Origin of the sequence: Pantoea sp. GbtcB22 (assembly GCF_019091025.1) — a bacterium.
GTDB lineage: Bacteria > Pseudomonadota > Gammaproteobacteria > Enterobacterales > Enterobacteriaceae > Pantoea > Pantoea leporis.
The window spans coordinates 689,031-796,110 of record NZ_JAGXKB010000002.1 but is presented as its reverse complement, the minus strand read 5'-3'; the positions used below and the strand labels follow the sequence as shown (position 1 = coordinate 796,110).

At 56.5% G+C, this 107,080-nt stretch carries 93 protein-coding genes, 3 pseudogenes and 1 riboswitch (1 of these 97 running past the window's edge); of the genes and pseudogenes, 66 read left to right on the top strand and 30 right to left on the bottom strand.

From position 1 onward, the window contains the following. From KVT28_RS11495 to KVT28_RS11450, 10 genes are all read left to right on the top strand, one after another. Positions 1–1,869: Ig-like domain-containing protein (locus KVT28_RS11495; RefSeq protein WP_217548490.1), on the top strand; the 1,869-nt coding region annotated here is incomplete at its 5' end. 52 nt (positions 1,870–1,921) lie between these two features. Next, a complete protein-coding gene (locus tag KVT28_RS11490) occupies positions 1,922–2,806 on the top strand; it encodes an OmpA family protein (protein ID WP_217548488.1) in 885 nt (294 codons plus the stop codon). Positions 2,807–3,196: 390 nt separating this feature from the next. Beyond that, a complete protein-coding gene (locus KVT28_RS11485) occupies positions 3,197–4,354 on the top strand; it encodes an Ig-like domain-containing protein (protein ID WP_101761758.1) in 1,158 nt (385 codons plus the stop codon). Between the two features lie 45 nt (positions 4,355–4,399). Continuing rightward, entirely contained in the window at positions 4,400–4,930 is a 531-nt protein-coding gene (locus tag KVT28_RS11480; RefSeq protein WP_101761757.1) for a hypothetical protein, read from the top strand. 131 nt (positions 4,931–5,061) lie between these two features. Then, positions 5,062–5,886 carry a hypothetical protein gene (locus KVT28_RS11475; protein WP_101761756.1) on the top strand — a complete coding sequence of 275 codons (825 nt, stop codon included), beginning with the start codon at positions 5,062–5,064 and terminating at the stop codon, positions 5,884–5,886. A gap of 157 nt (positions 5,887–6,043) precedes the next feature. Then, complete coding sequence (locus KVT28_RS11470) at positions 6,044–8,413, top strand: type I secretion system permease/ATPase (RefSeq protein WP_217548486.1); 2,370 nt, start codon at positions 6,044–6,046, stop codon at positions 8,411–8,413. Next, positions 8,413–9,648 carry an HlyD family type I secretion periplasmic adaptor subunit gene (locus tag KVT28_RS11465; protein WP_101761754.1) on the top strand — a complete coding sequence of 412 codons (1,236 nt, stop codon included), beginning with the start codon at positions 8,413–8,415 and terminating at the stop codon, positions 9,646–9,648. Before KVT28_RS11470 ends, KVT28_RS11465 begins: the two co-directional genes overlap by 1 nt. A 14-nt stretch (positions 9,649–9,662) precedes the next feature. Then, the gene (locus tag KVT28_RS11460) at positions 9,663–11,516 is read left to right on the top strand and encodes a TolC family protein (RefSeq protein ID WP_217548483.1); all 1,854 of its coding nucleotides are present in this window, start codon (positions 9,663–9,665) and stop codon (positions 11,514–11,516) included. A gap of 44 nt (positions 11,517–11,560) precedes the next feature. Next, complete coding sequence (locus KVT28_RS11455) at positions 11,561–12,253, top strand: response regulator transcription factor (protein ID WP_217548481.1); 693 nt, start codon at positions 11,561–11,563, stop codon at positions 12,251–12,253. Between the two features lie 196 nt (positions 12,254–12,449). Further along, positions 12,450–15,695, top strand: coding sequence for an Ig-like domain-containing protein (locus KVT28_RS11450; protein WP_217548479.1), 3,246 nt, complete (start codon positions 12,450–12,452; stop codon positions 15,693–15,695). Between the two features lie 82 nt (positions 15,696–15,777). Here KVT28_RS11450 and KVT28_RS11445 read toward each other — a convergent pair whose 3' ends face one another. Further along, positions 15,778–16,215, bottom strand: a complete 438-nt coding sequence (locus KVT28_RS11445; RefSeq protein ID WP_101761750.1) for a 6,7-dimethyl-8-ribityllumazine synthase — start codon at positions 16,213–16,215, stop codon at positions 15,778–15,780. 175 nt (positions 16,216–16,390) lie between these two features. Further along, positions 16,391–16,510, top strand: a riboswitch (TPP riboswitch). A gap of 129 nt (positions 16,511–16,639) precedes the next feature. Here KVT28_RS11445 and KVT28_RS11440 point away from each other — a divergent pair. The 8 genes from KVT28_RS11440 (at position 16,640) to fepB (ending at position 23,036) form a co-directional block, all read left to right on the top strand. Next, positions 16,640–17,584: an FAD-dependent oxidoreductase gene (locus KVT28_RS11440; RefSeq protein WP_101761749.1), complete on the top strand. Its 945-nt coding sequence runs from the start codon at positions 16,640–16,642 to the stop codon at positions 17,582–17,584. Then, entirely contained in the window at positions 17,568–17,765 is a 198-nt protein-coding gene (thiS, locus tag KVT28_RS11435; protein ID WP_101761748.1) for a sulfur carrier protein ThiS, read from the top strand. The genes KVT28_RS11440 and thiS overlap by 17 nt, the downstream gene beginning before the upstream one ends. Positions 17,766–17,768: 3 nt before the next feature. After that, complete coding sequence (locus KVT28_RS11430; protein WP_101761747.1) at positions 17,769–18,527, top strand: thiazole synthase; 759 nt, start codon at positions 17,769–17,771, stop codon at positions 18,525–18,527. 11 nt (positions 18,528–18,538) lie between these two features. Beyond that, positions 18,539–19,504 carry a HesA/MoeB/ThiF family protein gene (locus KVT28_RS11425; protein WP_101761746.1) on the top strand — a complete coding sequence of 322 codons (966 nt, stop codon included), beginning with the start codon at positions 18,539–18,541 and terminating at the stop codon, positions 19,502–19,504. Then, positions 19,501–20,217 (top strand): ABC transporter ATP-binding protein, encoded by a 717-nt coding sequence (locus KVT28_RS11420; protein ID WP_217548477.1) that lies wholly within the window; start codon positions 19,501–19,503, stop codon positions 20,215–20,217. The genes KVT28_RS11425 and KVT28_RS11420 overlap by 4 nt, the downstream gene beginning before the upstream one ends. Beyond that, positions 20,201–20,935, top strand: a complete 735-nt coding sequence (locus tag KVT28_RS11415; protein WP_101761744.1) for an ABC transporter permease — start codon at positions 20,201–20,203, stop codon at positions 20,933–20,935. The genes KVT28_RS11420 and KVT28_RS11415 overlap by 17 nt, the downstream gene beginning before the upstream one ends. Positions 20,936–20,944: 9 nt before the next feature. Further along, a complete protein-coding gene (locus KVT28_RS11410; RefSeq protein ID WP_217548474.1) occupies positions 20,945–21,874 on the top strand; it encodes an ABC transporter substrate-binding protein in 930 nt (309 codons plus the stop codon). Between the two features lie 211 nt (positions 21,875–22,085). Continuing rightward, entirely contained in the window at positions 22,086–23,036 is a 951-nt protein-coding gene (gene fepB / locus KVT28_RS11405) for a Fe2+-enterobactin ABC transporter substrate-binding protein (protein ID WP_101761793.1), read from the top strand. On the opposite strand, the gene entS is transcribed toward fepB, so the two are convergent. The 4 genes from entS to fes all read right to left on the bottom strand — a co-directional run bounded on the left by entS (position 23,033) and on the right by fes (position 34,419). Next, positions 23,033–24,295, bottom strand: coding sequence for an enterobactin transporter EntS (gene entS, locus KVT28_RS11400; RefSeq protein WP_101761742.1), 1,263 nt, complete (start codon positions 24,293–24,295; stop codon positions 23,033–23,035). The genes fepB and entS overlap by 4 nt on opposite strands. A gap of 105 nt (positions 24,296–24,400) precedes the next feature. Further along, a complete protein-coding gene (locus KVT28_RS11395) occupies positions 24,401–32,794 on the bottom strand; it encodes a non-ribosomal peptide synthetase (RefSeq protein ID WP_217548472.1) in 8,394 nt (2,797 codons plus the stop codon). A 52-nt stretch (positions 32,795–32,846) separates the two neighbouring features. Continuing rightward, on the bottom strand, positions 32,847–33,068 hold the full coding sequence (locus tag KVT28_RS11390) for an MbtH family protein (RefSeq protein WP_101761740.1): 222 nt from the start codon (positions 33,066–33,068) through the stop codon (positions 32,847–32,849). Further along, positions 33,061–34,419, bottom strand: a complete 1,359-nt coding sequence (gene fes / locus KVT28_RS11385) for an enterochelin esterase (RefSeq protein ID WP_101761739.1) — start codon at positions 34,417–34,419, stop codon at positions 33,061–33,063. The genes KVT28_RS11390 and fes overlap by 8 nt, the downstream gene beginning before the upstream one ends. A gap of 278 nt (positions 34,420–34,697) precedes the next feature. Between fes and KVT28_RS11380 the strand changes: the two genes are divergently transcribed. After that, positions 34,698–36,884 (top strand): TonB-dependent siderophore receptor, encoded by a 2,187-nt coding sequence (locus tag KVT28_RS11380; protein WP_101761738.1) that lies wholly within the window; start codon positions 34,698–34,700, stop codon positions 36,882–36,884. A 172-nt stretch (positions 36,885–37,056) separates the two neighbouring features. Continuing rightward, positions 37,057–37,542 carry a hypothetical protein gene (locus KVT28_RS11375; RefSeq protein WP_101761737.1) on the top strand — a complete coding sequence of 162 codons (486 nt, stop codon included), beginning with the start codon at positions 37,057–37,059 and terminating at the stop codon, positions 37,540–37,542. Between the two features lie 69 nt (positions 37,543–37,611). Here KVT28_RS11375 and KVT28_RS11370 read toward each other — a convergent pair whose 3' ends face one another. Next, positions 37,612–38,241, bottom strand: a complete 630-nt coding sequence (locus tag KVT28_RS11370) for a LysE family translocator (protein WP_101761736.1) — start codon at positions 38,239–38,241, stop codon at positions 37,612–37,614. A 93-nt stretch (positions 38,242–38,334) separates the two neighbouring features. Next, entirely contained in the window at positions 38,335–38,646 is a 312-nt protein-coding gene (locus KVT28_RS11365) for a PTS lactose/cellobiose transporter subunit IIA (protein WP_101761735.1), read from the bottom strand. 168 nt (positions 38,647–38,814) lie between these two features. Between KVT28_RS11365 and KVT28_RS11360 the strand changes: the two genes are divergently transcribed. From KVT28_RS11360 to KVT28_RS11345, 4 genes are all read left to right on the top strand, one after another. Next, complete coding sequence (locus KVT28_RS11360; protein WP_061719102.1) at positions 38,815–40,149, top strand: PTS sugar transporter subunit IIC; 1,335 nt, start codon at positions 38,815–38,817, stop codon at positions 40,147–40,149. Between the two features lie 9 nt (positions 40,150–40,158). Continuing rightward, positions 40,159–41,586, top strand: a complete 1,428-nt coding sequence (locus tag KVT28_RS11355; RefSeq protein ID WP_176973434.1) for a glycoside hydrolase family 1 protein — start codon at positions 40,159–40,161, stop codon at positions 41,584–41,586. 9 nt (positions 41,587–41,595) lie between these two features. Next, on the top strand, positions 41,596–41,913 hold the full coding sequence (locus tag KVT28_RS11350) for a PTS sugar transporter subunit IIB (protein WP_101761733.1): 318 nt from the start codon (positions 41,596–41,598) through the stop codon (positions 41,911–41,913). A 78-nt stretch (positions 41,914–41,991) separates the two neighbouring features. Continuing rightward, positions 41,992–42,765, top strand: coding sequence for an FCD domain-containing protein (locus KVT28_RS11345; protein ID WP_036650080.1), 774 nt, complete (start codon positions 41,992–41,994; stop codon positions 42,763–42,765). A gap of 241 nt (positions 42,766–43,006) precedes the next feature. Here the strand turns inward: KVT28_RS11345 and KVT28_RS11340 are convergent, their stop codons facing one another. Beyond that, positions 43,007–43,927: a LysR family transcriptional regulator gene (locus tag KVT28_RS11340; protein WP_101761732.1), complete on the bottom strand. Its 921-nt coding sequence runs from the start codon at positions 43,925–43,927 to the stop codon at positions 43,007–43,009. 142 nt (positions 43,928–44,069) lie between these two features. On the opposite strand from KVT28_RS11340, the gene KVT28_RS11335 reads away from it, so the two are divergent. Beyond that, the gene (locus KVT28_RS11335) at positions 44,070–45,071 is read left to right on the top strand and encodes a zinc-binding alcohol dehydrogenase family protein (protein WP_101761731.1); all 1,002 of its coding nucleotides are present in this window, start codon (positions 44,070–44,072) and stop codon (positions 45,069–45,071) included. A 115-nt stretch (positions 45,072–45,186) separates the two neighbouring features. Beyond that, a complete protein-coding gene (nfsB, locus tag KVT28_RS11330; protein WP_101761730.1) occupies positions 45,187–45,840 on the top strand; it encodes an oxygen-insensitive NAD(P)H nitroreductase in 654 nt (217 codons plus the stop codon). A 73-nt stretch (positions 45,841–45,913) separates the two neighbouring features. Here the strand turns inward: nfsB and KVT28_RS11325 are convergent, their stop codons facing one another. After that, positions 45,914–46,360 (bottom strand): ATP-binding protein, encoded by a 447-nt coding sequence (locus tag KVT28_RS11325; RefSeq protein WP_240632886.1) that lies wholly within the window; start codon positions 46,358–46,360, stop codon positions 45,914–45,916. A 368-nt stretch (positions 46,361–46,728) separates the two neighbouring features. Between KVT28_RS11325 and KVT28_RS11320 the strand changes: the two are divergent. The 4 genes and pseudogenes from KVT28_RS11320 to KVT28_RS11305 all read left to right on the top strand — a co-directional run bounded on the left by KVT28_RS11320 (position 46,729) and on the right by KVT28_RS11305 (position 50,274). Then, positions 46,729–47,421 (top strand): annotated as a pseudogene (locus tag KVT28_RS11320) (hypothetical protein). 225 nt (positions 47,422–47,646) lie between these two features. Then, the gene (locus KVT28_RS11315; protein ID WP_061719111.1) at positions 47,647–48,126 is read left to right on the top strand and encodes a type VI secretion system tube protein TssD; all 480 of its coding nucleotides are present in this window, start codon (positions 47,647–47,649) and stop codon (positions 48,124–48,126) included. A 230-nt stretch (positions 48,127–48,356) separates the two neighbouring features. Continuing rightward, positions 48,357–49,127, top strand: coding sequence for a transporter substrate-binding domain-containing protein (locus KVT28_RS11310; RefSeq protein ID WP_101761728.1), 771 nt, complete (start codon positions 48,357–48,359; stop codon positions 49,125–49,127). Between the two features lie 73 nt (positions 49,128–49,200). Next, positions 49,201–50,274: a DUF2817 domain-containing protein gene (locus tag KVT28_RS11305; protein ID WP_101761792.1), complete on the top strand. Its 1,074-nt coding sequence runs from the start codon at positions 49,201–49,203 to the stop codon at positions 50,272–50,274. Here the strand turns inward: KVT28_RS11305 and KVT28_RS11300 are convergent. Then, positions 50,269–51,039 (bottom strand): 2OG-Fe(II) oxygenase, encoded by a 771-nt coding sequence (locus tag KVT28_RS11300; protein ID WP_217548469.1) that lies wholly within the window; start codon positions 51,037–51,039, stop codon positions 50,269–50,271. The two genes, KVT28_RS11305 and KVT28_RS11300, sit on opposite strands and share 6 nt — an antisense overlap. Positions 51,040–51,138: 99 nt before the next feature. Here KVT28_RS11300 and KVT28_RS11295 point away from each other — a divergent pair, with 99 nt between their 5' ends. Genes KVT28_RS11295 through KVT28_RS11280 form a run of 4 tightly spaced genes read left to right on the top strand, consistent with a single transcriptional unit; the run spans position 51,139 to position 54,717 of the window. Next, a complete protein-coding gene (locus tag KVT28_RS11295) occupies positions 51,139–52,038 on the top strand; it encodes a LysR substrate-binding domain-containing protein (protein WP_101761726.1) in 900 nt (299 codons plus the stop codon). Positions 52,039–52,097: 59 nt separating this feature from the next. Then, complete coding sequence (locus KVT28_RS11290; RefSeq protein ID WP_217548467.1) at positions 52,098–53,396, top strand: SLC13 family permease; 1,299 nt, start codon at positions 52,098–52,100, stop codon at positions 53,394–53,396. A 21-nt stretch (positions 53,397–53,417) separates the two neighbouring features. After that, positions 53,418–54,275, top strand: a complete 858-nt coding sequence (locus tag KVT28_RS11285; protein WP_101761724.1) for an AraC family transcriptional regulator — start codon at positions 53,418–53,420, stop codon at positions 54,273–54,275. 34 nt (positions 54,276–54,309) lie between these two features. Then, positions 54,310–54,717 carry a DUF2000 family protein gene (locus tag KVT28_RS11280; RefSeq protein WP_101761723.1) on the top strand — a complete coding sequence of 136 codons (408 nt, stop codon included), beginning with the start codon at positions 54,310–54,312 and terminating at the stop codon, positions 54,715–54,717. Positions 54,718–54,780: 63 nt separating this feature from the next. Here KVT28_RS11280 and KVT28_RS11275 read toward each other — a convergent pair whose 3' ends face one another. Continuing rightward, complete coding sequence (locus KVT28_RS11275; protein WP_217548464.1) at positions 54,781–56,103, bottom strand: amidase; 1,323 nt, start codon at positions 56,101–56,103, stop codon at positions 54,781–54,783. 4 nt (positions 56,104–56,107) lie between these two features. Next, the gene (locus tag KVT28_RS11270; protein ID WP_217548462.1) at positions 56,108–56,929 is read right to left on the bottom strand and encodes an MBL fold metallo-hydrolase; all 822 of its coding nucleotides are present in this window, start codon (positions 56,927–56,929) and stop codon (positions 56,108–56,110) included. A 43-nt stretch (positions 56,930–56,972) separates the two neighbouring features. Here KVT28_RS11270 and KVT28_RS11260 point away from each other — a divergent pair. Further along, a pseudogene (locus KVT28_RS11260) lies at positions 56,973–57,399 on the top strand (LysR family transcriptional regulator). Between the two features lie 30 nt (positions 57,400–57,429). On the opposite strand, the gene KVT28_RS11255 reads toward KVT28_RS11260, so the two are convergent. Then, positions 57,430–58,110 carry an SDR family NAD(P)-dependent oxidoreductase gene (locus tag KVT28_RS11255; RefSeq protein ID WP_110866753.1) on the bottom strand — a complete coding sequence of 227 codons (681 nt, stop codon included), beginning with the start codon at positions 58,108–58,110 and terminating at the stop codon, positions 57,430–57,432. A gap of 132 nt (positions 58,111–58,242) precedes the next feature. Between KVT28_RS11255 and KVT28_RS11250 the strand changes: the two genes are divergently transcribed. Beyond that, a complete protein-coding gene (locus KVT28_RS11250) occupies positions 58,243–59,178 on the top strand; it encodes a LysR family transcriptional regulator (protein WP_217548457.1) in 936 nt (311 codons plus the stop codon). Here KVT28_RS11250 and KVT28_RS11245 read toward each other — a convergent pair. Continuing rightward, positions 59,136–60,170: a LacI family DNA-binding transcriptional regulator gene (locus KVT28_RS11245; RefSeq protein ID WP_110866755.1), complete on the bottom strand. Its 1,035-nt coding sequence runs from the start codon at positions 60,168–60,170 to the stop codon at positions 59,136–59,138. The two genes, KVT28_RS11250 and KVT28_RS11245, sit on opposite strands and share 43 nt — an antisense overlap. A 218-nt stretch (positions 60,171–60,388) precedes the next feature. On the opposite strand from KVT28_RS11245, the gene KVT28_RS11240 reads away from it, so the two are divergent. From KVT28_RS11240 to KVT28_RS11225, 4 genes are all read left to right on the top strand, one after another. Further along, on the top strand, positions 60,389–61,417 hold the full coding sequence (locus KVT28_RS11240) for an ABC transporter substrate-binding protein (protein ID WP_101761718.1): 1,029 nt from the start codon (positions 60,389–60,391) through the stop codon (positions 61,415–61,417). A gap of 140 nt (positions 61,418–61,557) precedes the next feature. After that, positions 61,558–63,780 (top strand): iron ABC transporter permease, encoded by a 2,223-nt coding sequence (locus KVT28_RS11235; RefSeq protein WP_217548455.1) that lies wholly within the window; start codon positions 61,558–61,560, stop codon positions 63,778–63,780. Then, entirely contained in the window at positions 63,777–64,838 is a 1,062-nt protein-coding gene (locus KVT28_RS11230; protein WP_061719127.1) for an ABC transporter ATP-binding protein, read from the top strand. The genes KVT28_RS11235 and KVT28_RS11230 overlap by 4 nt, the downstream gene beginning before the upstream one ends. A 14-nt stretch (positions 64,839–64,852) precedes the next feature. Next, positions 64,853–65,653, top strand: a complete 801-nt coding sequence (locus KVT28_RS11225; protein WP_101761717.1) for an inositol monophosphatase family protein — start codon at positions 64,853–64,855, stop codon at positions 65,651–65,653. Positions 65,654–65,689: 36 nt separating this feature from the next. On the opposite strand, the gene KVT28_RS11220 is transcribed toward KVT28_RS11225, so the two are convergent. Further along, a complete protein-coding gene (locus tag KVT28_RS11220) occupies positions 65,690–66,328 on the bottom strand; it encodes a LysE family translocator (RefSeq protein ID WP_217548453.1) in 639 nt (212 codons plus the stop codon). A gap of 388 nt (positions 66,329–66,716) precedes the next feature. Here KVT28_RS11220 and KVT28_RS11215 point away from each other — a divergent pair, with 388 nt between their 5' ends. The 7 genes from KVT28_RS11215 to KVT28_RS11185 all read left to right on the top strand — a co-directional run bounded on the left by KVT28_RS11215 (position 66,717) and on the right by KVT28_RS11185 (position 73,568). After that, the gene (locus tag KVT28_RS11215) at positions 66,717–67,829 is read left to right on the top strand and encodes a lactonase family protein (RefSeq protein WP_217548450.1); all 1,113 of its coding nucleotides are present in this window, start codon (positions 66,717–66,719) and stop codon (positions 67,827–67,829) included. Positions 67,830–68,120: 291 nt separating this feature from the next. Beyond that, positions 68,121–69,362: an ABC transporter substrate-binding protein gene (locus KVT28_RS11210; RefSeq protein ID WP_110866760.1), complete on the top strand. Its 1,242-nt coding sequence runs from the start codon at positions 68,121–68,123 to the stop codon at positions 69,360–69,362. Between the two features lie 11 nt (positions 69,363–69,373). Then, complete coding sequence (locus tag KVT28_RS11205) at positions 69,374–70,243, top strand: branched-chain amino acid ABC transporter permease (RefSeq protein WP_217548448.1); 870 nt, start codon at positions 69,374–69,376, stop codon at positions 70,241–70,243. Then, the gene (locus KVT28_RS11200) at positions 70,243–71,271 is read left to right on the top strand and encodes a branched-chain amino acid ABC transporter permease (protein ID WP_217548446.1); all 1,029 of its coding nucleotides are present in this window, start codon (positions 70,243–70,245) and stop codon (positions 71,269–71,271) included. Before KVT28_RS11205 ends, KVT28_RS11200 begins: the two co-directional genes overlap by 1 nt. After that, positions 71,268–71,999 carry an ATP-binding cassette domain-containing protein gene (locus tag KVT28_RS11195; protein WP_217548444.1) on the top strand — a complete coding sequence of 244 codons (732 nt, stop codon included), beginning with the start codon at positions 71,268–71,270 and terminating at the stop codon, positions 71,997–71,999. The genes KVT28_RS11200 and KVT28_RS11195 overlap by 4 nt, the downstream gene beginning before the upstream one ends. Next, positions 71,992–72,696, top strand: coding sequence for an ABC transporter ATP-binding protein (locus KVT28_RS11190; RefSeq protein WP_217548441.1), 705 nt, complete (start codon positions 71,992–71,994; stop codon positions 72,694–72,696). The genes KVT28_RS11195 and KVT28_RS11190 overlap by 8 nt, the downstream gene beginning before the upstream one ends. Positions 72,697–72,989: 293 nt before the next feature. After that, positions 72,990–73,568 carry an ANTAR domain-containing response regulator gene (locus tag KVT28_RS11185; protein WP_217548439.1) on the top strand — a complete coding sequence of 193 codons (579 nt, stop codon included), beginning with the start codon at positions 72,990–72,992 and terminating at the stop codon, positions 73,566–73,568. Here the strand turns inward: KVT28_RS11185 and KVT28_RS11180 are convergent. Then, complete coding sequence (locus tag KVT28_RS11180) at positions 73,557–74,504, bottom strand: helix-turn-helix domain-containing protein (RefSeq protein WP_217548437.1); 948 nt, start codon at positions 74,502–74,504, stop codon at positions 73,557–73,559. The genes KVT28_RS11185 and KVT28_RS11180 overlap by 12 nt on opposite strands. A gap of 118 nt (positions 74,505–74,622) precedes the next feature. Continuing rightward, the gene (locus KVT28_RS11175) at positions 74,623–76,017 is read right to left on the bottom strand and encodes an amidase (protein WP_217548435.1); all 1,395 of its coding nucleotides are present in this window, start codon (positions 76,015–76,017) and stop codon (positions 74,623–74,625) included. A gap of 217 nt (positions 76,018–76,234) precedes the next feature. Between KVT28_RS11175 and KVT28_RS11170 the strand changes: the two genes are divergently transcribed. The 7 genes from KVT28_RS11170 (at position 76,235) to KVT28_RS11140 (ending at position 84,392) form a co-directional block, all read left to right on the top strand. Then, positions 76,235–77,665: a hypothetical protein gene (locus KVT28_RS11170; RefSeq protein ID WP_217548433.1), complete on the top strand. Its 1,431-nt coding sequence runs from the start codon at positions 76,235–76,237 to the stop codon at positions 77,663–77,665. Between the two features lie 387 nt (positions 77,666–78,052). After that, positions 78,053–79,258, top strand: coding sequence for an SfnB family sulfur acquisition oxidoreductase (locus KVT28_RS11165; RefSeq protein WP_217548430.1), 1,206 nt, complete (start codon positions 78,053–78,055; stop codon positions 79,256–79,258). 9 nt (positions 79,259–79,267) lie between these two features. Then, a complete protein-coding gene (locus KVT28_RS11160; RefSeq protein ID WP_217548428.1) occupies positions 79,268–80,470 on the top strand; it encodes an SfnB family sulfur acquisition oxidoreductase in 1,203 nt (400 codons plus the stop codon). Next, positions 80,467–81,828 carry an LLM class flavin-dependent oxidoreductase gene (locus tag KVT28_RS11155; protein WP_217548426.1) on the top strand — a complete coding sequence of 454 codons (1,362 nt, stop codon included), beginning with the start codon at positions 80,467–80,469 and terminating at the stop codon, positions 81,826–81,828. The genes KVT28_RS11160 and KVT28_RS11155 overlap by 4 nt, the downstream gene beginning before the upstream one ends. A gap of 20 nt (positions 81,829–81,848) precedes the next feature. Continuing rightward, a complete protein-coding gene (locus tag KVT28_RS11150) occupies positions 81,849–82,655 on the top strand; it encodes a MetQ/NlpA family ABC transporter substrate-binding protein (protein WP_217548423.1) in 807 nt (268 codons plus the stop codon). A gap of 2 nt (positions 82,656–82,657) precedes the next feature. Next, entirely contained in the window at positions 82,658–83,758 is a 1,101-nt protein-coding gene (locus tag KVT28_RS11145; protein WP_217548420.1) for a methionine ABC transporter ATP-binding protein, read from the top strand. Then, positions 83,742–84,392, top strand: coding sequence for a methionine ABC transporter permease (locus tag KVT28_RS11140; RefSeq protein ID WP_217548418.1), 651 nt, complete (start codon positions 83,742–83,744; stop codon positions 84,390–84,392). Before KVT28_RS11145 ends, KVT28_RS11140 begins: the two co-directional genes overlap by 17 nt. 90 nt (positions 84,393–84,482) lie before the next feature. On the opposite strand, the gene KVT28_RS11135 is transcribed toward KVT28_RS11140, so the two are convergent. Continuing rightward, positions 84,483–85,385 (bottom strand): LysR family transcriptional regulator, encoded by a 903-nt coding sequence (locus KVT28_RS11135; protein WP_217548416.1) that lies wholly within the window; start codon positions 85,383–85,385, stop codon positions 84,483–84,485. A gap of 100 nt (positions 85,386–85,485) precedes the next feature. Between KVT28_RS11135 and KVT28_RS11130 the strand changes: the two genes are divergently transcribed. Beyond that, positions 85,486–86,553: an SDR family oxidoreductase gene (locus KVT28_RS11130; RefSeq protein WP_217548414.1), complete on the top strand. Its 1,068-nt coding sequence runs from the start codon at positions 85,486–85,488 to the stop codon at positions 86,551–86,553. 167 nt (positions 86,554–86,720) lie between these two features. Here the strand turns inward: KVT28_RS11130 and yahO are convergent, their stop codons facing one another. The 5 genes from yahO to KVT28_RS11105 all read right to left on the bottom strand — a co-directional run bounded on the left by yahO (position 86,721) and on the right by KVT28_RS11105 (position 90,155). Next, the gene (gene yahO, locus KVT28_RS11125; protein ID WP_217548411.1) at positions 86,721–86,990 is read right to left on the bottom strand and encodes a DUF1471 family periplasmic protein YahO; all 270 of its coding nucleotides are present in this window, start codon (positions 86,988–86,990) and stop codon (positions 86,721–86,723) included. A gap of 162 nt (positions 86,991–87,152) precedes the next feature. Beyond that, positions 87,153–87,782 carry an NrsF family protein gene (locus KVT28_RS11120; RefSeq protein WP_210080419.1) on the bottom strand — a complete coding sequence of 210 codons (630 nt, stop codon included), beginning with the start codon at positions 87,780–87,782 and terminating at the stop codon, positions 87,153–87,155. Continuing rightward, the gene (locus KVT28_RS11115) at positions 87,769–88,326 is read right to left on the bottom strand and encodes a sigma-70 family RNA polymerase sigma factor (protein ID WP_192234665.1); all 558 of its coding nucleotides are present in this window, start codon (positions 88,324–88,326) and stop codon (positions 87,769–87,771) included. Before KVT28_RS11115 ends, KVT28_RS11120 begins: the two co-directional genes overlap by 14 nt. A gap of 17 nt (positions 88,327–88,343) precedes the next feature. After that, positions 88,344–89,573 (bottom strand): protein-disulfide reductase DsbD, encoded by a 1,230-nt coding sequence (locus KVT28_RS11110; RefSeq protein WP_217548409.1) that lies wholly within the window; start codon positions 89,571–89,573, stop codon positions 88,344–88,346. A 15-nt stretch (positions 89,574–89,588) separates the two neighbouring features. Continuing rightward, complete coding sequence (locus KVT28_RS11105; RefSeq protein ID WP_101761694.1) at positions 89,589–90,155, bottom strand: peroxiredoxin; 567 nt, start codon at positions 90,153–90,155, stop codon at positions 89,589–89,591. Positions 90,156–90,370: 215 nt separating this feature from the next. Between KVT28_RS11105 and KVT28_RS11100 the strand changes: the two genes are divergently transcribed. Continuing rightward, positions 90,371–90,709 (top strand): type II toxin-antitoxin system PrlF family antitoxin, encoded by a 339-nt coding sequence (locus KVT28_RS11100; protein WP_101761693.1) that lies wholly within the window; start codon positions 90,371–90,373, stop codon positions 90,707–90,709. Positions 90,710–90,726: 17 nt separating this feature from the next. Further along, positions 90,727–91,209: a type II toxin-antitoxin system YhaV family toxin gene (locus KVT28_RS11095; RefSeq protein ID WP_206098199.1), complete on the top strand. Its 483-nt coding sequence runs from the start codon at positions 90,727–90,729 to the stop codon at positions 91,207–91,209. A gap of 160 nt (positions 91,210–91,369) precedes the next feature. On the opposite strand, the gene KVT28_RS11090 is transcribed toward KVT28_RS11095, so the two are convergent. After that, positions 91,370–92,035, bottom strand: a complete 666-nt coding sequence (locus tag KVT28_RS11090) for a TetR/AcrR family transcriptional regulator (RefSeq protein ID WP_217548407.1) — start codon at positions 92,033–92,035, stop codon at positions 91,370–91,372. Positions 92,036–92,114: 79 nt separating this feature from the next. Between KVT28_RS11090 and KVT28_RS11085 the strand changes: the two genes are divergently transcribed. Further along, positions 92,115–93,635, top strand: coding sequence for an MDR family MFS transporter (locus KVT28_RS11085; protein ID WP_217548405.1), 1,521 nt, complete (start codon positions 92,115–92,117; stop codon positions 93,633–93,635). Positions 93,636–93,640: 5 nt separating this feature from the next. Here the strand turns inward: KVT28_RS11085 and KVT28_RS11080 are convergent, their stop codons facing one another. Next, the gene (locus KVT28_RS11080; RefSeq protein ID WP_217548403.1) at positions 93,641–95,056 is read right to left on the bottom strand and encodes an amidohydrolase family protein; all 1,416 of its coding nucleotides are present in this window, start codon (positions 95,054–95,056) and stop codon (positions 93,641–93,643) included. A gap of 7 nt (positions 95,057–95,063) precedes the next feature. Further along, positions 95,064–96,032, bottom strand: coding sequence for an ABC transporter substrate-binding protein (locus KVT28_RS11075; RefSeq protein WP_217548401.1), 969 nt, complete (start codon positions 96,030–96,032; stop codon positions 95,064–95,066). A 508-nt stretch (positions 96,033–96,540) separates the two neighbouring features. Between KVT28_RS11075 and KVT28_RS11070 the strand changes: the two genes are divergently transcribed. Then, positions 96,541–97,518: an isopenicillin N synthase family oxygenase gene (locus KVT28_RS11070; RefSeq protein WP_217548398.1), complete on the top strand. Its 978-nt coding sequence runs from the start codon at positions 96,541–96,543 to the stop codon at positions 97,516–97,518. A 239-nt stretch (positions 97,519–97,757) separates the two neighbouring features. Beyond that, on the top strand, positions 97,758–98,309 hold the full coding sequence (locus tag KVT28_RS11065; protein WP_101761687.1) for a C40 family peptidase: 552 nt from the start codon (positions 97,758–97,760) through the stop codon (positions 98,307–98,309). Positions 98,310–98,346: 37 nt separating this feature from the next. Here the strand turns inward: KVT28_RS11065 and fhuE are convergent, their stop codons facing one another. Continuing rightward, on the bottom strand, positions 98,347–100,500 hold the full coding sequence (gene fhuE / locus KVT28_RS11060) for a ferric-rhodotorulic acid/ferric-coprogen receptor FhuE (RefSeq protein ID WP_217548396.1): 2,154 nt from the start codon (positions 100,498–100,500) through the stop codon (positions 98,347–98,349). Positions 100,501–100,950: 450 nt separating this feature from the next. Between fhuE and KVT28_RS27805 the strand changes: the two genes are divergently transcribed. The 5 genes and pseudogenes from KVT28_RS27805 to KVT28_RS11040 all read left to right on the top strand — a co-directional run bounded on the left by KVT28_RS27805 (position 100,951) and on the right by KVT28_RS11040 (position 103,434). Then, positions 100,951–102,039: a YncE family protein gene (locus tag KVT28_RS27805; RefSeq protein WP_254633501.1), complete on the top strand. Its 1,089-nt coding sequence runs from the start codon at positions 100,951–100,953 to the stop codon at positions 102,037–102,039. 71 nt (positions 102,040–102,110) lie between these two features. Continuing rightward, a pseudogene (locus KVT28_RS27800) lies at positions 102,111–102,233 on the top strand (dihydrodipicolinate synthase family protein); the annotation flags it as partial. Between the two features lie 121 nt (positions 102,234–102,354). Beyond that, a complete protein-coding gene (locus KVT28_RS11050; protein ID WP_007890154.1) occupies positions 102,355–102,570 on the top strand; it encodes a YdgH/BhsA/McbA-like domain containing protein in 216 nt (71 codons plus the stop codon). 194 nt (positions 102,571–102,764) lie between these two features. Beyond that, positions 102,765–102,980, top strand: a complete 216-nt coding sequence (locus KVT28_RS11045) for a YdgH/BhsA/McbA-like domain containing protein (protein ID WP_007890153.1) — start codon at positions 102,765–102,767, stop codon at positions 102,978–102,980. A 142-nt stretch (positions 102,981–103,122) separates the two neighbouring features. Beyond that, the gene (locus KVT28_RS11040) at positions 103,123–103,434 is read left to right on the top strand and encodes a cupin domain-containing protein (RefSeq protein WP_217548393.1); all 312 of its coding nucleotides are present in this window, start codon (positions 103,123–103,125) and stop codon (positions 103,432–103,434) included. A gap of 202 nt (positions 103,435–103,636) precedes the next feature. Here the strand turns inward: KVT28_RS11040 and KVT28_RS11035 are convergent, their stop codons facing one another. Both KVT28_RS11035 and KVT28_RS11030 read right to left on the bottom strand, forming a co-directional pair. Continuing rightward, positions 103,637–104,326, bottom strand: a complete 690-nt coding sequence (locus tag KVT28_RS11035; RefSeq protein ID WP_101761682.1) for an N-acetylmannosamine-6-phosphate 2-epimerase — start codon at positions 104,324–104,326, stop codon at positions 103,637–103,639. After that, positions 104,323–105,882: a PTS transporter subunit EIIC gene (locus tag KVT28_RS11030; protein ID WP_217548391.1), complete on the bottom strand. Its 1,560-nt coding sequence runs from the start codon at positions 105,880–105,882 to the stop codon at positions 104,323–104,325. The genes KVT28_RS11035 and KVT28_RS11030 overlap by 4 nt, the downstream gene beginning before the upstream one ends. Before the next feature lie 151 nt (positions 105,883–106,033). Here KVT28_RS11030 and KVT28_RS11025 point away from each other — a divergent pair, with 151 nt between their 5' ends. Further along, positions 106,034–106,861, top strand: a complete 828-nt coding sequence (locus tag KVT28_RS11025; RefSeq protein ID WP_217548388.1) for a MurR/RpiR family transcriptional regulator — start codon at positions 106,034–106,036, stop codon at positions 106,859–106,861. Between the two features lie 73 nt (positions 106,862–106,934). Here KVT28_RS11025 and KVT28_RS11020 read toward each other — a convergent pair whose 3' ends face one another. Further along, a protein-coding gene (locus KVT28_RS11020; RefSeq protein ID WP_217548386.1) for a MacB family efflux pump subunit crosses the window boundary here: on the bottom strand, positions 106,935–107,080 show its 3' end. Its footprint extends 1,792 nt past the window's final position; only the last 146 of its 1,938 coding nucleotides appear in the window; the start codon falls outside the window, past its right edge — the gene reads right to left on this strand; the stop codon is at positions 106,935–106,937.

The following is a 107,080-nucleotide window of genomic DNA, read 5'->3' as shown; positions in this document are numbered from 1 at the left end:
GCGGGTGCGCTGAGAGACGGCAACCACAGCTTCGTGGTCACGGCAGTTGACCCGGCGGGGAACACCTCGGCGCAGTCCAACAGCTGGAGCATTGTGGTAGACGCAACGCCTCCAGGAACACCGGTTATCAGCGGTGCATGGGATGACGTAGCAGGCGGCGCGTTTAATGCTCTGGTTGGTCATAACGGCCTGACCAATGATACACGTCCGGAGCTGCGTGGTTCAGCAGAAGCCAACAGTGTGGTCACCATTTACGGTGCTAACGGTCAGGCACTGGCGAGCGTGCTGGCCAATGGCTCAGGTAACTGGGCTTGGACACCACCAGCGGCGCTGAGTCAGGGTCCGAATAACTTCTATGTGAAAGCCACGGATGCAGCGGGTAACAACTCTGCACAGTCTGCCACATTTACACTGAACGTTGACACCAATGCACCAACCGTAAGTATCTCTAAAGTCATTGATGATTTTGGCAGCAGCACCGGTGATATCGCTAGTGGCGGTACAACGGATGATAAAACACCAACGGTGGTAGGTAAGGCTGAAACAGGCGCGACCGTCACGCTGGAGTACAACGATGGGTCTGGTTGGAAAACCGCGACTGTCGTTGTTGCCGACAGTAATGGTGACTGGCGCTGGACGCCGGCAGCCGATATGGCTTACGGCAATTATCAGTTCCGTGCGAGCGGTGTGGATGCCGCGGGAAATACCAGTTCATATTCAAACTTTGACTTGAATATTAAGTCTGGAGTGAGTGTTGAGGAATTCGATCAATTCTTTAACGGCAATGTAACTTTGGCTTCAGGTCTCTCATTGCAGATCCTTAAGGGGCCTGAATATTTACCAATCCCTCCTAATGCGGTGCCGCCATATAATTCGGCAGGTGCTAATAGACAATCATTTAATGATGAGTATAACGTCGCACTGTCGGCGGGAACGATTGTGAAATTCACTATTCCAGGAGGTGCAGAAGAGCTTAGTTACCTGTTGCACGCAACAGCAAATCCTTACACTGGTTATGCAGTACCCGCCACAGCCAAGTATTACTCAACAACCGGGGTGTATTTAGGCCAGCAAATAAATTCAGGGGATACTAGCAATCAGTTAAGAAGCTTTACAGCACCAGCAGGACAAAAGATTGGCTATTTTACAATTGAAAGCGGTATTAACTACGCCCCGCCAGTGGCGGATGGAAAATGGCTTGTTCATAATATTGATTATGTGCAATGGGGTGAAAAAGGCAGCGGTGCAGCGGCCGGTCGTCCAACTTCGAGAATGATGGATGTTGAGGATGATGAGTCAGCGACATTGAGTATTGACGAAAATGGCCATGAGATTAATGTTAATGAGTCTGAAGATCAGTCATTTAACGCTCAGTCGAATTACATGGTAGAGGCAGAAAATAACAACGCAGGCGTCAATGCGTTTGCCTCAGATGCAAACAATCAATCACTGCCAAAAGCAGAGCCGGTTATGCATCTGGAGACCAACACTCATACGTTGGTATTGGAACATGCGGAGCAACCTCTGGATTTCCATAACCTTGTAGCGACTGAAGCACAGGTCACAGTAGTCGATATGGCCAACGGCGAAGCGAACGTGCTGACTATCTCCCTCGGCGATATTCTGGCACACGGTGAAGAACACGCCTTTACGGCGGACGACACCAGGCAGCTGATGATCAAAGGTGACGCAGGCGATGTGGTTAACCTCACCGACCTGCTGCCAGACGGCACGGATCCAGGCAACTGGGCCAAAGCTGAAGGCACCGTCACCGTTGGCGGCGTACAGTACGAGGTTTATCAGCACTCCGGTGCCGATACCGAACTGCTGGTGCAATTGGGTGTGCAGACCAACCTGAACAACCACTAATCCTTTAAACACAATCAAACCGGAGGCTCGCAAGAGCCTCCGTGGAGGAATCATGAAAAAGTTAAATTCTTCGCTGATTGCGATGGTGGTGGCAGGCGGTCTGTTCTCCCTCGCATCACACGCGGCAGTTGAATCAAAAGTGTTCGGCCAAACCTATCAGCCGGTGGCGAGCGTCGCCGCCAGCCAGGCGCAGATCGTCTATTACCGTACCTCGCAAGTCAGTGGTCCTGATGCGGCTCACGTCTATGTCGATGGTGAATACCAATCTGCATTGCTGACTGGCATGTACAGCACCTTCTGCGTGTCGGCGGGCAGCCACTCGCTGGGGGCTTTCCTGAAAGATGCGCCGTACTACAAAGGCAAAGAGGCTCAGCCACACCGCGATAACTTCGAAGGGGGCAAAACCTACTTTGTTAAAGTCGATAGCAACAGCCAGGGCCGTCCTCAGTTGGTTAACGCGCAGCAGGCGAACGTCGAACTGCGCGGCTTACGTGCGCAGGCACACACGCTGGACCGTGCCTCTGCGGTTGAGCAGTGCCGTTATACCGCCAGCAAAACCATGGATTACACCTTGTCGAGCGATGTGCTGTTTGCCTTTGGTAAATCATCACGCAATGACATCACCGGTAAAGGCCGTGACGCGGTCAATGAGCTGATCGGTAAACTGCATAAAGATGGCGTCCAGCTGAACCGTATTCAGGTTATTGGTCATACCGATCCCATCGGTAAAGCAGCCACCAACCTGCGTCTGGGTCAACAGCGCGCGAACACGGTACGAACCATGCTGATTCAGGGCGGCTTGCCCGCGCGTAACCTGAATGCCAGCAGTGCAGGTAGTGACGAACTGGTGGTCGGCGATTGCACCGGTACACGTGCAGAGCAGATCCAGTGCAACGCGCCAAACCGCCGTGTGGTGGTTCGCGTTCAAACGCAGTAATACGATCATTCCGTTGGGTAGCAGGCGTTGCTCAACGGAAGCCCAGTCAACCTTTACACAGTTAAACGGGTCGTTATTTATTGCATGTAGCTAAGGCCAGTGACGTTGTCACTGGCCTTTTTTATTTGTCACATCAATAAACCGCACAAACCCGTAGCGGCACAATTCATTGCGCGATAAATCGCGCCGCTACAAATGTGCGCGCCTGGCAGTGTCCTCATCAAACTCTTCTTGCAACGCAACGGTCAATTCCCGCATCAACCAAGACCCAGCCTGTGGTTGCTTGTAAGACAATTCCGGTACAAATGCACTCCATTACTTACCTGATCCCCGGCACACGGGAAACGAGGCGATTGCGGCAGAGCATCGCCGTACACGAGGAATTTTCCGATGGTAGACATTAACCTGGCGGTAGTCAGCGGCAGACGCATTATTCAGGCAGAAAACCTGCCGCCCAACCCCAATAAGCCCGTTACGGTGAAAGCCGAGAAAGGGGCGCGCTATGTGCTGGCTGAAGGCGAAAGCCTGACTGGTCCAGACATGATTCGTCTAAAGCGCGTAGGCAATGATCTACAACTCACGCTGCGCGGAGACAATCCTGAAACGCCTAATCTAGTGATTGAGGATTATTACGCGCATCCAGGCGAGATTGTCGGTATGGGGGAAGATGGCCAGTGGCATGCCTTTACGTCAGCCAGCGCCGATGCAGAGATGAACCCAGCGGGATTGCAGGATGGCGACTATTCCACGGTGTTGCTCGATAGCGCCGTATTGCCGCCGCTGAGCAATCTGGAAGTCGACGGCAATGCCGCGTCATACGGTTTACTGGCGGTAGCTGCCGCAGCATCTGTTGCCGCTTTGGCGATGCTGACGCGCAGCAACAGCCACGATAAATCCTCTACGCCGCCCCCGCCACCTGAAGAAGAGAAACCCGAAGAGAGCACCGCTGTACCGGACGACCAAACGCCAGGCGAGCAAGCAGACGCGACAGAGGAAACCGAACAGCCCGCTGAAGAAGAAACTCCCACACCGATCGATGAACAAACCCCAATCGCTGCACCAGAAGCCACGTTGGGTAGCATTCATGATGACGTGGGTGAGCAGCAGGGCGCTTTACTGGACAATGACGTTACCGACGACAACACACCAACGTTAAGCGGTGGCGAGCAACAACCCGGTTCAGTGATCCAGATTATTGATAACGGTAACTTGCTCGGCACCACCATTGCCGATGCTGAGGGTAATTGGTCCTTCACACCTGAAGCGGCGCTGCCCAACGGTTCACATGCCTTTGTCGTGGTGGTTACCGATCCAGCCGGAGTCGTTTCCGCACCCTCCGATCCCGCGGTGATAGTGATTGATGCCGCTGAAGAAGCCCCGATTGAAGCTTTAAGCCTTGGCGACTTGCTACCGGCTGATAGCGATCTCAGTGATTGGGCGCAATTCTCCCTCGCAGACGGCGAACGAGCGGATTACAACACAGCCACGCCAGCCGATGACGTCAGCCGCTTGATTGATGACCTGCTCGGCAACCATCCACTTAATTAATCCTGAAAACTGAAACCCGCGACCGATCGTCGTCGGGGAGGAACCATGAAACATTTAACTCACTCACTGATTGTGGCAGCGATGGTCGCCACCTCCATTTTTGCTATTTCCCACGCCAAAGCTGCACCCGAGGCGCGCGCTTTTGGTGAAACCTGGCAGCCGCAAGCGGCACCCGTAAAAGACCAGGCACAAGTGGTGTATTACCGCGTTGGTGAAGCGGGCAAAAAACCTGCCGCGCTGGTCACTCTCAATGGTGAGCTGCACGCCGCGCTGCTGCCAGGCATGTTTACGCGCATCTGCGTTCAACCTGGCACTTACACCCTCGGCGCACTGCTCGATGCGCCCGATGCGCAACAGCAAAACTTCGCCGAGTTTCAGGCCGCATTGAAACCGGGCAAAACCTATTTTGTGCGGGTAAATACGCAGGCAGATGGCAAACCGCAAGCGGTGCGTCGCATTGAGGCTGAACGTCAACTTCCACTATTGCGTTTACAGCAACATGTGCTGTCGCGTTCTTCAGCGGTTGTTGAATGCCGTTATGACGAAGAGCCAAAGTTGAAGAAAGCCAGCCACTGATTCTCACCCTCCCGCAATTTTTTAACGTCACGCCATTGAATGCGTGGTGTTGCGCGCCCGAGTGAACGGTCACCAACATTGGCGACCCTAAAAGGTCAAGGCGCGATTCAAACATTTTTATGAGGTCTATCGTGTTTAATAAATCCTGGATTGTGGCTGCTGGATTGTTAATGGTTTTGCCAGCATCAGCGATGTTACAAGCGCCTAAAGCCTTTGGCGAAAAATACAAACCTGTGCCGCCCGTAGTTAAAGAGCTGACGCAAGTGGTGTATTACCGCGCGAATAGCGATGTGCTGACAGAAGGCCCAGCCAATGTCTACGTTGATGCGCGCTATCACACCAGCCTGTTGCCCGGCGGATTTACCAGCTTCTGCTTAAAGCCAGGCAATCATACCCTTGGCGCCTTTGTGAATGATCCACTGTATCGCGGTAAAACCGAGCACCTGTATCAAGCAGAGTTACGGGGTGGCCGAACCTATTACCTACGCGTTGATGAACAACAGCATCTTACGGATGCCCCCCGCGCTGTACACCGCCAGCATGGTGAAAAAGAGCTCAAACCGAACCGTCGCCAGGTTCATGCGCATTCCCGCGCTGTCACTATTGTCCCTTGTGTCTTTGACCGCGCGTCTGCGCAGAGTGAAAGCCAATATTTGCTGAGCAGCCAGGTGCTGTTTAAGAAAGACGCGGGCATGACCTTGCTGAGCGATGAGGGGCAGAACTCGATAAACGAAGTGGTTGTCACGCTGCGTCAGCAACATCCCATCATTCACAGTGTCGTGATCCGCCTAATTTCGCGCGGAGAAGCGCAGAGCATTCAGCAGGAAAAAGCCAAGGCGTTACGCACAGCACTCACGCTGGCGGCGGTTCCCAGCGAACTCATTTCCATCCAATTCTCATCCTGCGTTGAGAGCTGTCCGACAGCGGAACAAGACGTACAAATACTCGCGATGTAATGGAAAGATGCATTAAAACAGCAATTTATGAGTTGTTCTTTTTACTACTGCCCCCTAAGCAAGACCCGGCTCGTATCGAAACTGGCTGGTAAAAGCGAGAATTTTCTTACACCCCGACATGAGCGGGCCGGACTTAACGAAGAAAGAGATGCGGTGAATGAACGCAACAGATTCTGAAAACCAACAACACGAGCAGGAATTGCAGTCACTGGCACGTGTGCAAACGCGTATTGACGATACGCTGCTGCAAAGCGTGGACTGGATGTGCCGTCACTATGGCCTTGGCCGCAGCTTTGACGCGCTAACCGCAGGCCTGCCAAAAGACGTTTTATTATCGCCATCGCTGGCGCTGACATCACTGGAAAGCGCCGGCATTACGCCAGGCCTGGTCGAACGCAGCCTGTGGGATATCCCACAACAGGTCATGCCCACCATTCTGGTGCGCAAAGGCTCTGGCGGTTGCATCTTGCTTGATCGATCACGCAAGAAAAATGCCGAAGACAAAATGACCTGGTTCTATCAGGTTGTCATGCCAGAAGTAGGCAACCAACCGGTTGAAATTGAACACGCGGAAATCGCCGAGTGGTACAGCGGTTTTGCCATCCTCGCCAAGCCAACGGCCAAGGTAGATCGTCGCGTGGAAGAGGGTCTGCCAGAAAACCAGAAACACTGGTTATTCAGCACATTATGGCGCTACCGCCGTTATTACCGTAGTGCCGCTGTGGCCTCGGTATTGATCAACGTGCTGGCACTGGCAAGCATCTTCTTCACTATGAATGTTTATGACCGCGTCATCCCAAATCAGGCGTTCGTCACGCTGTGGTCACTGGCGATTGGCGTCACCATTGCCATGTTGTTTGAAGGCTTAACGCGTTTTATTCGTGCCCACTTGTTGGATACCGCAGGTAAAAAAGCGGATTTGATTGTCGGCAGCATTTTGTTCCGCCAGGCCATAGAAGTGCGTATGGAGCACAAGCCGGCGTCTTCCGGCACCTTCGCCAACCAGCTGCGTGAGTTCGAATCACTGCGTGATTTCGTCTCCTCCGCCACGCTTGCGGCGCTGGCTGACCTGCCGTTCGTGCTGCTGTTTGTCGGCGTTATCTTTGCGATTAGCGGTCCGCTCGGCTTTGTGCCGCTGCTGATGCTGCCTTTAATCATCATTATCAGCGTCATTATTCAGTGGCCGCTGGCGAAGATCATGAAAGAGAATCTGAAAGATGCCGCGCTGAAGCAGGGCGTATTGATTGAGTCCATCGAAGGTATGGAAACGCTGAAGGCTACTAACGGTCAGGTGCATATGCAACGCCGCTGGCAGAAGTTCAGCGCCTTGCAGGCCAACAGCGGTTCAAAATCCAAGCGTTACTCGACGTTAGCAACGACTTCAGTGACGTTCCTGCAGCAGTTCCAGACGGTGATGCTGATTCTGATTGGCGTCTACATGATTGATGCGGGCGATCTCACCATGGGTGGCTTGATCGGTACCGTGATGTTAGCGGGCCGCGCTACCGGTCCATTGGGCCAGGTCATCGGCTTAGCCACGCGTTATCAGTCATCGAAAGCCGCGCTGGGTTCACTGAACAAGCTGATGGAGATGCCTACTGATCGCGACAGCGAGCAAGAGTACATCGCCAATCCCGAGTTGAAAGGTGATTTGGCATTGAAAGGTGTGGGCTTTTCTTACCCCGCTCCGCCGATGCAGCCAAACCCGGAAATCCTGAAAAACATCAACATTGATATCAAAGCCGGTGAACGTACCGCGATTTTGGGCTCAATCGGTAGCGGTAAATCCACGCTGCTGCGCCTGATGGCGCGCCTGTATCAGCCTACCGGCGGACAATTGTTCACCGATGGTCTGGATGTTAACCAAATCGATCCGGCGGACTGGCGTCGCCATATCGGATTCGTGAGTCAGGATTCACGTCTGTTCTACGGCACGCTACGTGAAAACGTAATGCTCGGCATGCCAGATGCGGCACCCAACGAGTTCTTACGTGTGCTGCGTCTGACCGGGCTGGATCAAATCGCCGCCCGCCATCCGCTGGGTATCAACTTACCGGTAGGTGAAAACGGTTGCAGCTTGTCCGGTGGTCAACGCCAGTTAGTGGCGCTGGCAAGAACATTGCTGAGCCGCCCGGAAGTACTGCTGCTGGATGAACCGACCAGCGCCATGGACAGCCAAACCGAGCAGCAATTCCTGAAGCATCTGCACGGCGCTACCCAGGGACACACGCTGGTGGTGGTCACACACCGTCCGTCACTACTGGCGCTGGTCGATCGCATCATCGTGATTGATGCCGGGAAAGTGGCGATCGATGGACCGAAAGAGGTGGTGTTGGCCCGCCTGAGCGGCCAGCCCGCACCGGTTGCAACCGCCAAAGTCAATCAGGCCGCCCAGCAGCCTGCCGCCAATAACGAGCCTCAGCCCGCTGCAAACCAGCCGGTTGCTGCCACTAAACCTTCCACCCCAATGGTTTCGCGCTCTGCGCCAGCCAAGGCGTCGGACAAAGATGTTGAGGTATCTGCCTGATGGCCAGCTTATTTAAACGTAAACCGAAACTGTCAGCAGTGGACGCCGACTTCTTAGATGACATCCAGTCTTCACTGTTAACCCAACGCACACCGGGGTCACGTGTAGTGCTGTGGGTGGTTATCGCCGTAATTGTGGGGGGGTTGACCTGGGCACATTTCGCCCGTGTGGAAGAGATCACCAAAGGCGAAGCCAAAATCATCTCTAAAAGCCGCGAACAGATCATTCAAAGTCTCGAAGGCGGAATTTTGGCTGAGATGAATGTACGTGAAGGTGAAGAGGTGGCGCGCGGTCAGGTGCTGCTGAAAATCGACCCAACGCGTGCTCAGGCAAGCTATCGCGAAACCCTTAATAAAGTGGTGGGCTTGAAAGCCACTATCGCGCGTCTGCGTGCTGAAGCTTACAACCAACCATTGATCTTTGATGATGAGCAGGTACGTAAAGATCAGATCGTCATTGCCCAGGAAACCAAAGCCTATCAATCACGTAAACGCGCATTGGATGACTCAGTTAGCGCCCTGCAGCGTAGTTATGAACTGTCAATGCGTGAGATTCGCCTGGCACAACCTCTTGCTGCGCGTGGTTTGCTTTCTGAAGTTGAACTGCTGCGTATGCAGCGCCAGGCCAATGAGATTCAGGCACAGATTGTGGAGCGCCGTAACCGTTATCAGGCGGACGCCAACTCCGAGCTCAACAAGCTGGAATTAGAGCTGTCACAAACCAGCGAAAACCTGATTGGTCGCGCCGATATTGTTGACCGCACCACCATCATCGCGCCGGTTAAGGGCACGGTGAAGAACATTCGCTTCAACACCATTGGCGGGGTCATTCAACCGGGTGAACACATTCTGGAGATTGTGCCGCTGGAAGACCAACTGTTGGTGGAAGCTAAGATCCGTCCTTCCGATGTGGCGTTTCTGCACCCGGGATTACCGGCCACAGTGAAAATCACCGCTTACGATTACGCGATTTACGGCGGCTTGAAAGGACAGGTTGAGTTTATCAGTCCAGACACCTTGAAAGATGACGCTAAAGCGGCAGCGGGTCGTCCAGATGACACCTACTACCGCGTGATGGTGTTAACCGATACCAGCGCATTGAATGCCGGCGGCAAAGCGCTGCCGATTATTCCTGGCATGGTCGCGTCCGTCGAAATCCGTACCGGTGAAAAAACCATTCTGGATTACCTGCTGAAACCGGTGATGAAAGCCCGCGAAGCGTTCCGTGAGCGTTAATAGAGGCCAGAATTATGAAACAGATTAAATGTTCACAACGTATGCTTTCATTGCTGATCGGGTCACTGATCGCCGTGCAAAGTGGCACGGCGCAGACCGCGTCGAATGACGATGATGAATTGTTAATGTTCGTGGAAGTTTCGCAGCCTAAACCGGCTGTGAAATCGACGCCGAAAGCCAAAGCCGTCTCAGCAGACGAAATGGCACAAAAACTGGCAATGCGCAGTCAAAGCCTGGTATCACCAACGCCGAGTGCGCAAAAGCCTCCTGTCCAGGCTCCGGCACCGCGATCTGTACCCGTGGCATCGTCGCAAACCCTGCTGGCAAGCGTGCCGGCAGCTAAATCAAGCGCACCGTCATTGGTCTCGCCGGCACCGGCTGCCACCGCGATTGTCACGACGCCAGCACCGATTCGTCAGGCCGCTGCGCCAACGCCAGTACCGCAACGCCAATTGTTAGGTGAAATGTCGCGAACAGAAAGCAACCTGACGAGCAGTGCAGGTAGCAGTGAATTACCGGTATTTAGGCCGGCAACCTCTGCGCCGCAACTCACCACGTTAACGCAAAATGTGGAACCGGCTCTGACACCAGAGCCACGTTTGTCGGTAGCACGTGCGCCGCAGACCGTGGTACAGGCGAGTCCGGGAGAGCTTGAGCTGCGCAACATTTTCTACAGCGCAGTGATGACAGCCTTACAGCGCAGCCCGCAGGTGCGCAGCACACAGCTGCAGATCGAAGCGGCAAAAGAAGATGTTAGCAACGTAAAAGGTCAACGCTGGCCGCAGGTGGATGTCACCTCCAATTCACGTCGTTACGAATTTGGTAAAGGCAATCGCAATGCTAGCGACAGCAATATGCCCGCGTTCGGCGTCAATGTTGCTACTAATTTGATTGATTTCGGCCAGACCAGTAACACCATCAAGAGCAAAGAGTACACAGTAAAAGCGGCGGGTTACCAAAATACCGCGCAGATGGAAGATCTTGCATGGCAGGTGAGTAATGGATTAGTGGAACTCAGTAAGCAGCGTTTAGTGATAGAAATGAGCAAGCAATATGTTGCGCGCATGCAGGAATTGGTCACCATGTTGAGCGGCATTGTTTCTGCGGATCAGGGGCGTCGTAGCGAATTAACACAGGCGAAAGGTCGCTTCTTGCAAGCGCAGTCTGCGTTAGATAACGCGGTTTCTAAAGCACGCGACACGGAAATTCAACTCTATCGTCTGTTAGGTGAGACACAGGTACCGTTACCGCCTGCCATGCAGTGGCAGCTACAACCTTCGCAGTTAGACGTGTTGTTAGCGCAGGTTGAGAAACATCCAACCTTAGCCAAAGCGCAGGCACAGTCTCAAGCCGCGTTCGCAGAGGCGGATGCACTGAAATCATCCTCATTGCCAAAAGTTAACTGGGTGGTGAGCAAGGACACGGGTAAAGACTATTACGGTCGCGAGCAATCATGGCAAACCGGCATCAACGTCAGCTGGGGTCTGTTCCGTGGTGGTTCGGCTAAAGCAGCTGAACAGGCAGCGGTGCAGCGTGCCAGCGCCATGCGCGAAGAGTCTGAAGAGCAGCGTAACGACCTTGAGCAGCGTGTGCGAGCAGCCGATCAGGATGCCCGTTCGATGCTGCAACGCGCCGACCTGTATCGCAATCTTTCACGAGAATCAGACCGTATTCGTCTGGATTTCTTTGACCAGTGGTATCACCTTGGCAAACGCACGCTGTTGGATGTGCTGAGCGCCGAGTCGGATTACTACAACAACCGTGTGGCAGAAGTAACTAACCGCTTTGATGGTTACAGCTCAATATTCCGTGGCTATGCCAGCGCGGGTCAATTAATGAACTGGCTTAAAAACGTGCCACAACGTTAATCAGATAACACCCGCGAAATGCGGAGCGAAAATACGAGATTAAAATGACAATAACAACTTCACCGATCCGTCTGGTTATTCTGGACGATCATCCGATATTTTTGCGTTCGTTTGACGTGCTATGCGCTGGCGAACAAGGTCTGACTATAGTGGGTAAATTCCAGCACAGCCGGGAACTTATTAACTGGCTGCGAATTTCGCATTGTGATGTGCTGGTGCTGGATTATATTTTGCAGAATGATGAGATGGATGGATTATCATTAATAAAACATCTGTTATTACATTTTCCCTATCTTAGAATATTACTTTCTACTTCCGTGGATAGTCTGGCAGTTATTCGTGCAGCTTATATGTTAGGTGTGCGTGGGTATTTATCTAAACGAGAGGAAGCGGCAACCTATGTGTCAGCGATACGCACGCTGGCTAATGGTCAACGTTATGTTCCACAACACATTGCTGAGGGATTGACACAGGTGCCGCTACGAAAAAATGATGAAGAAATTGCCCACGGTATTTATCTGCCTCAAGGCGAAGCCCTTATGCCGGTTAAATTATTGACGCCGCGCGAAGCAGAGGTAGTGAATTGTTATATGGAAGGAATGGAGATTCCAGAAATTGCGGCTAAATTGAAACGCAGTCGTAAAACGGTAAGCGGGCATAAGCAGTCAGCAATGAAAAAGTTAGGTATATGCAGCGATTTGGAATTGTTTAAATATCGCAAGGACCTGTTCAAATAATTAATGCTGTCTGCAGGGTCGCCATTTATGGCGACCGATTTGTGCCAAAAAAGTAAGCTAAAAATATTTAAGGTCAGTATTGCCACTATTAATGATAGCTTGTGACTATTAATAACCAAGACGCGCGCGCTATTGCTCTACTCACCTGCCGGGTATCTTTTGATGAGCTTTACTGTAATTTAAAAGGAACCTATCGATGCAACATTTTACTACTTCTGGCATTAACACCAGCCCCATTCTCGCTATTAATTTTTTACGTACCGAATCTGAAGACTATTTTGTCATTCCCGGCTCGGTGACAGATGAGATACGTCCAGCAGTATATGGTAGCGCTGCACCAAACAGTCGTATCGATCTCTATGATGGACAACATTATCTTGGCAGCGTCGTGGCGAATGAAGCAGGCGAGTGGCGTTTCCAGCCCCCTTCCGAAGCGCCTTTCACTGGCGCGGTGTCACTGCGTGCTGAGCAGAGCGGTGTATCCTCTGCGGCGTTCACCTTTACCGCCGGGGCAACCACCACGCCGCGTGCGCAGATTAAAGGTCTCTACGACGTTGATGCTGCCGATCAGGAGATTCAGCCGGGCAACGCAAGCGCTACGCTCACCAGCGATGCCACGCCGATGATGCTGATCACGGGCCGTCCTGGTGCCACGGTGCAGGTACTGGATAACGGTAAAACCCTCACGACGTTGACGCTGGATGAGGGCGGTAACGCGACCTGGACGATTGCGCCGCCATTAAGCGCTGGTCCGCATGACATCAGCCTCTCTTCCACCGATCAAACGGTGGAGACCGCGCCGTGGAAAATTAACGTGGATGCGGCAAATATCATTAATCCCCTTAGCATTGATGACGTTGCTTTCGATAATGTCGGTGAAACCGGTGATATTCGCCAGGGCACCGTTACGGATGATGCGCGTCCTACCTTCAGCGGTAATGCTGCTGCTCTTCAGATCGTGACGCTGCATGATGAAAACGATCGTGTGTTAGGCAGCGTTCAGGCTGATGAGTCTGGTCGTTGGTCGCTTGAATTGCCTGCTAATTTAAGTAACGGCGCCCATCGTGTGGTGGCAAAGGCCGATGATCAGGTTAGCGAAAGCTTTAATTTTACGGTACAGGTGCCTGTTGGCACGCCTGTTACCATGAATACCTACGCCTACGATAACGTGGCAGCACAAGGTTCATTCCGCTCGGGTGGAACGACCGACGATAATCGTCCCAGCTTCTCCGGCACGGCGGGCGCAGGTCAGGTTGTGACAATCTATGATGAGTTTAATCGTGCATTGGGAACCACAACGGCTAATCGTCTCGGCAACTGGTCGCTGGAGATTAGAAACGAGTTAGCGGAGGGCAACCATAAGCTGGTGGCCAAAACCAGTTCTGGCAGCAGCAGTGCATTTGAGCTGACTGTGGTATCACCAACGGCTTTACCGGTCACGCTCGATCAATATGCTTACGACAATGTGGGCACCAAAGGGCGTTTCTATGCCGGTGCAACCACCGATGATACACGTCCTACTTTCACCGGCACCGCAGGCCCAGGCCAGTTGGTCACGGTGTTTGATGAGAATAATCGTGCCTTGGGTAGCGTGGTGGCTAACCGTGTTGGTAACTGGTCAATCGAGATTACCCAGGCATTAGGTAACGGTAACCACACAATCGTTGCTAAAACCGGGACGCAGACCAGCGCCAGCTTTGAGTTTGTCGTATCAACGCACACCGTCACGCCGGTAACACTGGACCAAACTGCTTACGATAATGTCAAAACGTCGGGCATGTTTGGCGCGGGTGGCACCACTGATGATCAACGTCCTACCTTTAGCGGCACCGCAGGCGTGGGTGAGCTGGTGACGTTGTATGACGAAAAAAACCGTTCGTTGGGCAGCGTCGTTGCAGGCTCTGATGGCCGCTGGTCACTGGAAATCATCCGTGATTTGCAGGACGGCCACCATAATGTGGTGGCAAAAACCGCTACGCAAGTGAGTGGTTCGTTTGAGCTGACGATTGCGACACCGGCCAGTACGCCGGTAGTGATCTCGCCTTCAGCGCTTGATAACGTGGGTGAAAACACAGAATTCCGTGCTGGCGGCAGCACCGATGATAATCGTCCGACGTTTTCAGGTACGGCAGGCGCCAATCAACTCGTGACGCTTTACGATGAAAACAATCGTCCTTTGGGCAGCACCGTAGCCGATAACTCGGGCAAATGGTCTGTTGAAATAATCCGTGAACTGAATGTCGGCCAGCATAGCGTGATGGCAAAAACCGCCACGCAGAGCAGCAGCACCTTTGATTTCACTGTGGTGGCACCTGACTTTACCCCCGTTACCCTCTCTCCATACGCCTACGATAATGTGGGTACTTCTGCATCCATACGCTCAGGTGGCGTAACCGATGATGATCGTCCGAGCTTCTCTGGCAGCGCGGCGGCAGGTCAGCTTGTCACCTTATATGATCAGCAAAACCGTGTGTTAGGCAGTACAACGGCTAACCGCTATGGCAACTGGTCATTGGAAATCACCACGCCACTCAATGAAGGACCAAACAGTGTTGTGGCGATGTCTGGTTCGCAGGTCAGCGGCGCATTTACCTTAACGGTGAATACCGCCAACCTTACGCCTGTCACCATTGATAATCAGTATTACGACAATGTGCGCGTACCGGGTTATGTCACGGTGGGCGAGGGCACCACCGACGATACCCGTCCACGCTTCACTGGCACCGGACCGGCAGGAAAACAAGTTGAGCTGTTCGATGAAAATGGCCGTTCGTTGGGTAAAACCGTCACCAACACGGGAGGGATCTGGCGACTGGAGATCACCAAAGATTTGCATGAAGGCGTGAACCAGGTGTATGCAAAAATTGGTAATCAGATCAGCCAGCCAATTGAAGTGGAGGTTGACACCCATATCCCAACACCATTAAGCATCGACAGCACAGCTCTGGATAATGTTGGTGTGGTCAAAAACATTGTGAATGGGAATATCTTGCCTACCGACGATGATCGTCCAACGTTTACTGGTTCTGCACCCGCAGGTGAAACAGTCACGTTGCTTGATCAGCAAGGTCGCGCGTTGGGGTCTACGGTTGCGGATTCTGCAGGCCGCTGGGAGTTAGAACTCAGCACATCGCTGAACCAGGGTTTGAATCAGGTTACCGCGCAGGTTGGCAGTGAAATCAGTAATACATTTGTGCTGTTTGTTCGTTCATCCGCGGTGTTCGGTGCGATGAGTGAGGAAAGCGAATCCACTTTTAGCATTGAGTCGCTGCTGCAGGATGCTCAACCAGCGCTGTTTGCAACGGTAGCGGAGGAAAGCATCGAGGAAGTTTCGCTGGATATTTCCGCTAACGATATGCGCGTTAATAGCGAAAGCGGCGTAGCAGTGCAAACAGAGAATGGCTGGAAGCCAGACGATCGTGAGGAATTAAACACGTTCTAATTAATGACAATGACGGCACATTATGTGCCGTCATTTCTTTTAGCAGGATCGCTCAATCATCGCATCTGGCAATATTGACGCATCAATCAATCGACAAATTATGAATCGCTAACACCGCGCGCGCCGCTTCTTTGCCTTTCTTAATAAAATGCTCGGTGTAGAAGTTTTCAATCACATCAACCGGCTGGAAATTATGTGGCGTTAATGAAACGGAAAATACCGGTACGTTGGTGGTCAGCTGCACATTCATCAGGCCATCAACCACCGCAGCGGCAACGAAATCATGGCGATAGATACCGCCATCAACCACCAGCGCAGCGCAGACAATCGCATCGTATTTGCCGGTTTCGGCCAGACGCTTAGCCAGCAGCGGCATTTCAAATGCGCCAGGCACTTCCAGCACTTTTAATTCCGCTTCTACGGATTGATCGGCTAATTCTTTTTCAAAACCCACCAGGGCATTATGGACAATTTCTTTGTGCCAGCCGGCTTTAATAAATGCAATTTTAATATTGTTCATGGTTATTCCGACATCACCTGTAATCTGTTCTTGCGCATAAAATAATGTGTTTGTATACCATATGTTACGTTTGTGATCCACAAAGCCTAAGTAGCGATAAATGCCGTGATGCTAAATGCCACGTAAAGCATCCGGTTATTCCGCGCTTGACGGCGACCATCGGCTGCAATACAAATAGACGCGTCGGGGGAGTCTCACCAAAGAGACTGAGAGGCTAATAGCGCACTGCGCGGTTTAGCGACCCTTTGAACCTGACCCAGTTGATACTGGCGTAGGAAGACTGACAGTCTTTTTCATTTGGCTGTCTGGCGCTCAGGCAAGCTCGATGGATGCGCCATTTCCCTTCTCCTGTATCTGCGGGTCTCAGCTAACACTGAGAGGCCGATGTGAATTCCCCCTGTTTGAACATCCTGGAACCGGCGCTGTGAGCCGCTGGAGCGTGCTTGGCTGCGGCGTGGCGGGCCTATGCGTAGCCACTTTGCTGGCGGAACGCGGTGAAGACGTTGAGGTGATGGGCGATGACGCGCGCCGCCCGGCATCGTGGTTTGCTGGCGGCATGCTAGCGCCCTGGTGTGAAGCCGAAAGCGCGCCGCGCGATGTTATCACTGTTGGGCAACACGCCGCCGCGTGGTGGCAACAGCGCGTCAGCAGCGTCGAGCATCAGGGCACGTTGGTGGTTGCGCCGCCGCGCGATAGCCAGGAACTCAACCGTTTCGCCCGCATGACCGAGCAGCATCAATGGGTCGATCCCGCCAACATTGAACCGGCGCTGGAAGGGCGCTTTGCGCGCGGTCTGTTTTTCGCCGGGGAAGCGCATCTCGATCCGCGTCTGGCGTTGCAGGAGATGCGTGACGCGCTGATCGCCCGCGGCGTGTCATTCAGCAATCACGCGCCGAGCGGCCAAATTATCGATTGTCGCGGCATCCACGCCGCGCCGCAACTGCCGCGCCTGCGTGCGGTGCGCGGCGAGATGCTGATTTTGCACAGCGATGAAGTGCAGTTTTCCCGCCCGATTCGTCTGCTGCATCCGCGTTTTCCCTGCTATCTGGTGCCGCGTCGCGGCGGCCACTTTATGCTCGGCGCCACCATGATTGAGAGCGACGATGCCAGCGCCATCAGCGCGCGCGCCATGATGGAGTTACTCAGCGCCGCCTATGCCATCCATCCCGCCTTAGCCGAAGCGCGCGTGATTGAGAGCGGTAGCGGGCTGCGTCCGGCCTATCCGGCGAATCTGCCGGAAATCCACTATCACAATCACACCTTTTATCTCAACGGCATGTATCGCCACGGTTTTCTGCTGGCGCCAATGCTGGCAGAGCAGCTAATGCAACGCATTTCTGGGGAACTTAATAATGAATATTCAGCTTAACGGCCGCCTCATCAACACCCAGGCAACAAGCCTGAGCGAATTGCTGATCGAGCAGCAAATTGATGTGGCCTGCGTCGCTACCGCCTACAACGGTGCTTTTGTGCCAAAAAGTCAGTACGACACGCAGCGGCTGGATGAAGGTTGCCAGCTCGAAGTGCTGTCACCGATGCAGGGAGGTTAAGCGATGTTTTACGATTTTGAACCGCAATCACGCTTCCTGCTCGGCACCGCCGGTTATCCTTCGCCCGCTATTTTGCAGCAGGCGATTGCCGCCGCCGGCACCGACATCATCACCGTCAGTTTGCGGCGCGAAGGCGCGGCAGGCGCGGCTTTCCGCGAACTGCTGACCGGGCTCAACATCCACGTGTTACCGAATACCGCCGGTTGTCACACGGTAAAAGAGGCCGTCACCACCGCGCACATGGCGCGCGAACTGTTCAACACCGCATGGATCAAACTAGAAGTGATTGGTCACGCCGACACGCTGCAACCGGATCCTTTCGCGCTGGTGGAAGCCGCGCGCATCCTCTGCGCAGAGGGTTTTCAGGTATTTCCGTACACCACCGAAGATCTGATCGTTGGCGAAAAACTGCTGGCGGCGGGTTGCGAACTGTTGATGCCGTGGGGCGCGCCGATTGGTTCCGGCCAGGGTTTGCGCAACATCGATGGCCTGCGCGCCATGCGCGCGTGGTTCAGCGACATCCCGCTGATCATTGATGCGGGCATTGGCGCGCCGTCGCAGGCGGCGCAGGCGATGGAAATGGGCTTCGATGGCATTTTGCTCAACACCGCCGTCGCCAAAGCCGGCGATCCAGTCGGCATGGCCAACGCCTTCCGGCTGGCGATTGAAGCCGGACAGGCCGCGCGCGCTGCCGGACTGATGGAGAAGCGCGATATGGCAGCCGCGTCCACGCCGATCTTCGGTCTGGCAAATCTGAGTTAAGGACGGCAACTATGCAACGTTATCAACGCCAGATGATGCTGGCGGAAATCGGCGAAGCTGGGCAGCAAAAGTTACTTAACGCGCGTGTGCTGGTGGCGGGCGCGGGCGGATTAGGCGCCACGCTCCTGCCGCAGCTGGTGGGCGCGGGGGTCGGCTATATTCGGCTGTATGACGACGATGTGGTGGCGCTGCATAACCTGCATCGGCAAACGCTGTTTACGCAGCAGGATATCGACCAGCCCAAAGTGCTGCGCGCGCAGCACGCGTTGCAGCAGCGCAATCCGCAGGTGCAGATCGAGGCGCTGCAACAGTCGCTGAGCGCCAGTAATCTGCAGCAGGCGCTGGCGGGATGCGATCTGGTGATCGATGCCGCCGATAACTTTGCCGTCACCTACCAACTTTCCGATGCTTGCATGCAGGCGGGCATGCCACTGATCAGCGCCTCGGTGCTGGGGCGGCAAGGTTACGTCGGCGGATTCTGTGGCGGCGCGCCGAGCTATCGCGCGCTGTTCCCACGCTTGCCGTCCTCGGCAGCGAACTGCAACACCGCAGGCGTGATGGGCCCGGCGGTGGCAGCGCTTGGCGCGATGCAGGCGCAGATGGCGCTCAGCGTACTGCTGGAATTACAGCCTTCACCGCTCGGTTGTCTGGTGAATTGCGATTTTGTGAACTGGCACTTCCGCAAGTTCCGCTTTGATGATGCTGAAGAGCCGGAATATGCGGTGCCGTTTATCGACCTGCAAATGCTGGCCGCCGATGACTGCATTGTCGAACTGCGCAGCTGTGAAGAAGCGCCGGTCAGCGTGGCGGATGGCGTTGAGCGCATCTTGCCGCAGGCGATCGCCGCGTGGCAGCCGCCCGCCCAGCAGCGCATTGTGCTGGTGTGCGCCAGCGGCATCCGTGCCGCGCAAGCCGCCAGCGCACTGGCGCAGCGCGGATTTCACCAGCTGGCGATTCTGGCGGCCAATCGTCCATGAATCAGGACATTCTCTTCAACGATGTGAGCTTTAGCTGGGGCGATAAACCGCTGTGTCAGCGGCTGAATCTGCACCTGCGCGGTGGCAAAACCACTGTAATGCTGGGACGCAGCGGCATCGGCAAAAGTACGCTGCTGCGGTTGGTGGCCGGTTTACTCCAACCGCAGCAGGGCGCGGTGCGGGGCTTGAGCGGCAACGTGGCGTGGATGGGCCAGCAGGATCTGCTGTATCCGTGGCTGACGGTGCTCGACAACGTGATGCTGTCGGCGCGGCTCAGCGGCGACAAGCCGGATCGCCCGCGTGCGCTGGCGCTGCTCGAGCAGGTAAAACTCAGCGACGTTACGCATGCACCCCCGCATCAACTCTCCGGCGGCATGCGGCAACGCGTGGCGCTGGCACGCACGCTTTATGCGCAGCGCGACGTGGTGCTGATGGATGAACCCTTCGCCACGCTGGATGTGATGACCAAACTCAGTTTGCAAACGCTGACCGCCGTATTACTGCGGGGCAAAACTGTGCTGCTGGTGACGCACGATCCGCTTGAAGCGTGCCGCATGGCCGATGACATTCTGCTGCTGCAAGGCCAGCCGCTGGCTATCGAAAGCTGGCCGGTTCCCGGCGGTGACGTGCCGCGTCCGTTTGATCATCCCGACGTCCTGCAGGCGCAGGCGCAACTCTTCTCCCGACTGAATACCCATGAAAACAGTGTTTAGCGCGATCTACCTGATCGTGGTGCTGCTGTGCGGCTGGTTACTGGCGCGTCACGGCGGCGTGCCGAGTTTCCTGCTGCCCGCGCCACAGGCGGTGCTGGAGGCGCTGTGGCTGCATCGTCAACTGCTGTGGCATCACGCGCTCTATACGATGGCGGAAATTGTGCTGGCGCTGCTGCTGGGCGTCGGCGCGGGAGTGACGCTGGCGGTGCTGATGGCCGCCAGTTCGCTGCTGCGTCGCGTGCTGTTTCCGCTGGTCACCGCCAGCCAGGCAATTCCGGTGTTTGCCCTCGCGCCGCTGCTGGTGCTGTGGCTTGGCTTTGGTATCGCGTCGAAAGTGGTGGTGGCGGCTTTGATCCTGTTCTTCCCGCTGTGCTTGTCACTGTTTGATGGGCTGTGCCGTACGCCGGTCGGTTGGCTGGAGCTGGCGCAAACCTCTACGTCGTCGCGTTTCCGCATCTTCTGGCGCGTGCGCTGGCCTGCCGCGTTACCGCAGTTTTTCTCCGGCCTGCAGATGGCGGTGGTGTTGGCCCCGATTGGCGTGGTGATTGGTGAATGGGTCGGCGCCAGCGAAGGGCTCGGCTATCTGATGATGCAATCCAACGCGCGACTGGAAACCGCCACCAGCTTCGCGGCGCTGCTGCTGTTACTGGTTCTGGCGCTGCTGCTTTCGGGCAGCGTGGCGCTGATGCGCAAGAAAATCCTCTGGCAATCTACATAAGGAAATACCGTGAAAACCCTACGAATGGCATTGACCGCGTTGCTGCTGCTGGCGACCGCTAACGTGCAGGCGGCGGAGAAAGTTCGCCTGCTGCTTGACTGGTTTATCAACCCCAATCACGCGGCGATTTTTGCTGCCCAGCACAGCGGCGCGTTTAAGAAAGAGGGGCTGGATGTGGAGATGATCGCGCCCGCCGATTCCGCGTCCGTGCCGCTGCTGCTGGCGGCGGGCAAAGTCGATCTCGCCGTCAGCTACCAGCCGCAGCTCTACACGCTGGTGGATAAAGAGGTGCCGGTGATCCGCGTCGGCACGTTGATTAATCAGCCGCTGAATACGCTGACCACGGTGTCAGACGATATTCACTCGCTGAAGGATTTCGCTGGCAAAACCATCGGCTACGCGGTGCCGGGCACCGAAGACGTGGCGATCCGCAATATGCTAAAAGCGCAGGGCGTTGATGCCGACTCGGTGAAGCTTATCAACCTGAATATGGATGGCACCTCCGCGTTGCTAACGCACAAGATTGATGGCGCGATGACCATCTTTCGCAACTATGAGCTGCTGGATCTGAAAGACAAAGGCGCGCAGCCAACGGTGTTCAAGCCGGAAGATTACGGCGTGCCTGCTTATGATGAGTTGATCATCCTTGCAAACCAGAAAACTGCCGCGCAGGACAAACGCATTCCGGCGTTTTTACGTGGCCTGGATGCCGGCGTGGCGTGGCTACGCGCTCACCCGCAGGAAGCGTGGCAGTCGTTTATCGAAAAATATCCCGAGCTGAATACGCCGCTCAATCACGAGGCGTGGCAGGCGACGTTGCCATATTTCGCCCAGCACAGTGCGGCGTTTGATCGGGCGCGCTATCAGGCGTTTGGTGAGTATATGAAGGGTAATGGTGTGATTAAGGCTGTGGCGCCGATGGGGCGTTATTCGTTGTAGGTTGGTGCGATTTGCCCCTCACCCCAGCCCTCTCCCGCGCGTGGGAGAGGGAGCCGACCGCGCCCACCTAACCATTCTCTCCACCTAATTATTCCCTCTCCCGCCTGCGGGAGAGGGTTAGGGTGAGGGCAACCACGCACAATTTCCCTTGCACCCACACTTATTTTTGATAATGATATTTATTCTCAACTATCAAGTGATGGACAACCTGATGCGTTTCCCCGCTCTTTCTCTGCTGCTTAGCCTGTTTTTCATCTGCACCCATGTTCACGCCAACGCAACCTGGCCGCGCACTATCTCCACACCAAAAGGTCCCTTCACGCTGCAACAGCCGCCGCAGCGCATTGTCTCGACCAGCGTTACGCTGAGTGGCACTTTGCTGGCAATTAACGCGCCGCTGATTGGCTCCGGCGCCACCAGCCGCAATAGCAGCGTATCGGATGCGCAGGGCTTTTTTACGCAATGGAGCGCGATGGCCAAAGCGCGTCAGGTTAAACCGCTCTATATCTCACAGCCGAATGCCGAAGCGATTGCCGCCGAAGCGCCGGATTTGATCGTGATTGCCGCCACCGGCGGCGATTCGGCGCTGCGCCTTTACGATCAGCTGCAAACCATCGCGCCGGTGTTAGTGATCGACTACGGCGATAAAAGCTGGCAGGCATTGACCTTGCAGCTGGGCGAGATTACCGGCCATGAAGCTGATGCCAATAAGGTGATCGCAGCATTCGACCAACGAGTCGAAGCAGTGCGTCACAAGATTACGCTGCCGCCGCAGCCGACCTCTGCGCTGGTCTATTACGAAGATGGACGCGGAATGAACTTGTGGACGCCAGCATCGGCGCAGGGCGCGCTATTACAGGATTTGGGCTTTACGCTGGCCGCGCCGCCCGCCAGTTTTCAGGGCAGCACCAGCATGGGTAAGCGCAATGACATTATTCAGCTGAACGGCGAAAACATGGCCGATGGCATCACCGGTAACACGCTTTTGCTATTCGCTGCTGATGAGAAAACCGTGCCGCAGGTGGCGAAGAATCCGTTCCTCGCCCATCTGCCGGCGGTACAGCAGCACGACATCTTTGCCGTGGGCAACGATACTTTCCGCCTCGATTACTACAGCGCCAGCAATATGCTCAGCAGCATCGAGCGGCAGTTTACCCGTTAAGCGTCTGCGGTGGCGGGCTGCGGCGCGTCCGGTTGTTCACTGAGGCGCGCCGAGCGCAGGCCGCGCGCCGCCAGCGACAGCAGCACCAGCAATCCCGCCGCCAGTCCACCAAACCACAGCACGCTGCTCAGCGGTGCCAGCACGCGTGCCAGCGCCCCCAAACCCAATGCCCCAACCGAATCGCCGGTCACATCCTGCGCGGTGCCGAGGCTGTTGACGCGTCCCAGCAGCGCATCCGGCGTGTGGTGCTGCGTCAGCATAAACTGCAATAGCGAGGCGATGGCGTTGCTGTAGCCGTAACACACCAGCGCCAGCAGCGCGGGCAGCAGATGGCTGTAAAGACCGAGTGAGGCGATACAGGCAAATGCCAGTAGCGCACAACCCATCAGCACCCATCCCGGGCGCGTTAACTGCCGCACCCAGCCGCTGGTAAAGGCACCGATCATCGCACCCAGCGGCACCGCCGAGTACATCAATCCTAATGCGGATGCATCGGCGTGATAGGTCAGCGCCAGCGCCGGGAACAGAATACGCACCGCGCCAACCATGCTGAGCAGCAAGCCAACCAGCACCACCGCGCCCACCACTTTATGCTGGCAGACAAACTGCATGCCGCTCGCCAGCGCGCGCAGCGGATGCTCCGGCTCCTGTTGTTCGGGCTTCATCGACGGTAAACGCACCAGCGGAATCAGCGTTGCTAGCGTACCAATCGCGGCGACCGCAAACGCCCACCCGACACCCGCCGCAACGATGATCATGCCGCCGAGCGCGGGCGACAAAATCGCGCCGAGGCGCACCGTTAGCATACTGAGCGCACCGGCTTCCGCCAGATGTTCACGTCCGACGATTAGCGGGATCACTGCCATTAGCGCAGTCATGCCGAGCGCGCCAAAGAAGCCATCCCAGAAGGCGAGGAAGTAGAGCGCCAGCAATGAAGGCGCTGGGCTGAAGGCGTTGAGGCTGAGCAGCACAAAACCGATGCCACAGGTGCCGCGCGCGAACAGGATTAATTTGCGGCGATCGTAGCGATCGGCCAGCACGCCGCCGAGCAGCAGGCCGATAAACATGCCGACGCCATCAAGCATTACCGCCACGCCAACCTGCAGCGTGGAGCCGGTCATCGCCTGAATTTGCACTGGCACGCCAACCGCCAGCATGCCAAGGGCGAATACCGAGAGCATGCGCGCGCAGAATATCGCGCGGAAGGAGGCGTTGTTTTTGAGTAAACTGAAATCTAAGAATATCGAGGGCTTAGCCATAAATCTCCAACGGTGAATCACATTTGCATCACCCGTAGCGGCGCAATTTATTGCGCGTTTTTTGACAGAACACGATGAATCGCGTCGCTACGGTATGTGCCTTAATTAACGCCGAGCTAACAAACGGTTTATCAAAGGTCCCAGCACCTGCAACGAATCTGCTGAAAGAATATCGGCGTGTTCGCAATCCAGCGGGAAGATCGTCAATTCATCAACGAACGGTGCCCAACTGGCGCGCACATCCATCTCCGGCGGCAGCGTTTTCTCGGCCATAAACAGCGTGGCGAGGCCGGCATAGCGCGGCGTTCGCGCTTCAGCCAGGCGTGCGATGGCGTCTTTGTAGTTCGCGACGATGGTGCTAAACATCACTGCCTTCTCTTCACGCAGTAGCGGATCGCGCTCATCTTCGGTGGCGGCCATAAACTCGGCCTGCTCACGCGCCACTTCCTGTTCCGCTTCATCGGCATCCGGCGTGCGCCAGTCCTGACCTTCTGCCGGATAGGTATCCAGCAGGCCAAGAAATGCCACCGTTTCACCTTGCGTCTGCAAACGTGACGCAATGCCTTGCGCCAGCGTGCCGCCGAGTGAATAGCCGAGCAGGAAATACGGACCGCTCGGCTGCTGCTGGCGAATCGCCTGCAGATGACGTTCACACATCGCCTCCACGCTGTGACAGGCAGCAATCACGCCGTTTGGCCGCGGCGATTGCAGGCCGACAATCGGGAAGTCGCCGTCGAGATAGTGCAGCAGGGCGCTGTACTGCCAGGCGAAGCCGGATGCCGGATGGATGCAGAACAGCGTCGGGCCGTGACCAGCGCGCAAAGGCAGCAGTTCGCCGTTGCCACCGCTTTCACTGTTGGTACCGCCGTCAAGCAGCGCCGCCAGCTTCTCCACGCTGCGCGCGGCGATGATCTGCCCGACGCTGAGCGGCGGCACCTCACGACGACGCAGTTCCGCCGCCAGACGCATCGCCAGCAGCGAATGACCACCGAGCGCGAAGAAGTCGTCATCGGCAAACACGCTGTCGCAACCAAGCAGCTGCTGGAACAGATCCGCCAGCAAACGCTCGTTGGCGCTGTGCGGCAGGCGGCCGCTGCGTGCGCTGAGCTGCGGCATCGGCAGCGCTTTACGATCCAGCTTGCCATTGGCGCTGAGCGGCAGATGGTCGAGCAGCAGATAGCTGACCGGCTGCATATGCGCGGGCAGACGTTCGCCCAGCTCCTGCTTCACCGCGTCGATATCCAGCGCCACGCCCGTTTCGGCCACCAGCCAGCCGAGCAGCTGACGGTTATCGACGCCCGGCGTGGCGTGCTGCGTCAGCGCGCGCGTCGCCACCACCGCCTGCGCCACGCCCGGCAGCGCCACTAGCGCCTGTTCGATTTCGCCCGGCTCGATACGCTGTCCACGCATTTTTAGTTGATCGTCGCTGCGGCCGAGATACTCCACCGCGCCGTCGGCGCGCCAGCTGGCGATATCGCCGGTGCGATACATGCGCTCGCCTTCGGCAAACGGCGCGGCGACAAAGCGCTGTGACGTAAGGTCGGCGCGATGCAAATAGCCATCGGCCAACTGCACGCCGCTGAGATAGAGATCGCCCGGCACGCCAACCGGTACCGGTCGCAGCAGGCTATCGAGAATATGCAGCTGCGTGTTCCACACCGGACGACCAATCGGCACGCCCGGCCCGTTAAGGCCTTCCAGCGCGCTGCCGCTGGCCGGTTGCCAGGTGACATCGACGGCGGCTTCGGTTGGGCCATACAGATTGTGCAGCGGCGCGGCGATCACCTCCTGATAGCTGCGCGCCAGGTCGCACGCCAGCGCTTCACCGCTGCAGAATACGCGGCGCAGCGTTGGGCAAGCTTGCTCGGTTTGCGCGGCGAGATGGCCGACAAAGGCCGCTAACATCGAGGGCACGAAGTGCAGGGTGGTCACGCGATAATCGTCGATCAGCTGCCACAGCGCCTGCGGATCGCGATGCGCTTCCGGCGGCGCCATCATCAGCTGCGCACCGGTCATCAGCGGCCAGAAAAACTCCCACACCGATACATCAAAGCTGCACGGCGTCTTCTGCAACACTACATCGTCGGCGCGCAGCGGATAGCTGGCCTGCATCCAGCGCAGGCGGTTGACGATGGCGCGCTGATTCACCACCACGCCTTTAGGTTTACCGGTCGAGCCCGAGGTGTAAAGCACGTAAGCCGGGCGACTGGCGTCCGCCTGCGGCAAAGGATGGCGCGGCTGAATGTGTTCACCGGCTAAACCATCAAACATCATCAGCGTGCCAAACGTGGCAAAGCGGGTTTCCAGCGCGGATTCGGTGATCAGCACCCACGGCCGCGCATCTTCCACCATGTAAGCCAGACGCTCATCGGGATAACCGATATCCAGCGGCAAGTACGCCGCGCCCGCCTGCAGGATGGCAGTGAGTGCAATGCTGAGACGCACCGAGCGCGGCAGCGCCACGGCGACGATATCGCCTGGCATCACGCCCGCTTCAATCAGGCGATCCGCCAGCAGCGCGGCCTGACGCTGCATTTCGCCGTAGCTCAGACGGTGGTCGACATCCATTAGCGCCAGCGCGTCCGGCGTGCGCGCCGCCTGCTGGGCAATCGCCTGTTGCAGGGTTTCATTTTCCAGCTGCACGCCGGTGTTATTCACCCAGGCGAGCAGCGATTGCTCGGCCAGCGTTTGCAACTTCCACTGCGTCAGCGGCAGATCCGGCGTGCTGACCAGCTGTTGCAACAGCAATAACAGCCGCTCGGCCAGACGTTCCGGCTCGCTAACGCAGTCGCGATACTCCATCAGCAGCGTCAGCTGTTCGCCCGGCAGCACCAGCAGCGTCAGCGGATAGTGCGTGTAACCGCGATTATGGATCGCTTCGCAGCGTACCGCGGCTTTGGCATCCAGCAGCGTTTGGTTGTCCGGATAGTTCTCCACCACCAGCAAGGTATCGAACAGCGTACCGGCGCCGACCAACTGCTGAATCTCGGCGAGGCCGAGGCAATCCTGCTCAATCAGCTGGATTTGCTGCGCCTGATGATCGGCGAGCTGCGCCAGTAACGGACGTTGATGATCGAAACGCACCCGCACCGGCAGCGTGTTGCTGAACAGGCCAACGTGCTGATCGATACCGTCAATCTGACCAAAACGGCCAGAAACCGGCGCACCAAACACCACGTCTTGCTGGCCGCTGGCGACCGACAGCAGCAAGCCCCACAATCCCTGCATCACGGTGTTCAGGGTTAAGCCGCGCGCCCGGCATAGCGCATAGAGTTCCCGCTCCAGCGTGGCATCCAGCGTAATGCGCTTTTCGTTGACCGCGCTGTCGGCGGCCTGCGGATAAAGCAGCGTCGGACGCACGTCTTTCAGGCAAGCTTGCCACTGCTGACGCGCTTCATGGCTGTCGCGCTGGCTGAGCTGACGCACGATGTCGGCGTAGCTGCTGCTGTGCGCGGGTAAAGTTTGCTGGCGCAGCGCGCTGAGCAGATCGTTGAGGATCACCGGCGTTGACCAGCCATCCACCACCAGATGGTGCGCGTTGAGCAGCAGCGTCCAGCGCGCGCCATCGCGATGGGCGATTAGCGTGGCGTGCAGCATGATTGGCTGGCTAAACAGATCCTGCGCCAGCGCCTGATGTTCCAACGCCTGAATGTCCTCTTCCTCGCCCAACTGAAGCAGCGTCAGCGGCCAGTGCAATTCGCCTTCCGGTATCAGCTGCAGCGGTTGCAGGCTGAGTTCGGCGTCGAAGCGCGCCGCCAGCTGCGGATGACGCTGTAACACCGCGTCGAGCGCGGTTTGTACCGCTGCGGGGCTGATATCGCCGCTCAGTGTCAGGCGGGTTAACGAGTTATAGCTGCCTTGCTGCGCGGTGGTTTGCGCGTGGAACAGCAAACCTTTCTGCAGCGGCAATAGCGGCAGCGCATGGCTAAACGCACCGTGACGCGCATGCAGCTGTTGCAGCAGCGCGTCATCAACGCCTTCCAGCGCCACCTCGGCGGCCACCAGCGTGTGGGCGGCGTGCTGCGGTTGCTGTTGGGCCAGCGCGATCAGCGCCTGCGCGGCAGCCGCCATTGCCCGATGTAAATCGGTAATCGCTTCGGCGTTGAGCACGCCGTCCGCCCAGCTCCAGTTCAGCGCCAGCTGCGCCGCATGTGGCTGCTCCTCAACGAAGACGTTGAGTTCCAACGCGTGCTGCAGCGGCAGCGCGTCATCCTGTAATACCGCGAAAGTGTCACGGAACTGTTGCGCGGTGCGCTGTGGCGTCCAGTCACCGCTGCGCGGTGTAAAGCGCCCGAGGTAGTTAAACAGCACCTGCGGCGCGTGTTGTGCCGCCAGTTTTTCCAGCGTCACGCCGCGATGTGCATCGAGCCAGCGCAGCTGCCCGTAGCCAATGCCGCGATCCGGCACCGCACGCAGTACCGCTTTCACCGCGCGTACGCACTCATTGAGCGGCGCATGTGGATTTTCTGGCAACGGCAGCAGTAAAGGGTATTCTGCCGTCAGCCAGCCGACGGTGCGCGCCAGATCCTGCTGCGCATGTAGTTCGGCACGGCCATGCGATTCCAGCGTGACGCGCTGCTGTGCGCTGCCGTTGAGCTGGCGCAGAGCGAGGGTCAACAAGGTCAGCAGCAGCTCTTCGCTGGTGGCGCGATAGTACTGCGGCAGCGTGTTGAGCAGCGCGTGCGTGGTTGAGGCATCCAGCAGCGTGCGTTGATGCTGTTGGCGATCGCCGGACTGAATCGCCCGTTGCCCAACAAGCGGCAGCGGTTCCGTCAGCATCTGTTGCCAGAACGGTAACTCGCTGGCGCGCGCCGCAAGGTTCGCCAGCAGCGCGGCAGACCAGTCGTGCAGCGAGGTTTCCTCGGCGGGGATCACCAGCGGCGTGTTATTGAGCAGCGCGTCACCGGCCTGTTGCAGTTCTTCCAGCAATACGCGCCACGAGACGCCATCGACAATCAGATGATGCAGCGTTAACACCAGCCCACAGCTGGCGCCATCTTGCTGCAGCAGCGTGGCGTGCAGCAGCGCGCCGTTAGCCGGGTCGAGCGCCTCAGCATCTTCGCTAAACGCCCGTTCCGCTGCGCGGTCGCGGTCCTGCACCTCCAGCGCACGCACGCGGGCAGGGCGCGACGCTAGCGCTTCGCCGACAATCAGCTGATCTCCGCGCGTAAAGGCGTTGAGCGCCGGATGCGCCTGCGCCAGCTGATCGATCAGTTGTTTTACCTGTGCGAGCTGCAACTGCGGCGGCACCGACAGCAGCACGCCGTGAGCAAAGCGCGCATTGATGCCCGCCTGGGCGTTGAACCAGTGCAGAATCGGCAAGCCGCCAATCGCGCCCTGTTGCGCGACGCGCGCGCCGGTGTGGTGTTGTGCCAGCGGCTGCAAACCCCGCGCCATGCGTGCAGCGGTACGTTCGGCAAAGATTTCGCGTGGACGCAACAGATAGCCAGCGCGACGGGCGGCGGTGCTGAGCCCCATCGCTGAGATGCTGTCGCCGCCGAGCGCGAAGAAATCATCTTCCGCGCCAACGCTCTCCAGCCCCAGCAGGCTGCCAATCGCGTGGCAAATCAGCTGCTCCTGCGGCGTGCTGGCGGCACGACTTTGACTTTGCTGCGCCTGTTGCGGCTTCGGCAGCGCCTGACGATCAATCTTGCCGTTAACGTTGAGCGGCAATTCGTCCATCACCATCAGCACCGCAGGCACCATGTAATCCGGCAGCTGCGTGGCCAGTTGCGCCAGCAAACGGGCGTTGAGATCGGCATCGGCGCGCAGCGCATCATCCTGCACCGAGCAGTAACCAATCAGGCGATGCGTGGCGCCCATTACTTCGGCGATCACCACGGCGGTACTGACTTCCGGCAGCGCCACCAGCGCGTTTTCCACTTCACCAAGTTCGACGCGGAAACCGCGCACTTTAATCTGGTGATCGGTACGGCCAATAAACGCCAGCTGTCCATCCTGACGCCAGCGCATCAGGTCGCCGCTGCGGTACATCACATCGCCGTCGCGGAAGGGATTAGCGACAAAGCGTCCGCTGGTGAGATCGGGACGACGCAGATAACCGCGCGCGATGCCGGTTCCGGCGATATACAGCTCGCCAGCGCAGCCAATCGGCACCTGACGCAACTGGTTATCCAGCAAATAGACTTCGCTGTTGCCCACCGGACGACCAATCACCGGCTGCGGTGACGCCATGACGCTGGCACCGAGCGTATCGATGGTGTATTCCGATGGGCCGTAATAGTTGTGGATCTCCATCTGCTGCTGTTGCTGCATCAGCTTCCACAGCGTTGGCGTGGCCGCTTCACCGCCAATCATCACGAAAGAGGGACGATGGTTATCGGCTTCCAGCAGGCCGCTGTCGATCATCTGCGAAAAGAATGACGGCGTGATATCCAGCAAATCAACCGGCACCGCGTTCATCTGCTGAATCAGGCCCCACGCATCGCGGCGCAGCTCTTCGTCGAAGATATTCAGCTCGCAGCCCATCAGCATGCAGAACAGCGGTTCCCATGAAGAATCGAACGAGAAGGAAGCGGTGTGACCGGCGCGCATGCGGCGCAGGCTGCTGGCGCTAAAGCGCGCAATCGCCGGGCCAAACAGATGCTCGCGGTGCGAAAGGAACAGATTGAGCAAACCTTGATGAGTGCTCATCACGCCTTTCGGGCGGCCGGTCGATCCTGAGGTGTAGATCATGTAGGCCAGATCGTCGCCGCACAGTGGGGTATCGGGTCGTGCGGTAGAAAGGGTGCTCAACGCAATCTGATCAATCAGCAGATTTGGCAGCTCCGGCATTTGCGCCAGCGTGCTGGAGTGCGTCAGCAGCAGCTTCGGCAGCGCGTCATCGCACATCAGCGCCAGGCGTTCGCGCGGATAGTCGAGATCGAGCGGCATATAGGCCGCGCCGCTCGCCAGCACGCCGAACATCGCTACCAGTGAATCCACCGAACGCGGAATGCCAATCGCCACCACATCGTCAGCCTGCAGGCCGCGCGCGATCAACAGATGCGCCAGTTGCATCGCGCGATCGGCTAACTGGCGATAGCTCAGGCTGCGCGCGCCGCACACCACCGCGGTTTGCTCGCCGTAGTGCTCAGCGGCTTGCAGCAGGATATCGACGATGGTGTGAGTGGCGACGGGCGGCACGATGGTTGGTCCGGTCGACCAGCGTTGCAGATCGATCAGTTCCTGGGGCGCCAGCAGTGACAGCGCGCCGATTTGCGTGTTGGCATCCGCCGCAAATTGCGTGAGCACGTGGCTGATGCGCTCGGCGTGACGTTGTAGCGTTTTTGCCTCGTAGCGGCGCGGGTTTGCCACCAGCGTCAGCTGCAATGCGCCAGCGCGGAAGCCGACTTCAAACTCGAGATCGTCGACCGGGCCCATCGCCAGCGTGTGCGTTGGAGCTGCATGGCCATCGAACTGCAGATCGTCGTGGTAAACCTTGACGTTAATCACCGGACCATACAGCGCCTGGCTGCTGCCGACCAGACCAAGATCGCGGCGCAGCTGTTCCGCCTCATAACGCTGATGGCGGCGCGCTTTGCGGATTTCGCCTTGCACCTGCTGCACCAGCATCGGCAAGGTCATCTCATCGCTGACGCTGAAAATCAGCGGCAACACGTTGACCACCGGGCCGAGGGCAGAAATCGCAGCCGAACCCATGCGGCGCATAAACGGGAAGCCAATCGACAAACGTTGGCAATTACTTAAGCGCGCCAGATAGGCCACCAACAGCGCGCTGACGATATCGCCTTCGCTGCTGTCGGCGAGTGGATGCTGCTGACGCAGCGTGGTCAGTTGCGGCAGCGTTACCTGACAGCTGATCGGGCGATCGCCGGGATCGCTGACGTTTTCACTGGCAAGCGTCAGGGTTTCCGGCAAATCCGCCGCGTAACTTTGCCAGTGGCTGGCGGAGCGGGCAAAAGCTGGCGAATCCTGCCACTGCTGAATCTCGTCAATCACCGTGGTGAACGGGGTAAACGGCGAGGGCGCGGGCGCTTCGCCGGCGCAAAGGGCGGCGTAGATCGCTGCGACGCGTTGAGTTAACGCTTCAAAGCTGAAGCCATCCACCAGCAAATGGTGATAGCGCTGATACCACAGCCAGCTGCCGTCGCCGATGCGCATCAGCGCGTGACGATAGAGCGGTTTGTCGCCGTCGGCGGGCAGATCGGCAGCGAGATCGGCCTGCATCAGTTTGTGCGCATGGCTGCTGGCATCGCCGCGCTGGCTGAAATCATGCCATTCCGGCGCGACCGGCGCTTGTGCACCAAACCACTGCGCCGGATTGCCCTGCTCATCCAGGCCGAAGCGCGCCTGCACGGTATCGGCTTCCGCCATTGCCTGCTGAATGGCGCTGTCCAGCGCCGCGCGATTGATGTCGCCGTGCAGCACGCTGTAGTGCGCCACGGTAAATTGATTGCGCTGCTGCGCAATGCTGTCAGCGATCCAGATGCCGGGCTGCGCCGCGACTAACGGATAAGGTTGGTTGAACGTTGCCAAAGGACAATTCCTGTCGAGAAAAACAATTTAAAAAAGAGAAAGTTAAAAAAATTTAATGCGCGGTAGACGACGTCTGTTGCGTCGCTGGCCGCATGTCGTGCCAGTTTGCTTCGATAAACTCAATGGCGGCGCTGCGCGTCAGCGGTCCCGCCACGATGTGCCAACCTGCCGGAACCGGGGCAAAAGCCGGCCACAGGCTGTACTGCTGGCGCGTGTTAAGTAGCACCAGAAAATCGAGCGCGTCGTTATCAAACGGATTCTGTTGTTCAGACATGGTGGTTACCTTCAGAGGTTGATGTAGGGGAGAGAAAATCGGCCAGCAGCCAGCGGCAGCCGTCGATCAAACCGCCACGCCAGCACAACGCATCGTGCCCTCCGGCGAAGCGGCGAAAATGTAATTCATGGCCTGCGGCCTGTAGCGCCGGGGCGATCTGTTGGTTGACGTACACCATGTCCGCCTCGCGATCGCCCACTTCCTGGAAAATCTTCAGCTTGCCCGGCGGTAAATCGCCCTGTTGCAGCCGCTCGAGTAGCAAGCCGGGTGCGTGCTGCTCGCGATTGGCGTAGTCGCGGATGTATTGCAGATGCGGCCACCAGAAGGAGCCGGATTGCGTAAGAATGCGGCCAAAACGCTGCGGCCAGTGCAATCCGGCATAGAGCGCGGCGAGTCCGCCATAGCTTTGCCCGGCCACCAGCGTGCGGTCAGCGTCGCTACTAAAGGCCGCGTGCTGGCGTGCCAGCGGCAACAGTTCCTGCTGCACCGCCTGCCAGAAGGTTTCATTGCACGGCAGTTCGGCTTCGCGGTGCTGGCTGTCGATGACATCGATAAACAGCCAGCAGGCGGGCGGCAGTGCGCCATCGGCGGTGACCTGATCCAGCGCGCTGAAAATTGGTTGACCGTACACCCAGTTTTGTCCATCGAGCAGAATCGCCAGCGGACGCTGTTCGGGCTGAGCGGTTGTTCCGGTGCTATAAAGCCAGACGTTGCGCGTGACGTTGAGCAACGCGCTGTGCCACTGCAGGGTTTGCAGCGTATCCGGCCAGGTTTCCGCCATGCCGGCATCCAGCGCGCGCCAGGCCGATTGATCCGGCGCATCCGGCATGTGCGCGTTGCTCAGCGCAAAACGGCGGCTGCTGAGAAACGGCGGCGTGGGATTGAATTTGTCGGGGATCGCCAGCGGCATCAGCGAGATCCACCACTTACGCTGCAGCGCGCGGCAGTCGGCATCATCGCCACAAAACAGCGGCGGTAACTGCTGCGCGGTGGCGGGGATCAGGCTATAACTGCCGCGCCAGTCAGATTCAATGGCAGTCGACCAATGCCAGACGTTGCTGTCGCCGACGCGCACCAGACTTTCTGGCGCTTCGCTGTGGTGATCGGTGACGCCGTTAATATCGATATAAACCCGTTCAGTGGAAGAACGTGCGGAATGTCCTTCGGGATCGCGCCAGAAGAAGTGCATGGTCGTTTGACCGCTTTCGTCACGCTCCACCAGCGGCGTACCGACCGCATATAGCCGCTGCCACCAGCTTTCGCTTCCTATTTCGGCCTGCTGCAACCATTGCGCAACTGTTCCGGCGGGCAACCAAGTCTGCGTTGTATTTTCTGCGCTTGTTTGAAACATCCTGCAACCCATCTCCACATTTTGTTCACTGTCTTTACTTAACCAAAGCTAATGCAAATGCTATTGATAACGATTTACATTTGCAATATGATTTTTCGTGCCTGATAAACCTTCGTAATTTCAGTGGATTATTTTGTGAAGGACGTCACGCAGGGAAATTAGGACCGTCAATAACGCAAGAGACTAATATTTCAATCCGTTACAGCCCTTGTCGTTGGGCGAGGGCGACTGAACGGATTATTTCATCTACAAGGCAGTTTGAAATAGAGATGGCAACTATGTCCGTTAACGCTAAAAATTCAGCAATACCTGCTGTGGCACGGCAGTTCAGATTCAATCCTCTGTACCTTTCTCTGGCCTCAATTTTGTTGGTGACACCAGCCGCCTTCAGTGTGGCTGCCGAAGAGACCCTAACCGTCAACGCCGACACGCGTGAAAGCGTGACTTCGCCGCTGCAGGGCTACGTGGCGAAAGAGAGCGCGGCAGGCACCAAAACCGCGACGCCGCTGCGCAAAACCCCGCAATCCATTTCGGTCATTACCCGCGAGCAGATGGACGATCAGGCTGCGGCCTCCGTCGCCGATGCGCTGAGCTACAGCAGCGGCGTGTTGACCAACTATCGCGGTAACTCCAACCGTAATGATGAGATCATCGCGCGCGGTTTCCGCTATGCGCCGAAATTCCTCGATGGCCTGAGCTACGGTTTATCCGGCCAGGCGGGCGCAGCGGGGCAGATCGATCCCTGGTTGCTGGAGCGCGTAGAGATGATCCACGGCCCAGCTTCTGTGCTGTACGGCCAGGTGAATCCGGGCGGTATCGTGGCCATGACCAGCAAGCGCCCAACTGCGCAGAGCATTCACAAAGTGCAGCTCAGCACCGGCAACCAGCATTTGGGTGAAGCAGCGTTTGATTTTGGCGGCAAGCTGAATGATGACAACACGCTGTTCTACCGCCTGAACGGTATTGCCAGCAGCAAACATGAGTTCGTTAAGGACAACAAACAGCAGCGCATGGCGATTGCGCCAGCGATAACCTGGCTGCCGAACGCGGACACCAGCTTAACGCTGCTGACGATGTATCAGAACGAGCCGAAAGCGGGATACCGTAACTTCCTGCCGGCCAGCGGTACGTTGAAAGAGAGCAGCGCGGGCTTTATACCTTACGATTTCAACGTCAGCGATCCGAGCTTCAACGAAGCCAAGCGCGAACAGACTTCGATCGGCTATATCTTCGAGCACAATTTAAGCGATAACGTCAGCTTCACGCAGAATCTGCGCTACAGCAACATGGACGAATCGTACAAATATCTGGTGTATACCTTTGATGCGGATAACGATCACTCGATCAACCGTCGTCCGCAGCATGACAAGATCAAGTCGAAAGAGTTGGGTCTTGATAACCAGCTGAAAGCCACCTTTGAAACCGGCAACATCGCGCATACCGTTCTCGGCGGGCTGGATTACAAGTGGAGCGACGTGGATAACAAACTGTGGCGTGACAGCGGCGATCAGTACATCCTCGACTGGGCGAATCCGACACGGATCAGCATCAACGAGAGCGATTTGACGCTCACTACCAGCACGCGCAAGAAGCTCGATCAGGTGGGCGTTTATCTGCAGGATCAGCTGGAGTGGAATCAGTGGAACCTGCTGCTCTCCGGACGTCACGACTGGAGCGAAGTGCGCACGCAGGATCGCACCGACGACAGTGAAACCCAGCAGAATGACAACAAGTTCACTGGCCGCGCGGGTCTGCTGTATGCGTTTGATAACGGCATTTCACCGTACGTCAGCTACAGCACCTCGTTCGAGCCAAACCTCAACAGCGGCGCGCCAGGCACCGATCCGTTCAAACCGACCACCGGCGAACAGACCGAAGTGGGCGTGAAGTATCAGCCGGTAGGTTGGGATGCGGTGTTTACCGTGTCAGCGTTTGATATCACGCAGAAAAACATCACCGCTTATAACAGCGTGACCGGTTATAACGAGCAGATTGGTAAAGTGCGTTCGAAGGGCATCGAAACCGAAGCGCATGCGCAGATCACGCCAGAGATCAAACTGTTAGCGGCCTATACCTACACCGATGCGGTGACCAAAGAGAGCAGTATCACGCAGCGCATCGGCCATTCACCGTCGAGCATTCCGCGTCATGCGGCGTCGGCGTGGGGCAGCTATACCTTCCTCGATGGCGTGCTGAGCGGCTTTACGCTGGGCAGCGGCGTGCGTTATACCGGCACCGCGCCAGCGGATGAAATTGGCGTCGATAAAGTACCGCACTACACCCTGTATGATGCGATGGCGAAGTATGAGCTGGGCGAAGCGGCGAACTCGCTGCGCGGCACCACGCTGCAGCTGAACGTCAACAACATCGCGGATAAGCACTACGTGGCGTCATGCAGTAATGAAAGCGCCTGCTTCTACGGCAGCGGTCGCACCATTGTGGCTTCCGTCAGCTACAGCTGGTAATTCCCTCCGGCGGCCTGCGTGGCCGCCGTTTCGTTTCGCATTCCGTGCGACGCGCTTTCAGCCGGGTATTTATTAAGCGGTTTTCGGAAAATACTGTATTTGTGTGACTGTCATCACTCTGCAAGGCACGTTAAAATACGCGCTTCTCATTTAGCAGGGGTTTTTCGTCACGATGTTATCGCGCTTCACTTTAGCCACTTTGATGGCAACAATCATGCTCACCGGCTGCGCCCGCCTTGCCGCCGTTACTGGTACATCTCATGACAGCACTGCGACTGCGGACGCATCCGCCGCTCAGCCTGCAACCGGCGCGCCAATCGACAATAATGATTCGCCTTCTCCATTCGAGACCGGCCCAACGGTGATTAACGTTTCGCACCTGGTGACGCGTACCGATGACGGTTCTTCTGTCTATGTGACGGTAGATGGTCAGGATGCGGGGTTGCTGAAGAAGGGTGAAAAACGAGAAATTCGTGTTGCGCCAGGTAAACACCAGATTGGTGGTTACGTGCAGACGCTGTTTGGTTTTGGCAAAGTGACCATCGCGTCCGTGGATGTCACCACCGATCCGAACAGCCCGAAAAACGTGGTCTATTCTGTAACGCGCCAGAAGCCCGCGTTCAGTGAAACCGACGCCACGCCGCCGAATAATTCCTGATGTATGGGTGCGCACAAATGCGCACCAGTATGGTTTTTTCAGGTCGCCATTCATGGCGACCTCGCTACATCAACTCCGGCTAAACACCAGTTTCAATCCCGCAACTGTGAAGCAGCAAGCCAGCAGCGCATCCAGCCCACGACGGATACGGCGATAGAAAGCCGCCATCACCGCGGTGGAAAACAGCAGCGCGTAACCGCCAAACACCAGCACACAAATTGCCGCGCAGCCTGCAATAATCATCGGCAAGGTTGATGCCGCCGCACCCGGTTTTAACGCCACCGACATGATCGCCACCCACGTCAAAATCGCTTTAGGATTGCCGACGTGCATCAAAATGCCCTGACGAAACATTCTGCCGAAGCGCGCTTTTTCGCTGACCGGTGCGAATTCACTGGCATCTGGCCGACGCAGCGCCGATTTCCCCGCCTTAAACGCCAGCCACAGCAGATACAATCCGCCGCCAATCTTTAGCACAACCAGCAGTTGCGCAAAGGTGGCCAGCACGGTGAGAACCCCGCAAGCCGCCAGCAGCGCCCACATCATTGAACCGCCAATCACGCCGCTCGCTAATGCCAGCGCCGCGCCGCGTCCCTGTTTCATCGCCGTGCCCATAATCGCCATATTGCTCGGGCCGGGACTGGCGGTAGCGACGAAATAGGTGGTGTAGATAAGAATCAGTTCATGTGACAGCGCCATAGGTTCCTCTGCGATGGCGGAAGTGAACCAATGTTATATCGCCTGAAGCTGCATTCTTCCAGAATGGTTTAACTATTCATCCTTGCTGCATCCTTACTCCCCATGCAACTCCTTCCTTAACAGCACCAACTCGCCCGCCAAATCGCGGCACAGCATCGCCGTCATCAGATGATCCTGCGCATGCACCAAAATCAGCGTGACCGGTACTTTACCGCTGCCTTCATCGGCACCAATTAACGCGGTCTGGATTTTATGCGCGGCTTTTGCGGCCTCGTCGGATGCTGCTAAAGCCTCATCGGCACCGTGCCAGTCAGCTTTACGCGCCTGCTGAATCGCCATCATGGCTTGCGATCGCGCCTCACCGGCATTAATCAGCAACTCCATCATCGTTTGTTCAAAATCCATATCCGCCTCACTTATTGGTATGCCAAATTGGTAATAACGATGCTACCGGAATACCAAAAATGAGTTCCGCGAGCATGATCACAGAAATTAACGGCGAATATCGCCATTTTGGTATGCCACGAACCATCAAGCTGATGCATAACACCTAAAACCGCTGAGGGTTGACCAATGTCTCTACAGGAACGTCTTATCGATTCACTGGGTAGCTTTGCCACGCGATTCAACAGCTACCGCTACATTATGGCGATCAAAGCCTCGTTTATTACGCTGATGCCGGTGATCATCGTCGGCGCGTTTTCGGTGCTGATTTCCAACATGGTGCTGGATCCGAAAAATGGCCTCGCCAGTTTCTCTGCGCTGTCGTTTCTCGCCGATCTGAAACCGATCACCAGCAGCATTAACTACGCCACGCTGAGCTTTCTGAATATCGGTGCGGTGTTTCTGATTGGTATCGAACTGGGCCGCATCAACGGCATTAAAACGCTGTTTCCCGGCCTGCTGGCGATCATCTGCTTCATCTCGGTGACGCCCACCACGCTGCAAATGCTGGTGGATGGCCAGATGCACGTGGTAACCGATGTGCTGGCAAAACAGTTCTCCGATACCAAAAGTCTGTTCCTCGGCATGTTTATCGCCATTCTGTCGGTGGAGATTTACTGCCGGCTGGAGCAGGTTGAACGGCTGAAAATCAAAATGCCGGATACCGTGCCGCCGAACGTTGCCGCGTCATTTTCTGCGCTGATTCCGTCGATCATCACCGTCACGCTGGTCGCCACCTTTGGCTTTATCTTCCATCAGATCACCGGCATGTACCTGTACGACGCAGTGTACAAAGTGGTGCAGCAGCCGCTGGAATCGGTGGTGCAGAGCTTGTGGGGCATTCTGCTGCTGATGTTTGTTGCCCAGCTGTTCTGGGTGATTGGTATTCATGGCAACCAGATGGTGAAACCGATTCGTGAGCCGCTGCTGCTGGGGGCGATTCTGGTCAACATGAACGCCTTCGAGCAGGGTAAGGAAGCGCCAAACATCATCACCATGCCATTCTGGGACGTGTACATGAGCATCGGCGGTTCCGGCCTGACTATCGGGCTGTTAACCGCCGTGATGATTGCCACCAAACGCAAAGAGATGCGTGAAATCGCCAAACTGTCGTTTGGACCTGGCTTATTCAACATCAATGAGCCGGTGATTTTTGGTATGCCGATCATGCTCAACCCCATTCTTGCCATTCCCTTCATCATCACCCCGCTGGTAACCGGTTCGATTGGCTATTTCGCCACGGTGATGGGCTTTGCCGGCAAAGCGGTGGTGATGGTTCCCTGGACTACGCCGCCGATCATCAATGCGTGGCTTTCTACCGCCGGTTCGATGGGCGCGGTGGTGACGCAAATCATCTGCATCGTAGTTTCGGTGTTGATTTATCTGCCTTTTGTCAAAGTGGCCGCGCGTCGCGCCGAAGCGGCGGAAGCAAAAAATCTGCAGGCCGAACTGGCACAAAATTAAGGAGGATCTATGAGTAAGCACACCATTGCGCTGCCGCAGGGTTTTATTCTCGGCGCGGCGGCATCGGCCTGGCAAACCGAAGGCTGGAGCGGCAAAAAAGCCGGCCAGGATTCGTATCTGGATGCCTGGTATCAGCAGGATCGCCACGTCTGGCATAACGGCTATGGACCGGCGGTGGCGACAGATTTTATCAACCGCTTCCGCGAAGACGTGGCGCTGATGAAAGCGGCGGGGCTGACGCACTATCGCACCTCGATCAACTGGTCGCGTTTTCTCACCGATTATGAAAACGCGGTGGTTGATGAGGAGTACGCGGCCTATTACGACCAGTTGATTGATGAGATGCAGCGACAGGGCATTGAACTGATGTTGTGTCTCGAACATTACGAACTGCCGCTGCAGTTGCTGGAAGAGTACGGCGGCTGGCAATCAAAACATGTGGTTGAGCTTTTTACTCGCTATGCCGAGAAGGTGTTTGCCCGCTACGCCGGAAAAGTGACGCGCTGGTTTGTTTTCAATGAGCCGATTGTGGTGCAGACGCGCGTCTATCTTGATGCGCTGCGCTGGCCGTATGAGCAGAACACCCATAAGTGGATGCAGTGGAATCACCATAAAAATCTCGCCACGGCGAAGGTGGTTAAGCTGTTCCGTCAGCAGGGTTATGCCGGCACGGTGGGCACCATTCTCAATCCGGAAGTGACCTATCCGCGCTCTTCGGCGGCGCACGATGTTAAAGCCGCAAAAATCTACGATCTGTTTTACAACCGGGTGTTTCTCGATCCGGCAATCAAAGGCGTCTATCCAGCGGAACTGCTGCAACTGCTGGATAAACATGAGGTGCAGTGGGATGTCACCGAGGAAGAGCTGGCGATCATCGCCGCCAACACCGTCGATGAAGTGGGGCTCAATCTTTACTATCCGCATCGTGTTAAAGCGCCTTCACGCGCCTGGCACCCAGAGACGCCATTCCATCCCGCTTTTTACTACGAACATTTTGAGTTGCCAGGCCGCCGCATGAACAGCTCGCGCGGCTGGGAGATTCAGCCACGCATTGTTTTCGACATGGCGCAGCGCATGAAAGAGGAGTACGGCAATCTGCCGTGGTTTGTGGCCGAGAGCGGCATGGGCATCGAGAATGAAGCGCAGTTTAAGGATGCGCAGGGCGAAATTCAGGACGACTACCGCATCAACTTTATTGCTGAACATCTCTACCAGGCGGTGCGTGCGCGTGAAGCGGGCAGCAACTGTCAGGGCTACATGCTGTGGGCGTTCACCGACAACGTTTCACCAATGAACGCCTTCAAAAACCGCTACGGACTGATCGAGATCGACCTCGACAACCAGCGGCAGCGGCGGATGAAGAAATCCGCGCACTGGTTCCGTCAATTGCGCGACACCCAGCAATTGACCCTCAACATTGACGATGAAGCCAAATAAGGACAACCGATGAAACGTATTATTCTGGCCTGCGCGGCAGGCATGTCGACTTCGATGTTAGTCACCCGCATTGAGAAAGAGGCGGTAGCACGCGGTCTTGAGTACCAGATCTACGCCATTCCGGAACAAAACCTGCGTGAAGAGTTACAAAACTACGGTCAGGACGTGGTGGTGGTGCTGTTGGGACCGCAGGTGCGCTTTAAGCTGGAGGAGAATAAAAAGCTGACCGACAGCTATCAACTGCCGATTGCGGTGATCGATAGCGTGGCTTACGGCACGTTGAATGGTGCAAAGGTACTCGATCAGGCACTGGCTTTGGTACACTAGCGCCCAGATAGCAGTCAGGCTCCGGCTCGCACAGGACGCGGCCGGGCCGAATGCACCATGATGCAAAAGGGTGAGAGCGTGGAAAAAGCCGAAGCGCCACAAGAGAAAAAGCAGTATCAGGAAATTGGTCAGCATCTGCGTCAGCAAATCCTTGATGGTCATTATCCGGTTGGATCACGACTGCCGCCAGAGCGGCAGTTGGCCGAAACCTGGGGCGTGAGCCGCACCATTGTGCGTGAAGCGTTGCTAATGCTGGAGCTGGAAGGCACGGTGGATATTCGTCAAAGTTCTGGCGTTTACGTGATGCGCATTCCTTCGGAAAGTGAGGATGCGGAAGAGGCCTTTTTCCGCAGCGATGTCGGCCCGTTCGAGATGTTGCAGGCGCGTCAGCTGCTGGAGAGCAACATCGCGGCCTTCGCCGCCAAAATGGCCACCAAAGCCGATATTGAAAACCTGCGCCGCACGCTGGAGCAGGAGCAGCGCGCCATTGCACTCAACGACAGCAGCCAGGATAACGACAAGTTATTTCATCTGCTACTGGCAGGCGCGACGCAAAATCAGATGTTGCTCGATACAGTGACCAGCGTCTGGCGTCATCACGAAGCCAGCCCGCTCTGGCAGCAACTGCGACCGCAGTATGAAACCCGCGCCTATCGCCTGAAGTGGCTGGGCGATCATCAAACCATTCTGGCCGCGCTGCGACGCCGGGATGTGATGGGTTCCTGGCAGGCGATGTGGCAGCACCTGGAAAACGTCAAGAACACATTGCTGGAGTTATCCGATGCCGATGCGCCAGACTTTGATGGCTATCTGTTCGAATCCGTGCCGATTTTCCAGGGTAAGTTGATGTGATGAGGTCGCCATTCATGGCGTAATGCCGCTCAGTTAAACGCCGTATCAAATCACCGCTTCTTCCGTAGCGGCGCGATTTATCGCGCAATGCATTGCGCCGCTACAATGTGAGCTCTCGGTAACTAAGGATTTTCACGTCTTAACTGACGAGCATAACGACCTAAATGCGGGCCCCTGTGTGATAGTAATTACAACGCAGCGCGCAAGGTTCAATGACAAAGCTGCACGATAAATCGCGACGCTACTCATGCTGGGTGAGCTTCGCGGTTAACGCACGCAGCGGCGTGCGTAGCACCTCATGCAGCGCGCGGATCGCGGGGGAAAACTGTTTGCGATGAGGGCAGATAAGGTGCAGCGGCGTGCTTTCACCCGGCATCTCCGGCATTACGCGTTCCAGCCTGCCGGCCAGCACATCGTCACACACATCAATCCACGATTTATAGGCGATACCCATGCCGGCGATGGCCCAGCGCCGCGCGACTTCGGCATCATCACACAGCATGCGGCTTTTCACCGTGATCTGGCGGCGCATGCCATCCTGCGGAAAGGTCCATTTGTCGTAAACGTGGCCGCCCATCATAAACAGCAGGCCATGATGGTGCTGGGCGATCTCCTCCAGCTGTTGCGGGCGACCGTGACGATCAAGGTAATCCGACGACGCCACCATCACGCGGCGATTGTCCTCCGCCAGCGGCAACGCCACGTAGCTGCTGTCTTCCAGCTTGCCGTAGCGAATGGCGATATCCACCGGATCGCGGAACACATCGCTGATCTGGTCGGAAAAGGAGAGCCGCACTGCCAGCGCCGGATGCGCGCGGCAAAAGTCAGTGATCAACGGCAGCAAAATATTGCGACCAATATCCGACGGCAGCGCGATTTTCAGCTCGCCGCTCAGCGCATCTTCATCGCTCTGCAAGCTGTCGGCACCGGCATGCATCAGCGCCAGCATCTCCTGCGCAAAGGGCAGATACTTTTCCCCTTCGGCGGTTAAGCGCAGGCTGCGGGTGGAACGGGCGAACAAGCGGCGATCCAGTTCCCGCTCCAGCCGCTGAATCGCCGCGCTGACCTGTCCGGGCAGTAAATTCACCTCGCGCGCCGCGCGTGAAAAGCTGCCGAGTGCGGCTGAACGCACAAACAGAGTGACATCTTCCAGTCGGATCATCTTCTTATTCATCGTGGTAGTCAGCAGGGATTTTCACTCTAAGAGTGAAAGTGTTCACCTGCAACTGGCATTTTTCATTGCGCTGTGGACCGCTATGCTGAATTTACTTCACCAAACCTGCTGATGAATAAGGATCTGCCTGATGAAAGCCATTGTTTATAGCCAAAACGGTTTACCGATTTCCGATGAAAATGCGCTGTATGAGCTTGAGGTTGATAAGCCAACGCCAGGCGCGCGCGATCTGCTGGTAAAAATTCACGCCATTGCGGTCAATCCGGTGGACACCAAAGTGCGCGCCGGTGCGCCGACCGATAAGCCGCGCATTCTCGGTTGGGATGCGGTAGGCGTGGTGGAAGCAGTGGGCGCAGATGTCACGCTGTTCCAGCCGGGCGACGAGGTGTTTTACGCTGGTGATATCACGCGCGCCGGCAGCTATGCCGAATATGGGCTGGTGGATGAACGCATCGCCGGGCACAAACCGCGTTCACTGAATGACGCCGATGCCGCCGCGCTGCCGCTGACCTCGCTGACCGCGTGGGAACTGCTGTTTGATCGTCTTGAGGTACAAGCCGATGACAACGCCGCGCTGCTGATTATTGGCGCAGGTGGCGGCGTCGGTTCCATATTGACGCAACTCGCCAGCAAGCTAACCAAATTGACGGTGATCGGCACCGCTTCCCGCCCGGAAACGGCGGATTGGGTGCGTTCACTCGGTGCGCACCATGTGATTGATCATTCTCAACCGCTGGGCGAACAGCTGGCGGCGATTGGACATAAAGAGGTGCGCTATGTCGCCTCGCTGACGCATACCGATAGCTATTACGATCAGCTGATTGATGCGCTCGCGCCGCAGGGCAAGCTGGCGTTGATCGACGATCCCGAGACGCTGGATGCGGTGCCGCTGAAGCGCAAAGCGATTTCACTGCACTGGGAATTGATGTTTACGCGCTCGCTGTTCCATACCGCCGATATGCAGCGCCAACATGAGATTCTGCAGCGCGTGAGCCAGCTGATTGATGACAAAACGCTGCAAACCACCGCCGGCGAACATCACGGCATGATCAATGCCGCCAATTTGCGCAAGGCGCATGCGCTGATCGAGAGCGGTCGCGCACGCGGTAAGATCGTGCTGAGCGGGTTTTAACCAACTTAACGCAATAAATGATGCAAACCACGCGCAATAAATTGCGCTGCTACGGATATCCGCACACTTGTGTAGCGGCGCGATTTATCGCGCTACAAAGAAAAAGGAATAGGCCATGACACTCAATGATGCAGTCGCTCGTCGTCACACTGTAAAAGCCTTTGAACAAGGTAAAAGCCTGCCGCAGGATGAAATCGAAACCCTGCTGAACGTGCTGCGCAACAGCCCGTCTTCGGTGAACTCGCAGCCGTGGCATTTTGTGGTGGCGTCAACCGAAGCGGGTCGCGAGCAAATCGCCGCATCCACCGATGGCGCCTTTGCCTATAACAGCCCGAAAGTGCGCAATGCCTCGCACGTTATCGCGCTGTGCATGCGCACCGATCTGGATGAAGCGCATTTGCAGAACGTGCTTGATCAGGAAGATGCTGATGGCCGTTACGCCAGGCCGGAAAGCAAAGCGAACAATGACATGGTGCGTCGCAGCTATGTCGATATGCATCGCTATGAATCACGCGATGTGCCGCAGTGGATGGAAAAGCAGGTTTATCTGGCGTTGGGCGGATTGTTGCTGGGCGCAGCGATGTTGGGCATTGATGCCACACCGATGGAAGGTTTCGATCAGCGCGCGCTGGATCAAGCGCTGGGTCTGCGTGAGAAGGGCTTTACCAGCGTGGTGCTGGTGTCGCTGGGTTATCGCAGCGATGCGGATTTCAACGCCGCGCTGCCGAAATCACGTTTGCCACGTGACGAGATTTTTACCTTTATTTAAATATTTCGCGCAATAAATTGCGCCGCTACGGATGGACGCACGTTTCTGTAGCGGCGCGATTTATCGCGCAAGATCAATACGGAAACCGCAACGTAAAGCGATTCACACCCTTCTCGCTATGCATCTCACAACTTCCCTGATGCAAACGCATAATGCTGCGCACAATCGATAAGCCCAAACCGCTGCTGCCCTGATGTCGTGAGCTATCGGCGCGCCAGAAACGATCAAAAATGCGCGCCTGCTGTTCCTCACTTAATGCCGGGCCGTGGTTTTCCACTGTCAACGAATGGTCCTGATTAAACACGCGAATGGTTGAGTTTTGGTCGCCATAGCGCAGCGCGTTGGCGATCAAATTGGCCAGCGCGCGTTGCAGCAGTTGCGGATCAGCGAGCAGTTCGCCGTGCAGCGCCAGATAATCTACGACGCTGTGCGTCTGACTCAGTGCCACTTCAGTTTGGCCGATCAGCGTGCTAATCGGCGTGCGCAGATCGTGCGCCATATCAGTAGAAACCTGGCTCAACTGTTGATAACTCCGTTCAAGGCGCCCCCAGTATCTGATTGAAAGCCGCCACCAGCGGCTGCAGTTCCGCTACCGCCTGTTCAGGCATTCGCTGCGACAAAAGGCGCACGTCAATCGCATCCGCCTGCGATAGCCAGCAGCATGCCCGCTGCAAGGGTGAGTTTGTTCGATTTCATCTTAATACTCCTGATTTGAAGGTAGGCCATCAGGATATGCAATCGGCTCTGACATCAGCGTGAGCGAGTTATGACAAAAGAATGACATGCGCACTTGTTATATAGAAATGACCTAACGTAATAGGTGGATCTAAAATTTGATAATCAGTATCGTAGACCACAGTTACTATAAGGATATAGGATGCAAAAGTTATGTTTAACAGCAGTGAAGTCATCAGTTATCTTCAAGCAAATAAAATTCTCGTAATGAAACTTGACAATGCCGTTGATGCCGTCGGAAAACAGGTGGCGGAATAGGTCAAATCAATCGGTGCTGGTGCTACCCGAGCGTTGTTTTACACGTCCTGTTTCACTGATGAATATAACGATGTATGCCTGCGGCAAAAAAATGAAGATATCCGTTTTCGGGATGGGGTTTACCGACTTCTCAGGCATGGAGATATTGGCTTTGAGATGCTTAAAGTATATTTTGAAGAACTGCTAAAATATAAAACTGCACAGCAATTAGAATACATAAAGAAAAAGCTTGTGACGCTTAATGTTCATATTGCTGCAAGTTCACTGACTAACGCAGGTTTTGCTATGGCGGCAGCCAGCGCCGTTCGCATGGGATTAAACCTGAGTATGGAGATCAGCGCGCTGATAGGGCGAATAGCCGGTGGTGTAGTGGGAGCAGCAGCTTTGTATGGTATTGTTCAGAGGGCAGCAGATAGTGCGCACCGCCTTCAAACTCAATATCCCGTCTATTATTCAGCGCTCTATTTACAGAATCTGGAAATGATGTATTTCCTAATTGAACCCGTAATGCAACGCGCGAGTGCCCTGGATGCTCAGTGGGCAACTGAAGAAAATATTGCAGATATCATTACCCGGTTGATTAGGTAACTATGATTAAATTTATAAAAGACTCAATGTGTTCATTAGTTAGGTCGTTAGTATGGATATACGGACCGGCAATATTGACCATTGTCTTTGCATTACTTCAGGCTCATTTTTTTCCAGGAAGTCCAGTTTGGCCTATTGCGGTTTTCTTTATATTCGCGCTGGTCATCGTGGCTCGTTACATAAAATGATGAAGTTTAAAAAACTGTTAACAGATAAGGATATTGTATGTCGACGCCCGCACATTTATGGCTAGAAGATGAAAATGGCTCGCCTATTGTTGGAAGTTGTTTAATCCCACTGAGGTTAGGTTCTATCGAATTAAAATCATTTTCACACGGCATAACCATCCCAGTAGATCCAAATAGGGGAAAATTGACCGCAACGCGAGTCCATCAACCTATCGTGATAGTAAAAGAGTTCGACAAGACAACACCAATTCTTTATCGCGCTGTATGTGAAGGGCGCACACTTAAAAAAGCTACGATCAAGATGTATCGGATTCTTGAATCAGGCATTGAGTCCGAATATTTCAATATCATTTTGGATAACGTTAAAATCACCACGGTTTCGCCTTACCTTGCCCCAAATGGTCAGAGCAACACTCATGTTGAAACATTAGAGTTGCGTTATGAGGCGATCACCTGGAAGTACACGGAAGGAAATATTATTTACCGCGATACATGGAATGAATACGCTTGCGCGTGACACTATTTCAGTGACCAAAGTTATAAAGTGTATCCAAACTAAGTTTGTTTCCGCATAACGTTCATCTTCGGCATTAAGATTCTCTTACTGCCGAAGATAAAATTTCTTAACCCCTTCTGTTTAATAAGTATTCCCTCTGCATTAAATCCGTAATTTCTGTAGTGAGATCATGTCCACCATGTTATTAACTCTGTATGACGTTGTGAATTTAGCTACCTGCCGGAGATACAATGAAGAAAAGTTTGTCCTTTGCCTTACTGCTTTCACTGAGCGCGTTTAGCCACGCTTCATTTGCCCAGCAAACCTTGCGTTTCGGCGTTGATCCGACGTTCCCACCGTTTGAATCCAAAGCCAGCGACGGTTCTTTGCAGGGCTTTGATATCGATCTCGGCAACGCGATCTGCGCCCAGGCCAAAGTGACGTGCCAATGGGTGCAGATTGGTTTTGATGGCAGCATTCCGGCGCTGCAGGCGAGAAAGTTTGATGCGATTCTTTCGGCGATGTCGATGACGGAGAAACGCCGCGAGCAGGTCGCCTTCAGCGACATGCTTTACGTCACGCCGAGCGCATTGCTTACACCCGCCAAAGCGCCGCTAACGGGAGACATTAACGCGCTGCGCGGCAAAAGAATCGGCGTCGCGCAGGGCACCATTCAGGAAACCTACGCCAAAGCGCAGTGGGCAACCAAGGGCGTGAGTGTGGTTTCTTACCCTAATCAGATGGAGATCTATCCTGATTTGGTGGCGGGACGGCTCGACGCCAGTCTGGCCAATGCGGTTTCGGCAGAACAAGGTTTTCTTAACACGCCAGCCGGCAAAGACTATGTCATCAGTGCCACGCTGGTGGATAAAGAGGTGCTGGGCAATGGCGTGGGCATTGGATTGCGTAAAGACGATGCGGCCAATCTGAAGTTGATCAACAACGCGCTGGCCGAACTGCACAGCAACGGCACTTACGATCAACTGGCGAAGAAGTACTTCAAATTCAAGGTCTATCCGTAAAATTCATCTGCACGCAAGGTCGCCATTGATGACGACCTTGCCCACCAACCGCACCCACACTCACTCAAAAATCATGACGAACTTACCGCACTACCCAACTCAACGCGCCCGCTTTCTCGCCGCCGTCAAACGGCAAAACGGCGCATTAACGTCCTACGCGCATCCGTTACCCGGTCCGCAGGGCGAGGAACTTTTCACTGACGTAGCGATAATCGGCGATGCCAACGCATCACGGCTGATGCTGGTGATCTCCGGCACGCACGGCGTAGAAGGCTATTACGGCTCCGATTGCCAGATCGCCTGGCTGGATACCTTCAACCTCACGGCGCTGCCCGCGGATACTGCTATCGTGATGCTGCATCTGCTCAATCCGTGGGGCGCGGCGCATTTACGCCGCGTCAATGAAGACAACATCGACCTCAATCGCCACTTTATCGATTTTTCACAGCCGACACCCGCCAATCCCGCTTACGCCGCGTGGCATGGCATTTACCACGGGGAACGTGCCCGCGCCGATAAGCTGTTAGCTGACGCGCTCAACAGCGCCGGTTGGCCGGCGATAAAACGCGTGGTGGAAGCGGGGCAATATGGCGCGGCGGACGGTTTCTTCTTCGGCGGCCAACAGCCAGGCTGGTCGTACCGCACGCTGCAAACCATCATCGCCGATCACTTGTCGCAGGCCAAAACCATCATCAGCTTCGATCTGCACACCGGCGCGGGCGCGTGGGGTCATCCGATGCTGCTGTCGATTGCCGAGCAGCGTTTTGCCGCACATGACTGGGGCAAGGAGATTTATGGAGAATGGTTAACGCTGCTGTTCACCGGCGCAGGGCGCGACAGCGAAACCGGCGTGACCGCCACGGCTACCGGCTATGTGTCGCAATTTCTGCTGACGTCGCTACCGAAGACGCAGATTTTGCCGCTGGTGGTGGAGTGCGGCACCTATCCTGGCGAGGAGATGCATCGCCGCGTGCGCGACGATCACTGGCTGCATCTGCAAGGCGATCCAGCCAGTGAAAGCGGGCGGGCGATTAAGCAGGAGCTGGTGGAAGGATTCTGGCCCGCCGACGCTGACTGGCGCGCGCTGGTGGCTTTTCGCACCCAGCAGATTTTTGTGCGTGGCTGGCGGGCGTTAATCGATTTATAAGCGTCCGTAAAAGGTCATGCGGGCGGTTTCCGACAGGGCAATGCCTGGCTCGGTGTTATACGCCAGCACCGCCAGCATGCGGGTGATATCGCCTTCGGTTGGCGTAACGCGATGCAGCGAATTGCGCCCACGGAACAGCACCAAATCCCCGGCATCAATCGCCAGCGCTTCTACCGGTTGGCGCTGATCCAGCACCGCCGCCACACCGTCGAAATTCATCTGACCGGCATCAGCATCGCGCAGATCTTTCACGTACTGGAACACGGCGCCGGCGCGCGGTTTCTGCACCAGCAGCGTGATGGCGAACGACGAGTTATCAAAATGCCAGCCCAGTTCCTGGCCGTCGGGCGCGTAGTGCAGATTGATCGACGAAAGCGGATCGGCATACGGATAGAGCGCCTCTTCACCCAGCACATCGCACAGGAAGCTTTTGAACAGTTCATCGTTGTAGAGCTGGCGCAGCGGCGAATCGGCGGCAATCACATCATCGGTGATGCAGCCTTTGGTGCTAATGACATCGCGATTACGCGGATGATCGGCGCTGAAGGCCTCATCTTTTTTCATCAGATAAACGTTGTGTTTGCTGGCGGTGTGATACGCCAGATGGCGCTGCGCATCGCCTTCGGCAATGATGGCCTGCAGCGCAGCGGGCTGCAGGAACTGACGCAAAACTAAAGCGCCGTGCTGATTAAGTTGCTCACGGCAGTTGCGACGCCAGTCGGCATCGGCCAGCGGATGCAGATCGAAACGAATCAAGGCAGACATAGTTTTACTTCTCATGTGTTACAGGTGTGTAAAGACTGTAACTCGCTGATATGTTAATACGTAACGATAAAAATTTAACACCTTGCTAAGGAAACCTTAATGCCCGCGCCATCACCACGTTTGCCCAAAATCAGCGTCATTCAATCCTTCAAAGTGGCGGCGGAACTGGGCAGCCTGGCGAAAGCGGCTGCGCAGCTGGCGTTAACGCCCGCCGCCGTGAGCCAGCAAATTCGCCAACTGGAAGAGCAATTGGGCAGCACGCTGTTTGTGCGCACACAAAGCGGCGTGATGCTGACGGAGATGGGCAAAGAGTATCTGCGTTATGTCACTGAGGCGTTCGACATTCTGCACCTCGGCCAGCAAAACCTGCGCCATGCGGCGTCGGCACCGCGATTAACGCTCTATTCGCTGCCGGCGCTGGCCTCAAAATGGCTGCTGCCGAACATCGCGCAGTGGCGCGCGCACTGTCCTGAAATTGATTTATCGCTGCACGGCACCCATACGCAAGTGGATTTCAACGCCACGCCGGCCGATTTCGTCATCTGTTTCGGCGAAGATCGCTATCCGCAGCTGGACAAGCAGCTGCTGTTTCTCGATGAGGTGTTGCCGGTGGCGAGCCCGGCACTACTGCATCGTTTTGCCGGTATGGAAGTGTTGCAGCATGCGCCGCTGATTCACCTCGACTGGGGCAACGAAGGGCGTTTCTTACCTGACTGGCGCAGCTGGTTTCAGGCCAAAGGCATTGACGATGCGCCGCCGCAGCCGTCGTTCAGTTTCAATCTTACCTCGCTGGCGATTGATGCCGCCGTGGCAGGCGCGGGCTTGCTGCTCGGTCAGCGGCGTTTGATTGCCAACCAACTGGCGCGCGGCGAGCTGGTGGTTGTCGATCCGCTTAGCTTGCCGCTCAGCAAACCCTATTTCCTCGCCTGGCCGCAGCGCTCGCTCAGCCAGCCGGGCAGCGCTGCGCTAATCCACTGGCTCACGCAGCTGGCGAGATAACGTACCCACTCGTAGTTTCGCCGCTAAATGGCGACCTGGAAAAGAAAGGGAGTTCACCAATGACCACAGATCTCAACTTCTGGCTCACCGCGTTGGTGGTGGGCACCACCATTTTGCTATGGGCCAGCGCGCGTTTGCCGGAATACGTTACCGCTTTGCTGTTTTTCACGGCGGCGATGTTGCTAAAGTTGGCTCCTGCCAGCAGCATATTCAGCGGTTTTGCCTCGTCGGCGTTTTGGCTGGTACTCAGCGGGTTTGTGCTGGGCGCGGCGATCCGCAAAGTTGGTCTGGCGCAGCGCTGGGCGAACTGGCTGGTGGTGCCGCTTAGCCAAAGCTGGCCGCGTATGATTGCGGGAACCGTGCTGCTGACTTATCTGCTGGCGTTTGTTATGCCCTCAAATATGGGACGCATCGCGCTGCTGATGCCGGTGGTGCTGGCGATGGGCGAACGCGCAGGAATCAAAACGGGCAGCCGCGGCAGTATTGGCCTGGCGCTGGCAGTGGGATTTGGCACCTTCCAGCTCTCCGCCAGTATTTTGCCCGCCAATGTGCCGAATCTGGTGATGAGCGGCGCGGCGGAGAGCGCGTATCAGCTGCACCTGCAATGGTTGCCGTGGTGGTTGCTGCATATGCCGGTGGTGGGCGTCGTTAAGGGCTTGTTGTTGACAGGTTGCCTGCTGTTTCTGTTTCGCGCGCAGCCCAAAGCGGTCCACCAGCGCGACAGCTTAACCGCGCTTAGCCGCAGCGAATGGCGCTTGATTGGTCTGCTGGCGATCACTTTGCTGCTGTGGATGACCGACAGCGTGCACGGCTTACCGGCTGCGTGGGTGGGATTGGCGGCAGCCTGTATCTGTTTATTGCCGCGCGTAGGTTTTATCTCCAGCGAGGACTTTGCCAGCGGGGTAAATTTCCGCACCTGCATTTACATTGCCGGGATTCTTGGCGTCGCCACACTGGTAGTGGATTCAGGCCTGGGACGGATGATCGCCAATGCGTTGCTTAACGTGTTGCCGCTGCACGAACACCCATCTTTCAGCAATTTCGCGGTGCTCAATGCGCTGGTGTCGCTACTGAATTTCGTGCTCACCGCCAACGGCGTACCGGCGATGGTGACGCCGATGGCGCAAGAACTGGCGAACGCGTCTGGCTTTCCGCTGCTCACCGTGATCATGTTGCAGGTGTTTGCCTACGCCACGCCGCTGCTGCCGTATCAGGCATCGCCGGTGGTGGTGGCGATGGGACTCGGCAACGTTCCGGCGAAGGCCGGTTTACAGCTGTGCGCACTGATTTTTCTGCTTAGCGCGGTGTTGCTGTTACCGCTGGATTATCTGTGGTTTCGGCTGCTAGGCTATGCCTGATGTGTTTGCCAGAGATTGCCTATGCCAGCCAATAATGATTGGGTTGATTTTCGTCGTGATGATGAAACCGGAATTGAAAGCGTCAACGCGCACTTTCGCGGACACGCTTACGATCCGCACGATCACGACGAACTGCTGGTGGGCGTGACGCAACAAGGTTTACAGCGCTTCAACTGCCACCGTTCGCTGCACACCAGCACGCCGGGCCGGGCGATTCTGATTGAACCGGGTGCGGTACATGATGGCCATGCGCCGGACGCCGAGGGCTTCACCTACGTGATGCTCTATCTGCCGCAGAGCTGGGTGGCGGAGATGATGCAGCGTCGCGGCTTGGGCGATGTATCGAATATCGAAGGCGCTTTCCGCCACACGTTGACTGACGATGCGCTGTTAGCCAGCGCCATTCAGCAAGCCTGGTTTGCCGTGCATCAAGGCGAAGGGCGGTTGGCGCGCGATCAAAGCCTCGATCATTTGCTCACCCTGCTGTCACGCCATCTGGATACCAAACCCAGCCTGCAGCACAGCGAAGCGATGCGTCAGATGCAGCTGTTGCGCGACTATCTGCACGATTTTATGGCGCAGGATATTGGTCTGGATGAGCTGTCGCGCCTTTCCGGCATTGATCGATTCCGCCTGACGCGCCAGTTCAAACAGGCGTTCGGCCAATCGCCGCATGCCTATCTGGTGCGTTTGCGTTTGCGCAGCGCGCGCGCGTTGCTGGCGCAGGGCATTGAGCCGGTGCAGGTGGCGGCGCAGGTTGGATTTGCCGATCAAAGTCATTTGGGCCGTTGGTTCCAGCGCGCCTATCGCATGACGCCCGCCGCTTATCAACGTCAGTGCACAAACGTTCTATACGCTTCCCCGCCTGCTCTTAGATGATGAGGTTTTCGTTGTCATTGGAGAGTTGTTGCAGATGTTTGATACCAAAATCGCCCTGATCGTACGTGATGATTTAGCCACCTGGCAGCGCCTGAATGTGGTGGCGTTCCTCGCTACCGGCGTGGCGTCCGCCGCCCCCGAGATGATGGGCGAACCCTATGTTGATGCCAAAGCGCGACAGTACGGCAACATGGCGGGCCAGCCGATGCTGGTGTTTGCCGGGGATTTGGCCGGTTTGCAGCGTGCGCACCGTCAGGGACTGGAGCGCGAGTTAACCATTATTCCTTACGTGGAAGCGATGTTTTCTACCGGCCACGACGCGGCGAACCGCGAAGTGTTTATGGCGGAGGATGCTGATCATTTGAATCTGGTCGGCATTGCGCTGCGCGGCCCGAAGAAGGCGGTGGATAAGGCGATTAAGGGATTGGCGTTGCACGGGTAAAGCACGTTTTCCCTCACACTAACCCTCTCCCGCGGGCGGGAGAGGGCCAGGGTGAGGGCGCTATTAAACAAACTTATCCGCCGCGCTCAGCAACAAATCTTCCCGCCCACGCAGCGCCAGCAGCTCCAGCCCAATCGGCAAACCTGCGGCGCTGAATCCCGCTGGAATGCTGATCGCCGGTGCGCCGGTCACCGCTGAAATCAGCGCGTTGCTGCCATCCTGCATCTCACCGTGCTTAACCGGCGCACGGCGCACCACCGGATAAGCCAACAGATTGATCTGCTGCGCGGCGAAAAATTCAGCCAGCTGCAAATACAGATCGCGCTGACGCTGCTGCACCCGCCGATAACCTTCACTCTCAACGCCCGGATGCTGGGCCCGCGTGGTAAACACCGTTTCCAGCTGAGGATGATAGCGCCCGGACGCCACCACTTCCGCCAGCGTGCGGACCTGCGCCTGCGATTTATCCGCCAGATATGCCGCCAGCGCAGCGGCAAATTCGTAGCCGATGATATTAGCGTCGGCGGCCAACGTCTCCAGCTGCGGATAACTCACCTCACGCGGCGCGAAATCCGCCAGCGCCGCGCGCACCGCCTGATTAATCTCGCCTTCATCGGCAGCAAACCCTTCCAGCCAGATGCCGATGCGCAGCGGCTCATCGCTCTCCGCAAACTGTTGTCCGCTGAGAATTTCAGACGCTAAACGTAAATCCGCCACCGACCGCGCCAGCGGGCCGGGAATATCCTGAGTTGGCGACAGCGGCACAATGCCGTCAGTGCTGATTGTACCGCGCGTCATGCGCAGGCCAAAAAGATGGTTAAACGCTGCCGGAATGCGCACCGATCCGGCGGTATCGCTGCCGATCGCCAGCGGCACGTAACCGGCTGCGACCGCCACGGCGGAACCGCTGCTCGAACCGCCCGGCGAGCGGCCTTCAACCCACGCATTATGGGTAAATCCACTTAACGACGACGCGCCAGTGATGCCCGCCGCCAGCTCGTGCATGGCGGTTTTGCCGATCAGAATCGCGCCTGCCTTTCTCAGTCGGGTAACCAGCGGCGCATCGTCGCTGGCGATAACCTCACGCAGCAGCACCGAACCGGCGCTGGTTGGCCAGCCCTTCACTTCGATATTGTCTTTAATCAGCACCGGAATCCCTTCCAGCGGTCCCGCCACCTCGCCGCGCTGACGACGCGCATCGCTGGCGTCCGCTGCCGCTAGGGCTTGTTCGGCAAACAGCCAGGTGATGGCGTTGTAGCGCGGTTGATCCACCTCGCCAATGCGCTGCAGCGCGAAGGTAGCTAACTGGCGCGCGCTCACCGTGCGCTGGGTCAGCGCCTGCTGTAAATCGTTAATCGAAGCGGTGAGATAATCAGCGTATTGCATTAGGTTAATTCTCCAGCGGAATCCATTGTCCGTCGCGCGTGACGCGTCCGCACGCGCTGCCATTAAAGTGGGTGCTGAACCAGATTGCCTGATGTTGTGCGCACCAGTCCACCACCCGTTGCCGTGAAGTGACCGCCAGCGCTTTATTCTCGCAAAACAGTGAGTTCCAGTGCGGATACTGAAACTGGATGGCATTATGCATCACGTCGCCAGCAAAGATCGCCGATTCACCGGCGCTTTCCAGCACGATCGATGCATGATCAACGCTGTGACCGGGCGTGGAGAGATAGCGCAGCACGCCAGCAAACAAAGGTGAATTCTGAACGTTGATAGTCTCAAGCTGGCCGCTCCCGATCAGCGGCAGAATACTGTCGCGATAGAGCTCCTGCGTCGCCGGATTCTGTTGACAGTGCGCCAGTTCCCGCGCCGAGCAGATATAGCGCGCATTCGGGAACATCGGCTGCCATTCGCCATCACGCTGATGCGTATTCCAGCCAACGTGATCGGTATGAATATGCGTCATCAGCACCAGCGTCACTTCCACCGGATCAACGCCCGCCTGCGCGAGGTTTGCGGCATACGGCGTATTCAGCTGGTGAAACAGCGGCTTGTTATCGCGATTGCGGCCGTTGCCGGTGGCGGTATCGATAATGATGGTGTGTTCACCGGTGCGCACCACCCAGCTATGAATCGACATTTCGGCGGGCTGCTCAGCTAATTCGTCACTCATTTCCGCGCGATGTGGCGTAAACAGCACGCCCAGCGGGAAGGCGGCGGTTTGTTCGCTCACTTTGGTAATCAGGCAATCGCCGACGCGAATCGTCATCAGGTGCTCCTAAATTTTTTGATGGCAGCGAAGAAGCCTCACTATACTGGCGGTGTTGCTGGTGATGTACGAGGTGCGCAGTGTCACGCAAGCGGCAAATCGGCTCTATCTCGGACAACCGGCAGTGAGCGCGGCGTTAAAACGTCTGCGCGAGATGTTTGACGATCCGCTATTTGTGCGTGCTGGATCGGCAGCTGCAGCAACAAGGTGTGGCGCGGCGCGTGCGCTATGTGACGCCAAATTTCTCCGCGTTGCCGATGCTGCTTAAGCGTTTGCCGCTGTTCGCTACGGTGCCGCAGGGTTTGGTGCCATCCTGGTGCGATTTGTATGACCTGAGCGCCGCGCCAGTACCGGTCAATATGCCGGATTATGAAGTGTCGCTGCTGTGGCATAACGCGCGCAGCGAAGATGCCGCCAGCCGCTGGCTGCGGGAGAGGCTGCGCGGACTGATAAAGAGTAAGCCGCTTTGATGAGGTCGCCATAAATGGCGACCTGCACGTTTACCACGGCACCACACGCCCTAAATAATCCAGATAATGAATTCCGCGTCGCCCAGCGTAGCTTTCCATCGTGTTCAGCAAGTTCGGAATGCTCTCCTCAATGGTCAAACGCGCTTCCGGGCCGCCCATATCGGTGCGCACCCAGCCGGGTGCCATCAACAATAACGTGCGCTCGCCGCCGCTACGTGCGGCGAAGCTGCGCATAAACATATTTAGCGCCGCTTTGCTGCCGCGATACACCTCGTAATTACCGTTGGTGTTGTTGGTCAAACTGCCCTGGCCAGATGACATCACCGCAATAGTGCCGCTGGGTGTAACGCGATCTTTAAAGGTTTCAATCACCCGCAGCGGGCTTAGCGCGTTAGTCACCATCACGCGGGTGAACTCACTGGTTGTGACATCGGCGATGGTTTCTCGGTCATCATTTTTCACCCCCGCGTTGACGAACAGCATATCGAACTGGCGATCCGCCAGCCGCGTATGCAGCGCCTGGACCTGTTCCGGTTCATTGATATCCACGCTCTCCACCGTCAACTGTGCGGGGAAGCGATCGGCCAGTTGTTGTAAATTTCCTGTCGAGTTTTCACGTCCGGTGGCGACCACCTGATAACCGCGCTGCAGCATGGTTTCCGCCAGTGCCAAACCCAGGCCACGCGATGCGCCAATCAGTAATATCTTCATGTTGTTCTCCACGGTGTTTGCGATAAGAAGAGTGTAGCGCCGGGCGAGGGCAGGCGGAACGCGCAGCACTCGCAGTATTAACCTGCGTCAAACGCCTTGTCTCAAAGTGCGCAATAGGCGAGGATAAAGCGTATGAATGATGCCGATTTGAATCTGTTAATTGCTTTGGATGCGCTGCTGATTGAAGGCAGCGTGATTGGCGCTGCGCGTCGCTTGGGCTTAAGCGAATCGGCAATGAGTCGCACGCTGGGACGCTTACGCGCTACCACCGGCGATGCGCTGTTAGTGCGCGCCGGACGCAACATGGTGCTGACACCTTATGCCGAAGCGATCCGCGAGCGCACGCATCACACGGTACGCGAGGCGCGTGCGGTGTTAAGCCCAACGGCGCAGTCGCTGGATCTGCATCAGCTAGACCGCTGCTTCACCCTGCGCACCAATGAAGGGTTCGTCGAAGCCTTTGGCAGCGCGCTCATCGCTGCCGTGGCGCACCAGGCGCCGCACGCGTGGCTCAGTTTTGTGCCCAAGCCGGAGAAAAGCGCGCGCGATTTGCGCGAAGGCAACATCGATCTGGAGATTGGCGTGCTGGGCAATATGGGCCCGGAGATTCGCCTGCAGGCGCTGTTCCGCGATCGCTTCGTTGGCGTGGTGCGCGCCGGACATCCGCTCACGCAGCAGCGGGATATCACCCAGTTCGCCGCCTTTGGTCATATCGTGGCGTCACGGCGCGGTGAGCTTGGCGGGCCGATTCACGATGCGCTGCAGCAGGCTGGATTAACCCGCAAGGTGGCGGCGGTGGTAGCGGCATTCTCCAGCGCGGTGGCGCTGGCGCAGGAATCGGATCTCGTCGCGTTGGTGCCGCGTTCGCTGTTTCTGCATCATCCGTTGATCAAAAACAGCACCCGCTTAGCGATGTTTGAACTGCCGTTCGCCACGCCAGAAATGACAGTGTCACAACTGTGGCATCCGCGACTGGAAAACGACGCGGCGCATCATTGGTTACGCGGCGTGGTAAAAAATGTTTGTCAGCCGCCGCGCACCGAACCACGCCACACCACATCGGCCTGATACAGCAGGCTGTCGTGCTGCTGTTCAACTTGCGGCGTGAAGCCGGTTTCCTCCTGCTCGGTTTGTATCAACCATTTCACCGCGTCCTGCGCGAACTGCTCAACCGGCTGGGAAAACGTGGTGAGATTGTAGGATGACCAGCCGGCCTGCGCGATGTTGTCGTAACCGATCAAACAGAGATCTTCCGGCACGCGCAGCGCAAAGCGGTGGCGCGCTTCATCCATAAAGCCGCAGGCCACCAAATCGGTGACGCAAAACACGCCGTCCGGTCGCTGATGACGCGTTAGCAAGCGGTGCGCCAAAATCTGCCCACTCTCGTAAGAGGTGGTACCAAAACGTTCGATGGTCACGGTTAATCCCGCCCGTTCGGCCGCCAGCACAAAGGTGTCTTCGCGCTTTTTCAAGCTCGGCGTGCCCGCCAGCGAATTGGCAAATGCCAGATGCTGACAACCAGCGCGCTGAAACGCCATTACCGCCGTTTGCGCGGCGCTTTCGGCATCGAGATTGATGCTAAGAGAGCCCGGCAACGCTTCATCGCGGTTGATCAAAATGATGCGCTGGCCGTGTTTATAGCATTGGCGCGTGATGGTGCGATCCGGCATGCCGGAGAGAATGATTGAGGCATCGGCGCGGAAATTAATCGCCTGCTGCAGCGCCGCCGAAACGCTGTTATCTGAGCGGTCGGTGTTGATCAGCATCGCCACTTTGCCTGCTTCCTGCAAAAACTGCGTCAGCCAGCGCACCAGACTGGCGCGATAGGGCGTGGCGATTTCCGAGACGATCAGGCAGACAATGCTGCTGCGATTACGCACCAGACCGCGTGCCAGATGATTGACGTGATACCCCAACTCTTCCGCCGCCTTCATCACCCGTTCTCGCGTTGCCGGTGACACGCTGGCGCCCGGCGTAAACGCGCGCGACACCGCTGAGCGCGATACGCCCGCGCGTTCAGCGACATCCTGCGCGCTCACCACAGCTTTCTCATGCTGCATGTTCAACACCTCTTTCACAATCTGGCTGCAACTGAGTCTGCCTCAGATTGCAAAGCTGTGCAAACTGCTTAAGATCTCATTTGTTGCATTTTTGTGACATCGCCTAACAATTGCGCAGCGTGGTGTTTGACAGGACATTTCTTGTTCATTACAACTTTGCACACACGTGCAAGAAAAGGTGCCAATGAAGCACTAACCCTACAATCCAGGAGAACACTATGCGAGTCACCTCAATGGCCATCGCGCTATCCCTCTGTTGCACTGCCATACCTTTTGCCGCTTCGGCGGCGGGCAATCTGAACATGGTCTGCTCCGCCGATGTGGTGGTGTGCGAGCACATGACCAACATCTTCAGCAAGGCACATCCGGATATCAAAGTCAGCATGGTGCGCCTCTCGGCGGGCGAAGCTTATGCACGCCTGCGCAGCGAAGCACGCAATCCGCGCACTGATATCTGGTGGGCGGGCACCGGCGATCCGCATATGCAGGCGGCGGAAGAGGGGCTGACGCAGCCGTACAAATCGCCGCTGCTCGATCAGCAGCAGGATTGGGCGCAGAAGCAGGCGGAAAACTCTCATTACCGCACGGTGGGCATTTACGCCGGCGCGCTGGGTTGGGGCTACAACACCAAATTACTGGCGTCGAAAAAGCTGAAAGAGCCGAAATGCTGGGCCGATTTGCTGGACCCAAGCTTTAAAGGAGAAATTCAGATCGCCAACCCGAACTCGTCGGGCACGGCCTACAACACGCTGGCGACGCTGGTGCAGATCATGGGTGAAGATCAGGCCTTTGATTACCTGAAAAAACTCAACGCCAATATTTCACAGTACACTAAATCCGGCTCCGCGCCGGTGAAATCGGCGGCGCGTGGCGAAACCACCGTTGGCATCGTGTTTATGCATGATGCGGTGGCGATGGAAGTCGACGGTTTCCCGATCAAGACCGTCGCGCCCTGTGAAGGCACCGGCTATGAGATTGGCTCAATGTCGATTGTTAAAGGAGCGCGCAATCTCGCGAACGCCAAAGTCTGGTACGACTGGGCGCTGAGCGCCGAAGCACAATCGCATATGAAAGAGGCTAAATCCTTCCAGCTGCCGTCGAACCGCAACGCGGAGATTTCAGAGTACGCGCCGCGCTTTGAGAACATCAAACTGATCGATTACGACTTCAAGACCTACGGCGATTCGGCCAAACGTAAAGCGTTACTGGGACGTTGGGATAAAGAGATTGGTGCCAGCGCGCAGTAACAGAATTTGCGCACACCGTAGCGTGGCAATTTATTGCGCGTTGTTCGTCGGTGCATGCGGTTCGAATGTTGAAAAGCAAAGACGCGCGAGAAATCGCGCCGCTACGCATACGTGCACGCAATGACGTTTTGGGGGATTGGATGAATGCAAATAATCGTCGTCTGACAGGCGCGCTGCTCATCGGCGCAGTGGCGTTACTGCTGCTGCCGTGGTTCAGCCTGGAAGCCGGTTTCTTCAGCCGCGGCTGGTTAACCAGCCTGTGGAGCGATAGCGCCAACGCGCCTGCGTTGTGGCAAGTGGGCGAACATCCGTGGCTCATCATCGCCATCGCGCTGTTTGTGCTGTGCGCTGGCTGCGGCCTCCTGCCGGGCGCGGCGCGCAGCCGTTTGCTGCTGCTGTTCAGCGCACTTGGCGTGCTGTTCCTCATCATCGAAGGTCACGCCATTGGCTACAGCGGCTGGAGCTGGCTGTGGCTGGAAAACCGCTTCGGCGCACTCGCATCGGGCCAGCCGGCGATGGGCGCAGGTGCGCTGCTGTTACTGACCACTTTCCTGCTGCTGTTCTCCTTTGCGCTGGCCGAACGCGGCGTGATGAAAGGCGACGCCTTTGTGGTGGCGTCGCTGGTGCTGCTCACCGCGCTGGTGAGCATCTTTGTGCTCTATCCGGTGCTGAGCATGTTTGTGGTGTCGGTGCAGGACGTAGACGGCAGCTTCAAACCGGATGGCTTAATCAGCAACATTCAGGATCCGTCGATCTGGAGCTTGTCCTGCTTGTCGGGCGGCACCTGCGGCACCGCATGGCGCACGTTGTGGCTGGCGCTGATGACTGCCGCCGGATCAACGCTGCTCGGTTTGGCGTTTGCCTTAGCCGCTACGCGCACGCCGCTGCCGTTTAAGAAAGCGCTGCGCATGCTGACCATTTTGCCGATCATCACGCCGCCATTTGTCATTGGTCTGGCGCTGATCCTGCTGTTTGGTCGCTCCGGCGTAGTGACGGAACATCTGGCGGCGCTGTTTGGCATCGAGCCGGGCCGCTGGCTATATGGCTTAACCGGCATCTGGATTGCGCAGGTGCTGTCGTTTACGCCGATCGCGTTTCTGGTGCTGATTGGCGTGGTGGAAGGTGTTAGTCCGTCGCTGGAAGAGGCATCACAAACGCTGCGTGCCAATCGCTGGCGCACCTTTACGCGCGTCTCGCTGCCGCTGATGGCGCCGGGTTTAGCCAACGCTTTCCTGATTAGCTTTATCGAAAGCATGGCCGATTTCGGTAATCCGATGGTGCTGGGCGGCAGTCACGGCGTGCTCTCCACTGAGATCTTCTTCTCGGTAGTTGGCGCGCAGAACGATCCAAGTCGTGCGGCGGTGCTGGCGATGATTCTGCTGTGCTTCACGCTGACGGCCTTTGTGCTGCAGCGCTGGTGGCTCGGCGGTAAAAACTTCGCCACCGTCACCGGCAAAGGCGACGGCGGCAAACATGTGCAGCTGCCGCGCGTGCTGCGCTTTGGCGTGTACGGCATGGTGATTCCGTGGGGCCTGTTCACGCTGGTGATCTACGGCATGATTGTGGTCGGCGGCTTTGTGCAGTCGTGGGGATTGAATGATGCGCTGACCATCGAGCATTACGTGCGCGCCTTTGGCGTCAGCTTCAGCAACGGGCACCTGCTGTGGAGCGGCGTGGCGTGGAACTCGTTCTGGACCACGCTGGAGATCGCGCTGATTGCCGCGCCGCTGACGGCGATTGTCGGCCTGCTTACCGCATGGCTAATTGTGCGGCAGAAGTTTGCCGGTCGTCAGACCTTCGAGTTCCTGCTGATGCTGAGCTTCGCCATTCCCGGCACGGTGATCGGCGTGAGTTATGTGATGGCCTATAACCTGCCGCCGCTGGAGATCACCGGTACCGCGATGATCCTGGTAGCCTGCTTTGTGTTCCGCAACATGCCGGTTGGCGTGCGCGGCGGCATCGCAGCGATGAGCCAGCTGGATAAAAGTCTGGATGAAGCGTCATTAACGCTCGGGGCCAACAGCTTCCGCACGCTGCGCAAAGTGGTACTGCCGCTGCTGAAACCCGCCATCAGCGCCGCGCTGGTCTATGCCTTCGTGCGTGCCATTACCTCAATCAGTGCGGTGATCTTCCTCGTGAGCGCGCAATACAACATGGCAACCTCGTACATCGTTGGGCTGGTGGAAAACGGCGAATACGGTGTGGCGATTGCTTACTCAACCGTCTTGATTGTGGTGATGCTGCTGATAATCGGCATGTTCCAGTGGCTGGTGGGCGAACGGCGTCTGCGCCGTGTGGCCCGTCCGGTCGATATTGCGGTACCGCCCGCAACAACCTCATTAACCCAGGAGAGAGCCGTATGACACGCGTAACCGCTGGATCTGTGGTGTTTGAACACGTCTCGAAACGCTTTGCCGGATTTGATGCCATTCCCGATCTCTCGCTGACGGTGGAGCCCGGCACGCTGGTAACGCTGCTGGGTCCATCCGGCTGCGGCAAAACCACCACGCTGCGCCTGCTGGCCGGGCTCGAGCATCCCAGCGCCGGGCGCATTTTGATTGGCGGCAAAGATGTCACCAACTTGCCCGCCAATGAGCGCGACGTGGCGATGGTGTTTCAGTCTTACGCGCTGTTCCCGCACATGAGCGCGCTCGACAACATCATGTATGGCTTGCAGTCGTCGGGCATGAATAAGCGTGAAGCGCAGGACCGCGCGCGCGAAGGGTTGAAGCTGGTGGGCCTCGAACATCAGGGCCAGCGATTGCCATCTGAGCTCTCCGGCGGGCAGCAACAGCGCATTGCCGTGGCGCGCGCGCTGGTGCTGGAGCCGCAGGTGCTGCTGCTGGATGAACCGCTCTCGAATCTCGATGAGCGTTTGCGTCGCCGGGTGCGCACCGATATCCGCGATCTGCAACAGCGACTCGGCTTCACCGCGGTGTACGTCACGCACGATCAGGAAGAGGCGCTGGCGGTCTCCGATAAGATTATTGTCATGAAAGAGGGGGATATTGCACAGCAGGGCGCGCCGGAAAGTCTTTATCACGCGCCGAACTCGGTGTTTATCGCCGACTTTATGGGCGAGGCCAATATCCTGCCGTGCGAAGTGGAGCAGCTTGATGGCAGCGAAGCGCTGGTGCGACTCGGCAGCCAGCGCTATCGCGTGCGCGGCAACGGCCTGAAAACCGGCGCAGCACAGCTGTCGGTGCGACCGCAATTCATCACACTGCGCGGAGAAGGCGCAGGTGCACTGCGCGGCGAAGTGACGCACAGCACGTGGCTCGGCGACCATATCGAATATGAAGTCGCCACCGAATTGGGTTCACTGTTTATTGTCGATGCCGAGATGGAGCAGCAGTTGCCGCTGGCCTCGAACGTCGCGATTGATTTTAAACCTCAGGGTTTGGCCCTGATTGCCGGTTAATGTAAGGATGGATGATGAGTGAATTAGACAATGACCCGCTGTTATCGCGCCTGATTCTGGCGGAGAAGGTGGCACGCGCCGGCGGCGCGAAGGCGCTGGAGTATTTCCATCAGCGTGAAACCTTGGTGGTGGAGACCAAATACGATTTGCAGGATGTGGTGTCGCGCGCTGACCGCGAAGTGGAGCAGATGATCGACCAGCAAATTCGCGCGCAGTTTGCCGACGACGGTTTCCTCGGCGAAGAGTACGGATTGCAGGAAGGTTCATCGGGTTATACGTGGGTGGTCGATCCGATCGACGGCACCAGCCCGTTCCTTAACGGCATGCCGAACTGGTGCGTGTCCGTGGCGGTGCTGCATGACGGCGTGCCGGTGATTGGCGTGATTTTCGCGCCCACTTATCAGGAGTGTTACGTGGCGGCGATGGGTCAGGGTGCCACGCTCAACGGCAAGCGCTTGCAGGTGGATGCGTCGCGCACGCTGCAAAATCATGTCACCGGTTTTGGTGCCAACAGCCACGTCAGCCCGGATGAAGTAGGGAAAATCCTCGCATCGCTGCTGGCGGCGGGTGGGAATTTTATCCGCATTGGGTCCGGCGCATTGATGCTGGCGTGGGTCGCGGCTGGGCGCGTGGTCGGTTATTACGAACCGTACATGCATGCGTGGGATTGCCTGGCCGGTTATTGCCTGGTGAAGGAAGCGGGCGGCTGGTATCACCCGTTCAATACCGAAGGTGAACGATTGTTGAAAGGCGCACAGGTATTGGCGGTTGCTCCAGGCGCGGAAGCGGATTTGAAGCGGATTGCCGGATTGTGATGTTGGTTGCGGTCGCCATTTAATGGCGACCTTCTATCAAACCAGAATAAATTCCCGGTAACCCGACCAAATCACATAGATGGCGAAATAAACAAAAATCAAAGCCGAAGCAAGATAGGAATACTTCAGCAAACGCTGCCCCAACAGCTTACCGCCCATGCTACCGACCAGGCACAGCACGCAGGTCCACACTACGCCCGCAATAAAGAAGCCGCCAAGAAACGATGAGGTTGCGGCCGCGCTGCCGTGTCCCATGCGGGAAATCAACGCACCGCCGACGCTGGCAAACCACAAAATCGCGGTCGGCGATGACATCGCCAGCATTACGCCACGACTGAACTCGCGTAGCAGCGATCGATAGGGCTGTTGTTCGGTTTCCGGCAGTGCAGCCTGCTTTTGCAACGCCGCATACAGCATTTTCCCGGCAAACCATAGCAGCATCACACCGCCGCCAATCCACAATACCCAGCGCACGGCGGTGAACTGCAACACAATCGCCATGCCCGCCAGCGCCAGCACCGCATAGATTAAGTCACCAATGCAGGTGCCAATCCCCAACCAAAAACCGTAAAAATAGCCGCGCTGCATCGCCAGCGTGATCATGGCGATATTGGCGAGACCAATATCAAGGCATAACGACAAACTCAGCAGAAAACCATTTGAAAACTGCAGCATAGCAACGTCAGCATCCCTGGCATGTTAATAGGGCTGTATTAAAGCATGCAGGAAAACGCAGTAATAATAAGAATTACGCATTTGTGCTATTCCGGCTGCCACGTTTGGAGGTAATCGTGCTCTACCGGCGGATAAATCCACGATAATGTGAACACGATCACGCCTGTTCGCCGCGAATCAAAGCAATCCCACTATAGTCGTTATGCGGCCTGCAGCATTGGCCGCAATCACAATAAAAAATCCAACTCTGCGAACGATTTTTATAAAGAACATTCCGATTATGGTGGGTACCACAATGAAAAATCACAATAAAACGGTGTCTGGCGGTATGGCGTCACGTTTAAGCGTGGCATTATCGCTAGCTGTTTTCACATTAGCGGGAAGTGCAATGGCAACTGCAGCGGAACATCATAACCAAACGGCTTTAGTGGGCACATGGACCAGCATCCCGGATGCGCCGTTAGTGCAAAATCCAGGTCATCCCAGCGAAGGTTTATACCGTTTGAAGGTCAATAGCGACGGCACGCTGACGCCGCTCGATTTCATCAAAATGAAAAGCCCATCGTGGATTGTGAAATCGCACGATGGACGTTTTGCCTATACCACTAACGAAGAAAACGCCGGTGCCGTCACTGCGCTGGCGATTGATCACGGCGGCGAAGTGCGCGTGATTAACGCGGTGGATAGCCACGGCCAGCAGCCGACGCATGCCACCATTAGCCCGGACGGGAAATTCCTGTTTGTCGCCAACTACTCGGTGGCTAAAGGCGGTGCCAGCGTGGCGGTATTCCCGATTCATCACGACGGTTCGCTCGGCGAGCAGGTACAGAATTTCCCGTTCGCCAGCGGCAGCGGGGCAGTGAAAGATCGTCAGGATAGCGGGCATGCGCACTCCACCACCTTCACTCATGATGGCAAATACCTTTATGCTGCAGATCTCGGCGGCGACAAACTGCACGCTTATGCCTATCACGCGGGCAACGCTCAGCCGCTGCAAGCGGATACTTCACGCGATGTCACCTTCCCGGCCGGATCGGGCCCGCGCCACATGGTGTTTTCACTGGATGGTAAACACGCCTATGTCATTACCGAAATGGCCGGTGAAGTGGTGGTGTTTGCGGTTAAGGACGATCGTCTGCAGCAGCAATCTAGCGTCAAACTGAATACGGAAAACAGCAGCGCCGAGTATCGCAGCGGCGGCGGCATTATCCTCAGCCCGAACGGCAAGTTTGTGATTGCGGCTAATCGCGGTTCGGATAACAGCTTGGTGGTGTTCCGCATTGAGCAGGATGGTTCACTGGGATCGCCGGTGCGCTATAAAGCGGATGGCATTGAACCGCGCGCTTTCGCCTTTGATGCCAGCGGCAAATACCTTTATGTGGCGAACGTGTTTACCAATAACATCACCCTGTTCCATTTCGATGAACAGAGCGGTGTGCTGAAAGCCGCGGGTGAAGTGGCGAAGATTGCCACGCCGACGGATATTAAGTTTTTTAATTGAGTGTTATTGAGGTCGCCATGAAGGGCGACCTCGCACCTAATTGGTGCCCATTGCCATTTAACAGTGCGCACGTTGTCGTAGCGGCGCGATTTATCGCGCAATGAATCGCGCCGCTATGTGAATGTGCAGAGTCTAATTAATTTGGCCCACTTCTTGCTTTATTAAAAACAACGCCCCAACGATGTGGCAACCCTCTTGTCAATGCAGACAGCGCCGTCTGTAGATCGCTTTTATTCTCTCCGGCCTCCCGGAAACACTCCTGTTTAATCCTTCTCTTTTCAAGAGGTTGCTATGGCTATTAGTCGTCGTTCATTTATCCAGGGTTCAGCCGTTTCGGCATTAGGCTTGGCTGCAGGCGTTGCGCCTCAATTCTCTTTCGCCGCCGACAGCAAAGACGCCATCAAAATCGCCAGTATTCTCGACTTATCCGGCGGGCTCGATATTTACGGTAAGCCGATGTCGAACGCCATTAATCTGGCGGCAGAAGAGATCAACGCGGCGGGTGGTTTATTAGGTCGACCGTTGCAGGTGATTAATTACGATGCGCAATCCAATATGCAGCTTTATGCGCAATATGCGCAGCAGGCGGCGCTGAAAGATAAAGTGGCGGTGGTGCATGGTGGTATTACCTCGGCCTCGCGTGAGGTTATTCGTCCGGTATTGGATCGTTTTCGTTCACTCTATTTTTATCCGGCGCAATATGAAGGCGGCGTGTGCGATCGCAATTACTTCTCATCCGGTTCTACGCCAGCACAAACCGTGGAAAAGCTGGTGCCTTATGCGGTGAAGAAGTGGGGCAAAAAAGTCTACGTGCTGGCGGCGGATTATAACTACGGCCAAATCGTCTCGGCGTGGGTGAAAAAATCGGTACACGATAACGGCGGTGAAGTGGTGACGGTCGAATTCTTTCCGCTGGATGTCACCGATTTTGGTGCGGCTATCTCCAAAATCCAGAGCGCCAAACCCGACATGGTGTGGTCAGCGCTGGTCGGTGGCGCGCACATCTCCTTCTATCGCCAGTGGCATGCGGCCGGTATGAGCGGCAAGATCCCGATTGCCTCCACGGTGTTTGGCGGCGGCAATGAACATATCATTCTGTCGCCGGAAGAGAGCAACGGCATTCTGGTTGCCGCCAACTATATGCAGGAAATCCCCTCGCCGGAAAACAAAGCTTTCGTTGAGCGATTCCATGCGCGCTACGGCGCCAATACGCCGTACATCAGCGACCTGGCGATGGGCGCTTATCAGGGCATGTTGATCTGGGCGGAAGGGGTGCGCAAAGCGGGCGATATCGATCGCATGAAGGTGATCGAGGCGCTGGAGTCCGGCGTCACGCTGACCTCGCCGAGCGGCAAGCTGAGTGTGGATCCGGCCACGCATCACTGTTCGCTGGATGTGCATATCGCCGAAGTGGAAAACCATCAGATGAAAATTCTGCAAACCTTCACCGATCAAGCGCCGGTGGATACCGCGATGGTGTGCGATCTGAAGAAAAACCCGCGCGATACCAAACAGTATCAAATTGAGCTGTGACAGGAGCCGCTATGGATCTGTTCATTATCTACGCCATTGAAGTGCTCAATGCCATCGCCGTGCTGGTGATCATGAGCGTCGGGCTGGCGGTGGTGTTCGGCATGATGAAAATCGTCAATATGGCGCACGGCGAATTCATGATGCTGGGCGGCTACAGCGCCATTCTCGCCACCAATCAGTGGGGCGTGCCGATCTGGATTTCGATGCTGGTGATTGCGCCGCTCACCGTTGGCGTGTTTGGCGCGGTGATTGAGCGCGTGATTATCCGTCATCTGTATGGACGGATGATCGACACTATGCTGGCGACATGGGGGCTGAGTCTGGCGCTGATTGGTGCCGCCACCATGCTGTTCGGCAACACCACGCTGGGCATCAGTTCACCGCTGCCCAGCGTCAATATCGGCCACTACAGCACCAGCGGTTATTCACTGTTCATGATTGTGTTTGCGGTCGGCTTGCTCGCCGCGCTGTGGCTGCTGCTGCGCTTCACCACTTTAGGTTTGTGCGCACGCGCCACCATGCAGAATGCGCGCATGGCGGCGGCGCTCGGCAGCAATCCGGGCAAGATCTACAGCCTGACGTTTGGCCTGGGCGCGGCGCTGTCGGGTTTGGGCGGCGCGCTGTTAGCACCGATTACCGGCGTGATCCCGACCATTGGCGTTAGCTTTATCGCTAAAGCCTTTATCACGGTGATTGGCGGTGGCAGCGCCATCATCGCCGGTACGCTCTCCGCCTCGACGCTGTTCGGCACCATTTCGCAGCTGGTGACGTACTTCTCCACGCCGGTGTTTGGTGCGGTTGCGCTATTGCTGAGCGCCATTGTGCTGCTGCGCTTGCTGCCGCAGGGCATCACCGGACGCTTCTTCAGGAGATCGCTGTAATGAAACTGTTCTCGGAAAAGATCCTGATTGTCGTCACCTCACTGGCGATGGTGCTGGTGGCGCTGTGGCTGTCAGGCGCGATTGAGCTCTACACCTTGCTGTCCCTGACGGTGTTTCTGGTGATGGGTTTGTTGTCGCTCAGCCTGGCGTTTATCTGGGGCTACGGCGGAATTCTGTGCTTTGGTCAGGCGGCGTTTTTCGGTTTAGGAGCCTATACCTATGCGATTTGCGCCATCAACTGGGGCGATTCAACCTGGGCGGTGGTGATGGCGGTGCTGCTGCCAACGCTGTTCTCACTGCTGCTCGGCTATGTGATTTTTTATGGCGGCGTCAGCGATGTCTATCTCGGCGCCATCACGCTAGCGGTGAGTCTGGTGCTGTTTAACTGGGTTAACTCCACCTCCGGCAGCGAATACCACATCGGCGAGGCGCTGCTGGGCGGCTTTAATGGCATTCCCTCCGTGCCGACGCTCAACCTGCCGTTCCAGCCGGATGCCATTTTATCGCCCGAAGCGATCTTTATGGTCACCGCCGGATGTCTGGCGCTGTGTTACGCCTTGCTGAAGTTCGTGCTGCTGAGCCGTTTTGGCAAAACCGTGGTGGCGATTCGTGAGAACGAACAGCGCGCCGGATTGCTCGGCTACAACGTGCCGGCGCATAAGCTGGCGACCTTCGCCATCGGCGCGGCCATTGCCGGACTGGCGGGCTGTTTGTACGTCAACTGGGGCGCGTTTGTCAGTCCCGGCGTGTTCAGCATCAGCCAGTCGGCGCAGATCATCATCTGGGTGATTGTCGGTGGCCGCGGCACGCTGCTGGGTCCGGTGATCAGCTGCGTGCTGTTGCAGTGGATGGTGACGCGGCTGGGCGCGCAGCAAACCGTGGATGTCAACTTAGTGCTCGGCGTGATTCTGGCGGTGTTTGTGTTGCTGATTCCAGGCGGCATTCTGCCAACGTTGCAGCGCCTGTGGCGGCGCAAGCGTCCCGCCGCGCCTGCCAGCCGCGCGCAGGTCAGTGAGGTGAAACCATGACGACCAACGTGTTACTGGAAACCCGCAAAATGGGCGTCAGTTTTGGCGGCGTGCATGCAGTGAAAGAGGTGGATTTCATCTTAGGCGAAGGTGAGTTGCGCTGCCTGATCGGCCCCAACGGCGCAGGCAAAAGCACTTTCTTCAAGATGCTAAGCGGCCAGGTGACGCCGACGCGCGGCGAGTGTCGCTATCGCGAACAGGTGATCTCCGGCAAACGGCCATGGGAAATCGCGCGTTTGGGGATTGGCATTAAAACTCAGGTGCCGAGCGTGTTCGAAGGCTTAAGCGTGCGGGAAAACCTGTGGCAGGCGGCAGCGAATAAGCTGGCGAAAGCGGCGCTGCCGGCGGCCATAGAACAGGTGCTGGAGGATATCGGTCTGGTCGATCTGCAACATGCGGTGCTCTCGGAACTGGCGCATGGTCAGCGGCAGTGGGTGGAGCTGGGGATGATCCTGATCTCCAAACCGCAGCTGGTGCTGCTGGATGAACCGGCGGCGGGTATGACGCATCAGGAAGTGCGCAAAACCGCGCAGCTGATCAAGGCGATTAATCAGCAGAGCACGGTGGTGGTGGTGGAGCATGACATGGAGTTCATCAGCATGATTGCGCAGCAGGTGACGGTGTTTAACCAGGGCGCGGTGCTGGCGGAAGGCAGCTTCCGCGAGGTGACGCAAAATCCGCGGGTGAAAGAGGCGTATCTCGGCAATCTGGAGATTAAACATGCTTGAAATTAAAGAGATGGTCTCGGGTTACAACAAGATTCCGGTGCTGAACTTATCCGAGCTGTTTGTCGGCGCTAAGTCGTTTACCGGCGTGCTGGGCCGCAACGGCATGGGCAAAACCACGCTGCTGCGCACCATTATGGGCGAACTGCCGGCCTGGCAAGGCCAGATCGCGCTGAACGGCATCGATATTACCCGCTATCAGGCGCACCAGCGTGCGGTGGCGGGCATCGGTTTTGTGCCGCAAGGGCGACAGATTTTCCCGCAGCTGACGGTGGAGGAGAATCTGCGCATGGGCTGCGTGAAACACTTCTCCCGCGCCGGAGAAATTATCGAGCAGATGCTGGCGTATTTTCCGCGCCTGAAACGCCTGCTGGCGCAGCCGGGCGGTGCGCTATCGGGCGGCGAGCAGCAGCTATTGGCGCTGGCGCGTTGCCTGTGCGGCCAGCCGCAGCTGGTGCTGCTGGATGAGCCAACGGAAGGGATTCAACCGAATATCTGCGAGGAGATTATCGAGACGTTGCGGCGGCTGCGCCATGAGATGGATATTTCAATCATTCTGGTGGAGCAGGATATCGAGTTTCTTTACGCTCTTTCTGACCAGATTCATGTGATTGAAAAGGGGCAGATTGTGCAGAAGATCGATCCGAAAACCCAGTCGAGCGCCAGCGTGGCGGAACAGTTTTTGGGGTTTCATGCTTGAGTTGTTTTGCTATCGCCCTCACCCTAGCCCTCTCCCGCAGGCGGGAGAGGGGACAGATTGAGCGGGCTTGTATATGGCAGTGTCTCCCTCTCCCTGTGGGAGAGGGGACAGATTGAGCGGTCATGTATATGGCAGTGTCTCCCTCTCCCTGTGGGAGAGGGCCGGGGTGAGGGCATCAGCGCGCAGCGGACATTGTCCGCCCTGACACAGCACCCGGCAGCATCAGCAAAGCGTTAACGCATCCGCTCGCTTACTGTGAGCTTTCCTCATTCAGGATGCGCATAGGGTGAACCATGACTGAACAATCATTACTGGCAACGCTTTCTGGTGTCCGGCTGCATATTTTCCATCCTGATTCACAGAGCGTGCGCGCGTTTTGCGCCTCGCTGACGCAGCTGGGCTGTCACGCGCAGCACAGCTGGCCGCCTGCCGCGTCACTCTCCACGGATACGCAACTGCTTCTAGTGGCGATAGAAATACATCAGCAGCCACTGTTATCCCCTCTGTTTAACAGCGCGCGCGAAAGGGATATTCCCCTCATCGCACTGGCGGATAGCCACAACGCGCGGCTGTTTCCGCTGCTGCTGCAACTCCAGCCGAACGCTATCGCCGAGCGTGAGCTCAATCCGTTTGCCTTGATTGTGCAGATGATTGGCACGCTACAAACCGTGCGTCATCAGCAGCGGTTGCGTGCGGTGCAGCAGGCGCGTAAAGCGCGCGGAGAAAGGTTGGCGCAGGCCAAAGGCGTGCTGATGCAAACCTTCGGGCTGGATGAATCGGGGGCGTACCGCTTGATGCGCAGTGAAGCGATGAACACGCGCAGCAGCATGGAATACACCGCCGAGCGCGTAATCACCACGCTACAAAAGTAGCGGCGCGTCCGGCTGCCGTAACAGGCTGCTGGGCGTGTAACCAAAAGCTTTACGGAACGCCAGGCTGAAGTGCGACATATCGCTGAAGCCGTGATCCAACGCCACTTGGGTGATATTGCGCGCTTTGCCTTCAGCGAGAATGCGGTGACACGCCTGCAAACGCTCCTGCCAGAGGAAGTTCATCGGCGTGGTGCCGTGCGCGGCAAACACCCGGCTGATGGTGCGCGGCGAGACATGATGCGCATTGGCGATCTGCGCCACCGACAGCTCTGGCTCCTGCAGGTTGTGACGCAGAAAACTCACTACGCGTGAGTAGAGATCCGGCTTCAGCGCCTCTTCGCTGTGCTGCAAATTCACGCTGACCGAAATCATATTCAGCAGCGTGTTGGCAAACTGCTCGGCCAGAAACGGGTTCTCGCGGTCGGGATTAAACACGAACGCTTCCTGCAGCAGCAACTTGAGCGATGCCATGCCGGGGCGCGTGAGATCCAGCGTTTTTCCCGCCAGTTTGGCGGTGGCAGGCGCTTCCTTCTCCATGATGTGGCGCGGCAGATGCACGATATTGATCGCCACTTTCTCCATCGCAAAATCAAACGGCGTGGCGGCATCGTAAATCACCACGTCGCCGGCGCTGACGCGAGATTGATGGCCATTCTGCCGCAGCGTGCCGCTGCCGGCGCAGACGTAGCCCAGATAAAAATCGTGATTAGGATGGCGGCGGATGCACTCCGGCGTGCGTTGCCACATCAGCGCGGTGTGCGATACGTGATTGGCAATATCCATGTGACCGAGCATCGAATAGGCAAAGCTGCCGGAAAAAGTGCCCGAATGCATCTGTCGCGCTTCGGCTTTGATCAGACGCGAACACACCGCATCACGCCAGGCATCGAAGCGATGACGGTTATCGAGATCGTCGGTGGTGAAAAGCTCTTTCATATCAGCATCCCCTAAACATGGCGAAAAAGGGCGGAAGTCAGGGAGTTGAAGCAAGTTTCAGGCCATGAGCGGGTGAAATGACCGCCCCGAAGCTATCGGGACGGTAAAGAACGCAGATTTACAACGCAGGATGCTGTTTGTGCCAGTCGGTGACCTGCTGGAAGGCCCAAGCGCCCTGGATCATGGTGGTTTCGGCGAAATGTGCTGCTACTAATTGGAAGCCAATCGGCGCGCCGCCTGCGGTTTTGCCGCACGGCAAGGTGATGGTGGGATGTCCGCTGGCGTCGAATGCACTGGTATAGCGCAGCACGCCGTTAAACAGTGCCTGATCGGTACCAAAACGGGTCATGGTGTCCCAGGTCAATCCGGCATAAGCGGTAGCCGGTGCCAGAATCAGATCAACCTGAGTAAAGAGCGCGGAGATATCGCCGCGCAGCGCCGCACGGCTGAGCAGCAAACGCTGATACTCCAGCGCGGTGACGCTGTGACCGAGATCCAGCAGACCCGCCAGGCCCGGACCGTATTGATTTTTCTGCGCCGGATAAGTCTCTTCATGCGCCAGCGCGGTTTCCACGGCGCAGAGTGCGCTCCACTCGGCGGCGGCTTTTTCGGTATCGGGCAAGGTGATATCCACCAGCGTCGCGCCGAGCGAACTCAAGGTGGCGATCGCCGATTGCAGCGCGGCGCGCGTCTCCTCGTCGACTTTCTCCAGCGCCCAGCTTTTATCTACGCCAATGCGCATTTTGCTGATGCCGCGCGTCATCAGCGCCAGATAATCCGGCACCGGCTCGCTGCTGGAAGTGGGATCTTTATCATCGCGACCGGCAATGGCTTGCAACATGGCGGCGGCATCGGCGGCGTTGCGCGCCATCGGGCCGATATGATCCAGTGATGCCGCCAGTTCACAAGCACCGTGACGCGTGACGCGGCTCCACGTCGGTTTAATGCCGGTCAGGCCGTTGGCGTTGGAGGGAAAGCGAATCGATCCGCCGGTATCGGTGCCAATTGAGCCGAAGCATAAACCTGCGGCGGTGGCGACGCCGGATCCGCTGGAGGAGACGCCGGTCCACAGCGCATTGTTCCACGGATTATTGGGCCGGGTGATATCAGGATGGTGATCGGCGAAGGCGCTTTCGGTTTGCGTCAGTTTGCCGAGAATCACCGCACCCGCCGCGCGGAAGCGCTCCACCACGGTGGAGTCTTCTGTAGGGTAACGATCTTTGTGGATGATCATGCCGTGGCTGGTGGGCGCGTCTTTGGTCCAGATCAGTTCTTTGAGCGCGATCGGCACGCCGTGCAGCGGACCGCGCATTTTGCCCTGGGCTATTTCGGCATCGGCTTCGGCCGCCTGTTGCAGCGCACTGTCGCGCATCACGTAGAAGTAGCTGTGTAAGTCACGATCGAGCGTATCAATGCGCGTCAACAGGGTTTGCGTGACGTCTACCGAAGAGATTTCGCCCGACTGAATCAAGCGGCCAATTTCCAGCAAGCTTTTGTAATGCAGATTATCCATCGTGACCTACCTCGTGAGTGAGAGATGTGTTGATAAATAACCTAAGTCACTGCGTGAAGTGCGGCTGTGTTTAGGCGGACAGATGGTATGTCAGAACTGCCAATGCATTTCCCTCTCCCGTTTATGGGAGAGGGTTAGGGTGAGGGCAAAAACCATTAAAGCCGCTGAACATTTCGCCGATAACTCTCAGGAATAGTACACAACGAGGATTATTTTCATGCTAAATGGGATTGGCAGCAGCGTACTGAGAAATTTAATCGCATCGAATGCGGTGGTGACGCCGGCGGTGAACAACAAATCCGCGCAAAACGCCCTGACGGCGGAAGCGTCGACCAAAGTCACCTTCAGCGAGGCGAGTGATGCCATCGCCGCGATCTACAAAATCGCGCCCGCGCAGGTCAAGAGTTCCGTCGATGTCACCAGCAGCTTGCAAGCGCAGCTCAACGGTGCCGCGCATGCCAGCGGCGTCGGCATGAACGGTCTCGGCAGCACCTTATTGAGTAATCTGGCCAGCCATCGCGGCGACGTAACCTTAAGCGTGCCAGCGACGGAAGCGGTAGATGGTGCGCGGAGCAGCAGCCAAAGTGCGCTGGCGCTGACCATCACTACCCAATCTGGTGTGCAGGTGAGTTTGCAGATGACGCGTCAACAGGGCGGCATGGTGGTGGAGCTGAAAACCAGCGGTGGCCAGCTCAACAACGTTGAAGCGGCGGCGATGGGTCAGCTATCCACCGGTTTGCAGAAGGCGCTGGATGGCCTGGATGGCAGCACCACCAAACTCGATATCAGCGATCTGATGAAGTTCGACACTTCAGTGTTGAAAAGCGTCGATTTGAAGACCGATCTGCGTAATGGCAATAACGTCACGCAGTCGCTGAACTTGCATGCCGACGATCAGGCACGCTGGCTCGGCTTCCACAACGGCGATGTCAGCATCAAACTCGATACCGATGTTTCGAAACTGACGCAGGCGGGCAGCGCGGCACAGCAGGCAGCGGCGCTGGATCAGTGGAGCAGCAAATTTGATCAGGCCGCTTCGCGCGGTCACGGCGATAGCGACATGTTGACGCTGTTTAAAGACAGCTTCCGCGCGCTCAATACCACCGAAGGCAGAGCGGCTGAAAGCATCAATACGCAGCGTGTGAAGTCGATTGATGCCAATGCGGCGAAGAACGGCGCAATCAGCGGACTGGCGGACTTCTCGGCGAGCTATCAGCAGACGCCGGTTTCCGGTAATCCGTATAAGCCGGAAGAGCAAGACACCTTCTCCCTGAACGTGGCGCAGAAAACCGCTACGCAAACGCATGGTGATACCCAGGATTTGACCCAGCAAACGCTGTTTAAACTCAAGGCCAGCTTCCACACCGCGCTGGATTCTGTCTCAGCGGCGAAGCTGACCGAACAGAAGTCGTCGCAAAACTATAAGTATCATCTGATCGATGATGAAGAGCGCAGCCAGACCTCGGTGACGCAGAATAAGAAAGGGGATTTGACCGCGAATTATGCGCAGCAGCTAACGCAAAATGAGACGGTGAAAACCTATCAGCTGGCGAAGTTGATCGATAGCGTGCAGATTCCGCATAGTGTGAAAAGCGAATCCACCCGCAGTTTCGCTGCCGCGCAGTTTGATGCGCAATTAAATAATTAATATTTCGCACCGCTTTTAAATTCCGCACCATCCGTAGCGGCGCGATTTATCGCGCGTTTTTGAAAGTTAAACATCAACGCGCGATAAATCGCGCCGCTACATTATTTGCGGAATTAAACTTTTCTTAGCGTTATTTGATCTTAAGAATTACTCACTGCTTTTTTATACTTGCTAATTGCCCGCAGCGCCGCCGCTAGCCTGTTGTTGTGCTTCAATAAATCCATAGCTTAATAATGGCAACGCATTGCCGGATATAGCATAACCGCGCTATTTACTTGCTTTAACCCCGCTGATTATCATCGCTTTCAATCCATTATTCATTCCACGGCCTGCTGATTTTTTCAGTGCAGGCTTACACTTCGCTGTGCAGTAAAAGTGAAATCAGCTATGACGCAAAACAGTGACGAGATTATTAACCGCGCAGCGGTATTAAACAGCGATGAAGAAGCCATCGCCGCCGCACGCCATCTGGCCGGGCAGGCGAAAAGTGGCGCAGTCGAGCGCGACCAGCAGCGCATTTACCCCATCGCGCTGCTCAACCAGTTCACCGCATTAGGACTTGGCAGCATCAGTGTGCCGCGCGAATTGGGTGGCGCAGGTTTGTCGTACCAAACCATGGCCGAAGTGTTTCGTTTGATCTCCGCCAGCGATCCGTCGCTGGGGCAAATCCCGCAAAACCACTTTGGTCTGATCCAGTTCATCCTTGGCGAAGGTTCTGCCGCGCAACAGCAGCGGCTGCTGAGCGCGGTGGTGCAGGGCAAACGTATGGGTAACGGCGGACCGGAGAAACACACCAAACATACGCGAGACGTACAGGCGCAGCTAGTGACAACGTCACAGGGCGTGCAACTCACCGGCGAGAAGTTCTACTCTACCGGCGCGCTGTTCGCCGACATTCTTGTCACCACGGCGATGCACGATCAGCAGCCGAAAATGGCCTTTATTCCGCTGCCGACGCCGGGCGTGGAAATTGTGGATGACTGGTCCGGTATTGGCCAGCGCACTACCGCTAGCGGTACGGTGAAGTTGCATCAGGTTGTGGTTGATCCCGCGTTATTGATGTCGTTGCCTCCCGCTGAAAAGCCGACGCTGCGCGGCGCAGTTTCCCAGCTGATTCAGGCGGCGATTGATGCGGGCATTGCGCAAGGTGCGCTGGATGAGGCGCTGGAGTTTGTGCGCAGCAGCTCGCGACCTTGGGTGGATGCCAATGTCAGCCGCAATGCCGACGATCCGTACATCCTCGCCGATGTGGGCCGCATCAGCACCGAACTGAGTGCCGCCAACGCGCTGCTGACGCGTGCTGCCCGGATACTCGATAGCATCGATCAACAGGCGCTGACCGCCGAAAACTGCGCACGCGCATCGATTGCGGTAGCGGAAGCCAAAGTGCTGACCACCGAAGTGGCGCTGCGGGCCAGCGAGAAACTGCTGGAATGGGGCGGCAGTCGCGGCACCTTGCTGCGCCACGGTCTCGATCGTCACTGGCGCAATGCGCGCACCCACACGCTGCACGATCCGGTGCGCTGGAAAACTCATGCCATCGGCAACTATTACCTCAATGATGCGCTGCCTGCGCGTCATGCGTGGATTTAAGGAGTAACCATGACGCAGGTATCGCCTAAACAGCGCGCGACGCGTATTGAGAATGCCCAGCAGGCGTTGCAGGTCGCGCAGGAGCTGGCGGAACGTTTTCGTGCCGGTTCTGCCCAGCGCGACCGCGAACGTGGACTGCCGCACACCGAGTTACAGCAGCTGTTTCAATCCGGGCTCGGCGCCATCACCGTACCGCGTGACTTTGGCGGCATTGAGATTTCTACCGCCGAACTGGCCGCGATTTTCGTGCTTTTGAGCGCCGCCGACGGTTCGATTGGTCAGGTGCCGCAGAACCATTTTTACGCGCTGGAAGTGTTGCGCATCAACGGCAGCGAGGCGCAGAAACAGCGGCTCTACGCCGAAGTGCTGGCAGGCGTGCATCACGGCAACGCGCTGGCGGAATTCAGTTCGCCCGCCGCGCATCAGCGTTCTACGGCGGTTTCGCAGCAGGCGGAAGGATTGCGCCTCAACGGCAACAAGTTTTACTGCACCGGCGCGCTGTATGCCGACCGTATTCCGACGCTGGCGATTGCTGATGATGGCAAAGAGCAGCTGGTGTTTGTGCCGCGTCATCAGCACGGTGTCAACGTGATTGATGACTGGAGCGGCTTCGGTCAGCGCACCACCGGCAGCGGCAGCGTGCAATTCAGCGACGTAGCGATTGCGCCGGAAGATGTGGTGCCGTTCCAGACGGCGTTTGAGCGTCCGAGCACCGTTGGGCCCTTTGCGCAGATTATGCATGCGGCTATCGATCAGGGCATCGCGCGGGCGGCGTTTGACGACATGCTCGATTTCCTGCGTCAGCGCGCGCGGCCGTGGCCGGACAGCGGCGTCGACCGTGCGAGCGACGATCCGCTGACGCTTGATCGTACCGGTCGTCTGGCCGCACGTTTGAGCGCCGGCGATGCGTTGCTGGCGATTGCGGGTGATGCGGTTGACGTGGCGCAGCGCGATCCCAGCGCCGAAAACGTGGCGCTGGCGTCGGTAGAAGTCGCCAAAGCCCGCGCCTGGACCACGGACGTGTCGCTGGAGGCCAGCAACCTGCTGTTTGAACTTGGCGGATCGCGATCCAGCCTGCGCGAGCATAACTTTGACCGCCACTGGCGCAATGCGCGTACCCACACCTTGCACGATCCGGTGCGCTGGAAATATCCGGCCATCGGCAACTACCTGCTGAATGGCGTGTTGCCGCCGCGTCGGGGGACGATATGAGCCACAAACAGATTCTGCTCAACGCCTTCAATATGAACTGCGTTGGGCACATTCATCACGGTATGTGGACGCATCCACAGGATCGTTCGGTGGATTTCAACTCACTGGATTACTGGCTGGATCTGGCGCGTTTGCTGGAGCGCGGGCTGTTTGATGGGCTATTTATCGCTGATATTCTCGGCGTATATGACGTCTATCAGCAAAGCATTGGCCTGACCGCTAAAGAGTCGATTCAGCTGCCGGTGAACGATCCGCTGATGCTGATTTCCGGCATGGCCAGCGTTACGCAGCATCTGGGTTTTGGCGTCACCGCCAACCTGAGTTATGAAGCGCCGTACCCGTTCGCGCGCCGCCTTTCCACGCTCGATCACCTGACCAAAGGGCGCATCGGCTGGAACATCGTCACCGGTTATCTCGATAGCGCCGCACGTGCCATGGGCCAGCAACAGCTGCTGGCGCACGATCGCCGCTACGATCAGGCCGATGAGTTTCTCGATGTCACCTACAAGTTATGGGAAGGCAGCTGGCAGGATGATGCGCTGGTGCAGGATAAAGCCAATCGTCGCTACGCCGATGCCAATAAAATTCACCAAATCAATCACCAGGGCGAGTTCTATCAGGTGCAGGGTTATCACCTGAGCAGCCCGTCGCCGCAGCGCACGCCGCTGCTGTTCCAGGCCGGTTCCTCGGCGCGCGGCGTTCAGTTTGCCGGACGTCACGCCGAGTGCAGCTTTGTGAATGCCGCGTCACCGGCAGCGATGCGCGAGCAATCGACGCGCTTGCGCCAGGCGGCGGTGGAGGCCGGACGCCATCCTGACGATCTGCGCATCTTCATGGGCGTCAGCGTGATTGTCGCGCCTACCGAACGTGAAGCGCAGGAGAAGCATCAAAGCTACCTCGCCTACGCCAGCCCGGAAGCCGGCATCGCGCACTTCTCCAGCTCGATTGGCCTCGATCTGGCGGCGTTCGGACTCGATGAGCCGATTCAGACCGGCGACACGCGCGCCATAGAATCGGTGAGCAAAGCCTTCAGCGGCTGGACGCGGCGTCGTTTGCTGGAGCAGCACGCGATGGGCAGCCGCTATCCGCTGATCGTCGGCAATCCGAGCCAGGTCGCGGATGCGCTGATTAAGTGGATCGATGAAGGCGATATCGACGGCTTTAACCTGACGCGCATCCTTAATCCGCAGAGCTACCGCGATTTTATCGATCTGGTGGTGCCGGAATTACAGCAACGCGGCCGCTTCAAGACCGCGTATCAGCCCGGTTCATTGCGGCAGAAAATTTTTCAACAGCAGGACCGCTTGCCCGATCGCCATCCGGCGGCGCGCTGGCGCGACGGCGTTAACCTTCGTTAATTTAACCTCAGGGATCTGATATGAACATTGCACGTCATTTTGCGCTGGCTGCCGGCGTCGCACTGCTGGCGTTTAGCGCCGTCGCCGCCGAAAACTACAGCGGGCCGCTGAAAGTCGGTACTACAGCAGCCTTTGCGCCGCCGCTGGAAACCGCGGTGGCTGAGGCGAAAAAACAGGGTTTGAACGTTGAGCTGGTGGAGTTCACCGACTGGACCGCGCCGAACGTAAGCGTGGAAAATGGCGATATCGATGTGAACCTGTTCCAGCACAAACCGTTCCTGGAAAACGCCAATCAGCAGGGCGGATTCCATCTGGTGCCGTACGCGCCGGCGATCATCAATAACATCGGGCTCTATTCGAAGAAACATACCGCGATTGACCAGATTCCCGATGGCGGCACGGTGGCGATTGCCAACGATCCGATTAACGGCGCGCGCGGCCTGCTGCTGCTGCAAAAAGCCAGGCTGATTAGCTTAAAACCGGGCGCGGGCCTCAAATCTACCGTGGATGACATTGTCAGTAATCCAAAGCATCTGAAGATTATCGAAGTGGAAGCGGTGCAGCTGTCGCGTTCGCTGGATGAAGTCGATTTAGCGCAGGGTTATCCGCACTATCTGCGCCTGTCGAAGACCATCGATCCGAACAACGCGCTGCTGTTCGATGGCCTGGAACATCCGGAATACGTAATTCAGTTCGTGATCCGCGACGGTCATCAGAACGATCCGCGCCTGGCGAAGTTCGTTGATATCTACCAGCATTCGCCGGTGGTGCGCGCCAAGCTGGATGACTTTTACGGCAAGCTGTATCAGCCGGGCTGGAGCCAGTAAGCATGGTGAGCCTGACGCTACCCGGCGAGCGCGATGCGTTGCTGTCACCGACGGCCGAGACGGCAGGGAAAATCCACGTGCAGATTCGTGGCTTGAGTAAACGCTATCCCGGCCAAACTCAGGATGCGCTGAAAGAGGTCGATCTGCAGGTTAAGCGCGGCGAGATATTCGGCATCATTGGCCGTAGCGGGGCCGGTAAATCGACGCTGATCCGCTGCCTTAATCGGCTGGAAAAGCCTACTCGCGGTCAGGTGGTGATTGACGGGATTGACCTAAGCACGCTGAGCGATCGTCAGCTGGTGGATTGGCGACGCGGTACCGGCATGATTTTCCAGCACTTCAATTTGCTGTCGGCGAAAACGGTGCGCGAAAACATCGAGTTGCCGATGAAAGTGGCGGGCGTGCCTGCGGCGCAGCGGCGGCGCAAAGTGGATGAACTGCTGGCGCTGGTGGGTCTTGAGCAGCGCCAGCACGCGTGGCCAGCGCAATTGTCCGGCGGGCAGAAGCAGCGCGTTGGCATTGCGCGCGCGCTGGTGCACGATCCCGAATTGCTGCTGTGTGATGAAGCCACCTCGGCACTCGATCCGGAAACCACGCGCTCGATACTGGCGCTGCTGAAGAAGATCAATCAACAGCGTCACATCACCATTGTGCTGATTACCCATGAAATGGACGTGGTGCACGATCTCTGCCATCAGGTGGCGGTAATTGATCAGGGCGAAATCATCGAGCGCGGGCCGGTGTGGCAGGTGTATAGCAATCCGCAGCAAGAGACTACGCGACAGCTGCTCAATCCGCAGTTCAGCGCGCTGCCGGAAGTGATTCAACCGCTGCTGACGCCGACGCGCGAGCGTGGCGATTCGCGTCTGCTGGTGCGGTTGCGCTACACCGGACAGGGCGCACAGCCGGATTTGGCGGCGCTAAGCGCACGGGTTGGCGGGGAACTGACGTTAATGTATGGCGCGGTGGAGTGGGTGGACAGCAAACCGACCGGGCAAATGTTGCTGCTGCTTGATGCGCAGCATGACGCTGACGCCGCGCGGACGCTTTTAACCCCGATTGCGGATCAACTGGAGATACCGGGCTATGTCACTGGCTATTGATCGTTTATGGATTGGGCTGCTGGATACGCTGCTGATGGTGGGTGTGTCGTCGCTGCTGGCGCTGGCGCTGGGTTTGCCGATGGCGGTGATTCTGGTGGTAACCGGACGCGCCGATCTGTTTCCCAGCCCGCTGCTGAATCGCGTGCTGGGCTGGGTGGTGAACCTGTTCCGCTCGATCCCGTTTTTGATTCTGATGGTGGCGCTGATTCCCTTTACCCGCTGGATCGTCGGCACCACCTACGGCGTGTGGGCGGCGGTGGTGCCGCTGACGCTGGCGGCGACGCCGTTCTTTGCGCGTATCGCCGAAGTGAGCCTGCGCGAAGTGGATAAAGGGCTGACCGAAGCGGCGCAGGCGATGGGTTTTCATCGCTGGCATATTATCTGGCATGTGCTGCTACCCGAAGCGCGGCCCGGCATTGTGAGCGGCTTTACCATTACGCTGGTGACGATGATTAACGCCTCGGCGATGGCCGGCGCGATTGGTGCGGGCGGCTTGGGCGATTTGGCGTATCGTTATGGTTATCAGCGTTTTGATATGCAGGTGATGCTGACGGTGATTGTGGTGCTGGTGGCATTGGTGACGGTGCTGCAGTTCTTTGGCGACAGGTTGTCGCGCCGGTTGAACCATCGTTGATATTAGGAAAAGCGCAATAAATTGCGCCGCTATGCCAGGTGTGCAGAGGGATAGCGGCGCGATTCATCGCGCGCTTTTGGCCTTATGTTTCTATCTGATCTGCAATCCCTCTAACGCCGCCAGCAACGCATCCACTTTGGGTAACAGCTGCTTGCGGCGCGGCCAAATCAGGGTTAAGGCCAAACCATCCGGCTGCTGCTCGGGCAGAATGATCTCCAGCTCGCCGCGCGCCAGCGGTTCACGCACCAGCCACGATGGCATCTGTGCCACGCCTAATCCGGCACACAGCGCCTGCATCTGCGCATCCACATCACCCAGCGCCATGCGGTGCGGCAGGTTACGCCAGTGCGGATAGCCATCTTCCGTGGTGAACAGCCACGGCTTGGTGCTGCCATCGACGCGTTCATACATGATCGCCTGATGCTGCAACAATTCGGCTTCGCTGCTGGGCCGACCCACGCGCGCCAGATAATCGGGTGATGCGCAAAACACCATGCGTTCGCGGCCCATCTGGCGACAGCCCAGCGAGGCGGGCAGATCCGGCGATCCACCAATGCGCACCGCAACATCAATCCCTTCATCAAACAGATCGATAAAGCGATCGGAAAAAGTCAGATTGAGCTCTACATCCGGATGCTGGTGGCAAAACGGAATCAGCAGCGGCATCACGCCGAGGCGTCCATAGGTGTTCGGCACCGCTAAACGCAAGCGGCCGGAAGGAATGGTGCGCTGCGCCGCCAGCACCGCTTCGGCTTCTGCCAGCTCCTCCATAATGCGTAAACAGGTTTGGTAATAGGCGTTTCCGGCGTCGGTGAGTTTCAGGCTGCGGGTGGTGCGCTCCAGCAGGCGCGAACCCAGGCGGGTTTCCAGCCGCGTCACGCTTTTGCTCACCGCCGAACCCGTGAGATGCAGGCGCTCAGCGGCAGCGGCAAAGCTGCCGCCCTCGACGCTGGCAACAAAAGGAACGATATCTTTCAGGCGCTGATCGTGCATGGATTCGTGAACTCAGGTTGTGAATGCCGTGAATTAATGCCAATGATAGGAATTAAATTCTCTATTAAACTTATCATTACTGAAACCAAGGAGAATTGAAATGCAAAAGCAGGCATTGATTGTAGGCATTAGCGGTGTGATTGGACGTGCGCTGGCGGAAAAATTGCAGCGCGAAGGTTGGCAGGTCAGCGGTTTATCGCGCGGACGTGGCGCAGTGCCTGAAGGTTGCCGCAGCCTGACCGCCGATCTAACGGATGGTGATGCGGTGCGTGCTGCGCTAGCAGAAGAGCAGCCGGATGCGCTGTTCTTTAGCGTCTGGTCGCGCCAGGAAAATGAGAAAGAGAACATCCGCGTCAATGGCGGCATGGTGCGTAACGTCATTGACGCGCTGGGCGAGCGTCTGAAGGGATCGCATGTGGCGCTGGTGACCGGCCTGAAGCATTACCTCGGCCCGTTCGAAGCCTACGGTAAAGGCGCAGTGCCGGTGACGCCATTCCGCGAAGAGCAGGGCCGCCAGCCGGTCGATAACTTCTATTACGCGCAGGAAGACGAGGTGTTTGCCGGTGCGGAGAAATATGGCTATCGCTGGAGCGTACATCGTCCACACTCGATTGTGGGCTTTGCGCTGGGTAACGCGATGAATATGGGACAGACGCTGGCGGTGTATGCCACGCTGTGCCGCGAGCAAGGTTTGCCGTTTATCTTCCCGGGTTCGCCAGAGCAGTGGAACGGTGTGTCCGACGTAACCGATGCGGGTTTGCTGGCGGAACAGCTGCTGTGGGCCGCAACTGCGGCAGAAGGGGCCAATCAGGATTTCAACGCGGTGAACGGCGATGTGTTCCGCTGGAACTGGTTGTGGCCACGTCTGGCGGCTTACTTTGGCGTGGAAGCGGCGGAGTATCCGGCGCAGATGATGCCACTGGAAGGACGCATGCAGGATGCGGCTGAAACGTGGCGCGAGGTGGCGGCACGTTATCAATTGCGTGAAGCGGACATCACTAAACTGGCATCCTGGTGGCATACCGACGCGGATTTGGGACGCCCAATGGAAGCGTTCACCGATATGAGCAAGAGCCGCAAAGCGGGCTTTACCGGTTATCGTTCAACGCTGGATTCATTTACGCAGTTATTTGATCGACTTAAAGCGGAGAAAGTGATTCCGCAGTAAATTTTGATTAAAAAGGGCGGCTCATAGGGGCCGCTTTTGCATAATTAAAATATCGCGACTCACTATCCGCTTTATTGTCAGGCAACCGGATCGGCAATTTAATTTATTGAAAATAATGCCCCAGTATAATCTAGTTTTTTAAGCTTATACTGAGGCAAAATGGAGACTTACTTTTTCTTATAAACGATGGCGGTACCATGTATTTTGTTATTGGTATTCGCGGAGGTTACGACAAAGATATCGCCGCCTTTTTCTTCAGCCAATTTAGATAGTTCCTCTCTGGCGCTGGCGGGATCCGTTTCACCTGAGGTGGAAATGTTCCCTACCTCTACATACTGATCTTTTACCTTTTCAAACTCAACTTTGCTCATCAGGTCTGCGGCGAGTGAGCTGAAAGATACCGAGCTTGCTAATAATACGAAAAGTAACTTTTTCATACGTATCCTTGGATGAGGTAATTGATGGGAATGTAATTATATTGCTATTATTCTATAGTTTAGAAATAGCGTATTTACAATGTGAGTGAGCCGATTTTTAATCTTTTGCGCGGAAATATCACACCAAAGAATTAACTTAACCATTGCACTCTTTCACTCGACTCACTTCAACGTCACCCAACGTTTCCCCACCAGCACCGTCATCGCCACAATCGTCGCTATCGCCGCCAGATGCATGACAAAATCCAGCGGATGCAGATGCACCGGATGGCAAAATGCCAGCAGCGTGACCGCCATGCAGGAGACGCCCAAACCGGCCATCGCCAGGCTGCGCACCGGATGCAATGCGCGGGTGCGGCGTAGGCTGGCGATCATCAGCACCATCATCGGTGTGCTGACCACCAGCAGAAAGGTAAAGCAGCGCGCGCTGTCATTGTCATGTTCGATTGGCACTTCACCGGGAATCTGGCTGATGCTCATGCCGAGCCACAGCAGGCCAATCGGCAGTAGCGCTTTCCAGCTGATACTGCGGCGTCCGGCGATGCTCATGTTGAAAGCGCTACGAATTGCCAGCGTGCCGAGTACAAAGGCCAGCACCAGCTGCAGTATGGCCTGCAGTGCGCCCGGCTGCGCCCAGTCGGTGACACTGCGCTGCACCAGGAAGCTGGCGGCAATGCCGCAGGGCAATGCCAGCAGTAGCCAGGTGATAACGCGCCAGCTAGTGGATCGCAGCGGTTTAACCGGTCGCATCTCGCGCCCGAGTTTTTCAATTAACAGGTCATGATCGGTCATGATTGGCTCCAAAGCGGCGCAGATTGGTCAGCGCGCGGTGCAGCAGCGATTTCACCGCGGCCACACTCAGATTGTTATGCGCGGCCGCTTCCGTCAGGCTCATTTCGCGCAGATGCACATGTTCGACAATTTCGCGCTGACGCGAAGGGAGCTGACGCAGATATCCGGCCAGCTCTTCCTGCGAGTCCTGCTGCGGTGCGTCTGGCGCACTGGCGGCTTCCGGCACGATAGCGTTGTTAACTTCCCACTGCTGATGGCGGCCACGTCGCCGCAGCGCATCAATCGCGCGCGCCGAGATAATCGCCATCAGCCAAGGTAAAAAAGGGTAGGCAGGATCATAGGTGTGACGCACCCGATGCACCGTTAGCAGCACATCCTGAATCACATCTTCTACCAGTGCATCATCGGCGATCTGTTTGCGTGTTTGCGAACGAATCACCGGCACCAGCGCTTTCAGCAGTCGGGTATAGGCGAGCTGATCGCCCGCCTGCGCCTGTTCCATTAGCGCGGGCCAACCTTCGCGCGCGCTATCGCTTGTTTGCATAATCCGCCTTGTTGTTCTTACGCCTTCTTGCTCGCCTGATTCAGTGCGTTCACCACAATACTCGGTGTCAGCACCTGCGGCAGCACTTTGGGCGGTCCGCCGTCGGCAGGATAGACCAGATACATCGGTAATCCGCCCTGACCAAACTCACTCATGGTGTCATCCACGTCCGGGTTAAATTTAGTGGAATCTGCCACCATGTACAGCGTGCCGGTTTTAGCGATGGCCTCTTTAACCACCTGGGTTGAGAGCGAGGTTTTTTCATTCACCTGACAGGTGATGCACCAGGATGCGGTGAAATCGACAAAGATCGCTTTTCCGTGACCGCGCTGCGCTTCAACCGCCTGCGGCGTCCATTTGGCTTTGGTCACTTCCACCGTCAACTGATCGCCCGCCAGGCCTGCACCGGGTTTGATCAGCGTTGGCAGCGGGGCGATCACCGCGATAATCAGCAGCGCCGTAACGGCAAACAGCACCTTGTGACTTTTACCGGCAAAGTGGCGATGTTGCGCCATGCCGTACAACCAGCCGGCGAAGGCGACCACCACGGAAGCGGCCAGCAAGGTGGCCAGCGCCGCGCTTCCCGCTTGCTGCGCCAGCACCCACACCAGCCAGGCATACGCGCCAAACATCGGGAACGCCAGACCGCGTTTCAACACATCCATCCATGCGCCAGGACGTGGCAGGAATTTCGCCAGCGCCGGGAACAGTGAAACTAGCGTGAACGGTGCGGCGAAGCCGATGGCCAGTGCAAAGAAGATCACTAAGGCGATGGCAGGCGGCTGCACCAACGCATAACCAATGGCGCTCGCCATAAAGGGTGCGGCGCACGGCGTGGCGACGACGATTGCCAGCGCACCGGTTAATGCCGAACGCGTAAAGGCACCGCGACCAACATCAACCGAGCCGACGCGCTGCACGGATAAGCCCACTTCAAACACGCCGAGCAAGTTGAGCGCGGCGGCGAGGATCACCAGCGACAGCAAGGCGATCACCAGCGGCGATTGCAGCTGGAAACCCCAGCCAACCGCCGCACCACCGGCGCGTGCCGCCAGCAGGATGCCCGCCAGCGCCATCATGGTCACCACAACGCCGAGTAAAAAGCCCAAGCCTTCGCGACGCGCGCTGGCGGCGTTATCGGTATGGCGCAACAGGCCGAGCGCTTTCAGCGAGATCACCGGAAACACGCAGGGCATTAAGTTCAGAATGATGCCGCCGATGAAGGCGGCCAGCATGGCGGTTAACATCGCTGGCCTCTTTACTTAATGAGTTTGCGGGTGAGAAGCGTCGTACTGCTTAACGGCGGCAAGCGCTTTCTCGATATGTGTGTCCGGATTTCTGTCAGTGTAACTCAGCAGAATGTCGCCATCGGGCGCAATCACGTAAGAGGTGCGATCGGAAAGGGTTTTGCCTTTCATCTGCATGGTGGTTTGATACTGCGCCGCCACTTTCGCACCGGGATCGGCGGCAACGGTGAATTTATCGCGGCACTCAAGTTTAGAGAAATCGCTGACCTGATCGGTATTACCCGCGGTCACGCCAATTACCGTGGCACCCATTTTGCTGAAGCTGTCTGTGGCTTCAGCAAAATCGTGCGCTTCAATGGTACAGCCCGCGCTAAACGCCGCCGGGAAGAAATAGAGCACCACCGGACCTTTCTGTAACGCTTTCTGCAGCGAGAAGGTCAACGGCTTACCGGCCAACGCGCCCTGCAGTTCGAAGTTTGGCGCTTTCGCGCCCACCGGCAATGCGGCACCGGCGTTAAAGGCGGAAAGACCCAGCGCTGCGGTCATGGTCAGGGTACAAACGAGGGATTTGATGCGTTTCATTTTCTGCTCCTGCGATGTATGGGAGTTCCGATTTGGATGTCTCATTAGTTCAGTTCGCTGGGGCAGGGAGGAAAGTTTCGGTGCTGGGAATAATAATTTAAAAAGGTGCAGTAATGCATTTGCATTGCACAATGCAAATGCATTACTGTGGGTCATCTTGGCGGATAGGCGGCTTTATAAGCGATGTTGCTTTGTGAGCGGCTGAGGAGGAAGAAGTGTTTAAATTTGATCTAGTGGATGTATCACTCCGTGCAGAGTCGAGGCTGACAGAACGGAGTCAAACAACTATTCCAGCGGCAATTCGCGATGCTCTACAGCTTAAACCGGGTGAAATTATCGAATATTCCCTGTTATCGGGCGGTAAAGTCATCATTTCTAAGCAAAATGATGAGCAGGATGATCCCGCTGTACTGCATTTTCTGACTTTTCTCGAACGAGATATGGTGAATAACCCGCAGCATATTCACTCAGTTCCTGTCGAATTTTGGTCAGGTCTGGAAAATTTGGTCGCTGGAATTGATGTTGATTTAGATGCTCCGCTCACGGATGACTAAACTGCGGGAGAAAGGGTGTGGATTACATGGAAATCAACGGATGGAAATTTTATTTCCACGCTTGTTTTACTGCTCAGGTAACGTCTTTAGCGCAGGAAGTGTTGCAGCTTAAAGTTGAAAAACCGCATGAATACCATAAAAAGAAACAGACGAAATTACTGGCAGCAATTTATAAGGTCGTTACAGAAGTTATTGCGCGAGATCCGCTGAATCCCCAGTTTCGACAAGGGGGAACTTTAGGGGATGAAAATCGATATTGGTATCGCGCGAAATTTTTGCAGCAGTTTCGATTGTTTTTCCGCTGTAGCGAACAGAGTAAAACCATCATTCTTGGCTGGGTGAATGATTTTGGCACATTACGCGCTTACGAAAGTAAGAACGATGCATACAAAACATTTAAGAGGATGTTGGATGCCGGACATCCACCGAGTGATTGGGGACAGCTACTGCGTGAATCGACAGGCGAATCGGGTTTTCTTTTCCGGGCACCATTCTCATAATTTATCCCTTTAATGGAATAAATTTGCTTAACTCCAGGTCGCCATGAATGGCGACTCTACAGTGGTTTGACAAAGTTTCGTAGGGTGCGCATTCATGCGCACCTGCATACATAGGCAATTTATTGTTTAAGTGAGCGGTATTACGCCATGATAAGCAACCCTACGAAGTTGGCTGGATCCCCTGACAAAACAAACTCAACGTGTGCTGGACAATGATTTCACGCGAGTACGCGGGATCGCTGGCAAAGCGGGTAAAGGGCACCAGCACCAGGCTGAGAATCGAAGTCATCAGCAGTTGTGGCTCCAGATGGGGGTTGAGTAATCCTTGCTGCTGCCAGCCTTCAATCAGTTTTTTCACTTCATCACGTTCACCGTGACCAAAGCGCTTTTTGATGTGCTGACCTAAACCGCCTTCACCTTGCATCACTTCCTGCATCCACAGCGGCGCGAACCAGTTGTGTGTGGTGACGATGTCCGCCACTTCACGGATAAAGGCGCTGAAGGTGGTGACAGGATCGCGCGGGTCATCCATAAAGTGCGCCACCAGGCGCTGGCGTAACGGCAAAAAACGCTCCTCAACCACAATATCCAGCAGCGATTCGCGCGACTGAAAATAGTAATTCAGCATCGCTGGACTCACGCCCGCTTTGCGCGCAATCGCGTTGAGCGAGGTTTCGCCGATGCCTTTTTCGGCATACAGCGCTAAGGTGATGTCGAGCAGATGTTCGCGCTGCTGCACGTTGATCGCGCCGCCGCGCGGACGGCCGGGACGGCGGGGTTTGACTGCGTTAGCCATATCGTCAGCAGGGACTTTTCGTGCGGTCATCTTTACTCGCTCACTTGATTCATGACAGACTGCAGGCAATATTAATTGTGTATTTAATTAATTTCAATTGGTGTCTGTTATGAAACCCCAAACACTCGCGCCGCAGTCGGGCAGCGGGCAGGAGAATCCTCCTTCTGTTCGCTTACTGATGAGCGCTTTATTACTGGTGATGCTGCTGGCGGCGCTGGATCAAACCATCGTCTCCACCGCGTTGCCGACTATCGTCGGCGAACTGGGTGGGCTCGATCGCCTGTCGTGGATCGTCACCGCTTATATGCTGGCTTCGACGATTGTGGTGCCGCTGTACGGCAAATTCGGCGACCTGTTTGGTCGCAAATCGGTGCTGCAGATCTCGGTGATTCTATTCCTGATCGGCTCGGCGCTGTGCGGTCTGGCGCAAAATATGGAGCAGCTGATTTTCACTCGTGCGCTGCAAGGCTTAGGCGGCGGTGGTTTGATGGTGGTGAGCATGGCGGCGGTCGCCGATGTGATTCCCCCGCAAGAGCGCGGTAAATATCAGGGCCTGTTTGGCGGCGTTTTCGGTCTGGCAACGGTGATTGGGCCGCTACTGGGCGGTTTTATCGTACAGCACGCTTCATGGCGCTGGATTTTCTACATCAATTTGCCGCTAGGTTTGTTTGCGCTGGTGATCATCAACGCGGTGTTTAAGACCGACAACAAACGCAAGCCGCATGAGATTGACTATCCTGGCGCGGTGTTTCTCAGCCTGGCGCTGGTGGGTATCACGCTGTTTACCAGCGAAGGCGGCACGTTACGTGAATGGTCCGATCCGCTGCTGTGGTGCATTCTGGCGTTTGGTGTAATTGGTGTGCTCGGTTTTATTTATGAGGAGCGCCGCGCCTGGGAACCGATTATTCCGCTGTCACTGTTCCGCAATCGCAGCTTCTCGCTCGCCAGTTTGATGGCGTTTATCGTTGGCATGTCGCTGTTTGGCAGCGTGACGTTTTTACCGCTCTATCTGCAGGTGGTGAAGGGCTCGACGCCGACCGAAGCCGGTTTACAGCTGCTGCCGCTGATGGGCGGATTGCTGATCACTTCCATCGTCAGCGGACGCATTATTAGCCGTACCGGCAAATATCGCCTGTTCCCGATTGGCGGTACCTTGCTGGCGACTATCGGCATGGCGCTGCTGACCACGCTGACCATTGATGCGCCGCTGTGGCATATCTACCTGTTTGCCTGCGTGTTGGGGATGGGAATGGGCATGGTGATGCAGGTGCTGGTGCTGGCGGTACAGAACACCGTAACGCCCGATCGCATCGGTGTCGCTACCTCGTCGGTCACGTTGTTCCGCTCGGTTGGCGGTTCGATTGGCGTGGCGCTGTTTGGCGCGGTGTTTAGCCAGGTGCTGAAATCGGGTTTGACCACGCTGGTGGAGCAGGGCAAAGCATTGCCGCGTACGCTCGATCCTGATGCGGTGCACCGTTTGCCGCATGATACCCAGCAAGCCTATTTGCAAGTGTTTGGCGATGCGGTGCATTCAGCCTTTCAAATGGCGGCGGGCGTGATGCTGCTGGCCTTTGTATTGTCGCTGTTTCTGCCGGAATCACCGCTGCGCAAGAAAGACGCAGCGGCGTAACGCGGTTAAACCGCCGCGCGTTGCTGCAAGGTTTTTACCGCTTGTGCAGCGTCGCGGCCCAGTTCCGCCAAATCCACTCCGGTAATCACATCATCCTGCACCAGCAGTTTTCCGGCACAAATCAGCGCTTTTAAACTGGCGCGTCCGCCGCTGGCCACCGGGCCAATGGCGGGATCGTGCAAACCAAAATAGCGCGGATCGTCGAGCCGATAGATGGCGATATCGGCGGCCATGCCAGGTGCAAGGCGGCCGGTGTTTAAGCCCAAAACCTGCGCGCCACCGGATGTGCCCCAGCGCACCACATCTTCAATGCGGGCGGCGTCGCCACCGCCTTCAAAGGTTCCACCAGCATAACGCGGCTGCGCCAGCATGCCTTTGCGTGCGCGCTGGAGCTGCCAGGCGGCGTGGGCTTCGCTTTGCATATCCGCCGCTTCATTTGAGGCCGCGCCATCGACGCCAATCGAGATCTTCACGCCTGCGTGTTCCATCGCCACCAAATCGGCAATGCCGCTGCCGAGGCGCGCGTTACTTTGCGGGCAGTGCGCGATACCGCTGCCCGCCGCGCCCAACATGGCGATCTCTTCCGGCAGCAGTTTCACCAGATGCGCAAACCACACGTCATCGCCAATCCAGTCGTGTTCGGCGCAAAACTGCAGCGGCGTCATACCGAACTTCGCGCGTGCGGCATCAAGGTAATCAACGGTTTCCGACAGATGGCTGTGCAGGCGAATACCGAGCTGACGTGCCAGGCGCGCGCTCTCGCGCAGCTCCTGCGGCGTGGTGGAGTGCAGCGTGGTGGTCGGTGCCATCACGATGCGGCGCATCGCGCTATTCTGCGGTTGGTGATAGCGCGCCACCAGACGATCAACATCGGCCATCATGCTGTCAAAGCTTTCCGGGCGCAGCGCGGTGGGCAAGTCGCTCTCTAAGCCACGGCTTTGCGTCGCACCGCCGCGACACAGCACGAAGCGCACGCCTAGCTTGTCGGCTTCATTGAACAGGATTTCTGCGCCATCAAACGGCATATCAGGCCAGTAAAGATAGTGATGGTCAGCGATGGTGGTGCAGCCGGAACGCACCAGCTCGACCAGACCCACCCGCGCGGCGATGCGAAATGTCTGTTCGTCGAAGGCACCACGAAAGCGATACGGCGTCGCCGCCAGCCAGCCGCCCAGACTTAGATTCAGACCTTGGGGTTCGCCTTTCAGCAGCGATTGAAACAGATGATGATGCGTATTAACCCAGCCGGGATAAACCACGCAATCGCGGGCGTCGATCACGGTTTCATCGGCGACAGCATCGAGTTCGCCCATCTCCACAATCAGGCCATCGCGCAGTCGAATAGCGCGCGCGCTGCTACGCGGTTGCTGTTTATCGCCGGTCAGGATCGCGGCGCAGTATTGAATTAGCAGTTGGCTCATGAGCACCTCACTCCACTTTCGCCGCGACAAACTGCGTGCTAAACGCACTCTGCCAGTCGGTGGACGCTTTGAGTAAACCGGCGTTGACCATAAAGTCACGCGTTGCCTGCCAGCGCTTATCCGTCATCACGCCTAAGCCTTGCTGCGCGGCATCGCCGCCGTCAATCAGGTGCAGCGCTTTCATTTGCGATACGCCAAAGGCGAGAACCGCGTCAGTCATCTGCGGGTTCTCCTTTTTGATCAGCACATTACCGGCAGCCGGATTGGCAAGGTAGGATTTCCAGCCTTCCATTGATGCCGCCACAAAACGCTTCAGGACATCCGGCTCTTTTTGCAGCAAATCGTCGCGCGTCACCAGAATGCCGCCGTAAGCCGGATAGCCATAATCGGCAAACAGATAGAATTTGCTGTCCGGCTGCACCTCTTTAATTTGCTGCACTTCGGAGGTGGCATAAGCCTGCTGCGCGGTGTTTTTGTCGGCGAGAAACGGTTGCATGTTGAAGGTGTAAGGGCGCGCCTGACCATCCTGCAGCTGATATTTGCCTTTGAGCCACGGCCACCAGCTGGCTTGTCCGCTGGCAGAAACCAGCACGGTTTTACCTTTCAGCTGATCCAGCGATTTCACATCGCCGTGGGTGACAATGCCTTGCGGGTCAAACTGAAACGGCGCGGCGATGGCTTTCAGTGGGAAGTTGCGCTCAACGCCCTGCAGCACTTGCAGATCGTAGCTGACGATGACATCAGCACGATTCGCCAGCAGCAGCGTCATGTTATTCAGCTGTGGCCCGCCGGAGCGCACCTCAACATCCAGCCCATATTTTTTATAGATGCCGGTGGCGAGCGCCTGGTAATAACCGCCTTGTTCAGCCTGCGCGACCCAGGTGGTTTGCAATATCAGTTTGTCGGCGGCGTGCGACAGTACAGAGCTGCTCAGCAGAGCAGCGAATAAGGAGAAACGGAAACGCGACATTGTCATATAACCCCCAATAAACGTTGAGTTTGTTGTCGTCATCAGGGGCGTAGCGGCGCATGGCGTGCTCACGATGCGTAATGCGCATCGTCCCCTGACGAGGTACAGCTAATGCTGTAGAGCAATGTCCTGCGTGCATCTGGTGTCACGCTGACCGCTTATACTCAGGTGGGATTTAGCAAAGCGCATGCCATTCGTGCAACCCACTGAAAGCAATATAGTTGATATTGATGGTGCCGGGCTTTTGCTTCATTGACCGCTCATTGATGAGGCAAGTCAGCGCGTTTTGCACCGCCATTGTGCAGACCGGATGTGGCAGATTCCCTAACGTATTGATTTTAAGCGGCGCAGCGTGCTGGCACAGCCTTTGCTTGGCTGAAACTGAGTAGAAGCTGTCAACCGTGGTTTCACCCGGTGGGTCATTGCTCGATCGCCTGCGGCATTCAGCAGGCGCGGGGATGACTGCCACGCTGCGGGCGGGTCATCCGTTATCGCTCAATAACGAGGTGCACCAATGGAAAAGACCACTTATGACATGCATGAACTGGCGAAAGAATCGCGTATGGGCGCGCGCGGCGTAGAAGCTGCACGTGATGTGCGCATCATCGATCTCTCCGATTTCGACCAACGTAAAGCGGAAATAGCCGATCAGCTGTGGCAAGCCGCCACCAAGATTGGGTTTTTCCAGGTTTCCGGCCACGGTATTCCGCTCGACGACATCAATGCGGCTTTTACCAACGCAGAGCGCTTTTTCTCACTGCCGCAAAGTGACAAAGCGCGTTATCCACTTAGCCGCAATGCCGGCTGGGAATACCGCGCGCAAATCCGTCCATCTACCGGTAAACCGGACCAAAAAGAGTCGTACCAGGTGACGCGTCCGCGCATGGCAGGCTTGTGGCCGGATGAGGCCACCTTGCCGGGTTTTCAGCATGATGTACTGAAGTTCGAGCGTCAGTGCTGGGAAGTCGGCATGCGCTTGCTCTCCTGTTTTGCCCTGAAGCTGGGATTCCCCGACGATTTCTTTGCCAAAGCGCATGAGCCTTCGCGCGAAACCTACCAAAGCACGCTGCGGATGCTGCACTACTTTGCCATCAGCGGCGAGCCAGATGGTCCGTGGCGCGCCGGGGCGCACACCGATTTCGATTGTCTGACCTTGCTGTTCCAGCGTGATGGGCAGGGCGGTTTGCAGGTGTGTCCGGGCAAAGAGATGGAAGAGCAAATCTGGACGCCGATCCCGCCGCTGGAAGGCTTAATTACCTGTAATATCGGCGATATGTTGATGCGCTGGAGTGATGACAAGTTACCGTCGAACTTCCATCGCGTCAGCAATCCGCTGCCTGGTGAATCGGTGCCGGCACGCTACAGCCTGGCGTTTTTCTGCCAGGCGAATGAAGATGTGATTATTGAAGGACCGGAGAAAAAATACCCGCCTATTTCCGCGAAGGATTATCTGGCACAGCGTATTAGCGCCAATTTCTCCGGCAAGTATTAAACTTACAGCTGTAAGCCGAAATTGATGTCGTTCTGTGCAGGAGCGCAAATATTCTCCTGCACAGAAAAAGCCCAGCGTGGGAAATAGATTTTTAACTCAAATACAAGATGTTACCGTTGCGTAAACTTAGGTAAAATCAACCGACAAATAAAAGATTTCACTGCACGCCTATTTATTTCTGCAACTTTTTTACGGTATAAATCTCAGACCACTGTCTCCCTCAGCGAAATCACCAACACATGATCAATTCTGCCGCCAGCAAAGTTATCGCCTGCCTGTTTGTTTTCACTCTGGCAGGTTGTTCTTCGAAGTCTTCGCATGCGCCTGCTGAGGAAAGCGTTGATACCTCGGCAGACAACGGCAAACAGCCCGATTTAATCCCGGTGATTGCCGCGCTGCACGATCAAATGCATTCGTGGGAAGGGACCAAATATCAGTGGGGCGGCACACAATTAACCGGCGTCGATTGCTCGGGATTTGTCTGGCGCACGCTGAAAGATCGTTTCAATATTCCGATGGATCGCGTCACCACCAAAGAGTTAATTGCCATGGGCAAACCGGTGGATCAGGCGCATTTGCAACCCGGTGATTTAGTGTTCTTCCGCATTAAGCGTGAGCTGCACGTCGGCTTTTATGACACCGATCATCAGTTCCTGCACGCATCGGTGAGTCAGGGCGTGATGCGCTCTTCGCTAAATAATCCGTACTGGAAATCGGTTTATTTAGAGGCGCGCCGCTTGCCGAAAGAACAGAATTCGCAGATTAGTTTCAATTATAAAAACAAGGTTTGATGAGAGGCGCGCATAAATGCGCACCTTTAGCTTTTATTTAAAATTGATACGAAACGCTCATCGAAACACTGCGCGGTGCGCCATAAACGTAGCTGTTCATGTAGCTGTAATATTCGCGATCAAATAGATTATCGACGTTCGCCTGCACCGCCACCTGCTTAGTCACCTGATAGCGCGCAAACAGCGAAACCAGCGGAATGCTGCCCTGATAAACACGCACGCTATCGCCGCTGGCATTGGTGGCATCTTCAAACACGCGGTTCTGCCAGTTGATGCCGCCGCCAACCGTGAGATCCGGCAACATCGGCAGCTGATAACGGCTAAACAGCTTAAAGGAAGTTTGCGGCTGATAGCTATTGAAACGTCCCTCTTTATCCCGCGCCACGTAGCGTGTGGCACCGAACGTCAGCTGCAGATTATCCGTTAGCGCGCCATTCAGCTCAAACTCCGCACCTTTACTGACCGCACCTTTGGCGGGCGCATAAGCCTGTTCGTTGCCGCTCAGGTAGACGCCATTAATCGCCTGACCGACGTTGTCCTGCTCAATACGGAATACCGCCACCGTCGCGGTTAATCGACCATCATACCTGGCGGACTTCAGACCGGTTTCATAGCTTTTGCCGGTTACCGGCGACAGGTATTTACCGTTGATGTCGCGATCGGTTTGCGGCAGGAAGATCGAGGTATAGCTGCCGTACGCCGACCAGGTATCGTTGATGTCGTACACCAAACCAGCGTACGGCGTGGTGTTATTGTTCGTCATATCACCGCTGCTGCCGTTGGTGCTCCACTGCGTGTAACGCGCACCAATAATCAGCGATAGCGGATCGGCCAGCGAGAAGCGCGCGGCGGTATAAGCCGATTTCTGGCGAATGGTATCGTCGGCATTCTGATACCAACCTTGCCACTGCGGCTCGGCAATGTTGCCGTTCCAGCTGTTATTGAAAATGCCCATATCGTTTGAGGCGATGTTGTAGTTTTCCAGATCGGTAACGCCATCCTGACTGTAAGTGGCGTTGTGCTGGCGGCTGTAGCTCACGCCCGCCATTAACTGATGCTGACGACCTAACAGCTCAAACGGACCGCTGGCGTAGCCGTCGAACGAATCCATCTGACGTTTACCGCGATCCATGCTGCCGAAGCCGGTGGTGCCTTCGCCGCTGTCCTGATCGGCGCTGCCCATCACATATAGCAGCTTATCGTTGAAGGTGTTCTCGGCGTGCGTGCCGTTGACGTGGATGTTCCAGGCGTTATCGAAGTTATGATCGATGTCGGCGAATATTTTGCGCGAATTGGTGTTGTAGCGCGCCCAGTTGGCGGCGGAGTTGAGGCTGCGATCGTAATGCGTGGTGGCGTAGTTGCTGTAGAACATCGGCAAGCCGCCCCACGTTGGATTGCCGGTGTTAGCATCTTCGTAGTCGTAGCCCAGCGACAGCGTGGTGTGCTCAGTGATGTCGGCATCAATCACGCCGTAGAGGAATTTTTTGGTTTTGTGGTAGCGATCGAGCCAGCTGTCTTCATCGCTGTAACCGGTTACCACGCGGCCGCGCAGGCTGCCATCCTGGTTTAGCGGTGCAGAGAGATCCGCAACATAACGCTGTTTGTTCCAGCTACCGTAGCTGGCGCTGACCGCACCGGTAAAGGTTTTGCTGTCGGCGTGTTTACGTACCATGTTGATCGAGGCTGATGGGCTGCCCGCACCGGTCATCAATCCGGTGGCGCCGCGTACGATCTCAATACGATCGTAAATGGCGGTATCAGAAGCGGCATCACCGTAGTTCCAGTTGTCATTAACTGACGTTGGGATGCCGTCGAACGAGAAGTTGGTGACTTTAAAGCCGCGCGAATAGTATTCCGAGCGCTCGCTGTCGATCAGATTGGTCGAGATGCCGGTGGCGTTGGTCAGCACATCGTTCACCGATTGCAGGTTCTGATCCTGCATGCGCTGTTGCGTTACCACGCTCATCGACTGCGGTACATCGCGTGGCGTCAGCAACAGCCTAGTGCCCGCTCGCGTGGTTTTTACCGCGTAATCCTGCTTTTCATTGTTATCGCTGTCGCCGGTTGCGGATGCCTCGACCACCAAATCCTGCGGCGAATCGCTAGCTGCCTGCGCCGGGCTTGGCGTAAGTAGGGCATGAATCGTCACCGCCAGCAGTGAGACGTTAAAGGTTTTCCTGATGCCAGACATAAAATTTCCTGTTGAAACGCGTGTTATAGGAAGCTGTTTTGCTTAGTTTTTTATCGTTTACGTCGTGACTCATTCGCCCAAAAGGGCAGAAGAGAAGGCACGCAAAGCGCCACTGCGCATTTATTGAGAAAGCCAATGATAATCATTTGCTTTAAAGAATCTGTGGAAGGTTGCAACTGTAATTGTAATAATGTGTAAGTAAGTTATGAATCAATGGTTTACGGGTGAAAATAACCTGTTAATTGCTCACGTTTTCCTATTTTTTCAGGCAATATTTGGAGGTTTTTAGTAAAGAAAGGTGTGCGGCATGCTGGAATCGGTCTACGGCAACGTAAGGAAGATCGTCGAGAAAGTTGCTAAGTTCATGCTAATGCGTATGATTCTCATTCTTCTTGAGTTTTCCGTATGCGTACGCGCAACGGAGCCGTTCATCCATTGATGGAGTTGAGCATGAAATCGTTATTTAGCCCGCGCAAAGCCGCCGTAGCGGCAGCGATCGTCGCTGCATTCAGCCTGACCGCTTGCCAGGCTCCGGCGAAAAAAGCCGAAGCGCCAGCCGCCGCTGCCAAGCCAGTTGATACTTCTTTGACCCAGCGCACGCTGAGCGATGGCCTGTATGAAATGGCGTATTCGCCTGCTGCGAAAGCGTTATACGTTGCCAGCGCGCAGAGCTTTAAAGACGTTAACGGTGGTGTAATTTATCGTCTCGACCCAACCACACTGGAAACCAAAGGCGTTACGCATACCGATTTGAAAAACTTTGGTACGGCGATCAATGAAGCGGGCAACGTGTTCTACACCACCAACTCGCTGGATGGCGCTATCTCTAAAGTGGATGCGCAGAGCGGCAAAGTGCTGGAACGTTTAGTCTTCCCAGGTAAGAAAGATAAAGAAGGTTATCCGGCGGGCGCGCGTGAAGTGCTGTGGCACGGCAACGAGCTGTATGTCGGTCGCGTAGCCGATCCGGGTTACATCTCGGTGGTTGATGAGGAAACCTTCAAGCTGAAAGCCACCATCAAGAATGCAGGCAAATGGGTAACCGGCATCATCTATTCCCCGCTAACTGAGCGCATTTACGCGACCAACGGCGCGGGCGAGATTCTGGTGATCAATCCACGCACCCACAAAATTGAGAAGCGCTGGACCGCCGGCGACGGTAAAGAGTATCTGTTCCTGAACATGGCGGAAGATCCGGCTACCGGCCGTCTGTTCGTTACCGATGATTCGAAAGGCAAAGCCACGCTGGTGTTTGATGAGCGCACTGGGAAAGTGATCAAGCGTATTGAAGGTGATGCGCTAGCGATTAAATTCAACGCTAAGCGTAATGAGATCTACATCAGCCAGCGCGAATCGAAGAAAGTGCTGCAGCTGGATGCCACCACTTACGCGGTGAAAAACAGCTGGTCGTTTGATAACAATCCAAACAGTCTGCTGATTGGCCCGGACAACAACACGCTGTATGTCACGTTGAAAGCGGAGTTCAACAAAGACTCCTCAACCAAAGGCCAGGATCAGATTGCGCGCATCGCACTGAAATAATCCCCGACCTGTAGCGATAATCCATGCCCTCGTAAGAGGGCATTTTTGTTTCTGATGTCTTTGCCGCAGCAGGCCTAACCGCCGGTTGTGAAGTGTGGTATTCCGTGTGCGGCGGACTGTTTCCGCGCACCGCTAAAGCGCTTATGGATGTGGCAAAAGTTAAAAAGGCCATCACCGAGCTCGAGCTGGCGTAGTGATAATGAGCTGATTAACTGTGATCGCACTAATAGTTAATCTGATAATAGTTTCAATGGTTATTATTGTTTCCATCGAAGGCGCACAGCTTTCAAATCAAACAACCAAAGGAATACGACCATGAAAACTATCAAAACTCTGACTATCGCCGCTGCCGCCGCTCTTTCACTGATGTCTGCTGCCAGCTTCGCACAGACCGTTTCAGCAACCTCGCTGACTCTGGATGGTGCTGAAGCGAAAATCGCTGCGCAGGCAAAACAGAATGGTGAGCAGTACAAAATTTTAGAGGCGAGTAACGGCAACGTCGTACATATGACCGCAGAACTTTACAAATAACGGATGGTTGCATACGGATGTGCCAGAACAGGTCGCCTACGGGCGGCCTTTTTTGTCGATATAACGCAGCAACTGTATAGTTACGTAAGTTATCGTGATCGCACTAATGGTTAATTTTGAAACGATAACATAAGTTATTATTATTCCCATCGAAGGCTCACAGCCTTCTCGTTAAACCACTAAGGATTATGACCATGAAAACTATCAAAACACTTTCTATCGCCGCTGTTGCTGCTCTTTCAATGATGTCTGCCGCTAGCTTTGCACAGAGCGTATCTGTTGAGTCTTCTACTCTGGATGGTGCAGAAGCGAAAATCGCAGCGCAGGCGCAAGAGCAGGGCGCTCAGTATAAAATCACTGAAGCCAACACTAACAACCGCGTACACATGACTGCCGAGTTATACAAATAAGTTAATTGCACAAGCAGTTGTGTTAAGGCCGCCTTCGGGCGGCTTTGTTGTATCTGAATGTCCGTAAATGGCCTGCGCATGTCCCGCCGCACGCCCGGGCTGTGTGTATCATCAACGCAGTTCTCCCCCACACGGATATCGCATGAAAACCTACGTCAGCAAAAAATTCTCTCCTGCCATAGCCTGGGAAGCGTTAGACATCGCCAACTTCGCCGGCACCAGCGTGCGTCTGCACTGGACCAATCAACCTTACAAGTGGCACATCAATGATGGCGAGGAAGTGTTTGCGGTGCTGGATGGTGCGGTAGAGATGCATTACCGCGAAGCAGGTGAGGTGAAGAAAGTGCTGCTGAATAGCGGCGACATTTTTTACGCCAGCATCGGCACCGAGCATGTTGCGCACCCGCAAGGCGAAGCGCGCGTATTAGTGATCGAAAAAGAAGATTCGGTTTAACGCCGGATACTGACTCACCTAAACACGCTAACGCATCAAGTGTGTTAGCGTGTTTGAGATTCACAATCGTGCGAAAAATAACCGCCTGCGCGCATCGGGCGCGGTGTGGTGCGAGGCGAGTTTTATCCACAGGTTAACGGCGACTCTACGCACGGGGATTGTGGATAACCTTAGGCGAGGTGCCTAATGGGCACCTCAAAAATTAATTGATGGCATTCACAAAGCGGCGCGTTATCTGCTGTGGACGCGTAATCGCGCCGCCGACCACCACCGCATGCGCGCCCAGCGCCAGACAATGCGCCGCCATTTCCGGCGTTTCAACATTCCCCTCGGCAATCACCGGCACCTTTACCGCAGCCAATACGTCACGCAGGAAGCGGCAATCATCGGCGGCCAAATAGCAGCCTTGCGTTTCTGCGGTGTAGCCGTGCAGGGTGGTGCCGACACAATCGAAAGCTAATTGCGCCGCCTGACGCGCTTCTTCCACCGTGGCGATGTCCGCCATCAGCAACAGTTGCGGATAGCGTTGGCGAATCGCTGCCACCAACGCCGGCAGCTGCAAATCTCCGGGACGTGTGTGTAACGTGGCATCCAGCGCAATCATCGCCGGATTCGCCACCATCAACTCATCCACTTCCCGCAGCGTCGCGGTGATATACACATCGCTGCCGGGATAGTCGCGCTTAATAATGGCGATAATCGGCAAATCCACGGTTTGCATAATCTGCTGTACGTCGATTAGGCTGTTGGCGCGAATCGCCGCCGCTCCGCCTTCCATCGCCGCTAACGCCATGCGCGACATAATAAACGGGCTGTGTAACGGCTCATCTTCCAGAGCCTGACACGAGACCACCAGTTTCCCCTGAATCTGGGCCAGCATCGGTGCTTTCATAGCGCGAGTAACTCCTCTACTTCATTTTTGATAATGGTGACGTGCGGGCCATAAATCACCTGCACGCCTTTGCCACGTTGGATCACGGCGCGTGCGCCGGTAGCTTTCAATGCGTTTTCATCGAGTTTGCTGCTGTCGATGAGCGTGATGCGCAGACGGGTGGCGCAGCAATCCAGTTCGGCGATGTTCTGCTTGCCGCCTAAAGCCGCGATCACCTGCAGTGGACGTTCTCCGGCGACCATAGGCACAGTTTCAACGCTGACGTCTTCGCGACCCGGCGTTTTGAAATTGAAGCGGGTGATCAGCAAGCGGAAAGTAAAGTAATAGAGCAGGAACCACGGCGCGCCTATCAGCGGGACATACCACCAATGGGTTTTCGCTTCGCCCTGCAATACGCCGAACAGAATGAAATCAATCAGGCCGCCCGAGAAGGTTTGGCCGATGGTGATGTGCAGGATGTGGGCGATCATAAACGCCAGCCCATCAAACAGCGCGTGGATGACATACAGCACCGGCGCGACAAACAGGAACGAGAACTCAATCGGTTCGGTGATGCCGGTAAGGAAAGAAGTCAGCGCCGCCGACAGCAGCAATCCGGCCACGCGTTGACGGTTTTCCGGCTTAGCAGTGTGGTACATCGCCAGACACGCGCCGATCAGGCCAAACATCATGGTGATGAAGCGCCCGGACATATAGCGCGCGGTGCCAATGTAGAATTGTTGCGTGTGGGGATCGGCAAGCTGGGCGAAGAAGATGCGCTGCGTGCCTTCCACCAGATGTCCGTTGATCACTTCGCTGCCGCCGAGTGCGGTGGTCCAGAACGGCAGATAGAAGATGTGATGCAGGCCGAACGGGCCGAGCATGCGCAGTACAAAGCCGTAAATAAAGGTGCCGAAATAACCGGTGGCATCCACCAATCCGCCCATACCAAAAATCAGCTTCTGGAAATGCGGCCAGACGATGGTCATCGCCGCACCCACCAGAATGGCGACGAAGGAGCTGATAATCGGCACGAAGCGCGAGCCACCAAAGAAGCCAAGGAACTGCGGCAGGGCGATTTTGTTGTAGCGATTATGCAGCATGGCCGTCACCAGCCCGATCACCACGCCACCAAATACGCCGGTTTCCAGCGTCTGAATGCCGAGCGCCATGCCTTGTCCCACCGCGCTAAGGTTGCCCTGCGCCAGCACGCCGGTCAGCGTCAGCAGCGCATTGATGGTGGCGTTCATTACCAGATAAGCCAGCAGCGAGGCCAATCCGGCGGTGCCTTTGTCGCTTTTGGCCAATCCTACCGCTACGCCAACCGCAAACAGCACCGCGAGGTTGGCGAACACCACCGATCCGGCGCTCGCCATGATGGTGAACACGCCTTGCAGCCAGGCGACATCGAGGAATGGATAGGCTTTGACGGTGTTGGGATTGGAGAGTGCGCCGCCAATGCCCAGCAGCAAACCGGCCGCCGGTAGCACGGCGATCGGTAACATGAACGACTTACCAAACCGCTGGGCTTTTTCAAACCAACCCCCTGAAGAGGCACCGCTGAACAGTGATGACATAAATTTTTATCCCTGAAGTAATGTTGTGGTAAAAATTATTATCACAATTTAATTCATAAGATGAAAATTTCCATCATTATTGTGATAGCTTTCACTTATGCCCTAATCTGCTGCACACTGTGCGCCATAATGTCGTGAAGAAGAGGCCGCCATGACGGACAACGAAAACATCTTGCTGCACCTGCGCCAGGGCTTGCCGGGCTACAGTCCGACGCTGCGAAAGCTGGGCGATTTCATCCTCACCGACCCGCAGAAAGTGCTGTATCTCACCATCACTGAATTAGCGCGCGAGACCGACACCAGCGAAGCAAGCGTGACGCGGCTGTGTCGTCATCTCGGCTGCAAAGGCTATACCGAATTCAAAATGGCGCTGGCGCTGGATGTGCAACACAATCAGCCCGCCGCCGTCGCTAGCGGTGACAGCATCGACATGCTGGTGGAGGAAACGGTGCAGGCGTTGCGCGATACCGGGAAATTCATTAACCGCGAGGTGCTTCATAGCGCGGTGGAAGCGCTGCATCAGGCTAAAACTATCCAGATCTACGGCGTGGCGGCCAGCGCGATTACCGGTGAGTATTTGCACTATCGCCTGTTGCGCTTAGGTAAATCGGCGCAGCTGTTTGGTGATATGCATCGCGCGGCGATGAATGCCTCGACGCTCAGAGAGGGCGATTTGGTGATCGCCATCTCCGCTTCCGGCTCGACCAGAGATGTAATGCACGTAGTGAAGTTGGCGAAGAAGCAAAACGCGCGCGTGCTGATGCTGAGCAACACGCTGCGCAGCCCGATGGGCAGTTTAGCCGATATGCTGCTGGTGGCTGCGCGGCCGGAAGGCCCGTTCAACGCCGGCGCGCTGAGCGGTAAAGTGGGTGCAATGATGTTGGTGGAAGTATTGATTAACGAGTTGATGACGCATGATGCCCGGTATCAGGCGGCCAGCCAGCAGACAGCAACGGCGACCTTGCCGATGTTGATGTAAAACGGCAAATCCGTAGCGGCGCGATAAATCGCGCCGCTACGGAACAGTGCTAATAGGTAAAGCGGTATTTCAGTTATTCGCTCGCCAATGCCGCCACCGGATCCATGCGTGCGGCTTTGCGCGCGGGCAGGTAACCAAAAATCATGCCGATGATGGTGGAGCAGGCAAAGGCCGCGCCCGCTGATTGCCATGAGAAGATCGCGGTAATCATGCCGCCCG

Coding starts and splice junctions, on each gene's coding strand:
- KVT28_RS11490 (WP_217548488.1), top strand. CDS start 1,922: ATGAAAAAGTTAAATTCTTCGCTGATTGCGATGGTGGTGGCAGGCGGT.
- KVT28_RS11485 (WP_101761758.1), top strand. CDS start 3,197: ATGGTAGACATTAACCTGGCGGTAGTCAGCGGCAGACGCATTATTCAG.
- KVT28_RS11480 (WP_101761757.1), top strand. CDS start 4,400: ATGAAACATTTAACTCACTCACTGATTGTGGCAGCGATGGTCGCCACC.
- KVT28_RS11470 (WP_217548486.1), top strand. CDS start 6,044: ATGAACGCAACAGATTCTGAAAACCAACAACACGAGCAGGAATTGCAG.
- KVT28_RS11465 (WP_101761754.1), top strand. CDS start 8,413: ATGGCCAGCTTATTTAAACGTAAACCGAAACTGTCAGCAGTGGACGCC.
- KVT28_RS11460 (WP_217548483.1), top strand. CDS start 9,663: ATGAAACAGATTAAATGTTCACAACGTATGCTTTCATTGCTGATCGGG.
- KVT28_RS11455 (WP_217548481.1), top strand. CDS start 11,561: ATGACAATAACAACTTCACCGATCCGTCTGGTTATTCTGGACGATCAT.
- KVT28_RS11450 (WP_217548479.1), top strand. CDS start 12,450: ATGCAACATTTTACTACTTCTGGCATTAACACCAGCCCCATTCTCGCT.
- KVT28_RS11445 (WP_101761750.1), bottom strand. CDS start 16,215: ATGAACAATATTAAAATTGCATTTATTAAAGCCGGCTGGCACAAAGAA.
- thiS (WP_101761748.1), top strand. CDS start 17,568: ATGAATATTCAGCTTAACGGCCGCCTCATCAACACCCAGGCAACAAGC.
- KVT28_RS11430 (WP_101761747.1), top strand. CDS start 17,769: ATGTTTTACGATTTTGAACCGCAATCACGCTTCCTGCTCGGCACCGCC.
- KVT28_RS11425 (WP_101761746.1), top strand. CDS start 18,539: ATGCAACGTTATCAACGCCAGATGATGCTGGCGGAAATCGGCGAAGCT.
- KVT28_RS11420 (WP_217548477.1), top strand. CDS start 19,501: ATGAATCAGGACATTCTCTTCAACGATGTGAGCTTTAGCTGGGGCGAT.
- KVT28_RS11415 (WP_101761744.1), top strand. CDS start 20,201: ATGAAAACAGTGTTTAGCGCGATCTACCTGATCGTGGTGCTGCTGTGC.
- fepB (WP_101761793.1), top strand. CDS start 22,086: ATGCGTTTCCCCGCTCTTTCTCTGCTGCTTAGCCTGTTTTTCATCTGC.
- entS (WP_101761742.1), bottom strand. CDS start 24,295: ATGGCTAAGCCCTCGATATTCTTAGATTTCAGTTTACTCAAAAACAAC.
- KVT28_RS11390 (WP_101761740.1), bottom strand. CDS start 33,068: ATGTCTGAACAACAGAATCCGTTTGATAACGACGCGCTCGATTTTCTG.
- fes (WP_101761739.1), bottom strand. CDS start 34,419: ATGTTTCAAACAAGCGCAGAAAATACAACGCAGACTTGGTTGCCCGCC.
- KVT28_RS11380 (WP_101761738.1), top strand. CDS start 34,698: ATGTCCGTTAACGCTAAAAATTCAGCAATACCTGCTGTGGCACGGCAG.
- KVT28_RS11375 (WP_101761737.1), top strand. CDS start 37,057: ATGTTATCGCGCTTCACTTTAGCCACTTTGATGGCAACAATCATGCTC.
- KVT28_RS11370 (WP_101761736.1), bottom strand. CDS start 38,241: ATGGCGCTGTCACATGAACTGATTCTTATCTACACCACCTATTTCGTC.
- KVT28_RS11365 (WP_101761735.1), bottom strand. CDS start 38,646: ATGGATTTTGAACAAACGATGATGGAGTTGCTGATTAATGCCGGTGAG.
- KVT28_RS11360 (WP_061719102.1), top strand. CDS start 38,815: ATGTCTCTACAGGAACGTCTTATCGATTCACTGGGTAGCTTTGCCACG.
- KVT28_RS11355 (WP_176973434.1), top strand. CDS start 40,159: ATGAGTAAGCACACCATTGCGCTGCCGCAGGGTTTTATTCTCGGCGCG.
- KVT28_RS11350 (WP_101761733.1), top strand. CDS start 41,596: ATGAAACGTATTATTCTGGCCTGCGCGGCAGGCATGTCGACTTCGATG.
- KVT28_RS11340 (WP_101761732.1), bottom strand. CDS start 43,927: ATGATCCGACTGGAAGATGTCACTCTGTTTGTGCGTTCAGCCGCACTC.
- KVT28_RS11335 (WP_101761731.1), top strand. CDS start 44,070: ATGAAAGCCATTGTTTATAGCCAAAACGGTTTACCGATTTCCGATGAA.
- nfsB (WP_101761730.1), top strand. CDS start 45,187: ATGACACTCAATGATGCAGTCGCTCGTCGTCACACTGTAAAAGCCTTT.
- KVT28_RS11315 (WP_061719111.1), top strand. CDS start 47,647: ATGTCGACGCCCGCACATTTATGGCTAGAAGATGAAAATGGCTCGCCT.
- KVT28_RS11310 (WP_101761728.1), top strand. CDS start 48,357: ATGAAGAAAAGTTTGTCCTTTGCCTTACTGCTTTCACTGAGCGCGTTT.
- KVT28_RS11305 (WP_101761792.1), top strand. CDS start 49,201: ATGACGAACTTACCGCACTACCCAACTCAACGCGCCCGCTTTCTCGCC.
- KVT28_RS11300 (WP_217548469.1), bottom strand. CDS start 51,039: ATGTCTGCCTTGATTCGTTTCGATCTGCATCCGCTGGCCGATGCCGAC.
- KVT28_RS11295 (WP_101761726.1), top strand. CDS start 51,139: ATGCCCGCGCCATCACCACGTTTGCCCAAAATCAGCGTCATTCAATCC.
- KVT28_RS11290 (WP_217548467.1), top strand. CDS start 52,098: ATGACCACAGATCTCAACTTCTGGCTCACCGCGTTGGTGGTGGGCACC.
- KVT28_RS11285 (WP_101761724.1), top strand. CDS start 53,418: ATGCCAGCCAATAATGATTGGGTTGATTTTCGTCGTGATGATGAAACC.
- KVT28_RS11280 (WP_101761723.1), top strand. CDS start 54,310: ATGTTTGATACCAAAATCGCCCTGATCGTACGTGATGATTTAGCCACC.
- KVT28_RS11275 (WP_217548464.1), bottom strand. CDS start 56,103: ATGCAATACGCTGATTATCTCACCGCTTCGATTAACGATTTACAGCAG.
- KVT28_RS11270 (WP_217548462.1), bottom strand. CDS start 56,929: ATGACGATTCGCGTCGGCGATTGCCTGATTACCAAAGTGAGCGAACAA.
- KVT28_RS11255 (WP_110866753.1), bottom strand. CDS start 58,110: ATGAAGATATTACTGATTGGCGCATCGCGTGGCCTGGGTTTGGCACTG.
- KVT28_RS11250 (WP_217548457.1), top strand. CDS start 58,243: ATGAATGATGCCGATTTGAATCTGTTAATTGCTTTGGATGCGCTGCTG.
- KVT28_RS11245 (WP_110866755.1), bottom strand. CDS start 60,170: ATGCAGCATGAGAAAGCTGTGGTGAGCGCGCAGGATGTCGCTGAACGC.
- KVT28_RS11240 (WP_101761718.1), top strand. CDS start 60,389: ATGCGAGTCACCTCAATGGCCATCGCGCTATCCCTCTGTTGCACTGCC.
- KVT28_RS11235 (WP_217548455.1), top strand. CDS start 61,558: ATGAATGCAAATAATCGTCGTCTGACAGGCGCGCTGCTCATCGGCGCA.
- KVT28_RS11230 (WP_061719127.1), top strand. CDS start 63,777: ATGACACGCGTAACCGCTGGATCTGTGGTGTTTGAACACGTCTCGAAA.
- KVT28_RS11225 (WP_101761717.1), top strand. CDS start 64,853: ATGAGTGAATTAGACAATGACCCGCTGTTATCGCGCCTGATTCTGGCG.
- KVT28_RS11220 (WP_217548453.1), bottom strand. CDS start 66,328: ATGCTGCAGTTTTCAAATGGTTTTCTGCTGAGTTTGTCGTTATGCCTT.
- KVT28_RS11215 (WP_217548450.1), top strand. CDS start 66,717: ATGGCAACTGCAGCGGAACATCATAACCAAACGGCTTTAGTGGGCACA.
- KVT28_RS11210 (WP_110866760.1), top strand. CDS start 68,121: ATGGCTATTAGTCGTCGTTCATTTATCCAGGGTTCAGCCGTTTCGGCA.
- KVT28_RS11205 (WP_217548448.1), top strand. CDS start 69,374: ATGGATCTGTTCATTATCTACGCCATTGAAGTGCTCAATGCCATCGCC.
- KVT28_RS11200 (WP_217548446.1), top strand. CDS start 70,243: ATGAAACTGTTCTCGGAAAAGATCCTGATTGTCGTCACCTCACTGGCG.
- KVT28_RS11195 (WP_217548444.1), top strand. CDS start 71,268: ATGACGACCAACGTGTTACTGGAAACCCGCAAAATGGGCGTCAGTTTT.
- KVT28_RS11190 (WP_217548441.1), top strand. CDS start 71,992: ATGCTTGAAATTAAAGAGATGGTCTCGGGTTACAACAAGATTCCGGTG.
- KVT28_RS11185 (WP_217548439.1), top strand. CDS start 72,990: ATGACTGAACAATCATTACTGGCAACGCTTTCTGGTGTCCGGCTGCAT.
- KVT28_RS11180 (WP_217548437.1), bottom strand. CDS start 74,504: ATGAAAGAGCTTTTCACCACCGACGATCTCGATAACCGTCATCGCTTC.
- KVT28_RS11175 (WP_217548435.1), bottom strand. CDS start 76,017: ATGGATAATCTGCATTACAAAAGCTTGCTGGAAATTGGCCGCTTGATT.
- KVT28_RS11170 (WP_217548433.1), top strand. CDS start 76,235: ATGCTAAATGGGATTGGCAGCAGCGTACTGAGAAATTTAATCGCATCG.
- KVT28_RS11165 (WP_217548430.1), top strand. CDS start 78,053: ATGACGCAAAACAGTGACGAGATTATTAACCGCGCAGCGGTATTAAAC.
- KVT28_RS11160 (WP_217548428.1), top strand. CDS start 79,268: ATGACGCAGGTATCGCCTAAACAGCGCGCGACGCGTATTGAGAATGCC.
- KVT28_RS11155 (WP_217548426.1), top strand. CDS start 80,467: ATGAGCCACAAACAGATTCTGCTCAACGCCTTCAATATGAACTGCGTT.
- KVT28_RS11150 (WP_217548423.1), top strand. CDS start 81,849: ATGAACATTGCACGTCATTTTGCGCTGGCTGCCGGCGTCGCACTGCTG.
- KVT28_RS11145 (WP_217548420.1), top strand. CDS start 82,658: ATGGTGAGCCTGACGCTACCCGGCGAGCGCGATGCGTTGCTGTCACCG.
- KVT28_RS11140 (WP_217548418.1), top strand. CDS start 83,742: ATGTCACTGGCTATTGATCGTTTATGGATTGGGCTGCTGGATACGCTG.
- KVT28_RS11135 (WP_217548416.1), bottom strand. CDS start 85,385: ATGCACGATCAGCGCCTGAAAGATATCGTTCCTTTTGTTGCCAGCGTC.
- KVT28_RS11130 (WP_217548414.1), top strand. CDS start 85,486: ATGCAAAAGCAGGCATTGATTGTAGGCATTAGCGGTGTGATTGGACGT.
- yahO (WP_217548411.1), bottom strand. CDS start 86,990: ATGAAAAAGTTACTTTTCGTATTATTAGCAAGCTCGGTATCTTTCAGC.
- KVT28_RS11120 (WP_210080419.1), bottom strand. CDS start 87,782: ATGACCGATCATGACCTGTTAATTGAAAAACTCGGGCGCGAGATGCGA.
- KVT28_RS11115 (WP_192234665.1), bottom strand. CDS start 88,326: ATGCAAACAAGCGATAGCGCGCGCGAAGGTTGGCCCGCGCTAATGGAA.
- KVT28_RS11110 (WP_217548409.1), bottom strand. CDS start 89,573: ATGTTAACCGCCATGCTGGCCGCCTTCATCGGCGGCATCATTCTGAAC.
- KVT28_RS11105 (WP_101761694.1), bottom strand. CDS start 90,155: ATGAAACGCATCAAATCCCTCGTTTGTACCCTGACCATGACCGCAGCG.
- KVT28_RS11090 (WP_217548407.1), bottom strand. CDS start 92,035: ATGACCGCACGAAAAGTCCCTGCTGACGATATGGCTAACGCAGTCAAA.
- KVT28_RS11085 (WP_217548405.1), top strand. CDS start 92,115: ATGAAACCCCAAACACTCGCGCCGCAGTCGGGCAGCGGGCAGGAGAAT.
- KVT28_RS11080 (WP_217548403.1), bottom strand. CDS start 95,056: ATGAGCCAACTGCTAATTCAATACTGCGCCGCGATCCTGACCGGCGAT.
- KVT28_RS11075 (WP_217548401.1), bottom strand. CDS start 96,032: ATGACAATGTCGCGTTTCCGTTTCTCCTTATTCGCTGCTCTGCTGAGC.
- KVT28_RS11070 (WP_217548398.1), top strand. CDS start 96,541: ATGGAAAAGACCACTTATGACATGCATGAACTGGCGAAAGAATCGCGT.
- KVT28_RS11065 (WP_101761687.1), top strand. CDS start 97,758: ATGATCAATTCTGCCGCCAGCAAAGTTATCGCCTGCCTGTTTGTTTTC.
- fhuE (WP_217548396.1), bottom strand. CDS start 100,500: ATGTCTGGCATCAGGAAAACCTTTAACGTCTCACTGCTGGCGGTGACG.
- KVT28_RS27805 (WP_254633501.1), top strand. CDS start 100,951: ATGAAATCGTTATTTAGCCCGCGCAAAGCCGCCGTAGCGGCAGCGATC.
- KVT28_RS11050 (WP_007890154.1), top strand. CDS start 102,355: ATGAAAACTATCAAAACTCTGACTATCGCCGCTGCCGCCGCTCTTTCA.
- KVT28_RS11045 (WP_007890153.1), top strand. CDS start 102,765: ATGAAAACTATCAAAACACTTTCTATCGCCGCTGTTGCTGCTCTTTCA.
- KVT28_RS11040 (WP_217548393.1), top strand. CDS start 103,123: ATGAAAACCTACGTCAGCAAAAAATTCTCTCCTGCCATAGCCTGGGAA.
- KVT28_RS11035 (WP_101761682.1), bottom strand. CDS start 104,326: ATGAAAGCACCGATGCTGGCCCAGATTCAGGGGAAACTGGTGGTCTCG.
- KVT28_RS11030 (WP_217548391.1), bottom strand. CDS start 105,882: ATGTCATCACTGTTCAGCGGTGCCTCTTCAGGGGGTTGGTTTGAAAAA.
- KVT28_RS11025 (WP_217548388.1), top strand. CDS start 106,034: ATGACGGACAACGAAAACATCTTGCTGCACCTGCGCCAGGGCTTGCCG.